Raw genomic sequence first — 115,343 nt, forward strand, 5'->3', positions numbered from 1 at the left:
CGGTGGTCGAAGCTGAGGGCCAGTTGGCACACCTTGCGCGGCACGACTTGACCGTCCACCACCCACGGCATGTCGCGGATCGCGCCCAGGGCCAGGATCGCCGACTCGCCCGGGTTGATGATCGGGGTGCCCGTGTCGACGCCGAAGACGCCGACATTGGTGATGGTGATCGTGCCGCCCATCATGTCCGCGGGCGTCGTCTTGCCCTCACGGGCGGTCGTGGCCAGGTCGTCCAAGGCCACGGCCAGCTCGCGCAGCGACATGCGGTCGGCGTCGCGGACCTTCGGGACCACCAGGCCGCGCGGCGTCGCGGCGGCGATGCCCAGGTGCACGTAGTCCTTATAGACGATCTCCTGCGCCGCCTCGTCCCACGTCGCGTTGACGTCGGGCGTGCGGCGGACGGCCAGGGTGACCGCCTTGGCGGCGAACGCCAGCGGCGTGAGCTTGACGTCGCGGAACTGCGGCGCGTTCTTCAGCCTCGCCCGCAGCTCCATCATCGGCGTCACGTCCACCGTCAGGAACTCCGTGACGTGCGGCGCGGTGAACGCGCTGTCCACCATCGCCTGCGCGGTCGCCTTGCGGACGCCCTTGATCGGCACCCGCCGTTCCCGCGTGCCGTGGTCGACGGCGGCCGGTGCGGTGGGTGCCGCCACGGCCTGCTCGACGTCCTCCCGCGTGATCACGCCACCCGGGCCGGAGCCCGTCAGCGCGAACAGGTCGACGCCCAGGTCCTTGGCCAGCTTGCGCACCGGCGGCTTGGCCAGCGGCACGTAACCGCCCCGCGGGGCCACCGGCTCCGCGACCACCGGAGCGGGTGCGGGAGCCGGAGCAACCGGAGCCGCAGCCGCGGGAGCGGTGGCGACGGGAGCCGGGGCGTCCTTGCGCGGACGGCGCTTGGCGGCACCCGAGCGCGGGCCGTAGCCGACCAGCGTGGCGATCCGGCCGCCCGGCATCTCCTCGCCGATCTTGCCGTTCGACCCGGCCGAAGCCGAAGCCGAAGCCGACGTCGGAGCGGGAGCCGAACCGGTCGGGTCCACGTCGATCGTGATGATCGGGACGCCGACCTCGACCGTCTGGCCCACCTCGACCAGCAGCTCGGTCACCACGCCGTCCCACGGGCACGGCAGCTCGACGGCGGCCTTGGCGGTCTCGATCTCGACGAAGACCTGGTTGACCTTCACCTCGTCACCCGGCTTGACGTGCCAGGTGAGGATCTCGGCCTCGGTCAACCCCTCTGCCGTGTCGGGCAGGGGGAACTGCTTGTACTGCGGCACGACTATCCCCTTACCAGGCCAGCGAGCGGTCGACGGCGTGCAGCACCCGGTCGAGGTCGGGGAGGAACTCCTCCTCCAACTTCGACGGCGGGTACGGGGTGTCGAAACCGGTCACCCGCAGCACCGGCGCCTGCAGGGAGTAGAAGCACTCCTGCTGCACCTTGGCCGCGATCTCGCTGGAGATGGAGGACTCGCTGGGCGCCTCGGTCACCACGACCAGCCTGCCGGTGCGCCGCACCGACTCGAACACGGGCGCGAGGTCGAGCGGGGACAGCGTGCGCAGGTCGATGACCTCCAGCGAACGCCCCTCCTCCTCGGCCGCCGCGGCGGCGTCGAGGGACGTGCGCACCATCGGCCCGTACGTCACCAGCGTGACGTCGGAGCCGGTGCGCAGCGTGCGCGAGGAGAACAGCGGCCCGGGGGCGGCGGTCGTGTCGACCTCGCCCTTCTCGTAGTAGCGCCGCTTGGGCTCGAAGAACAGCACCGGGTCGTCGCAGTCGATCGCCTGCTGGATCATCCAGTAGGCGTCGGCCGGGTTCGAGCACGAGACGACCTTGAGGCCGGCGGTGTGCGCGAAGTACGACTCGGGCGACTCGGAGTGGTGCTCGACCGCGCCGATGCCGCCGCCGAACGGCACCCGGATCACCATGGGCACCTTGAGCCTGCCCTGGGTGCGGAAGTGCAGCTTGGCGACCTGCGAGACGATCTGGTCGAAACCGGGGAAGATGAAGCCGTCGAACTGGATCTCGCACACCGGCCGGTAGCCGCGGATCGCGAGGCCGACCGCGGTGCCGATGATGCCGGACTCGGCCAGCGGGGTGTCCAGCACGCGCTGCTCGCCGAAGTCCTTCTGCAGGCCGTCGGTGATCCGGAAGACGCCGCCGAGCTTGCCGACGTCCTCACCCATCACGATGACCTTGGGGTTGGCCTCCATCGACGCGCGCAGGCCGTTGTTCAACGCCTTCGCGATGGTCAGCGTCTGCACCGCGGCGGGTGCGGCGGACGTGGGGCGGTCCATGGTCGGAGCAGCCATCAGTGCTCACCTCCCGCGAACCCGGCGTGGTAGGCCAGGAACTCGTCGCGTTGCGCCTCCAGGACGGGGTTGCCCTCGGCGTAGACCTCGCTGAAGATGCGCCCGGCCGGTGGGTCGGGCAGGTTGACGCAGTAGTCGCGCAGCTCGACCGCGATCCGGTCGGCCTCGGCCTCGATGGAGTCGAAGAACTCCTGGTCGGCCCACTGCTGCTTGACCAGGTGCACCTTGACCCGCTCGATCGGGTCCTTGAGCTTCCACAGCTCCAGCTCGTCGGACAGCCGGTAGCGCGACGGGTCGTCGGAGGTGGTGTGCGCGTCCATCCGGTAGGTGAACGCCTCGATCAGGATCGGGCCGTTGCCCTGGCGGCACTCCTCCAGCGCCCAGCGGGTGACCGCGAGGGTGGCCAGCACGTCGTTGCCGTCGACCCGGATGCCGGGGAAGCCGTAGCCGCGCGCCCGCTGGTAGAGCGGCAGGCGGGACTGGCGCTCGGTCGGCTCGGAGATCGCCCACTGGTTGTTCTGGCAGAAGAACACCAGCGGCGCGTCGTAGACCGCGGCCCACACGAAGCCCTCGTGCACGTCGCCCTGGCTGGTCGCGCCGTCGCCGAAGAAGCAGATCGTGGCCTCGCCGTCCGCGTCGCCGACCTTGCCGTCGAACTTCTGCCCCATGGCGTACCCGGTGGCGTTGAGCACCTGGTTGCCGATGACGATCGTGTACGGGTGGAAGCGGTGCTCGACCGGGTCCCACGTGCCGTTGTCGGTGCCGCGGAAGATGCCGAGCAGGTCGGTCGGCTTCACGCCGCGCGTCCACGCGATGCCGTGCTCGCGGTAGCTGGGGAACGCCATGTCCTCCGGCCGCAGCGCCCGGCCCGCGCCGATCTGCGCGGCCTCCTGGCCGAGCAGCGGCACCCAGATGCCGAGCTCGCCCTTGCGCTGCAGCGCGTTGGCCTCGCGGTCGACCCGGCGGACCAGGACCATGTCGCGGTACAGCCCGCGCAGCTCCTCGGCCGTGATGTCGATGTCGAAGTCCGGGTGCTGGACGCGCTCGCCCTCGGGGGTGAGCAGCTGCACCAGGTCGGCGCCGCCCTCGTCTGTCGCTCGCAAGCCTGCGATCACCTGTTCCGCTGTCGGTTTGGCAGCAGTGGCCGGCGCGGCATCCGGCCCTGGGTGCGTCCATTCTTCGGGGGACGACATGCGCCTTGTCTCCTCGTCTACGAGGCCGCCCGGTCGCTTGTGGCGGCCCAGCGCGGCTGCACCGCCAGTCGCCGTCGTCCCCGGGGTGTGGGGGGTCGGGCAACCGTCGGCGCTGACGGTGTTCTCATCCACATCCTGACATGGCGTCACCCGGGATGGTGAGCCCCATCCCAGTTCGTAATCTCCTGTGCAGCGTTCTGACGTGCGGGAACGGTTGGACGGCCAATCTTCGGCAGTCCGAGTAGCGCGTTCGGTAATCGAACTCCGGTGTCCCGGTTACCGATCGTTAACCACCTTCCGTAGGGTTCCGGACACGCCCGGTCGACCGGAACCGCCCACGTCGGCACCCTCGCGTTGGATGGACTACCGACCTTCGGCCGGACCGACCATTTCCACCACGCGAAACCCCGACCGGCCGGTGCGCCGTGACAGGATCGGTGCGTGGACCGTTCAGCGCTGACCCGTACCGTTCGCGGGCTCTGGGACGACGACATCCTCCCGAGCCTGTCCGCCTTGGTCGCGGTTCCCGCGATCTCCCCGATCTTCGACCCCGCGTGGGCCGAGCACGGCCACCTGGCCGCCGCGGTGGAACACGTGCGCGCCTGGCTCGCCGACCGCGACCTGCCGGGCGCGACCGTCGAAGTCGTCCAGCTGCCCGACCGCACGCCCGTCCTGCTGGTCGACGTGCCCGGCACCGCGCCGACGTCCGACACCGTGCTGCTGTACGGCCACCTGGACAAGCAGCCGCCGGTCGGTGGCTGGGGCGAGGGGCTCGGGCCGTGGACGCCGGTCGTGCGCGACGGGCGGCTCTACGGGCGCGGTGCGGCGGACGACGGCTACTCGGGCTACGCGGCGATCGCCGCGATCGAGGGCGTCCGGCGCGCGGGCGGCACGCACTCGCGGTGCGTGGTGCTGCTGGAGACCGGCGAGGAGTCCGGCAGCCCGGACCTGCCCGCCTACGTCGACCACCTCAAGCCGCGGCTGGGCGAGGTGTCGCTGGTCGTGTGCCTGGACTCGGGCGGCAACGACTACGACCGCATGTGGCTGACCACGTCGTTGCGCGGGTTGGCGCAGGTCACGGTGACCGTGCGGGTGCTGGAGAGCGGGCTGCACTCCGGCATGGCGAGCGGGATCGTGCCGTCGTCGTTCCGGATCGCCCGGCAGCTGCTCGACCGGCTGGAGGACTCCACGACCGGCGAGGTGCTGGTGCGCGAGATGCACGTCGACATCCCGGAGAACCGGGTGGCGGAGGTGCGTGAGGCGGTGGCCAGCGTGCCCGGCGTGCTGGTGGGCAGCGTGCCGTGGGCCGGTGGGACGCAGCCGATGGCGACCGAGGAGGCGGAGCTGGCGCTCAACTCCGGGTGGCGGCCGACGCTGTCGGTGACCGGGGCGTCCGGGCTGCCCGAGCCGGACGACGCGGGCAACGTGCTGCGGCCGTTCACCACGCTGGTGCTGAGCTTCCGGCTGCCGCCGACCGCCGACTCGAAGGCGTCGATCGAGGCGGTGCGGCGGGCGTTGACGACCGACGTGCCGTACGGGGCTTCGGTGGAGCTGTCGCGCATCGAGTACGCGGACGGGTGGAACGCGCCGGAGCTCGCGCCGTGGCTGCGCGAAACGCTGGACCGGGTCGGCGAGGAGGTGTTCGACGCGCCGTGGCGGACGGTGGCGCTGGGTGGCTCGATCCCGTTCATGGGGCTGCTGCACGAGGCGTACCCGCAGGCCCAGTTCCTGGTCACGGGCGCGGTCGGGCCGGACTCCAACTGCCACGTGCCCGACGAGTGGCTGCACCTGGCGCACGCGGCCCGGATCACCGAGGCCGTGGCCGTGGTGCTGGACGCGCACGCACGGCGTTGAGTCGTTGAGGGGTGGGCCGGGTGGCACGCCGCCCGGCCCACCACCGTTCAGGCCCTGGTTCGTCGGTGACGTCCGGTCACGCGGCCCGCTTCCGGTCGAGGTCGCGGAGCAGGGCGAGGCCCGCGTCGGGTTGGTGACAGCTCGTCGATACCGATGATCACCCGGCCGGGTGCGCGCTCACGCTCGGTGGCCTGCTCGGCGGCGATCCGGCCGAGGAACACACGGAAGCGTTCGACCAACTCCGGCGCGGCGACCGGCAGCACGACCTGCGACGTCGCGCTGACCCGCTCCGGGCGGTCCGCGCCGCTGTACCGGGGAGGTAAGTCGAACTCCACGGAGAGTGACGACGACAGTCCACTGACCGGGTCCGCAAACACCGGCCGGGACCGCTACCTAACCCGCCGGTAACCGGTTTACTGAACCGATGCCGCACACTGGCCGAGTGAACGAGCACAGCCGGCAAGCCGAGCGGACGCGGTTGGCGGAGTCCGACTCCCCGACCGCACCCTGGCGTCTCTGGGGCCCCTACCTGGCCGGACGGCAGTGGGGCACGGTGCGGGAGGACTACTCGGCCGGCGGTGACGCGTGGACGTCGTTCCCGTTCGACCACGCCCGTTCACGCGCCTACCGCTGGGGCGAGGACGGCATCGCCGGCATCTGCGACGTGCACGGCTTCCTCAACCTCGGCGTCGCTCTCTGGAACGGCCGCGACCCGATCCTCAAGGAGCGCTACTTCGGCCTGACCAACAACGAGGGCAACCACGGCGAGGACGTCAAGGAGCACTGGTGGGTCACCGACGGCACGCCGACGCACTCGTGGATGCAGGTCGTCTACCGGTACCCGCAGCGTGAGTTCCCGTACGCCGAGCTGCGCGAGATGGCCGAGCGCGCCGGCCGCAACGAGCGCGAGCCCGAGCTGTCCGACACCGGCGCGCTCGACGAGAACCGGTTCTTCGACGTGCGGGTCGGCTACGCCAAGGCGGGCCCGAAGGACATCTGCGTCGAGCTGACCGCCACCAACCACGGGCCGGACCCGGCGCCGCTGCACCTGCTGCCCCAGTTCTGGTTCCGCAACACGTGGGCGTGGGGCCGTGACGACCGCAGGCCGACCCTGCGCGCCTGCACCCGCGACGGCTGGCGCCGGATCACCGCCGAGCACGGCGCCCTGGGCCGCTACACGCTGCACGTCGAGGGCACGCCGACGCTGCTGGTCACCGACAACGAGACCAACGAGGTCGAGCTGTTCGGCACCGGGCGCAACCCGACCCGCTACACAAAGGACGGCATCGACCGGTACGTCGTCGGCCGGGACGCGACGGCGTGCCAGGTCGTCGGCCCGGACGACACCAGCGAACCGGGCACGAAGGTCGCCGCCTGGTACTCGTTCGACCCGGTCGAGCCGGGCGAGTCGGTGACCGTGCGGCTGCGCCTGGTGGAGGGCGACGGGCACCTCGACGCGTTCGGCCCGAGCTTCCAGGACACGGTCGACCAGCGCAAAGCCGAGGCCGACGAGTTCCACCGGACCGACCTGGACCCCAAGCGCGCCGCCGTGGTCAGACGGGCGCTCGCGGGCCTGATGTGGACCAAGCAGCACTACCGCTTCCGCACCGCCGACTGGCTCGACGGCGACCCGGCGCAGCCCGCCGCGCCCACGTCGCGCAAGAACATGCACGCCCGCAACGCGCACTGGCGGCACTTCGACGTGGCCGACGTGATCTCCATGCCGGACGAGTGGGAGTACCCCTGGTTCGCGGCGTGGGACCTCGCGTTCCACACCGTGCCGTTCGCGAGGGTCGACCCGGCGTTCGCCAAGGAGCAGCTGCTCCTGCTGTGCCGGGAGTGGCTGATGCACCCCAACGGCCAGCTGCCCGCCTACGAGTGGGAGTTCGGCGACGTCAACCCGCCGGTGCACGCGTGGGCGGCGCTGCAGGTCTACCGGTCCGAGGAGGTCAAGGACCGCAAGTTCCTGGCCAAGGTCTTCCACAAGCTGCTGCTGAACTTCTCCTGGTGGGTCAACCGCAAGGACGCCGACGGCAGCTACCTGTTCGAGGGCGGCTTCCTCGGCATGGACAACATCGGCCCGGTGAACCGGTCGGAGCCGATGCTGGGCCAGTGGCGGCTGGAGCAGTCCGACGCCACGTCGTGGATGGCGGCCTACAGCCTGCACTTGATGCAGATCGCGCTGGAGCTGGCGCGGTACGACGAGTCGTACGAGGACGTGGCCACGAAGTTCGTGGAGCACTTCCTGAGCATCGCCGAGGCGTCCACGCAGTTCGGTTCCGGCGGGCGCGGCATCTGGGACGAGACGGACGGCTTCTGCTACGACGTGGTGTCGCGGCGGCTGCCGGACGGGCACGTCGAGTCGCAGCCGGTGCGGGTGCGGTCGATGGTGGGGCTGATCCCGGTGCTGGCGTGCGCGGTGCTGGAGCCGTGGGTGTTCGAGGAGCTGCCCGACTTCGCCCGGCGCCTGGAGCACCTGCTGACCAAGCGGCCGGAGCTGCAGCAGTTCCTGAGCCGCAGTGGCGGCGGGGCGCTGCTGAGCCTGTTGGACGAGCGCAAGCTGCGGCGCGTGCTGAGCCGGATGCTGGACGAGGGCGAGTTCCTCTCTCCGCACGGCATCCGCAGCCTGTCCGCGGCGCACCGCGAGGGCTTGGAGGTGCAGGTCGCGGACCAGGAGCACCGGATGGGCTACGAGCCGGGCGAGTCCCGCACGCCGATGTTCGGCGGCAACTCGAACTGGCGCGGCCCGGTCTGGTTCCCGACCAACGCGCTGCTCGTGGAGGCCCTGCGCACGATCGAGGAGTTCCACGACGGAAGGTTCCACGTGGAACTTCCGACCCGCAGCACGCGCCACGTGACGGCCGGCCAGGCGGCGGACGAGCTGGTCAGACGGCTGGTGGCGCTGTTCCTGCCCGACCACGACGGCCGCAGGCCCGCGGACGGCAAGCGGATCGAGTCGACCGATTCACCCTTGTGGCGGGAGCATGTCACCTTCAGCGAGTACTTCGACGGCGACACGGGTGAGGGCCTGGGCGCGACGCACCAGACGGGGTGGACCGCGCTGGTCGCCAGCTTGTTGACGGATCGTCGCCAAACAGGCGCCGTGGGTGAATCAAATGTGTGATGAAGGCCAAACCGCTGAATGATTTGCGGCTGTTCGGGCCCTGTGACGCAAGATTCATGCACACCGAAGTTCTGTAACACGCACGTGCTGTGCACCCCGTGGCCCAAGTGGCAGTATGCCGAACACTCGACCGACACAGTTACAAGGAGTGACGCCGTGGCCCGTCGTACCAGGCACGCTGCGCTCGCCCTGTTCCCCGTGCTCGCCTTGGCGGCCACGATGACGGCGTGCGCGACCAAGGTCAACACCGACTCGTCAGGCGACGGGTCCAGCATCAACCTGGTCCAGAGCGGCAAGCTGATCACCTGCACCCACCTGTCCTACAAGCCGTTCCAGTACACCGAGGGCGACAAGACCGTCGGCTTCGACGTCGACCTGGTGAACCTGGTGGCCAAGGAGCTGGGCGTCACGCAGGAAATCTTCGACACCCCGTTCGACAACATCACCTCGGGCGAGGTCTTCAACACCGGCGACTGCGACCTCGCCGCCGCCGGCATGACGATCAACGAGGCGCGCCAGAAGGCGATCGACTTCTCGGACCCGTACTTCGACGCCAGCCAGGCGCTGCTGGTCAAGAAGGACTCGGGCATCAAGGACCTGCCCGACCTCAAGGGCAAGCGGCTCGGCGTGCAGCAGGACACCACCGGCGAGGAGTACGGCCGGGCGAACGCCGAGGCCAACGGCTACGAGGTCGTCGAGTACGAGGACCTGCCGCTGCTCGAGACGGCGGTGCGCACCGGCGCGGTGGACGCGGCGATGAACGACAACGGCGTGCTCTACGACTACGTCAAGGAGTTCCCCGACACCGAGGTCACCAAGGAGTTCGACACCGGTGAGGTGTACGGGATCGGCATGAAGAAGGGCAACACCGCGCTCCAGGCCAAGGTCAACGAGGTCTTGAAGAAGGCCAAGGAGAGCGGCGAGTACGACAAGATCTACGAGAAGTGGTTCGGCAAGAAGCCGGAGTCGAAGTAGCCGGCTGACCACGGGGGCCGGTGCCGAGGCGCACCGGCCCCTCGCTTGTCCCCACTCCCGGAGGAACTCCGACATGGCCATGTCGAAACGGCGGAGGGCGACCCTCTCGCGCCGTGTGCAGTACGCGTTGTTCATCGTCATCGCGCTCGTCCTGGCGTTCGCCGCCGACTGGACCGAGCTGCGGCGCTCGTTCTTCGACGTCGAGACGGCCCGGGAGATGTTCCCCAACGTCCTGACGGTGGCGTTCAAGAACACCCTCTTCTACACCGCGTTCGGTTTCGCGATCGCCTTCGGGCTCGGCCTCGTCCTGGCGCTGATGAAGCTGTCCTCGGTGGGGCCCTACCGGTGGCTCGCCACCATCTACATCGAGTTCTTCCGCGGTGTGCCCGCCCTGCTGGTGTTCATCGCGATCGACACCGCGGTACCGCTGGCGTTCGGCATCGCCTTCGACACCGCGTCCAAGGCGGGCGTCGCCCTGGGCATGGCCGGTGGCGCCTACATCGCCGAGACGATCCGCGCGGGCATCCAGGCCGTGCCCAAGGGCCAGATCGAGGCGGCCAGGTCGCTCGGCATGACGCCGCTGCGGACGATGCTCACCGTGGTGATCCCGCAGGCGTTCCGGATCGTGCTGCCGCCGCTGACCAACGAGCTGATCCTGCTCACCAAGGACTCGTCGCTGATCAGCGTCGTCGGCCTGACCACGGCGCAGTACGAGCTGACGAAGTTCGGCCGCGAGACGCTGAGCCAGAACCCGACGATGACCCCGATCCTCATCGCGGGCCTGTGCTACCTGATCATCACGTTGCCGCTGGGCCACCTGTCGCGGTACCTGGAGCGGCGCACGGGCGGGAAGAAGATCAGCACGCCGGAGTCGACCGGGTTGGGGGTGTCCGCGTGAGCGACGTCGTGGTCGAGGTGACCGGGCTGAAGAAGTCGTTCGGCCCGCTGGAGGTGCTCAAGGGCATCGACCTGTCGGTCAACCGCGGTGACGTGGTGTGCATCATCGGGCCGTCCGGCTCGGGCAAGTCGACCCTCCTGCGCTGCGTGAACCTGCTGGAGGAGCCGACCGGCGGCAAGATCGTGGTGCACGGCACCGAGCTGACCGACCCGGACGTGGACATCGACGCCGCGCGCACCAAGATCGGCATGGTGTTCCAGTCGTTCAACCTGTTCTCGCACCTGAGCGTGCTGAACAACCTGACCGTGGCGCAGCGCAAGGTGCTCAAGCGGGACGCCAAGCAGGCGCAGGAGGTCGCGTTGCGCAACCTCGAGCGGGTCGGGTTGTCCGACAAGGTGAACGCGATGCCGAACCAGCTCTCCGGCGGCCAGCAGCAGCGCGTGGCGATCGCGCGGGCGCTGTCGATGGACCCGGACGTGATGCTGTTCGACGAGCCGACCTCGGCGCTGGACCCGGAGCTCGTCGGTGACGTGCTCGGGGTGATGCGGCAGCTGGCCGACGAGGGCATGACGATGCTCGTGGTGACGCACGAGATGCAGTTCGCCCGCGAGGTGGCCGACCGGGTGCTGTTCATGGACGGCGGCTACGTGGTCGAGGAAGGCCCGGCCGAGCAGGTCATCGGGGCGCCGCAGCACGAGCGCACGCAGTCGTTCCTGGCCCGCGTGCTCGACCCGACGCACCAGGGACCGAGCGGCAGCTGATCCCCCTTGGGCCGATCCCACCACGGGGGTCGGCCGGTGCCCCTATTGTCTTCTCCCATGGCTGAGGCGGGGGCGCGGGGGCTGGACGTGTTCGACCCCAGCCCGCCGCGCTCCGTCCGGATGGCCGCCGCCGAGGTGCTGCGCGGTGTCGGCGAACCGGACGGGACGTGGCGGTTACCGAGGCGGCGGGCGGGGATGCCGCCGGTGGTGCGGGTCGCGGACCGGTTCCTGACCGGCACGCTGGACCTGCGGGCGGTGGAGTTCCCGTACCTGCTGGAGTTCGTGCGCTGCCGGTTCGAGGAGCCGCCGGACCTGCGGCAGGGCAAGCTGGCCGGCATCGCGTTCGCGGACTGCCGGCTGCCGGGCGTGTCGGCGCGGAACCTGAGCAGCGCCAACGAGGTCTCGCTGGACGGCAGCACGGTCGAGGGCCTGGTCGACCTGGTCGACGCGGACGTGGCCGGGTCGTTGTCGGTGCGCGACAGCGTGTTGAGCGTGCCGGACGGGATCGCGCTGCACGCCGACCGGTTGAAGGTGGCGGGCGGGTTCCTGGCGCAGCGGGTGCGGGTCACCGGCGAACTGCGGATGGCGGGCGCGCACGTCGGCGGGTACTGCAACTTCAGCGGCGGCCTGCTCACCAACCCGCGTGGCCACTCGATCAACGGCACCGGGTTGCACGTCGGCGGCAACCTGCTGATGAACGGCTGCACCTTGCGCGGCACCGTGCTGCTCGCGGGCGCGCGGGTCGACTCGGCGCTGACGCTGCGCGGCACCACCGCCGCCGACGGCCGGTCGGACGACGACGCGCTGGACCCGCACTCCGACCCGAACGCCACGCTGGTGTTCGACCGCATCGCGGTGGACGGCGACGTGCAGCTCGACCGGGGTTTCACCAGCGCCGGCACGGTGCGCATGGTCAACGCCGCGTTGGGCGGCACGCTGTCGCTGTCGGGTGGGTCGTTCGACGCGCTCGGTGCCGATGACGGCGAGCCCACCGGCTACGGCCGGGCGTTGGCCACGGACACCGCCGAACCCACGGGGTACGGGCGCGCGCTGCACCTGGACGGCACGACGGTCGGCGGCGACATCATCGGCCGGCAGGCCACCGTGCGCGGGCAGGTGCGGATGGTCGACTTCCAGGCCAAGGGCAGCCTCATCCTCGACGGGTCCACTCTGGACAACCCGCGCGCGGACGCCCTGCTGGGCAACCGGTCCCGCATCGGCAGCAACCTCGCCGCCCGCGAGGTGGAGGTGGCGGGCGGGCTGGAGCTGCGGGGCGTGCAGATCGGCGCGAACCTCGACCTGCGGGGCAGCCGGATCACCAAGCCGGGCCGGTACCGGCACCAGCCGGCGGGCAAGCCGTCGCTGGACGTCGGCGGCGCGGTCATCGGGCGTGACCTGATCTGCGCACGCGGTGCGAAGGAGTTCGTCGCGCACGGTGGCGTGCGGGCACGGCGGGCGCACATCGGTCGGATGGCCACGTTCGAGGGCGCGGTGCTCGGCGACAAGCTCGACGCGCACGCGTTGAACCTGCTGGGCATGCAGGTGCAGGAGCTGGTGGTGAAGCCGATCAGCCCGCCGCGCGGTGACGTGACGCTGCGGCAGGTGCGCTGCACGGTGCTGGACGACGACGAGCACTTCTGGGGCGCCACCGGCTGGATCGACCTGGAGGAGTTCCGCTACGACTCGCTGCGGCACCCGATCGACCTGCGTGACGACGGCGAGGTCGAGCGGCGGCTGCGCTGGCTGCGGCAGGCGATGCGGCGCACCTACCGGCCGGGGCCGTACGACCAGTTCGCCGAGATGCTGCGGGCGGGCGGCAACGACGAGCACGCGGCCACCGTGCTGGTGGAGAAGCAGCGGCTGCGGTACCGGGCGGTCGCCGAGGGCCGTCGCTGGCTCGGGCCGCTGGTGCTGGTGTGGAGCTGGCTGCAACGCGCGATGGTGGGCTACGGCTACCGCCCGGCCCGCGCGCTGGCGTGGCTGGTGGTGACGTGGCTGCTGGGCGCCGTGTACTTCGAGGCGGGCCCGGAGCTGTCCGAGATCAACCAGGACGACCGGCTGTCGTGGAACCCGTGGCTGTTCACGATCGACCTGGTCGTGCCGATCGTGGACTTCGGCAACAAGAACCGGTGGAACACACCGGGCGCGTCTCAGTGGATCGCGGCGGGGCTGATCGCGATGGGGTGGGTCCTGGCGACCACGGTGGCGGCGGGTGTGACCCGGACGTTGAAGCGCTGACCGGGCGACTGTCACTAGGGTTGCGGCCGTGACTGATCTGGTGCTGGCACTGGACGTCGGCGGCACGAAGATCGCCGGGGCGGTGGTCGAACGCGGTGGGGTGGTGCGGCGGGCGGTTCGGGTGGGGACGCCGCTCGGGGCCGCGGAGCAGACGTGGGACGCGGTGGCGTCGGTGGTCGACGAGGTGTTGCGGGGTGAGGCCGTGGCCGGGGTCGGTATCGCGTCGGCCGGGCCCGTGGACGCCGACGCGGGCACGGTCAGTCCGATCAACGTTCCCGGCTGGCGTGGTTTCCCGCTGCGCGAGCGGGTGGCCGCGGTGGTGCCCGGTGTGCCGGTGGAGTTGGCGGGCGACGGGCCGTGCATGGCGTTGGGCGAGCACTGGCTCGGTGCGGGCCGGGGTAGCCGGTTCATGCTGGGGCTGGTGGTGAGCACGGGTGTCGGTGGTGGGCTGGTGCTCGGTGGGCGGCCGTTCGGCGGGCGCACCGGGAACGCCGGGCACATCGGGCACGTGGTGGTCGAGCCGGACGGCGAGCCGTGCGCGTGCGGTGGGCGCGGGTGCGCGGAGACGGTGGCCGGCGGGCCGCGGATGGTGGCGTGGGCGCGCCGCCAGGGCTGGCAGGCGCCGGACGACGCGGACGCCGCCGTGCTGGCGGCGGCGGCCGGTGCGGGCGAGGACATCCCGAAGGCCGCGTTCGAGCGGGCCGGTCGGGCGGTCGGGCTGGCGATCGCGGCCACGGCCGCGGTGGTCGACCTGGACCTGGCCGTGGTCGGCGGCGGCGTGGCGCAGGCGGGCGAGCTGCTGTTCGACCCGATCCGCCAAGTCGTCGCCGACCACTGTGGACTGTCCTACCTGGACGGCTTGCGGGTGGAGCCCGCCCGGCTCGGTGGCCGGGCGGGACTCGTCGGCGCCGCCGCGCTGGTGCTCGGCTAGTGGACGGCGATCGGCTTGACCCGGTCGCTGTCCTCGTCCACGTGGTAGTCGTCGCCCTGCGTCTCGTCGGTGCCGTTGGACCACCGGGTCCGCTTGGCGATCAGCGTCACGACGACCGCGACCAGCAGGTTCGCCACGACGGCGATCGCGCCGACGTAGATCTGCACGACCGAACCGGCGAAGGGCTCCCAGCCGAACAGCGACAGCTTGCCCAGCGGCAACGCCGAACCGGCGAAGTGCGCCTTGCCGACCGCCGGGTTGCCGATGTTGTACAGCAGCCACATGCCGTAGCCCATGCCGACGATCCAGCCCGCGATGAGGCCCCACAGGTGGAACCAGCGGGTGTAGAGCGCGATCGCCACGGCGGGCAGCGTCTGCAGGATCATCACGCCGCCGATGAGCTGCAGGTCGATGGAGAACTGCGGGTCGATGAACACGATGAACGCGACCGCGCCGAACTTCACCACCAGCGACGCCAGCTTGGCCTGCTTGGCCTCCTGGGCGGGCGAGGCGTCCTTCTTCAGGTACTCCTTGTAGATGTTGCGGGTCCACAGGTTCGCCGCCGCGATCGACATGATCGCCGCGGGCACCAGGGCGCCGATCGCGATGGCCGCGAACGCCACGCCCGCGAACCAGCCCGGGAACTCCTGGCCGAACAGCACCGGCACGATGGTGTTGGTGTCCGGGCGGCCGGTGGCCTGGTTGGTGATCGGCTTGACGCCCGCGCTGATGGCGACGAAGCCCAGCATCGCGAGCAGGCCGAGCAGCAGCGAGTACGCGGGCAGCGCGACCATGTTCCGCTTGATCACGTTGCGGCCGCGCGAGGCCAGGATGCCGGTCAGCGAGTGCGGGTACAGGAACAGCGCCAGCGCCGAGCCCAGCGCCAGCGTGGCGTACTGGAGCTGGTTGTTCGCGGTCAGGATGATCCCGTCGGCCTTGCTCTCGGTGGCCGCGTACTTGGCCTGCGCGCTGTCGAAGATCGCCCCCCAGCCGCCGAACTTCGACGGCAGGTAGATCACCGCGACCAGGATCACGATGTAGATCAGCGTGTCCTTGACGAACGCGATCAGCGCGGGCGCGCGCAGCCCCGACTGGTAGGTGTAGAGCGCCAGGATCACGAACGCGATGAACAGCGGCAGGTGGCCCAGGATGCCCGAGCCGTTGAGGCCCATCGTGCGCAGCACGGCCTCCAGGCCGACGAGCTGCAGCGCGATGTAGGGCATGGTGGCGACGATGCCGGTGATGGCCACCAGCAGCGCGAGCCAGTGCGAGCCGTACCGGCCGCGGACGAAGTCCGCCGGCGTCACGTAGCCGTGCACGCGGGACACCGACCACATGCGCACCAGCGGCAGGAACACGATCGGGTACAGGATCACCGTGTAGGGCAGCGCGAAGAAGCCCATGGCGCCGGCGCCGAAGACCAGCGCGGGCACGGCGACGAACGTGTACGCGGTGTAGAGGTCACCGCCGACCAGGAACCAGGTGATCCAGGAGCCGAACTTGCGACCGCCCAGGCCCCACTCGTCGAGGTGGTCGAGGGTGTCGCCCGCCTTCCACTTCGCCGCGACGAAGCCCAGGACGGTGACCAGCAGGAACAGCGCGCTGAACACCACCAACTCGGTCCACTGCATTACTTGGCCCCCTCGTCCAGGTCGTCCACGCCGAGCAGGTCGGGCTTGCCCTTGACGACGGGTTCGTCCTTGGTCTTGACGTAGACCAGGCCCACGCAGAGCACGCCCACCGGCACCCAGGCGAACTGGTACCAGTAGAAGAACGGCAGCCCGAGGACCCTCGGCTCATCGGAGTTGAACCAGGGCGTGATGAGCATGAGCAGAGGAATCAGCAGCAGCAGGTTCCAGTTGCTCCAGCGCAGGCTGGATTTTCGAGCAGAAGGCATGTGCCCCTCCGTACGGCGGCCCGGTTACGCGGTGTCGCGCATGGTAGGTCGGAGGAGGGACAGTAGTCACCATGTCGGGTGGGTTACCAACGAATGACGTAGCTGGATCGTGACCAACTACCGCTTCGTGCGCAGGCCGTCGACCAACTGCTTCTCCGCGCGGTCGAAATAGGTCAGCAACGCTTCTTCGGCCTGCCGAACCTCGCCCGCGTCGAGCAGGTCCACGATGGACTGGTTCAGCGGCAGGTAGTCGCGGTGGAACTCCTCGGGGTCGCCCATCACGTGGAACGCCAGGCGCACCTCGGCGAGCAGGCGCTCCATCTCCTCGTCCAGCCGGGAGCTGCCGGCCAGCGCGGTGAGGGCCTGGTGGAACTTGACGTTCGCGGTGCCGACACCGGTCCAGTCGCGCCGCGCGCGGAACGAGAGCCCCAGTTCGACGGTCTCGCGCACGGCTCGCTTCGCGTCCTCGTCGGCGTGCGGCCAGCGGCGGACGGCGCCGCACTCGATGACCCGGCGCGCGGCGTAGAGGTCGACGATGTCGGGCACGTCGGGGCGGCGGACGAACACGCCCTTGCTGTACTCGTGCACGAGCAGGCGTTCGTGGGTGAGCAGGCGGAACGCCTCGCGCAGCGTGTTGCGGGAGACGCGGAGGGCCTCGCCGAGCGCCTTCTCGTTGAGCTGCTGGCCGGGTTTGATGTCACCGTCCAGGACGCTGGTGCGCAGCTTGTCCGCCACGCGCTCGGCGGTGCTGGAGCGGTCGAGGTCACCGCGGTCCCTCGCCAGCGCGTTCAGCCAGCCGTCCGCCTGAGCCGTCGTCATGGTGAGTGAGTCTAGTCTAATGGAGTATTGAAGGATTGTTGAACAATCCGTACGTTGAACAACGGTGCGAGGGGAGGACTTCATGGACCTCAACGCGGATCTGGGCGAGGGCTTCGGCCGCTGGACCCTGGGTGACGACCGGGCGCTGCTGGACGTGGTGACCAGCGCGAACGTCGCCTGCGGGTTCCACGCCGGCGACCCGGAGACGATGCGGCGGACGTGCGAACTGGCGGCGGCGCGCGGCGTGGCGGTCGGTGCCCACGTCGGCTACCGGGACCTGAACGGCTTCGGCAGGCGGTTCGTCGACGTGGCGCCGGAGACCCTGACCGCCGAGGTGCTGTACCAGTTGGGCGGGCTGGACGCGTGCGCCCGCTCGGCCGGGACGCGGGTGGGGTACGTCAAGCCGCACGGCGCGCTCTACAACGCGCTGGTCACGCACGAGGCGCAGGCCGACGCCGTGGTGGACGCCGTGCGCGCGTTCGACCCGGCGCTGCCGGTGCTGGGGCTGCCGGGTGCGGTGTGGTTGAAGCGCGCCGAGGTGGCCGGCCTGCCGGTCCGGTACGAGGCGTTCGCCGACCGGGCGTACACGGCGGTGGGGACGCTGGTGGACCGGCGGCGGCCGGGCGCGGTGCTGCACGACGTCGGTGCGATCGCGGCGCGGTGCGTGGTGCTGGCGACGGAGGGGCGGGTGCGCGCGATCGACGGGCAGCTGCTGCGGATGCCGGTGGACTCGATCTGCCTGCACGGCGACAGCCCCGGTGCGGTGGCGATCGCGCGGGCGGTGCGGTCGGCGCTGACCGACGCGGGGGTGGCGCTGGGTCCGTTCTCGGGCGGGCTGGACCGGCTCAGCGCGTGACCCTCAGGCCGTCACGGGTGGGTGGGCCGGGGTGACGCCCATCCGGTCGAGCAGCCCGAGGATCACGTCGACCGTGTCGAGCACCAGGGCCGGGCTGATCCGTCCCGGCATCGTGCCGAAGACCAACCCCGCCTCGAAGTGCAGCGGGGAAGGAAGGCTGTGCGCCCGGGCCACCAGGTACTCGACGACCTCCGGGTCGAACGCGCGGGCCACGGCGGCCGGGTCACTGGTGAACACGGCGAACTGGGCGTCGAAGGGCCCCGGCGGGAAGGCGACCCGGTGCCACTGGCCGCCCTCTGCCGCCACGGTCACCGGGACCTCACGGACCAGTTCACCACCTTGGGCGGAGATGTGGTCCGCCGGCAGTGGACGGCCCCAGAGGTTCTTGCCCCCGTGGACGCGGCGGCTGATCTTCATCGGGGTCAGTCGCGCGGTGGACACCTCGATCCGGTGCTCGTAGTCCGTGCGCGTGCCGTTCTGGACGGACTTCTCCACCGACGCCTCGCCCACGCGCACCGACCACCTCCCGCGCGGGAAGTCGAGTGTGATGCCGAAGCTTCGAGGCGACGCCATGCTGAGCCGGTTGACCAAGCCGTCGGTCTCGGCCCTCATCGGCTCCAGCAACCCGACCGACCACGGGCGGGCTGCGGCGGGATCGACCACCCGTCCGCCGACCGTGGTCGCGAGCGCGGCCAGCCCGTCGACGTGCGCTTGTTCCTCCCTCCGGCCGCGGCGCGAGTTCCACCAGTACCCGAGGCCGAACAGGACCGCGATGATGGCGAAGAGCGGTGTGAGGCGGAGCCAGAATTCGTCCATGATCAGATGTCCAGGTATCCCTTGGTCTGCTGCTTGGACTGGTCTTCGCCGGTCTCGGCGTACTGGTCCGCCTTCTGCCGGGCCGCGTCGTTGCGCAGGGGCTTGTCGATGCCCGCGTTCGCGCCCGTGCCGACTCCGAGCTGCGACGCCGCCGCGTCGGTCACGGCGGTACCCATGGACCTGCCGAAGCCGTCTTGCAGTCGTTGGCCGAGCATGCCGTCCTTGCTCCACAGCTTGACCAGCGGCGACTTGTCCCCGCCCGCCTTGAGGGCGTCGGCGGCGAGGCTGCCGGCGTGCTTGTTGGCCATGGAGCGCTGGAACGCCGTCTTGACGTTCCCGGCCCGCTTGGCCAGGTTGCGCAGGAAGTCCAGGATCTTGGTCAGGAACTGCTTCAACCTGGCCACGATCCGGGCCACCCGGCTGCCGGTGGTGGCCACCCGGACGCTGGTCGCGGCGCCCGCGGCGGCGGTGGAGGCGCCGAAGCTCGGCACAGCCGCCGCCAGCGCGGGGATCCAGATCATGATCAGCCAGGTGATCAGCTCGGTGAGGATCGCCTTGATGAAGTCCTCGATGATCGTCATGATCATGCTCGAGGTCTGGAGCATCTGCGCCAGCTCACCGGCCTGACCGGCGACGCCGTCGATGCCGTTGGCGAACTCGCCCAGCTTCGTGCTGGCCGCCTCCGACGCGGAACCGCCCCAGCTGGTCACCGAGTTCGCCAGGTCGGTGTCGAACTGGTCGCGCAGCTTGGCCACGCCCTCGCCGATGGCGTTGAAGTTCTCCGCCGCCTGCGCCAGCGCGGGCCCGTCGCCGCTGACGAAGTGGATCGCGTCCTCCAGCGGCTGCACCACGCTGATCAGGAAGTTCAGGCCCTGACCAACCAACCAGCCGAGCGGGTCGGTGGCGATGCCCAGCGCGGAGGTGCCGAGCGATCCGATCAACGCCGAGCCCTCGGAGACCAGGCCGGTGACCTCGGCGCCGCCCTTCTCCTCGGCCTTGCCCCACGCTTCCTTGGTCTTGAGGTAGTTGCCGTAGAAGGGGGCGGCTTCCGCCATCTTCTGGCTGGTGTCCTTCTCGCCGACGGTGATCTCGACACCGCCGGCCTCGGTCTTCACTTCGGCCATTCCTTTGGTTCCCCGCCCCTACTTGCCGTCGAGCTGGACGTGCAGGCCGTTCAGCAGCTGCTTCACGGCTTCTTCCTGGGCGGCGTACTCCTGCGCCGCGCCGTTGAACTTGTCCGCGCCCGACTGCAAGCCGTCCTGAAGTGCCTGGAACACGTCGTTGAGGTCGTTGAGCATCTGCGTGTACTGGCCTTTGACGAACAGGCCGACCACGCCCCACGACTTCTCGCCCACGTCCGCCTTGGCCACCAGGCCCGCGATCTCGGCGGCGGTCCCGCGGTGGCCGTCGAGCTTGCCCGCGAAGGCCCGCAGTTCCCCGGGGTTGACGTCGAATCCGCCGCTCATCGGGCGCTCACCGGTCCTCGTCGTCGAAAAGGTTCAGGAAACGGCCGTCTGCCTGCGCGGGGCCGGAGCGCGGAGGCGGGGTCGGCTGGTCGTCGTCGCGCAGGAACCGGCGCTGGGAGAAGTCGTCCGGCTCCTCCGGCGGCGCGGGGCGGCGTGGCGGGGCCGGCCGGGCGGGCGGGGCCGGTGGCATCCGGTTCGGGACCGGGCCGGACGCGGGTGGGCCGGTGTAGGGCGGGGCCGGTGGCGGCGGGGCCTGCGGTGGTGGCGGGGCCTGCGGTGGTGGCGGCTGTTCGACCATGGCGCGCATGTCCTGCGGCGAGACGCCGAACAGCTGGGCCTGGGTCTCCAGCACCTGGTCGGTGAGGTTCATGTCGTCACCGAGGGCGTTCTCCACGATGCCGGCCTGGCGTCGGGCGGCCTCGGCGACGGCCTGCCTCAGCGTCGCCATGATCGCGCCGGCCAGCGCGTGCGGCGGCCGGCGCATCGCCGGGTCGCCCAGCCGGATGTCCTTGATCGCGCCGGACGGGCCCGCCACGACCGTCACCGCGCGGTCGGGCGAGGTCACGACCACCTCGAGCGCGGCCAGTTCCTCCTGCATCCGGTCGATGCCCGCGACCTGCTGGTCGACCCGGTGCAGCTTGGACTGGAACTGTTCGAACTGCGCGACGAGCTGGTCGAACTCGGCCGACACGTCAAGACCTCCCGGGGGCTGCTGGGGCTTCGAGCGGGCCCCATGGTGGCAAGGGGGTGGCGCGCTTCGTGCCCGAACGAGCGAAAAGAGTGGACGTTCACGCTCCCGGACGTTCGGCGGGTTCCTCGACCAAGCGGTGGTTGGGCAGCATCAGCGGGTGACCAGACGACTCCACGCAGTGATCAGCCTCACACTCGGTCTGTCCCTCCTCTCCCTCCCCGGCGTCGCGCACGCGCAGCCCGCGCCGTGCTTCGACCCGAACGCACCCGTCACCGTCGAAGAGCAGCGGTTGGGCGACCGGCTCACGCCGACCGGACCGGAGGTCGGGCCCGAGCTGGCCCGGCTGGGTGGGTTCGACGACGACGTCACCCGGTTCACCACCCGCCTGTGCGAGCCGATCTCCCACGCCCAGGCGATGTACCACGTGGCCGCCGGCGGGACGGAGCTGTGGCGGGCGGCGGTGCGGCGGGCGCAGTCGCCCCAGGCTTGGGACCCCTACGACGACCGACCGCTGTACTGGGCCCGGCTGCTCGCGACGAAGGCGCTGCGGCAGTGGCAGCCGCGGGGGTGGCAGCTCGACGCGGCCGCGCGGGCGAGGCTGGTCGACGCGTTCGACCGCACGTCGCGGGGCGTGGAGCAGGTGCGGTTCGGTGACGGTGTCCGGCGGATCGCGGTGACCGGGTTCGACCCGTTCCAGCTCGGCGGCACGTCCGTGCGGCGCAGCAACCCCTCGGGCGCGGCGGCGCTGCGGCTGGACGGCAAGGTGATCACCACGCCGTCCGGTCCGGTGGTGGTGGAGGCCGCCGTGCTGCCGGTGCTGTGGGGCGCGTTCGACCAGGGGATCGTGGAGCGGTTCCACGGCGCGGCGCTCGGCGCCCGGGCGGACGCGCTGGTCACGGTCAGCCAGGGTCGGCCGGGGCAGTTCGACGTCGAGCGGTGGGCCGGCCGGTGGCGCGGCGGTGGCGCGGACAACAACGACGTGCCGGTGACCGGTGTCGTGCCGGACGCGGTCGGGTGGCCCCAGCCCGCGCACGAGTTCATCGAGACGACGTTGCCGCACCAGCGCATGGTCGACGCCGGGACCACGCCGTTCCCCGTGCGCTACAACCGCGAGTTCTGCGAGTGGGTCCCCGGCACCGTCCCCGGCACCGGTCCGATGAGCTGCCGCACGGACGAGCCGACGCCGGGCGCCGCGGCGGCCGGTGGCAGCGGTGGCGACTACCTGTCCAACGAGTCGATGTACCGGGCGAACCGGCTGCGCCTCGGCCTGTCCGCCACCACGACCGCGGGCGGTCACCTGCACACGCCCGTGCTCGGCCAGCCCGCCGACCCGACCGCGCTGACCGACGCGGCGTTCGAGCGGGACCGCCGGGCGATCGCCGACCAGGTGCTCGCGCTGGTGTCGGTAATCTGACCCGTGTGAGGGGCCGGCGGGCGGTGGTCGTGGCACTGGCCGCGCTGTCGCTCGCCGCCTGCACGGCCCGGGTCGAGGGCGTGCCGGACGCGGAGGTCGTCCGCCCCTCCCTCACGCCGACCGCCGACCAGCTGCCCAAGGCCGGTCAGTGCACCGACACCGGCCTGGAGGTGCTCGACTGCAAAACCGGGCACGAGGCCGAGGTGACCGAGGTCGGCGAGCTGGACGGCCTGGGCGGCGAGTACCCGGGCGACCGGGACCTGCGCCGTGCCGCGCTGCCCGCGTGCCGTGCCGCGCTCACCGCGTACCTGGGCAGCGCCGACCACGACGCCACCCGGCTGCGGGCCCACGCGTTCTGGCCGAGCCGTGACGGCTGGGCGAAGGGCGACCGCTGGCGCGTGTGCACGGTGGTGGAGCTGAAGCCGGACGGCACCAGGGTGCGGCGCGAGACCAGCGCCAAGGACCTGCTCAAGGCGGCCGGGTTCGGCACGGTGCAGCTGTGCGCGACGACGTCACCGGGCGAGGCCAAGGACCCCGGGATCACCACCTGCGACCAGCCGCACAAGGCCGAAGCCGTGCCGGGGGTGCTCGCGCTGGGTAGCCCACAGGACCCGGCGCCGTCGCTGGAGCAGGTGAACGCCAAGGCGGCCGAGCACTGTGCGCGGGCCGTCACGAACTACGTCGGCGCGCCGCGCGAGGACGTCTTCGCGTCCTGGCGCGCGTTCGGCAGCCAGGCGTGGTCCGAGGGCTACACGTCGGCGATCTGCTACGCCGAGGCGACGCGACCGTTCAGCGGCCGGCTGTGGGGCCTGGGGCGCAACCCGCTGCCCGCCTGAGGACAACCGACCCACAGGCTGTGCACAGCTCTGTCCACAACCTGTGGACAACTACGCCCGGCGCCACGCCAGCAACAGCAGCAACACGCCCACCACGACCGGGATGCCGCTCTCGAACATCGTCCTGAGCACGGGCAAGAAGGGGAAAGCCTCCAGTTCGTACAGCACCGAACCGGACAGGGCGGCGAGTCCGATGGTCAGCGGCGCGGCTGGGGACAGCTTCCCCACGCACACCATGCCCACCACGAATCCCACGACCGCCAGGGCCACCAGACCCTCGACCCGCGCGCCGTCCGCGAGGAGGTCGAGGGCGAAGGCCGTCACGAATACGGCCGCCGCCGCGCCGACCGCCCCGAGCAGGACGCCGGCCACGTGCCACCACGGTGATACCCGTCTTCGGACGGGCTCAACCACCTCACCCGTCGGGAGGTACCGCACGGTCCCGGTACCCGATCCGGCCTGCACCTCACGCACGGGGTCGTAGTGCAGGCCACCGAGGAAATCGTCTCGCTGCGCCATCTCTCATTGGTACATCCGGCGCAGTCGGAGAGCGCAGACAGCAACCAAAAAGAGACCCGGTGGACGCCGTTGGCCACCGGGTCTCACGCCGAGAACGTCTCGGGGAGGATGAAGGCTCAGCCGAGGCGGAGCTTCAGCGCCTCCAGTTCGTCACGCAGCGAGGTCGGCACCTTCTCGCCGATCTTGGCGAACCACTCCTCGATCATCGGGATCTCGGCCCGCCACTCGTCGGCGTCGAACCCCAGCGCCGCCTCGACGTCCTCACGCGGCGCGTCCAGGCCTTCCAGGTCCAGCTCGGCCGCGGTCGGCACGTGCCCGATCGGCGTCTCCACCGCGGCGGCCTTGCCCTCGATGCGCTCGACGGCCCACTTCAGCACGCGCGAGTTCTCGCCGAACCCGGGCCACAGGAACCGCTTGTCCTCGCCCCGGCGGAACCAGTTCACGTAGAAGATCTTCGGCAGCTTGTCCGCGTCGGCCGACTTGCCGGTGTCGATCCAGTGCTGGAAGTAGTCGCCGGCGTGGTAGCCGATGAACGGCAGCATCGCCATCGGGTCGCGCCGCACGACACCGGTCTTGCCGACGGCGGCGGCGGTCGTCTCGCTGGACAGGGTGGCGCCCATGAACACGCCGTGCTGCCAGTCGCGCGACTCGGTGATCAGCGGGATCGTGGTGGCGCGGCGACCGCCGAAGAAGATCGCCGAGATCGGCACGCCCTTCGGGTCCTCCCACTCGGGCGCCTTGATGTCGCACTGGGCGATCGGCGTGCAGTAGCGGGAGTTCGGGTGCGACGACAGCTCCTCGCCGCCGGGCGTCCAGTCCTGCTTCTTCCACGAGGTCAGGTGCGCGGGCGGCTCGCCCATGCCCTCCCACCACACGTCGCCGTCGTCGGTCAGCGCGACGTTGGTGAACAGCGAGTTCCCCTTCTCGATGGTGCGCATCGCGTTGGGGTTGGTGTGGTAGTCGGTGCCCGGCGCGACGCCGAAGAAGCCGTTCTCCGGGTTGACCGCGTACAGCCGGCCGTCCTCGCCGAACCGCATCCACGCGATGTCGTCACCCAGGGTCTCGACCTTCCAGCCCGGGATGGTCGGCTCCAGCATGGCGAGGTTGGTCTTGCCGCAGGCGCTGGGGAACGCCGCCGCGATGTAGTACGCCTTCTTCTCCGGCGAGGTCAGCTTGAGGATCAGCATGTGCTCGGCCAGCCAGCCCTCGTCGCGCGCCATCACCGAGGCGATGCGCAGCGAGTAGCACTTCTTGCCCAGCAGCGCGTTGCCGCCGTAGCCGGAGCCGAACGACCAGATCATCCGCTCTTCGGGGAACTGCGTGATGTACTTCGTCTCGTTGCAGGGCCACGGGACGTCGTCCTGGCCGGGCTCCAGCGGCGCGCCGATCGAGTGCAGCGCCTGGACGAAGTCGGCGTCGTCGCCGAATCGCGCCAACGCCTTCGTGCCCATGCGGGTCATGATGTGCATCGAGACGACGACGTACTCGGAGTCCGTGATCTCCACGCCCAGCATCGGCTTCTCGGCGTCGAGCGGGCCCATGCAGAAGGGGATCACGTACATCGTCCGACCGCGCATGCACCCGCGGTACAGCTCGGTCATGGTCGCCTTCATCTCGGCGGGGTCCATCCAGTTGTTCGTGGGTCCCGCGTCCCGCGGGTCCACCGAACAGATGAAGGTGCGCTCCTCGACCCGCGCCACATCGGTGGGATCCGACGCCGCCCAGAACGAGTTGGGTTTCTTCTTCAGCGGAACGAAGGTGCCCGCGTCCACGAGTTTGGCGGTGAGCCGGTTCCACTCGTCCTGGGAGCCGTCGGCCCACACCACTTCATCGGGGCAGGTCAGCTCGGCGACCTCGCGGACCCAGGACAGCAGGCGCGCGTGGGTGGTCGGTGCGTGGTCGAGACCGGGAATGGTCACTGCCGTCATCTCGTCTCGTCTCCTAGCTGAGCGCCAGCCCACGGCGGACCCCGTTGTCCTGGTGGGACGTCCTCTCGGAATGGCTCCGCCCGCCCGGTGGAGGGCGTGCCGTTTAAGGGATAGACGGAGGTTAGCCGGGTTAATCCCGGGTAACGCACATCTGACCTGTCGGCTGGCTCACAAAACCGATTCTGGAATCGATTCAGCACCCGATCACCGCAAATCGGGCTGTGACCTGGGCTTTAGTCACCGGAATGCAAGGGCCGCCGGTGCGTCGATCGCCACACGTTCAGGTGTATGAACGGTAACTGCGTGAGAGCGCTCTCATGGAGCGGCGCAAAAATTGCTGCATCGAAATGCCCGGATTTCTCGACCGTTCCAGAAAGGGCGGTGCGCACACGTTCGGCACTGATTCCGCTTGCGCCCCAACGGATTCACGAACCGGTCACGTCGAGGCGCCGGTAGTACTGGACCTGGGTGAACGGGGTGAAGCCCGCGCGCTCGTAGGTGCGGCGGGCGGGGGCGTGGCCGGGGTCGCCGCCGGTGCCGACGACGGCCAGGGTGACGCCCGCTTCGCGCAGGCGGTCGACCGCGAAGTCGGTGAGGGCGGAGCCGATGCCCTGCCGCTGGTGCGCGGGGTCGACCGCCAGCATGTAGATCTCGCCGTCCGCCACCCGGACCGCGACGAAACCCACGGCGCGGCCGTGCCGGTCGGTCACCCACACGGCGGTCGCGTCGTCCCGGCAGACGTCCTCGACGGCTCGGGCCTGGGTCGACCGCCAGTCCGGGAACAGCGCTTCGTAGATCGGCCCGCCCAGCACGGCGCGGAACGAGTCGAACACCGGAGCCCACGCGCGCAGCGAGAACTCCACGACGGCGGCGATGTCGTCGGTCGTCAACGGGCGGATGACCATGCGGCCATCATCGCGACAGGCACACCGCTCCCGCACCCGGGTTTCGGCGGGGTCGGCCGTGCGCACGGGTCAGTTCGGGCTGATCCACTGACCGGTGACGGAGTCGATGCGCACCACGCCGGACACCGTGACCTTCTCCTCGGACCAGGCCTCGTCGCTGTCGGGCGTGTACTTGCCGTCCTCGCCGATGCGACCGTGCTCGACCTCGGTCCACTCGTCGTCGCCGGTGTGCCGGGACACCGTGACCTCACCGTCCTGGGTGATCTCGGTGGCCAGGTCGGCGTTGCCGTCACCGTCCGCGTCGGTGAACAGCCAGGTGTCGCCGTCCTCGTCCTTCACCACGGCGGTGTCGGCGCGGCCGTCGCCATCGGTGTCCTCGGTGGCGGGGCCGACGTTCTGGTCGGCGCCGTCCTCCGTGTCGACCACGATGGCCTTGCCGGCGTTCGTGTTGGTCTGCTCGCCGCGGTCGTCCGAGGGCTCCACGGCGACCCACTCGCCGGAGTCCTCGTCGAACTCAGCCTGGCCGGTGAGCTCGCCGTCCGCGTCGAACGAGCTCATCAGGTCGGCCTCGCCGTCACCATCGGTGTCGCTGAACGCGAGGTGCCCGCCGTCGTCGGTCTCCACGACCGCGCTCTCCTCGACCCCGTCCTGGTCGAGGTCGTAGGTCGCCTCGGCGGTGTACTCCTCGTCGCCGACCGTGACCTTCAGCTCGCCGTCGGCCGCGCCTGTCTCGTCGATGTACACCGTTCCCACCCTCCTGCGTCCTGTACCACTTGGACTCACGTTATGCCCGTTCGGTTCCGCGGGGGAAGTTCCGGCGCGCGAGCCCACCTGGGCAGGCGATCACGCCCGGTCGCGGACGGCGCGGATGCGGGCCAGCAGTTCGTCCACCTTCGTCCGGCCGGTGGTGAGCTCGGCCAGTCGGCGGGTCACCGCCTGCAGTGCCTTGGCGCGTTCGCCGGCTTCCATGCGCAGTGCCTTGTCCACCTCGCGCAGCTCGGCCTCGATCGCGTCGACCCGCTTGCCCAGCGCGTCGTCCAGCGCCAGGGACAGCTGCTGCTCGGCCTCGATGAGCTGCTCGGCCACCAGCTGGTCCACCGTCGAACGGGCGTCCGCGATGGCGTCCGACAGCCACTGCTTGAGGTGCTGCTTGTCGGCCGAGTGCTTCCTGGTCCGGGCCATCCACCAGCCCGCGCCGAGCCCCAGGGCGATGGTCACCGGCAGCACGATCGGGTTCAGCGCCGCCACCCCGAGCCCGGCCAGCGGCAGCGCGGCCAGCCTGCCCGCGCCCAACCCGCCGGACACGCCCATGAACACCAGCAGCTTGTCCTCGGCGGTGGGTGCGCGCTTCTCCGGCGGGCGCAGCACGACCGGTGGCGTCACGCCGCGGGCGAACTGGCCGCGGATCACGGCCAGCTCCTCCGGCGAGAACAGGTCGGCCAGCGCCGCGTCGGCGACCCGGGACAGCCGCACGGCCAGCCCGGCGCTGATCCGGCCGGACACCACCTGCAACGCCGTGTCGACCTCCTGCGGCAACGCCGCCAGCCGCTCGCGGTCGGCCGAGTCGATGGCCGTGCGGAACCACGTCTGCACGTCCCGCATCTGGCGGCTGACCTCGTGCGCGCCCTCCACCCGGGCCCGCTGCACCTCGCCGCGCAGCCGCACCTGCCAGCTGCGCGTCGACGAACGCCGCTGCGAGTTCAGCTCGTCGCGCCGTCCGCGCAGCGTCTCGGCTTCCTCCTCGCCCGACGACAGCGCGCGCTTGTCCGCCTCGTTGCGCGCGATCAGCTCGTCCAGCACGGTCGCCAGCGCGCGCAGCCCGTTGGCCTCGCCGAGCATCGCCGCCCGGCCGACCACCAGCTCCTGCAACGCCTCCTGCAACGCGCCGATCCCCGACCGGTCGCGCAGCATGGCCGCCGCGTCCGGGTTCGGCGCCTTGGCCGCCAGCTCGAACATCCGCGACGACACCGGGTGGAACACCGCGCCGCGGAACCTCGGCGCGTGCTCGGCCAGCAAGGCCTGGTCGGCCTCCATGACCTGCCGCCAGCCCCGGTACTGGTCGACCTTGGTCAACGCGAACACCACGGTCTCGACGCGTTCGCCGACCGTGCGCAGGAAGTCCAGCTCACCGCGCGTGAACGGGGCCGAGGCGTCGACCACGAACAGCAGCGCGGTCGCCGACGCGGCGGCTTCGGCGGCCAGCTCGCCGTGCACGGAGTCCAGCCCGCCGACCCCCGGGGTGTCCACGACGGACAGTCGCTCCAGCAGCGGGATCGGTGCCTCGACCTCGACGTACCGGGGCGGCAGCATGCCCTCGGGCAGCTCGTGCGCGGCCGACACCCAGTTCACGATCTCGGACCGCTCGAACGGCACCGGCGACATCGACCCGGCGTAGCAGGCGCGGGCCGACCACTCCGCACCGTGCCGGAACACCAGGTAGGTCGCGGTGGCCACCTCGGCGTCGACCGGTGACAGGTTCGGCGTCGCCAGCAGGGCGTTGACCAGCGAGCTCTTGCCCCGGTTCGTCTCGCCGACGACGACCACCGACGCCGGACCGGCCTTGCGGGTCTCCACGAACGACGCGGCCGACTGGTCGAGCGCCCGCACCAGGCTGGTCAGCTTCTCCCTGGTCTGCCGGACGACCTGCGGCAGGCTGCTCATCGCGCGGTGTAGACGGTGACGATGGGTGCGCGCAGCGTCCGGCCGCGATCGGCGAAGCCGACCACCTCGGTCTCGGCCACCACGCCGTCCAGCGACGCGTCCCGCGTCGGCACGGTGCCGCCCGCCTCGTGCCGCGACGGGTCGAACCGCTCGCCGTCCGGCCGCACCGCGGTCACGCCGATGGCCGCCAGGCCCTCTTCGAGCCGTTCCACCACCCCGGCGCTGCGGGCGCGGTCCAGCGCGTACAAGCACAGCTGCACCAACGCGCGCCGCTCGGCCAGCGCCTGGTCCAGCAGCTCGTCGGCGATGGTCGTCTCCAGCGTCGTCTCCACAGCGTGGTCGGACGCCGTGCCGCCCTGTTCCGTTCCGCTCATCGCCGTCCCCGCAGTTGTTGCCAGATCAGGAAATACGCCCGGTGCACCACGTGCGCCACCCGGCTCTGCGCGGGCGTGGCGCCGAACGACGCGAACGAGCGCCACCAGCCCGCCCGTTCCAGCGCGTAGGCCATCAGCTCCTGCGGCGGTCTGCCGCGCAGGCCGAGCTGCTCGGACACGTCCGGCGAGCTGCCGAACCGCAGCACCTCTTCCACCAGGTCGTTCGGCATCGCCACGGCGCCGGACGCGACCAGCGTCAACGCCTCCAGCAGCCGCAGCTGGTGCGCCTCGGGCTTGGCCAGCAGCACCTCGATCGCGTCGTGCACGCGCTGCCGCTCGTTCGGGTCACCGGAGGCCGCGGCCAGCGACGTCACCGACGCCAGCGCGGCGGCGGCCTTGATGCCGTCCGCGCGCGACCGGAACACCGCGTTCAGCTTGGCCCGCACGCCGTCCAGCCCGGAGGCGTCGAGCAGCTTGCGGCGCAGCGCGCCCGCGGTGATGCCCGGCTCGGCGTCCACCGCTTCGAGCGCCTTGCGGATGCCGTAGAGGTCGAGCTTCTCCAGCAGCCGGTTGCGGGTGCCGACCGGCACGTCGCACTCCCAGCTCACGAACAGGTCGGCCGAGATCAGCATGGTCTCGCGGGTCGCGTCGTCCAGCTCGGCCAGCTTGCGCAGCGCGTCCGCGTCGGCCGAGGTGAAGCCGCCGGTCTCGGTCGACTCGGCGACCAGGCCGATCACCGGCAGCACGTCGGCGACCCGCGGCTTGAGGGTCAGCGCCTGCCGTTCGGCGAGCAGCACCGCCGCCTGCCACGTGTCGCCGTTCGCGCCCTCGACGGTCTCGGCGGCGATCGTGTCGGCCTTGTTCAGCACCGCGATCGCGTTCACCGGGCCCGCCTCGCGGCTCGCCGTCGCGGCGGTGAACGCGGCCAGCGCCTGCTGGTCGTCCGCGCGCACGCCCTGCGTGACGACGTACAGCACGGCTTCCGCGCCCGCGACCGCGTTGCGCGACACCGGGTCCAGCTCACCGCTCAGCAACGCCTCGGTGCGCGCCACCGACGCCGCGTCGAGCGAACCCAGGCCGGGTGTGTCGATCACGGTCAGGTCCCGCAGCACCGCGTTGGTCAGGTACGCCTCGATGTGCGACACCCGGTCGACGTCCACGCCGAGGTCGGGCGGGATCGAGCCGTTCGCCTCGAACGGCAGCACCTGCTTGCGGCCGTCGCTGAACACCACCTCGATCCGGTCCACCGTGCCGTACTGGAAGCGGGTCACCAGCCGGGTGCACTCGCCCACGTCCGTGGGCGCGACGCGACGCCCGATCAACGCGTTGACCAGGGTCGACTTGCCGGACTTGATCCGACCGGCGACGGCGACCTGCAACGGCGCGGACAGCCGGCGCAGCACCTCGCGGAATCCCGCCGCGGTCGCCGGCGACACCTGCGGCTGCAGGCCGACGCAGAGGTTCGCGACCGCCGCCGAGAGCGGACCGGCGAGCTGCTTGGCCTGCGTCGTCACGCCGGAGATCGTGCCACGTACGGGTGGCGCCCGGTTTGCGAACTCGGCGACCGGGGTATTTCCGCGACCGACGAGGGAGGTCACCCATGGAACAGGGTTACGCGGTGTTCCTGCTGCTCGGCGTGGTGCTGGTGCTGATCGACGGCCAGCTGATCTACCGCAGCGGCAAGGGGTACATGAGCCGCGCGTACGGCGACCCGGAGGCGGCCAGGTCGATGACCCGCCTGGCGACCGTGCTGTTCCACCTCGTGGTGCTCGGGCTGCTCGCCATCGTGTCGATCATCTCGGTCGACACCGGCGACCCCGTCAAGGACATCGTGGTGAAGCTCGGCGTGATGCTCCTGGTCCTGGCGCTGGTGCACGCGGTGACCATGATGGTCCTGGGCCGCATCCGCGACCGGCAGCTCCAGCAGCAGCTGGCCGACGAGATGACCGAGGAGCACCGCCAGTACGAGCAGCAGCGGTCCGTGCCGCCGCAGACCCGGGTCGAGCCGGTGCAGGGCGCTCCCGCACCGCGCGTCGGGGTCGGGGAGAGGGCCGAGGACAAGATCGACCCGACGCAGGTCAAGACCACGAGGTAGGACGAGCCGTTCATCCGCCTGCAGGACTAGGCCAGGGTCAACCCGTGGCGCGACGCGCGTCCCCGCGACCCCTACCTACCCTGGTCACGTGCGGCGGCTGAGCCTGTGGATGCGAGCGCACCCGGTCTTCGGGGATTCCCTGATGGCCGGGTTGCTGCTGTTGTCCGACGTGGTCTCGCTGGCGTCCGGCTGGTCGGCGATCGGTGGTTCCACGCTGCTGTTCGTCGGCGTCCTGCTGGTCGTCCCGGTCGCGTTCCGCCGCAAGTACCCGCTCGGCTCGTCCTACGTGATCCTGTTCGGCGGGATCGTGCAGCTGTTCACCCACGGCGGCCTCGACACCGGGCTGCCGATCCGGATGGGCGACTTCGCGCTGGCCATCGCGCTGTACACGATGGTCGCGTACGTCGGCAGGCGGCAAGGCCTGCTGTACGCGGTCTGGCTCGCCGCCGGCACGTTGCTGTGGGCCCTCGTGCCCATGGGCGGCACGCTCGACGCCGCGTTCGCGGTGTTCGTGATCGCCGTCATCTTCGCGTTCAGCTGGGCGATGGGCGAGTTCGTCGGCGCCCGCCGCGCCTACAACCGGGAGCTGGAGCAGCGGCTCAAGCTGCTGGAGACCGAACGCGACCAGCAGGCGCGGATCGCGGTGGGCGAGGAGCGGTCCCGGATCGCCCGCGAGCTGCACGACGTGGTCGCGCACGCGGTGAGCGTGATGGTGGTGCAGGCGGACGGCGCGAGCTACGCGATCAAGACCAACCCCGACCTGGCCGAGGCCGCCGTGCGGACCATCGCCGACACCGGGCGGCAGGCGTTGACCGAGCTGCGGCGGCTGCTGGGCGTGCTGCGGTCGGAGGACCGGTCGGGCACGCAGTGGGTGCCCCAGCCCGACGCCGGTGACCTGCACGAACTGGCCGAGAACTGCCGTGCCGCCGGGCTGCCGGTCCGGCTGGAGACGCTGGGCGACCTGTCCGCGCTGCCCGCGGGCCTTGGCCTGGGCATCTACCGGATCGTCCAGGAAGCGCTGACCAACACGCTGAAGCACGCGGGCTCCGGCGCCACGGCGACCGTCCGCGTCACGCAGGCGGGTGAGCAGGTCGAGGTCGAGGTGGCCGACGACGGTTTCGGCACGCCGCACGACCTGGTGGCGGTGTCCGGCGGCAACGGCCTGATCGGCATGCGTGAACGCGCCGGGGTGCTCGGCGGCACGCTGGAGGCGGGGCCCAACCCGGGTGGCGGTTGGCGGGTCCGTGCCGTGCTGCCGCTGGTCCCGTCGTAGGGTGCCGGTCGGCGGGGAAAGGTGACTTCGTGATCCGGGTTCTGCTGGTGGACGACCAGGAGCTCATGCGCATGGGCTTCCGGATGGTGCTCGGCGCGCAAGAGGACGTCGATGTGGTCGGCGAGGCGGCCAACGGGCTCGACGCCGTGCAGCTGGCCGACCGGCTGCGGCCGGACGTCGTGCTGATGGACGTGCGCATGCCCGTGCTCGACGGGGTCGAGGCGACCAAGCGGATCGCCGAGGCGGGCACCGCGAAGGTGCTCGTGATGACCACGTTCGACCTGGACGAGTACGCGTTGTCGGCGCTGCGCAACGGCGCGTCCGGCTTCCTGCTCAAGGACACGCCGCCCGGTGACCTGGTGTCGGCGTTGCGCGCGGTGGCCAGCGGCGACGCGGTGGTGTCGCCTTCGGTGACCAAGCGGCTGCTGAGCCGGTTCCTCGGCGAGGGCGGCGGCGAGCTGCGTGACGCGGCGGTGCTGGAGGCGCTGACCGAGCGGGAGCGCGAGGTGCTGGTGCTGATCGCCAAGGGGCTGTCGAACACCGAGATCGCGCGCAAGCTGTTCCTGTCGGAGGCCACGGTGAAGACGCACGTCGGCCGCATCCTGGCCAAGCTCGAGCTGCGCGACCGCGTGCAGGCCGTGGTGCTGGCGTACGAGACGGGGCTGGTCCGACCCGGCGACGTCTGACCGGGCCGGACCAGGTTCACCTCAGCGGTACTGCGCGGCGTCCACCGTCGTCGGGTCGATGCCCGCCTTGAAGACCTCCTCGTACCAGCGGCCCCAGTCCGGCCGCGAGCCGTCCAGGTCGGTGAAGCCGTACTCGCGCATGAGGGTCCACGACGCGAGCGCCTTGCCGGTGAACCGGTGGCGGTCCGGGTCGGCGGCCAGCGCCGCCACGCCGCGGCCCAGGTAGCGCGGCGTCTCGGACATCGCGTAGTGCGGTTCCTTGGCGATCGCGTCGCGCCAGGTCTCCTCGGTGACGCCGAAGTGCTCCAGCATCTGCTCCGACCGCAGGAACCCGGGCGTGACGGCGACCGACGTGCCGCCGAACGGCTCCAGCTCCTTCGCCATCACCGTGCCGATCCGCCGGATCGCGACCTTCACCGAGTCGTAGGCCAGCGACTCGCTGTAGAACTCGTCGCTGTCGCCGTCCGTCACCTCGACGAGCAGCCCGCCCGGCTCGCGGATCAGCAGCGGCAGCAGGCGGTGCAGCGTCACGAAGTGCGCCTCCACGCTGTTGCGCCACATCCGCAGCTGGCGGTCCAGGTCCTGCTCCCAGAACACCTTGAACTCGGTGTCCGCCTCGCCGCCCCACACGTCGTCCACCAGGACGTCGAGCCGCCCCTCGGCTTCGGACTCGATGCGGGCGCGGAACGCGTCCACGTCCGCGGGCACGGTGAAGTCGCACCGCACCGGGATGCCCCGGCCACCCGCCGCCGTGACGAGCTCCGCGGTCTCCTCGATCGTCTCGTCCCGGCCGATCGGCGACTTCCGCTCCCGCGTCGACCGACCGCCGACGAACACCGTCGCGCCCGCCGCGCCCAACTCGACCGCGATGGCGCGTCCCGCGCCCCGCGTCGCCCCCGTGACCACCGCGACCTTGCCGTCCAACGCCTTCATCGTCTCCCCTTCCACGCGTCCAGCACCGCGTCCACGTCCTGCGCCAGCCGGTCGGCCAGCTCGCCGCGCGGCCGGACCGACCAGTCCATCGACACGCCGTAGAGCAACCCGGTGAGCACCCGCCCCGCGCGTTCCGGTGGCGGACCGTGCGGCAGGTCCACCGGTCGGGTGAGTTCCACCACGGTCCGCTCGGTGGCCGCGTACAGCTCGGCGAGCAGTGCGCGCAGCCGCGGGTCGATCAGGTCGACGCCGAGCTGGGCCAGGTGGTTCTGCGCCTCGGCCGGGTCGGTCATGCCCTCGAACCAGGTCAGCAGCGCCGCCCGCAACCCGTCTTCCGGGTCCGCCGCGACGGCTGCCACCTCGTGCATCCGCCGCACGTTCTGCTCCATGGTCTGCCTGGTCAGCGCCTCGAGCAGGCCGCTCTTCGAGCCGAACCGCCCGGCGACCGTGCCCACCGAGACACCCGCCCGCTCGGCCACGTCGGCGATGGTGAAGCCCGGCCCCTTGCGGCCGATCACCTCCGCCGCGGCGGCCAGCAGCCGTTCATCCGTGATCGTCTTCGGTCGTGCCACGCCATTATTGAACCACGGTTCAGTAATGGTCGCCCAGTAGGGTGACACCAGTGACCTGGAGACCACGCCTCATCGCCCTGGACATCGACGGCACGATCACGCCCGTGGGCCGCGAGGAGATCGCGCCCGCCGTGCGCGCGGCGATCGGCCGGGCCGTCGACGACGGCGCCCACGTCGTCCTCTCCACCGGCCGCAGCCTCGTCGGCACCCTGCCGGTCCTGGACGACCTCGGCCTGCGCGGCACCACCGCGATCTGCTCCAACGGCGCGGTCTGGTGGGACACGACCACCCGCGAGGTGATCCGGAAGGTCGAGTTCGACCCCGGGCCTTCGGTCGAACGGCTGCGCGCCCTGCTGCCCGACTCGGTGTTCGCGGTCGAGCTGACCGGGGTGGGCAACCTGGCGTTCGGCCGGTTCCCGGACGGCGACCTGTGGGGCGAGGTGCGGCAGGTGCCGTACGCCGAGCTGGTGTCCACGCCCACGGCACGGCTGGTCACGCGCTGGGTCGGCCGCACGCCGGAGGAGCTGGCGCTGCGGGTGCTGGACGTGGAGCTGCCCGGCGTGACGGCGTCGTGCGACCACAACGAGCCGTGGCTGACGCTCTCGCCTCCCGGCGTGACCAAGGGCGCGGCGCTGGAGGAGCTGCGGTCCAAGCTCGGCGTGTCCGAAGAGGACACGTTGGCCATCGGTGACGGCTCCAACGACGTGGAGATGCTGCGGTGGGCCGCGCACGGCGTCGCCATGGGCCAGGCGCCGGTCGTCGTCCAGGAGGCCGCCGACGAGGTCACCGGCACGATCGTGGAGGACGGCGCGGCGGCCGTGCTGGACCGGTACTTCGGCGCCTAGTGCGGGTGGCCCGCCATCGCGAGGGTGCGCGGGGTCTGGTCCTCGGTGCCCGGCGCGACGATCAAGAACTGGCCCATCATGCCCTTGTCCTCGTGCTTGAGGATGTGGCAGTGGTACATGTACGGGGTCTTCGGGTCGGTGTGCGTGCCGAACTCCACCGCCAGCCGCACCTTCGTCCTCCCCTCCACGAACACGGTGTCCTTCCGGCCGCGCAGGTGCTCGGGCGGCGCCTCGCCGTCGACGTCCAGCACCGTGAACGCCACCTCGTGGATGTGGAAGTTGTGCGAGAAGGTGATGTTGTCGACCTCCCACACCTCGCGCGCACCGGCGGGCACGACCTCGTCGACGCGGGTCATGTCCATGTCCTTGCCGTTGATGTCGGAGCCGCCGAGGGTGAACCTGCGGACCTTGGCGCCGGGCACGATCGGCGGGAGGTCCGCCAGCGTCGCGGGCAGGTCCGGTGAGGGCTCCAGGTTCGCCGCGGCGATCAGCTTGAGCAGGTCGTACTCGCCTTCCTCGACGTCGCTGTCACCGGCGAAGCCGCGCAGGACCACCTGCTCGCCGGGCGTGAAGTCGACCACGACCTCGAACCGCTCGCCGGGGCTGATCCGGAACCGTTGGACCGGTGCGGGCGCGGCCAGCAGGCCCGCGTCCGAGCCGACCACGTGGAACGTGCGGTTGTCGGCGAAGCCGATGCTGTAGACGTGCGCGTTGGAGCCGTTGAGGACGCGGAAGCGCACCTTGGTCGTCGTCACCTCGAAGTACGGGTCGTAGGTGCCGTTGACCAGGACGTCGTCGCCGAGCAGGCCGAACGTGCCGCCGAACGCCTCGTCCAGCTCACCGTCCGCGGTGAACTCCTTGTCCTGCACGATCAGCGGCACGTCGTCCACGCCGTAGGTGCCGGGCAGGTCCGGTGCGCGGTCGTCGTCGAGGATGAACATGCCCGCCAAGCCGCGGTAGACGTGCCGTGACGTCATGCCGTGCGGGTGGGGGTGGTACCAGCAGGTGGCGGCGGGTTGGTCGACCGTCCACTCCGGGTTCCACGTGGCGCCGGGCTCGATCATCTGGTGCGGGCCGCCGTCCATCACCGCGGGCAGCCGCACGCCGTGCCAGTGCAGGGTGGTGGCCTCGGTGAGCTGGTTCACCACGCCCATCGCCACCCGGTCGCCCCGGCGGGCGCGCAACGTCGGGCCGAGGTGGTCGCCGTTGACGCCCCAGGTCGACGCCGTCTTGCCGGGCAGCAGCTCGGCGCGGCCGGCGCGCAGGTGCAGCGGGAAGCGCTTGACGCCGTCCGGGCCGGGCACCGGGTCGAGCACCGGCGGGATGCGCAGGCGGTTGGTGAAGGCCAGCGTGCCGGTGTTGCCGCCCGCACCCGCGCCGCAGCCGGTCACGCCGACCACGCCGGCGAGGCCCAGGAGCCCGGTCAGGGTGAGGAAGCCGCGTCGTCTCATGGTGGCGATCCTGGTTCTCCCGCCACCGGAAAACGTCGGCCGACGACGGTAAACGCCGGGTCGTCCGCCGGCGGTAGCGTCATCCCCACGCGGTACGCGAGGTGTCCGCCGTGGGCCGATGCGGTCGACCCGGCCGGCCGGGCACGGTTCGACGGTGTGGACGAGGGAAGTGACCATGGCACGGGCCGACATCGCGCTGGGTGCGGGGCTGGCGGCCGTGGTGCTCGGGTTGAGCCTGCTCGGGGTCGGGCCGGAAGGTCCCGAGGGGCCGCTGGACTGGGGCGCGGTGGCGTTGGCCGTCGCGCTCGGCGTGGCCGTGGCGCTGCGCCGGCGGTACCCGTGGCCGGTGCTCCTGGCGGCGAACGCGATCACGCTCACGTGGTTCCACCTGGACTACCACGGCCGGCTGGTGACGGTCGCGCCGCTGATCGCCTGCTACACCGTGGCCGCGCACCGCGGTTGGCGGGCCGGTGTCGGCGGCGCGCTGGTCACGGCGGCCACCACGGTGATCACGGTGGGGGTGACCATGGGCGGGGAGTGGTTCGGCGACCAGGTCGCCAACGCGATCCCGCTGGAGGCGGCGGCGACGGCGCTCGGCGCGGCCGTGCACTCGCACCGGGCGTTCCGGGCGGGTGCGCGGGAACGGGCCGAGCGGATCGCGCAGGCGAGGTCGGAGCAGGCCAAGGCGCAGGCGGCCGAGGAGCGGCTGGAGATCGCCCGGGAGCTGCACGACGTGTTCGGGCACACGATGGCGGCGATCAGCGTGCAGGCCGGGGTGGCGGTGCACGTGATGGGTCGTCGGCCGGAGCAGGCCGCCGAGGCGTTGCAGGCGATCAAGCGGATCAGCGACGACGGGTTGGCCGAGGTGCAGGTGCTGCTGGGCGTGATGCGGTCGCGCAACGTGCGGGCGCTCACCGCGGACGGCGGGTTGGCGCAGCTGGAGAAGCTGCTGGACGTGGCCGGGGTGCGGGTGGAGCTGTCGGTGACCGGTGAGGACCGGGCCGTGCCGGTGGCGGTGGACCTGGCGGCGTTCCGGATCGTGCAGGAGTCGCTGACCAACGTGCGGCGGCACTCGGACGCGTCGAAGGTGTGGCTGTCGCTGGCGTTCGGGGACGGGTCGTTGGAGGTCGTGGTGCGGGACAACGGGTCACCGGCCGGGTCGGGGTCGTCCGGGCCGTCCCCGGTCGGCGGTCACGGGATCGGGGGAATGCGGGCGCGGGCCCGTGCGCTGGGTGGCGAGCTGTCGGCGGGACCGGTGGCCGGCGGGTTCGAGGTGCGGTGCTCGCTGCCGACGCGGGAGGTCCGGTGATCAGGGTGCTCGTCGCCGACGACCAGGCGCTGGTGCGCGGCGGGTTCCGGGTGCTGATCGACAGCGAGCCGGACATGGCCGTGGTCGGTGAGGCCGGTGACGGCGGGACGGCGGCGGCGTTGGCGCGGGAGACCCGGCCGGACGTCGTGCTCATGGACGTGCAGATGCCGGGCGTGGACGGGTTGGAGGGCATCCGGCGGATCGTGGGCGACCCGGAGCTGTCCGGCGTGCGGGTGCTGATCCTGACCACGTTCGACCAGGACGACTACGTGGTCGAGGGCCTGGCCGCGGGCGCGAGCGGGTTCCTGCTGAAGAACACCGACCCGGCGCAGCTGCTGCACGGCATCCGGGTCGTGGCGGGCGGCGAGGAGCTGCTGTCGCCGGGGCTGACCCGGCGGCTGATCGCCCGGATGACCAAGCCGGCCGCCGTGGACCACGGGGTGTTCGACCAGCTCACCGCGCGGGAGCGGGAGGTCGTCGCGCTCGCCGCGCAGGGGTTGAGCAACGCGGAGATCACCCGTGAGCTGGTGATCAGCCCGGCCACGACCAAGACGCACATCAGCCGGGCGCTGGCGAAACTGGGTGCGCGCGACCGGGCGCAGCTGGTCGCGCTGGCGTACCGGCACGGGCTCGTCCGGCCGTCCTGAGTGTTGAACTCGGGGGTCCTGAACGTACGACACACGCGTTCTGGACGTAGGACTCGCGCGGTTAGTCCGTTATGGCCGGTTTGGCGATGACCTTGGCGTCACGGATGCGGACGACCACCTCGCCCGGGCCGCCGTTGCGCTCGGCGAACTCGTTCGCCCGGGCCGCGCCCATGTAGCGGGCGCCGATGCGGCCCGCCCAGTAGCGCACCTGCTCGGGGTCGTCGAGGACGTCGGCGCGGCCGGAGACGGTGACGAACGCGAACGGCGGCCGTTCGTCGTCCAGGCAGACCGACACCCGGCCGTCGCGCCGGATCGCCCTGCCCTTGATCGACCCCACCTGCGTGGTGAACACGAGCGTGCCGCCGTCGAGGTCCACCCAGACGGGTGTGACGTGCGGCGACCCGTCCGCGCGGACGACCGCGAGCTTGCCGGTCCGGGCGGGCGTGGCCGACACGAACTCGCGCCACCAGCCCTGGGGTGCGTCGCTGTTGCCCATGACCGCACACCGTAGGGCCATCCCATCCCTGAGGACGACCCGGTGAACGCCTAGGGGACAACTCAGGGTGAACACGGATTACTACAACCGAGGTAGCGACAACGATAAGACTGAAGTCGCACGCACGAGTCAACTACAGACCGATGTGCGGGACCCCGTGGATCGGGCAAGGTTCAGCCCAGTCCGGGGGATGTGTCGTCCAGGGGAGAAACCATGATCGAGGCTGTCGGCCTCACCAAGCGCTACGGGAAGACGGTGGCGGTGGACAACTTGTCCTTCACCGTCGAACCAGGTCGGGTCACCGGCTTCCTCGGCCCGAACGGCGCGGGCAAGTCCACCACCATGCGCATGATCCTCGGCCTCGACCGGCCGAGCGCGGGCAAGGTGCTGATCGACGGCAAGCCGTACGCGCAGCTCGACCGCCCGCTGCGCACCGTCGGCGCGCTGCTCGACGCCAAGTGGGTGCACCCCAACCGCTCCGCGCGGGCGCACCTGCAGTGGCTGGCCAAGTCCAACGGCCTGCCCGACCGCCGGGTGGACGAGGTGCTCGACCTGGTCGGCCTGACCAAGGTCGCCAAGCGCCGCGCGGGCGGCTTCTCCCTGGGCATGTCCCAGCGGCTCGGCATCGCGGGCGCCCTGCTGGGCGACCCGAAGGTGCTGCTGTTCGACGAGCCGGTCAACGGCCTGGACCCGGAGGGCATCCTCTGGATCCGCCAGTTCATGCAGGGCCTGGCCGCCGAGGGCCGCACCGTGCTGGTGTCGAGCCACCTGCTGTCGGAGATGGCGCTGACCGCCCAGGACCTCGTGGTCATCGGGCGCGGCAAGCTCATCTCGCAGTCCAGCACCACCGAGTTCGTGGAGCGGTCGACCGAGAACACCGTCCGGGTGCGCAGCCCGCACGCGGACAAGCTGGGTGCGATGCTCGTCGACAAGGGCTTCACCGTGCGTGAGGACACCGATGGCTCGCTCACCGTATCGGGTGCGCAGAGCGACGAGATCGGGGACATCGCGGCGGCGAGCGGCGTGGTGCTGCACGAGCTGAGCCCGCAGCGCGGTTCGCTCGAACAAGCATTCATGCAGCTCACCGGCGATTCTGTCGAGTACCACGCCGAACTCGCCGAGACGGGGAAGTGACCACCGATGACTCTGCTCGCCGTTGAACGGATCAAGCTCTTCTCCACCCGCTCGCCCTGGTGGTGCATGCTGCTGGCACTCGGGTTGACCATCGGCATCACCGCGATCATCGCGGCCAACTGGGACGGCTCGCCGATGCCCGTGCTGGGCGCGGTGTTCACCCACACGTTCGGGCTGTACGTGATCATGGTGATGGCCGCGCTCGCGGTCACCACCGAGTACCGCTTCGGCACGATCAAGTCCACGTTCCAGGCGGTGCCGGACCGCATCTCCCCGATGATCGCCAAGGCGGTCGTCGTGGTGCTGCTCTCGGCGCTGGTCGGCCTGGCCTCGTCGTTCGGGTCGTGGGGCCTGAGCTGGCTGCTCGCCGAGGACAACTCCGACCTCGCGCTGACCACGGCCAACGACTGGCGGCACGTCGCCGGCGTCGGCCTGGTGTTCGCGGCGGGCGCGCTGCTCGCCCTGGGCGTGGGCGCGCTGGTGCGGCAGACCGCGGGCGCGGTGTCGATCATCCTGGTGTTCGCGCTGGTGGTGGAGAGCGTGATCGCGTTCATCCCGAACATCGGCGACGACATCCAGAAGTGGATGCCGTTCACCGTGGCCAGCAAGTTCATCTTCGGCGACCCGGACGCGAGCGCGATCCCGGAGGGTGCCGGGCCGCCCGCGATCGGCGAGCTGAGCCCGTGGGGTTCGTTCGGGTACTTCGCCGCCATCGCGCTGGCCATCTACATCATCTCGCTGGTCGTGGTGAAGCGGCGGGACGCGTAACGGGAGCACCGCGTGACCGGAGTCGGGGCCGGTGCGCGTGGAGGGGGAAAGGGGGAGCTCGGGTCACCTTCGGGGGTGGCCCGGGCTCTTCTGCCATAGGTTCGCCACAGCGGTTGGATCGGACGGGAGATGTCATGATCGAAGCGACCGGCCTCACCAAGCACTACGGCAGGACGGTGGCGGTGGACGACCTGTCGTTCAGCGCCCAGCCGGGTCGGGTCACCGGGTTCCTGGGTCCCAACGGCGCGGGCAAGTCCACCACCATGCGGATGATCCTGGGCCTGGACGCACCCACCCGCGGCAAGGTCACCGTGAACGGTCAGGACTACCGGTCGCTCAAGCAGCCGCTGCGCGTGGTCGGCGCGCTGCTGGACGCGAAGTGGGTGCACCCGAACCGGTCCGCGCGGGCGCACCTGCAGTGGCTGGCCAGGTCGAACCGGCTCCCGGACCGGCGGGTGGACGAGGTGCTGGACATGGTCGGCCTCACGCAGGTCGCCAAGCGCCGCGCCGGCGGGTTCTCCCTGGGCATGTCCCAGCGGCTCGGCATCGCGGGCACGCTGCTCGGCGACCCCAAGGTGCTGCTGTTCGACGAGCCGGTCAACGGCCTGGACCCGGAGGGCATCCTCTGGATCCGCCAGTTCATGCACCGGCTCGCCGACGAGGGCCGCACCGTGTTCGTGTCCAGCCACCTGCTGTCGGAGATGGCCCAGACCGCGCAGGACCTGGTCGTCATCGGGCGCGGCAAGCTCATCTCGCAGACCAGCACCGCGCAGTTCATCAAGGACGCCACCGAGGACACCGTCCGGGTCCGCTCGCCGCAGCTCGACCGGTTGCGCGAGCTGCTGGACGGACGCGCCCGCATCGCCGAGGCCGCGGCGTCGGACGGCGCGCTCGTCGTGCACGGGGTGGAGGCGTCGTTCATCGGCGAGCTCGCCGCGTCGAACGGCATCACGTTGCACGAGCTGAGCCCGCAACTCGGTTCGCTGGAGGAGGCCTTCATGCAACTCACGAAGGAATCCGTGGAATACCACGCGGCCGAGTGACGACCGGTTCCCACCGGGAAGGCGGGAAACGGATTCGCCGACCGCGCGCACGCGTCAGAACCGGTCGTTGCGCCAGAAGTCGTCGGACGGCGGCGGGATTTCGGTGACGACCGGTACCGGCGCGCGGCGGATTCGGCTGCGCCTGGCCAGCAGCAGGCTGACCACCGCCACCACGGCACCCACCGCGGTCAAACCGCCGAACGCGACCAGCAGCCGGGTGCCACCGTCCACGTCGGAGGGCGGCGCGGCCAGACCTTCGTCCGATGTCGGCGGCGGCGCGGCCGACGACGTGGGCGGCGGCGGCGCGAGCGGGTTGCGCTCCACCGGCGGCACGTCGGCGGTCAGCGCGGCGACCGGGTCGACCTGGCCGAACCCGGTCGCGTGGTCCCGGCCGGGCGCCAGCAGGTCGGTCGCGGTGGCGATGAGCCGGTTCACCACGTTGCCCGCGTCCATCTCCGGGTAGCGGGCGCGCACCAGCGCCGCCGCGCCCGAGACCAGCGCCGTCGCCGCGCTCGTGCCGTCCACCTCGGCGTAGCCGGTGTCCACGACCTTCAGCGGCACGGCGGTCACGATCCGCTGCGCGGGCGCCGCCAGCACGGTCTCCGGGCCGGTGTTGGACTCCGGCCACACCCCGTTGCCCTTGACCGTGCCGGAGACCGCGATGACGCCCTTGATGTTCGCGGGCGCGCCCACGTGCTCGTCACCGTCGTTGCCGGTGCCGGCGACCACCACGATGTCGTGGTCGAACGCGTAGTTGACCGCCCGCAGCAGGTCGGGGGTGAGCGTGGCGAGCGAGGTCAGCGACAGGTTGATCACGTCGGCGCCCTGGTCGACGGCCCAGGTCACGCCCTCGGCGACGGACGCGGTGGTGAACTTGTCGCCGTCCGCGCCGACCGAGATGGGCAGGATCATCGCGCCGGGCGCCACTCCTAGCGCGCCGCCGTCCACCGCCCGGCCGGCGATCAGCGTCGCCATCGCGGTGCCGTGGCCGTCGTTGTCCTCGGTGCCGTCCGTGCCGGCCGCCGAGCCGAACCCGGTGCCCGGCAGCAGCGCGCCGGCGAGGTCGGGCCGGGTGTCGTCGACGCCCGAGTCGACCACCGCGACCACCACGCCGTCACCGCGCGTGGTGGCGTGCGCGGTCTGGACGCCCAAGGCGGCCAGGTGCCACTGCTGCTCCTCGATCGTCTGCGCCCGGGCCACGCCCGGGACCACCATCGCGATCAAGATCGCGGCGGCCACCGCTCTCCCCGTCACCCAATTCCCCTTGTGCTCGGGATCACAGATATTCCATCTCAATCATGTTTCACAGATCTGGATTCCGGCAAGCGGAGTAAGGCGTTCGTTAAGACGTCGTGAACTCCGGCACAGCCCCATGACAAGCGCTTCTGAACCGGGTCAGATGGAAAGCACGAATCGTGAGGTGGGCGCCTGCCCGCACGCGAATTCGGATACCCCCCGTCAAGGAACCCACCGGAGGTGAACCCGTGACGGTGCTTGATCCGGACCTGAACGCCGACCAGTCGGCCACCGGGTCGAAGGAGCTGCCACGGCAACGCGACCACGCCCTTCGCGTCGAACCGATGTTGGCGTTGGAATGGTCGCACGCGATCGAAGCGGCGGGAGGGGTCGGTGTCGCCGACTCACCCGCACAGACGCGTCGGGCTTGGATCCACAAGGCCGACGAGCAGCAAGTGCTCGCCATGTTCCGCGCGGTAGGCCCCGACGCACCCGCACCGTGGTGGCTCAGGGCCCTGGACCGGGGCAGGATCGCCTCGCGCGCGGCGGCGTTCGCCCTGGAGGACGAGGTGACCCGGTTGCTGGGCAGCCGACCGGGTTGGGTGTTCGTCCCCTGGGCGACCGAGGGCGAGGTCGGCTACTGGGAGTTCGTGCCGTCCGAGAGCGGCGTCTACGGCCCCGCCGAGCCGACCACCGTGCAGTTCACCGACCGGCACCCCGGTTTCGTGGACCTGCTCCCCGCGCACCGGGGCCCCGGTCAGCGCCAACCCATCGAGTTCACCCCCGCCGAGCTGCGTGAGCAGATCGAGGACCTGGAGAACATCGCTTAGCGCACCACCTAGGCTGTACGCCCGTGACGTCCAGCCACCAGCGACCGCCGCACCACCGATCCGTCGTCAGCTACGTCCAACGCGGCGAACGGATGACCGTGGGGCAGCAGCGCGCATGGGACCGCCACTGGGAGCGCTTGGGCCAGGAGGTCAAGGCGCTCCCGGCCGGTCCCGTGCACTTCGACGAGTGGTTCGGGCGCGAGGCGCCGGTGGTCCTCGAGATCGGTTCCGGGATGGGCGAGACCACCTCGCAGCTCGTCGCCGCCGCGCCCGACGTCAACTACGTGGCCGTCGAGGTCTACAAGCCCGGCCTGGCGCAGCTGCTGCTGCGCGCCGAGGCGCTCGACGTGACCAACCTGCGGGTCCTTCGCGGTGACGCGGTCGACCTGCTCACCGAGCACGTGGAGCCCGGTGCCCTGGCCGAGGTGCGGATCTACTTCCCCGACCCGTGGCCGAAGAAGAAGCACCACAAGCGCCGGCTCGTGCAGCCGGAGTTCGTGCACCTGGTGGCGACGCGGCTGAAGCCGGGTGGCGTGCTGCACCTGGCCACGGACTGGGAGGAGTACGCCGAGCAGATGCTCGCGGTGTGCTCGGCCGAGCCTCTGCTGCGCAACCGGTACGACGGGTGGGCGCCGCGGCCGGAGTGGCGGCCGGTGACCAAGTTCGAGCAGCGGGCGGTCGAGGAGGAGCGGATCAGCCACGACCTGATGTTCGAGCGGGGGTAAGTCACCCGACCGTGGCATAAAGTCACGGGTCCGAACGGACGATGCGGCGACTGCGCGTGGATTCGTCACCGGATCGAGTGGGATTTGTCGATCACCCGATGTGCCCCGTCTGGCAGTGACGCGTGACGCCGATCCGCAACTACGGTTGCCGCCCGTGACCGCAGTAGACAACGAACCGATAACGTTCGACGTGGACGCGGCGGAGGGCTTCCTCCGCATGTTCCACATCGCCCACCCCGAAGCCGGACCGGTCGGACCACGCCTGAACGAGGTCCGCGACGAGATCGCCGACACCGGCACCTACCGCCACACCACCCACGAGCTCGCCTACGGCGCGCGGATCGCGCTGCGCGACTCGGGCTGGTGCACCAGCGGCGTGCCGTGGCGCCGGCTCAAGGTCCGCGACCTGCGCGGTTTCCGCAACGCGGGCGCCGTCGCCGCCGAGTGCGTCGAGCACCTGCGCCTGGCCACCAACGGCGGCGAGATCCGCCCGCTGGTCACGGTGTTCGCGCCGGACACCCCGACCGCGCCGGGGCCGTGCATCTGGAACGAGCAGCTGGTCCGGTACGCGGGCTACGGCGACGGCACCGGTGACCGCCGCTACCGCGAGTTCACCGACGTCGTGCAGGGCATGGGGTGGCGGGCGCCGACGCCGACCGGCCGCTTCGACCCGCTGCCGCTCGTGGTGGAGACCGCGCACGAGGGCGTGCGACTGTTCGACGTGCCGCCCGACGTGGTGCACGAGGTGATGCTCGAACACCCCGAGCTGCCCTGGTTCGGCCGGCTCGGGCTGCGCTGGCACGCGGTGCCCGTGATCACGAACATGCGGCTGACCATCGGCGGCGTCACCTACCCCGCCGCGCCGTTCAACTCGTGGTTCGTCGGCTCCGAGATCGGCGCCAGGAGCCTCGCCGACGAGAACGCCTACGGCGCGGCCCGGCCCGTCGCCGAGGCGCTGGGTCTGGACACGTCCACCGAGCGCTCGCTGTGGCGCGACCGCGCCGTGGTGGAGCTGAACCGGGCCGTGCTGCACTCGTTCGACCTCGCGTCGGTGACCATCACCGACCACCACGCCGAATCGCGGCACCGGCTGTCGTGGCTGCGCTCGCGGCAACGCCACTCCGGCAACCGGCCCGCCTTCCGCCTCGACCCCTCGGCGGCCCGCCGTGCCCGCGCCGGCGGCCCCGCCCGCTTCGCCCCCGCCCCCGCGGAGACGACCCGCCCCCAGTCACCCGGACGCCTCGCCGAACTGCTCCGGCGGCGCGTCGAAGGCGTCGGCGGCTGAGCGCGGTCCCCGATACGCCTCGTAGCCGTCCGGTCAGCGCTCGGAATCGACCAGCACGCCCGACAACGCCATCAGGACCAGCACCAGCAGGCCCAGCACGGCGCCCGCCCAAGTAGCGACCACTCCGAACATGGTGTTCCTCCCGTTCCCCGACTCACCACTCAAGAGTCACCCCGGGATTCGTCATCCGACATCGGCCACTGGTGTGTTTCCGCAGGCGTTCGGGTCAGCCTTGCGGCTGACGGCCCACCCGACCCGGGTCGGACGCGCCCCGCCGCGCGACCACCTACGGTGAGGTCCCGTGGAGAGCACTCACCTCGGGTGGCGGCCCCTGCTCCGCCGCCAGTGGCCGCTGGCCTGCGCCCTGCTCTTCTTCGTCGGCGGCGAGTTCCTCGGTGAGGTCGGCTGGTGGCACGTCCCCGGCGAGGTGGTCGTGTGCGTGCTGGCCGTGCTCGCGCCCCGGCGCCCGTTCGACGCCGCGCTGACCGCCGCGGCGGCGGTGCCGGCGAGTTCGGTCGTGCTGCGCGTGGCCGGTGTCGCGCCCGTGACGCCGATGCTCGGCGGCCTGGTGGTGGCCGAGGTGGCGGCGCTGATGGCGATCGTCGCGGTGGTGGTGCGGCAGGCGCCGCCGGTGCGCGCGGTGACCGGGGCGGTGCTGCTCGTCGCCGTGTCGGTGGTCGCCGCGCTCGTGCGGCCGGAGTACCGGTCGCCGTACTGGCCGGACGACTACGACGGTCCCGGGTTCGGCGCGCAGGCGGTGTTCGGCGGGGTGCTGCTGGCGCTGTCGGTCGGCACCGGGCTGTACTTCCGGGCCCGCGACCGGGAACGCGCGACCGCCGTGCGGGCCGAGGTCGCGGCGGCGCAGCACGCCGAGCGCATGGCGCTGGCCCGCGAGCTGCACGACGTGATCGCGCACTACGTGACCGGGATGGTGGTGCACGCGCAGGCGGCGCAGGCCGTGCCGGCGGCGGCGCGGGAGGCGTTGCCGATCATCGTGCGCAGCGGCAACGAGGCGTTGACCGAGATGCGCCGCCTGGTGGGCACGCTGCGCGGCACCGACGCCGACGCGCCCACCGCGTCCAGCGACCTGGCCGATGACGTGCGCGGGGTGGTGGAGCGGTCCGGGCAGCCCGTGCGGCTGCACGTCGACCTGCCGGAACCGGTGCCGCCGTCCCTGGGCCGCTCGGTGCTGCGGTTGGTGCAGGAGTCGTTGACCAACGCGCGCAAGCACGCCGAGGACGTGTCCTCTGTGGACGTCTCGGTGTCCGTTTCGGACGGTGTGGTGCACGTGGTGGTGGCCGACGACGGGCGGGCGCAGAGGACGGCGCCCGTCGGCGGCTCCGGCGGTTACGGGTTGGTGGGCATGCGCGAGCGGGTCGAGCTGCTGGGCGGGCGGTTCAGCGCGGGTGCGCGCGCCGGTGGTGGCTGGGAGGTGCGCGCCGCCCTGCCCGTGACGCGGTGACCCGCCTGGCCGGTGGGTCGACCGCACCGCGGTCAGCCCGCGGTGGGGTGTGAGGCGGGCAGTTCCGCGGGCAGCGGGTAGGTGAAGGACTGCGCCGGGTCGAGCGCGCCGAGGTGCCGGTCGGCGACCGGGCGGCGGGCACGGTGACCACCCCGGTCCTGGTCGGGGATCGTCGGCCGGTAGTCGCCGAGCCAGGTGGTGACGTCGCCGGAGAGCCGGGCGTTCTCCTCGTGCAACTGGCGCACCTGGTGCTCCAGCTCGGCGATCCGCGCCTCCGCGTCGCGGTGCACCCGGACCACCGTCCACAGCAGCTCGTACGCGCTCGACTCCCGGTCCGGCGCCTCGTCCTCGTCGGCCGCGGGGTCGGGTTCCCAGCCCTCGGGGACCGGCAGCCCGTACTTCCGGGCCCATCCCGGGCCGCCGATCATCGCGGTGGTGATGTTCTCGACCGACGGGTCCAGCCAGCGCGGGCGTGGTCCGTCCGTCTCCTCGCCGGTGACGAGTCGGTGCAGGTGGCGGGCGGTCGCCAGGACGTCCTGCACGTGTTCGGGGTGGACGGCGGCGTTGATCAGGTCGACGAGCCGGCTCCACGGCGGCACGGTGTCCGGCCGCGCCTGCGCGCCGATCCAGCGCGTCACCTCGGCCCGCACCGACCCGAGCGACCGGCCCTGCGCCCAGTGCCCGGGTGTTCGCGCGGCACGCCGGAGCACCCGCCGGTACGCGGTGCTCATCCGGCCCTGGTCGTCCACCAGGTGCACCAGCAGGAACAACGCGAGCCACCGACGTTCCCGGGACAGGTCCGGCTCGGAGAAGTCAGCCTCCGATCGCAGGACCGCCGCCGCGGGCTCACCCCTGCCGCGCCGCTCGCCGGGTTGGCCACTTGTACCGTTACGAGCCACTGTCACTCCTTCGCCGGATCAGCGGGACCACCACCTCTCCCAACGTTTCGGAGATTACGTCCATCCGGCGGGTGAACACCGCCCGAGAAGGTCAAACCCACTGTTCGGGTTACGGGGTGACGCGTGCACCGCCACGTTGTGTGTCGCTCGATCGAGTGCGGCAGGATCGGGGTATGTCGCTGCGCCTGCACGCCCCCGTCGTCCTGCCCTGCGATCCCGCCTGCACCGTCCTGCGTGACGCCGTGGTCGACGTCGTCGACGGCCGGATCACGCACGTCGGCGCGGAGGCCGACGCGCCGGAGTTCACCGGCGAGGTCCGCCGGCTGAGCGGGATCCTGTTGCCCGGCCTGGTGAACGCCCACGCGCACAGCCCGATGGTGCTGCTGCGCGGGATGGGCGGCGACCTGCCGCTGCTGCGCTGGCTGCGCGAGGCGATGTGGCCGGCCGAGGCGAAGATGAAGCCGTCCGACATCCGGGTCGGCATGCTGCTCGGCGCGGTGGAGATGCTGCGCAACGGCGTGACCACGAGCGCGGAGATGTACTTCCACGGCGAGCAGCTGGTGGACGCGGTGCTGGCGGCCGGGTCGCGGGTGCTGTTCGGTGCGGCGATCATGGACCTGCCGGGGATGCCGTGGCGGCCGATGACCGACGAGATCACCCGGTGGATCGACGCGGACGGGCTGCGGTTCGGGCCGGACGAGCGGGTGGAGCTGAGCTACGGGCCGCACTCGGCGTACATCCTGTCGCCGGAGGCGCTGGGCGAGATCGCGGGTGAGGCGCGCGAGCGCGGGGCGTTGGTGCAGGTGCACGTGGCCGAGTCGCCCGAGGAGGACGTCGAGCAGCGGGCGTCGCACGGTTCCGTGCCGCGGTTGCTGGAGCAGGCGGGCGTGCTGGGCGGGCGGGTGCTGTCGGCGCACTCCGTGCACCTGTCGCCGGAGGACGTCGCCATCTACGTCGAGCACGGGGTCGGGATCGCGCACTGCCCCGGGTCGAACACCAAGCTGGCGTCCGGCATCGCACCGCTGCGGTCCTACTTGGACGCGGGCATCGCGGTCGGCTTGGGCACGGACGGGCCCTCGTCCAACGACGACCTGGACCTGTTCGAGGAGGCCAGGTTGGCGGCGCTGCTGGCGCGGGTGACGTCGCAGGACGCGACCGCGATGCGGGCGGCGGACGCGTTGCTGCTGGCCACGCGCGGTGGTGCGGCGGCGTTGGGCCGGGACGACCTCGGTGCGTTGGAGCCTGGTCGGTGGGGTGACGTCGTGCACGTGGACGTGGACGACCCGGCGTTCGCCACGGGCTTGGACGCGCCGGACGAGCAGGTGCTGGCGAACCTGGTGTGGGCGTCGGGCACGCGCCGGGTCAAGGACGTGTGGGTGGCGGGCAAACAGGTCGTGGCCGACGGTGAGACGACCAACGTCGACCGGCGTGAGGCGCAGGCCGGCGTGCGCGAGGTGGCGGCCCGCCTGCGGTAGGTCAGCGGGGGCGCGGGCGGACGACGATCTCGGTGAAGTGGGCGTCGTCGCCCGCGTTGACGGCGGTGACGACGGCCTGGGCGACGGAGTCCGGGTGCAGGTAGAGGTGCGGCTGGTAGTCGCCGTTCTCCTGCGCGCGGACGCCGCGCTGCATGTCGGTGTCGACGCGTCCGGGGTGGACGGACGTGACGCGGAGGTCTTCTTCTTCGGCGCGCAGAGCGTCACCGAAGGCCCGCAGCGCGAACTTGCTGGCCGCGTAGACGCCCCAGTCGGGATTCGCGCGCAGGCCCGCGCCGGAGTTGATCAGCACGACGTGGCCGCGGTGGGCGCGCAGCAGCGGAAGCGTCAAGCGGGTGAGCTCCGCGACCGCGACCACGTTCACGTCGAGGGTGCGGCGCCAGACGTCGGCCGTGGCCTCGGCGAGCGGGCCGAGCTCGGCGATGCCCGCACTGTGCACGAGGACGTCCAGGCGGGTGAGCTCGGCGGTGGCGGCGGCCAGCGCGTCGGCGTCGGTCAGCTCCACGGGCCACGGGCGGGCGGAGTCCAGCGACCCGGCCAGCTCTCGCAGCGCTTCCTCATCCCGACCACCGAGCAACAGGTCGTGCGTCGGCGCGAGCACCCGCGCCACGGCCGCGCCGATGCCGCGCGAGGCACCGGTGATCAGAGCAACGGGACGACTCATGCCTCGACCCTAACCAACCACCGCCCGCGACGTGCCCTACCGGGCAACCACGCCGCTTCGCAGGCGTCCCCGCCAAGGGGACCCCTGCTTTCACCCTTCCACACAGGACCGACGAATCGTCGGTGTCGGGCATCGCCTGTGGACAAGTCCCTTGCCTGTGGAGAAGTCGGTGGAGGGCTCGGGCGCGGTGGCGCGAGCCCTCCACCTCGGGGTCAGCCGCAGATGCGGCCCTTGTCCTTCTTCCACACCGCGACCACGGACGGGCGGGGCTGGGTGGTGCCGCCGTCCGGCCAGTGCGACAGCGGGTTGTTGGCCGACGCGCCGTCGATCTCACCGGGGTGCTGCACGGCCACCAGCACGAAGTCGTCCTCGATGACCGGGCCGCACGTCTCGGCACCCTTCGGCACGGTCAGGAACTGCTTCACCCGACCGCGGAACGGACCCTCGACCGGCACCGCGAACAGGCCGTCGTTGGACTTCAGGGCGTTGCCGTCGGTGGAGATCCACAGGTTGCCCCGCGCGTCGAACGCCACGTTGTCGGGGCACGAGATCGGCGAGACCTGGGTCTTGTCGTAGCCGCCGAAGTACGTGTCCGGCGAGGTCGGGTCGCCGCACACCAGCAGCAGCTTCCACGAGAACGACGTGGCGGCGTTGTCGCCGCGGCGCTCCTCCAGCTCCAGCACGTGACCGTGGCGGTTGTTCAGGCGCGGGTTGGGCTCGGTGGCGCCTTCCTTGCCCGCCTTGCCGCGGTCGGTGTTGTTGGTCAGCGCCGCGTACACCCGGCGGTTGCGCGGGTTCGGCTCGACGTCCTCGGGGCGGTCCATCTTGGTCGGGCCGACGGCGTCGGCCGCGAGCCGCGTGAAGACGTAGACCTCCTCGGCGGTGAAGCCGGGCACGAACGAGCGGTCACCCGCGGCCAGCGGGATCCACTCGCCGGTGCCGTCGAACTCGCCGTCCGCGGGCAGCTTGCCGGTGCCGTCGATCTCGCCGACCGGGCTGTCGCCGGTGAACTTGGCGACGTACAGCGTGCCCTTGTCGAGCAGCTTCTTGTTGTGCTCACGGGCGTGCTTGCTGTTGCCCGGCTTGTACTTCTCGTCGGAGACGAACTTGTACATGTAGTCGAAGCGCTCGTCGTCACCCATGTACGCGACCACGCGGCCGTCGCGGGCGATGATCACGTTCGCGCCCTCGTGCTTGAAGCGGCCGAGCGCGGTGTGCTTGACCGGGGTCGAGTCCGGGTCGAGCGGATCGATCTCGACGACCCAGCCGAACCGGTTGACCTCGTTGGGCTCCTGCGCCACGTCGAAGCGCTTGTCGAAGCGCTCCCACTTGCGGGTGGACGCCGCGCCGGACAGGCCGTAGCGGGACAGCCGCGCCTTCAGCACCGGGTCGGTGACCGAGCCCGCGTTGGCGAAGTACTGGTTGAAGTTCTCCTCGCCGGACAGGATCGTGCCCCACGGCGTGACGCCCCCGGCGCAGTTGTTCAGCGTGCCCAGCACCTTCGTGCCGGTCGGGTCGGCCGAGGTCTTGAGGTACTTCGAGCCGGCGGCCGGGCCGGTGACCTTGAACTCCGAGGTCGCGGTGAGGCGGCGGTTGTAGCGCCGGTCCAGCTTCGGCTCCAGCTTGCCGCTACGCCGGTCGCGCTCGACCTTCACCACGGACAGGCCGTGCGCGGCCCAGGCGATCTCGGTCTGCTCACGGGTGGGGTTGTTGGAGTCCCAGTTCTTGAACAGGAACTCCTCGGAGGTGTACTCGTGGTTGGCCACCAGCACCCACTCGTCGTGGCGGCCGACCGGCACCAGGCCGACGAAGTCGCAGTTGTAGCCGAACTGCTTCGCCTGCGCCGCCGGCGTCTGGCGGTCGAAGTCGAACGCGGGCGCGCCGGGCAGCACCGGGTCGCCCCAGCGCAGCACGACACCCTGGTCGTAGCCCTCGGGCGTGACGATGCGGTCCTCGGTGTTGGGCGCGACGGCGGCGAAGTTCAGGCCGTCCCGGCGGCGACCGCCACCCAGGTCGGCGTCGACCTCGACCTCGGGCTTCGCGGCGGCGGTGCCGGCACCGACCAGCCCGACACCCGCGCCCGCGACGGCGAGCACCGCGCCGGCCTTGAGCAGGCCACGCCGACGCACGACCTCGCCGACGACGTCACCGAAGTAGGCGTTGTCGGACGTGTTGGGCGCCTCGTGCGCGCACGCGTCGCCGCAGCGGTACTTGCAGGTGATCGCCGAACGCCCGAGGGGGTGGTTGGGCAGGAGGGGCAGCAGACGCCGCCCCCGATCGGTGGATGAGGACACACGGACCTCCGAGATCGCTCAGTGGGAACCGGGCGACCGTAAGAGGGCAAGTCCTCCTGCAGCGGACTTCGAAGTGAACGCGAGGCGAACACATCGATCGTTAACCAGCCGATACCAGCAGCTCACACCGCGTGTCGTCGGGTGGTCGCGGATCGTCACACCCGGCGGGCCGGTACGCGGCCCGGCGGCCGAGGGGCGGTGATCGCACTACGGTCAGGGGTGTGGATGCGGTGGTGTTCGACCTCGACGGCGTGCTGGTGGACTCCGAGCGGATGTGGGACGAGGTGCGGCAGGCCTTCGCCGCCCGGCACGGCGGCACGTGGCCGGCCGCGGCGACCCGGGCGATGCAGGGCATGAGCACGCCCGAGTGGGCGACGTACCTGGTGACGGAGGTCGGCGTCCGGCTGACCCCGGCCGAGACCGCGTCAGGCGTGATCGGCGAGATGGCCGAGCGCTACGCCGAAGGCCCGCCCGTGCTGCCGGGCGCGGTGGACGTCGTGCGCGAGGTGGCGTCCCGCTACCCGGTGGCCATCGCCAGCTCCTCCCCGCCGGTCCTGATCAAGTCCTTCCTCGCCGCGACCGACCTGACCGACGTGGTGCCGGTGGCGATCTCCAGCGAACAGGCGGGCGCGGGCAAGCCGGCGCCGGACGTCTACCTCCTGGCCGCCTCGAAGCTGGGCGTCGACCCGTCCCGCAGCGCCGCGGTGGAGGACTCGACCAACGGCCTGCGCGCCGCCCTGGCCGCCGGCATGACCGTCTACGCCGTCCCGAACCCGCACTTCCCCCCGGACCCGGTGGTGTTGGCCCACGTCACGGTGTTGCGCGACCTCTCGGACCTGCCCGCTGCACTAGCCTCTGCACCTCCAGGTGAATGACCGACACAGTCGAACAGAGCACGGGCGACACCGCCACCACGGGGCCCGTCGATCTGCGAGGTGTGCCACCGCGGCACGGCCGGCTACGCCCGGTGCTCGACGCGATCGCCTCGCAGCCGTTCGACTGGGACGTGTGCGTGCTCTGCCGGACCACCTAGCGTTCAGCACATGGAACGACGAGTTGCGGTGGTCACCGGGGCGGCGCAGGGGATCGGGGCACGGGTGGCCCAGGTGTTGCGCGGGGACGGGTACGAGGTGGTCGGGTTCGATCTCGGGGAGACCGAGGGCGGGGTGGTCGGGGACGTGTCGTCGCCGCACGACGTGGCCCGGGTGGTCGAGCGGGTCGGGGATCGGGTGGACGTGCTGGTCAACAACGCCGGCATCGCGGGGATCACGCCGTTCGAGGACACGTCGCTGGAGCAGTGGGAGCGGATGGTGGCGGTCAACCTCACCGGGCCGTTCCTGCTGACGCAGGCGTTGGGGCGGGTGATGCTGGCGCGCGGTCGGGGTGCGGTGGTGAACATCGCGTCCGTGGCCGGGTTGCGCGGTGTCGCGGACCGGGCCGCGTACAACACCACCAAGCACGGGTTGATCGGCATGACGCGCACGCTCGCCGTGGAGTGGGGCGGGCGCGGGGTCCGGGTCAACGCGGTGTGCCCCGGCTGGGTGAAGACCGAGATGGACGTCGAGTCGCAGGCGGGCGGGCACTACGGCGACGCCGACATCACCGACCACGTGCCGATGGGCCGGTTCGCGACGCCCGACGACATCGCGCAGGCCGTCGCCTTCCTGGCCGACCCGGACCGCAGCGGCTTCGTCAACGGGGTCGCGCTGCCGGTGGACGGCGGGTGGACGGCCGACGGGTCGTGGCAGTCGCTGCGGCTGTCCAAGCGCTGACCGGCGGAAACCCCCTGCACGAACGCGTGCAGGGGGTTTCCGGCCGGCGGAAAGCTCAGCGCTCCACGTCGCCGCGGATGAACGCCTCGACCGCCTCGTGCGCCTCGGAGTCCGAGTACTGCACCGGCGGGGACTTCATGAAGTACGACGACGCCGACAGGATCGGGCCGCCGATACCCCGATCGAGCGCGATCTTCGCGGCGCGCACCGCGTCGATGATGATGCCCGCCGAGTTCGGCGAGTCCCACACCTCGAGCTTGTACTCCAGGTTCAGCGGCACGTCGCCGAACGCACGGCCCTCCAGCCGCACGTACGCCCACTTGCGGTCGTCCAGCCACGCCACGTAGTCGGACGGGCCGATGTGCACGTTGCGCTTGCCGAGGTCGCGGTCGACCTGGGAGGTCACGGCCTGCGTCTTGGAGACCTTCTTGGACTCCAGCCGCTCCAGCTCCTTCATGTTCAGGAAGTCCATGTTCCCGCCCACGTTGAGCTGCATCGTGCGGTCGAGCTGCACGCCGCGGTCCTCGAACAGCTTGGCCAGCACGCGGTGCGTGATAGTGGCACCGACCTGCGACTTGATGTCGTCGCCGACGATCGGCACGCCGGCCGCGCGGAACTTCTCGGCCCACTCCGGGTCGGAGGCGATGAACACCGGCAGGGCGTTGACGAACGCCACACCGGCGTCGATGGCGGCCTGCGCGTAGAAGCGGTCCGCCGCCTCCGAGCCGACCGGCAGGTACGACACCAGCACGTCGACGTCGGCGTCGCGCAGCGCCTGCGCCACGTCCACCGGCTGCTCGTCGGACTCCTCGATGGTCTCCCGGTAGAACCGGCCGAGACCGTCGAGCGTGTGACCCCGCTGCACGGTGACGCCGAGCGGCGGCACGTCGGCGATCTTGATCGTGTTGTTCTCGCTCGCCCCGATGGCCTCGGACAGGTCCGTGCCGACCTTCTTGGCGTCCACGTCGAACGCGGCGACGAACTCGATGTCGCGCACGTGGTAGTCGCCGAACCGGACGTGCATCAGACCGGGCACGCGGGTGCTCGGATCGGCATCGCGGTAGTAGTGGACGCCCTGCACCAGCGACGCCGCGCAGTTGCCGACCCCGACAATGGCCACTCGAACGGTGCGGCGGTTGTCGCCCATGCCGAGTCCTCCTTGATTCTTCCGTGCTCGTATTCGGGGGTTATTGGTCCCGCTCGCGCTGTTCGGCCTGCTCGTGGGCGATCAGCTCGTTCAACCACCGCACTTCGCGCTCGGTGCTCTCCAGCCCGAGCCGGTGCAGCTCCCGGGTGTACCGGTCGATGCGTTCGCTGGTGGCCGATAACGAGGTGCGCAGTCCTTCGCGGCGTTCCTCGACCCGGCGCCTGCGGCCCTCGAGGATGCGCATCCTGATCTCGGCGGGGGTGCGGGAGAAGAACGCCAGGTGGACGCCGAACGAGTCGTCGTCCCACGTCTGGGGTCCGGCGTTGGCCAGCAGTTCGGCGAACCTCTCCTTGCCCTCCGCGGTGAGCTTGTAGACCTTGCGCGCCCGGCGGCCCCACCGGGCCGAGTCCTCCTCGGGCACTTCCTCGACGATCAGGCCGCCACGTTGCAGCTTGCGCAACGTGGGGTACAGCGTCCCGTAGGAGAACGCGCGGAACGCCCCCAGCAACTCGTGCAAGCGCTTGCGCAGCTCGTAGCCGTGCATGGGCGCTTCGTGCAGCAGGCCGAGGACCGCGAACTCCAGCACGTAGCACCTCCCCGCTCAGGTGAGCGCCGATGGGTGCGGTCAGTATATCGGTGCGATACATCCGCGCACGCAGATGCCGTGTCGCGTGGCACACAGCGACCCCTGCCTTCGGCCCACTGCCCTGAACGGCCCATCGGTCGGGTTGGAGCGGCACGTACTCTGGTCGTCGTGTCGACCCAACGCCAGGTCGTGGACTACGCCTTGCAGCGCCGTGCGCTGCTGGCGGAGGTCTACGCGGGCCGAGTGGGCACGATGGAGGTCTGCGACGCCGGCCCGTACCTGCTGCGAGCTGCGAAGTTCCACGGCCGGCCGACCGAGCAGACCTGCCCGGTGTGCCGGAAGGAACCGCTCACCCACGTGTCCTGGGTCTACGGCGACGAGCTCAAGCACGCGGCCGGATCCGCGCGCACCGCCGACGAGCTGGCCCGCATGGCGACCCTCTTCGAGGAGTTCACCGTGTACGTGGTCGAAGTTTGCCGCACATGTAGTTGGAACCACCTGGTGCAGTCATACGTCCTGGGAACGCGTGGCCTGAACTCTCGCAAGCCACGCAGGAGGACCGCGGCGGAGTGAACCTGCTCCGACCACGGGCGCCGCTCCGGCGAGGAGCAGCGGCGTACGACCACCGAACCGCGTGCAACGGCACGCCGGTCTGGGAGGCCATTTCGTGAACGACCAGCATGACGACAGGCATCGTGGCGCGGAGCCGCAATGGCCGACCGGGGAGGACCCGGACGGCGGCGGTCACCCACCGCGCCACGGAGCCGGGGATCAGCCGGAGCGTCCGAACACCCCGCCAGGTGGTTTCGCGCGCTCACCGCTCGACGGCCCCGGCCCTAGGCACGGCACCCCACCGGGCGGGTTCACCCGTCCGGGCACGCCACCCGGCGGCTTCCCGCAGGCGGGCGGCACCCCGCCCGGTGGCATCCCCCGGGGTGGCCCACCGCCGCGCAGGCCCGCGGGCCCCGGCCCCGGCGGCAGGCACGGCGGCCCGGTACCCGGTGCGCGTCCCGAAGGCCCGGCCGTCGCGGGCAACGTGCCCGGCGGCCCGCCCCAGCGCCCCAACACGCCTCCCGGCGGCATGCGCCGACCCGGTGCCCCCGGTGGTCCCGTGCCGCCCGGCGGCAGGCCACCGGTCGGCGGCCCCGGTGGTCCGCGCAGGCCGGGCGGTCCCGGAGGCCCCGGTGGACCCGCCGGTCCCGGTGGCCCGCAGCGGCGTCCCGGCGAGGAGCCGACCGACCTGCTCCCGCCCGTCTACCAGACCACGCCCCGCGAGCCCGAGCTCCTCACGCACCGCGAGGACGAGGTCGAGCTGGAGCCGTTCTACGACGACGAGTACGACGAGGAGCTGACCGAGGAGGAGGCCCGCGCCGTGCGTCGCAAGAAGGTGTGGCGCCGCGTGCGCCGCACCACCTACGTCGCCCTCGGGCTGATGCTCCTGGCACCGGTCGTCGCGTTCGCCATCGCCTACCAGGTGGTCGAGGTGCCGAACCCCGAGGCGGTCGCGGCCGACCAGGGCAAGGCGATCACGATCCTGTACGCCGACGGCACGGAGATGACCAAGTACGCGCCGGGTGACGCGAACCGCACCCTGGTCAAGTACGAGGACCTGCCGCAGACGCTCAAGGACGCCGTGTTCGCCGCGGAGGACCCGACGTTCATGACGAACGTCGGCTTCGACCTCACCGCCATCGCCCGCGCCGGCTGGTACCAGCTCAAGGGCGAGCAGAGCGGTGGCTCGGGCCTCACGCAGCAGTACGTCAAGGAGGCCACCGACCAGGCCGACATGACGCTGACCCGCAAGTTCACCGAGGCGGTCACCGCGTACAAGATGTCGCAGCAGCAGGACAAGCCGGACATCCTGACGGCGTACCTGAACACGATCTACTTCGGTCGTGGCGGCTACGGCATCAAGACCGCGGTGAAGGCGTACTTCGGCGACGTCCAGCTCAAGGACCTCACCCACACGCAGGCCGCGCTGCTGGCGGGCATGATCCAGAACCCGGGCCGGTCGGAGCAGCCGGCGTACCGCGAAGAGCGCTGGAACTACGTGATGGACCAGATGCTCAAGCACGGCTGGATCGACCAGGCCTACCGCGGTTCCGCGGAGATGCCGGTGCCGTTGGAGCAGACCGACCAGTCCGGCCTGAGCGGGCCGCGCCTGCACATCCGCGACCAGGTCATCCAGGAGATGGACAGGGTCGAGTGGGACGTCGAGAAGGCGCAGAAGGTCGGCGTCACCGTCCACACCACCATCGAGCCGCCGAAGCAGCTCGCGGCCGAGGAGGCGGTGCGGGACATCATGGGTCCGCAGCCGCCGGAGCTGAGGTCGTCGCTCACCGCGATCGACCCGCAGACCGGTGCGGTCCGGGCGTACTACGCGGGCGCGGACGGCACGGGCCTGGACTACGCGACCAACACGCTCCAGGAGGCCGGCTCGTCGTTCAAGCCGTTCGACCTGGTCGCCGCGCTGAAGGCGGGCAAGGGCCTCGGCACGACCTACGACGGCCGCTCGCCGAAGACCTTCAAGCTCGGCGGCACCAACATCACCATCCGCAACGCCTCCGACACGGGCAACACGTGCGGTGAGGAGTGCCCCATCCGCGAGGCGATGCGGATGTCGCTGAACACGGTGTTCTACGAGATGGTGATCGAGATCGGCACCCAGCCGGTCGCCGACGCCGCGCACGCCGCGGGCATCCCGAAGTCCGTCGAGGTGCAGGGCGTGAAGAAGGACCTGCTGGTCAACGAGAACGGCGGGGCGCCCAACGTCGGTATCGCCATCGGTGGTGGCGAGGCGCAGGTGCGGCCGTTCGACATGGCATCGGCGTACGCCACGTTCGCCGCGCGCGGCGTCTACCACGAGCCGTTCTTCATCTCGAAGATCACCAACGCCGAGGGCAAGGCCGTTTACCAGCACGTCGACGTGTCCCGGCAGGCGTTCGACCCGGACCCGCAGAAGAACCAGGACATCGCGGACAACGTCACCGAGTCGCTCAAGCCCGTCCTCACGTACTCGAAGATCCCGTGCGCGGGCCGCGAGTGCGCGGGCAAGACCGGCACGCACGAGCTCCCCGACGACGCCAGCCAGAACTCGAAGGCGTGGATGGTCGGCTACACGCCGTCGCTGTCCGCGTCGGTGTGGGTCGGCCGTGACGAGGGCAACGTGGCGTTGAGGGACGCCCAGGGCAGGCCGGTCTTCGGTGGTGGCCTGCCGGGTCAGGTGTGGAAGCGGTTCATGGACAAGGCGCTCGAAGGCACCCCGGCGGAGCCCTTCCCGAAGCCCCGGAAGCTGAACCAGTTCGACAACCCGACGAAGACGACCACCACCACGACCACCACCACGACGACCAAGAAGAACGACGACGACAACAACAATCGGACGACGACGACTCAGCCGACCACGGGTCGGACGACGACGACGAAGCCGACGACCACCCGTCCGTGCGTGGGCCTGGCCTGCCCGACCCAGCCGACCACGTCGGACGAGAACGAGCCCGACCCGATCGGCAACGGCAGTCCGCCAACGCGTTAGCGACACGGGTTCGCGCACGTCGAGAGGGGTCCGGCCGAGTGCCGGGCCCCTCTTCGCGTGCGGGCGGGGTACTGGAGACCGCAGCGGTCACCGAGGGGTTCGCGTCGACCTCACATCTTCCGTTGACCCGTGCCCGTAGCATCCGTCACCGTGGCCAGCCCCTCGGAGCCCTCGCGGACGAACGCCGACGACACCGACTCGCTCACCCCCGAGGAGCGGGTCAACCCCACGTGGACCGAGCCGCTGGCCCGGACCGCGAGCAAGCCGATCGGCGGGCCGGTCGGACGGCACGCGTCGGTCGGCAGGCAGTGGTTCTGGACACCGCTGCGGGTCGTGCTGCTGTTCGCGGTCGTGACGCTGGCGCTGTCGTGGTTCCAGAAGTCGCCGTGCATCCAGCAGTACGTGGACGACAACGGCGTGGTGCAGCTCGACTGGCGCGGCAGCAAGCAGTTCACCGCGATGTGCTACTCCGACACCGTGCCGCTGTACACGGCGGAGCGGTTGGACAAGCCGGACACGTTCCCCTACAAGACGTCCTGGGTGGACGACGAGGGCAAGCCGACGGCGCACGTGCGGTACATGGAGTACCCCGTGCTGACGGGCATGTTCCAGCTGCTCAACGCGCGCATGGCGCAGGGCTGGACGGTGATCGCCTCGTCCGGGTGGCTGCCGAACCCGATGACGGTGATCGTGTACTTCAACATCACCGCGCTGTGGCTGGCGCTGGCGTGGCTGGTGACCGCGTACGCGGTGGCGCAACTGGCCAGGCGGCGGCCGTACGACGCGGTGCTGGTGGCGGTGTCGCCGCTGGTGATCGTGCACGCGTTCACCAACTTCGACACGCTGGCGACGGCGTTCGCGACGGCGGGCATGCTCGCGTGGGCGCGCAAGAAGCCGGTGCTGGCGGGCGTGCTGCTGGGGCTCGGGGGCGCGGCGAAGCTGTACCCGCTGTTCCTGCTCGGGCCGTTGCTGTTGCTGTGCTGGCGGTCGGGGCGGCTGAAGGCCGGGTGGACCACGTTCGGCGCGACTCTGGCGACGTGGGCGCTGGTGAACGCGCCGATCGCGTGGCTCTACCCGGACGGGTGGCGGGAGTTCTTCCGGCTGAACACCGAGCGCGGCGTCGACCCGGACTCGCTGTACAACGTGATCGCGCAGTGGACCGGGTGGCAGGGCTTCGACCCCGGTCTCGCGCACGGCCAGGCGCCCGAGGTGCTGAACACGGTCAGCGCGGTGCTGTTCCTGGTGTGCTGCGCCGCGGTCGGGTTCGTGGCCATGTCCGCGCCGCGGCGGCCGAGGTTCGCGCAGCTGGCGTTCCTCGTGGTGGCCGCGTTCCTGCTGACGAACAAGGTGTGGAGCCCGCAGTACTCGCTGTGGCTCGTGCCGCTGGCCGTGCTGGCCCTGCCGCGGTGGAAACCGCTGCTGGCGTGGATGGTGGTGGACGCGCTGGTCTGGGTGCCCCGGATGTTCTTCTACCTGGGCGTGGAGAACAAGGGCCTGCCGATCGACTGGTTCCTGGGCACGGTCGTCGCGCGTGACGTCGCGGTGATCGTGCTGTGCGGGATGATCGTGCGCGAGATCTACCGGCCGAGCCGGGACAAGGTGCGGCAGGCGGGCGATGACGACCCGTGCGGCGGTGTCTTCGACGGCGCACCGGACCGGTTCGCGCTGCGGTTCAAGCGGCGGCGCGAGGACGCCCCCGCGGTCGCCGCCGGTACGGGAAGCTAGTCGGCGGTGGTGGGTGTGGCCGGACGGCGGCGGCTCGGGGTGGAGTCGGTGAAGGTGACCTCCGACTTCAGGAAGACCAGGAACAACGCCACCAGCAGCGCCGCCCGGCCCCACACGCCGATCACCACGGCCTGCGCCGCGAGCCCGTCGTAGATGCCGGACGGCTCGCCGAACTCGATCGCGTAGAACCAGCGGAAGATGCCGATGCCCATGGCCACGTCCGCCGCGAAGTACGCCGCCACCCAGCCCCAGTCCACCCGCAGCAGCACGAACATCGGCACCAGCCACAGCGTGTACTGCGGCGAGTGCACCTTGTGCAGCAGCAGGAAACCGCACAGCATCGCCGCCGACACCGCCACCCACGGGTAGCTGCCCTCGGCCAGGTACCGCCGCCACCCGAGCCGGCAGGCCAGCGCGAACGACGCCATGATCGCGACCGGTGACAGCAGCCCGACCAGCGCCTGCATGGTCTCGTCCGGCATGAACGGCCGCATCGACCAGAACCAGATCGAGTTCGTGGTGATGTCGACCCGCCGCAGGCCCTGGAACGCGAACGACGCCTGCCAGCCCTCGAACCCCGCCACCACGAACGGCAGGTTGATCAGCACCGCCGTCACCACCGACGCCGTCGCCACCCGCACCGCGCCCGCCACGTCGTACCGCACCCCGCGCGGCAGCGACCGCCCGCCCGGACCGCCGGTCAGCACGTACAGGCACAGCGGCAGCACGAAGACCGCCGGGTAGAGCTTGAACGCGAACCCGATGCCCAGCAGCACCGACGCGGCCAGGGCGCGGTCCGCCAACGGCCGCTCGCGCCGCCCCCAGCCCCGGTGCACCACGTACACCGCCGCCACCGCGCAGAACACGACCGGCAGGTCCCAGTTGTGGAACGCGTACAACACCACCGGCGGACCCAACGCCCAGACCAGCGCGCGCCACCGGCTCAGCTTGCCCAGCAGCCACCCGGTGGCCAGCCCGAACGGCGCCATCAGCAACGCCGAGAACAGCAGGAACGCCGCGTCGGTCTCGGCGAAGATCGCACCGGCCCAGATCAGCAGCCCGGTCAGCACCGGGTACTCGACCACGCCGCCGACCAGCATGCCCTTGCTGTTCATGCTGCCGTTGACGTACGGGAACACGTGCCGGTCGATGTCCCGGCCGATCCACAGGTGCTGGATGTCGGAGTAGCAGACCTCGGCCTTGTTGCGCCGCTCGTAGTCCGGCGCGCTGCGGCCCCACTGGTCGAACTCCGGCCCGGTGCAGCGGTCCTTGTTGAGGAAGCCGGCGAACAGCGTCAGCCCGCTCAGGAGGACGACCGCGGCGAGCGCGACCCGGCCGAACCGCGGCAACCGCGAACCGGCGTCCGCGCGCTCCGGCACGGCCACCACCTCCCGTGTCACGCTCAGCCGCCCAGGTGCTCGCGGAGGAACGCGATGTCCTGCGCCTGCCCTTCGTCCGGGGTCTCGACCAGCACCGGCGAGCCGGCGGCGGCGGCCACCGCGACCAGCTGCCCGGGGTCGATCGTGCCCGACGCGATGTTGGCGTGCCGGTCGCGGGAGGAGCCGAACTCGTCGCGCGAGCTGTTGAGGTGGACCAGGTCGATGCGCCCGGTGATGGCCTTCACCCGGTCCACGATGCCGACCAGGTCCTCGCCGGAGGCGAACGCGTGGCAGGTGTCCAGGCAGAACCCGGCGTCGAACTCGCCCACCGCGTCCCACAGCCTGCCGAGCATGTCGAACGTGCGCGCCATGGCGTTCTCGCCGCCCGCGGTGTTCTCGATCAGGATCGGGACCGCGAACCCGCCGCTGTCGGCCTGCCGCTCGAACATCTTCCGCCAGTTGGCGATGCCCTCGTTCGGGTCCTCGCCCTTGGTGACGTGACCGCCGTGCACGATCAGGCCCTTGGCGCCGACCTTCGCCGCGGCCTCGGCGTGCTGGAGCACGATCTTGCGCGACGGGATGCGGATGCGGTTGTTCAGCGACGCGACGTTGGCCAGGTACGGCGCGTGGATGAAGACCTCCAGGTCGGAGGCGAGCAACCCGTCCGTCTGGGGGTGCGGCTTCGGCGCCTTCCAGCCCTGCGGGTCGGCCAGGAAGAACTGCACGACGTCCGCACCGCGGTCGGCGGCGGCGCCGAGCGGGTCGTCGTCGCGGACGTGGGCCCCGATGCGCATGCCGTGCAGGGTAGTCGGGCGCTGCAACGCATCGCCGACCGCCGGCGATAGCAAATTTGTCGACGAGGGGGATGGTCCGCGTCACTATCAGGACCTACGCTCGTTACTTGTAAGTAGGAAACGGGACGCACGGGCAGTACGCCAGGAGGCCAGACATGCGGATCCGGCTCACTCGGCTGGTGAGCGCGACGGCTGTCGTGTTCGCGGTCGGCACGGCCGGCGCCGCCGCGGGCTCCGGTTCGGCCGTGGCCGCCGAGCCCGTCGTCGTGGGCAGCTGCGCGACCACCGTGCAGGGCGCGCCGGGCACACCGGTGGCGCTGAGCACGGCCGCCGTGCTCGACCCGATCGTGCAGCTCGTCCGGGCCGTCCCACTGCTCGGGCCGCCGCTCGCCGAACCGTTCCGCCAGGCGTTCTCGGCCCTGCCGCCCATCCCGATCGGCGCCATCGGCACCGGCACCGACGTCATCACCGGCGGCGACATCGCGAACAAGGTCAACGCCGAACTGGTCAAGCTGCCGCTGCTCGGGCCGATCATCGTCACCCTGTCCAACGGCGTGCGCGCCGAGCTGACCAAGCTGTGCGGCGTCACCGTGCAGGGCGTCAACGCCGCCGCCGCGCCCGTCCAGGACGGGTCGCGGGCGCTCGCCGACGCCTCGCAGCAGGCCACCGGACAGCTGCCGGGCCTGCCCGGCACCAAGCCCACGCCGAACCCGCCGCCGCAGACCGGCCAGCCCGGCGGCACCCCCGGCACGTCCCAGCCCGGCACCAGCCCGAACGGCCAGGCACCGGTGAACAGCCCGGTCGGCGGCGTCGGCGGGCTCGACGTGCCGCTGTACGGCTCGAACCCGTGGGGCGGCAACTTCGGCCGCGTGCCGCTGTTCAGCTACGGCTCGCTGCCGTTCGCCGTGCCCGGCCGGTACGCGCCGTCACCGGGCGTGCGCTACGGCGGTGGCGTGAGCGGCTACCGGCCCGGCTACGGCGTGCCCGACGCCGACGACCCCGACGGCGTGCAGACCGCGGGCCGCGCCCAGGCGCTGCCCGGCTCCGGCCGGATGGGCGGCGGCGTGGCGGCTCCCGTGCTGCTGGCCGTGCTGCTGCTGTCGTGCGTGACGGGCGCGCTCGTGCGCACCTGGGTGCTGCGCCGCGCCGTCGCCTGAGACGCCGGCTCGAAGGCCCAGGTAAGAGCAACCGTTCACGGCCTGTTACCCTTCACGGGTTGCTGACGCGACGACCCTCCTGCCACGGAACGTCCGTGGCCGCCGAGTCCACAGGAGGTGAGTGGTCTTCATGCGTCATTACGAAGTGATGGTCATCCTCGACCCCAGTCTCGACGAGCGCACGATCGCGCCGTCCCTCGACACGTTCCTCAACGTCATCCGCACCACGGGTGGCAACGTGGAGAAGGTCGAGGTGTGGGGCAAGCGCCGGCTGAGCTTCGAGATCAACAAGAACGCCGAGGGCATCTACGCCGTCCTCGACCTGATCTCGAGCCCCGACGCGGTGAAGGAACTGGACCGCCAGCTCGGCCTCCAGGAGACGGTGCTGCGCACCAAGGTCATCCGCCGCGAGCCCGCCAAGGCCGCGAAGACCGCCGCGCGGATCGCCGCCAAGGCCGCGGCCAAGGCCAAGGCCTAGGGGCCCGCCGACCATGGCAGGCGAGACGACGATCACGGTGGTCGGGAACCTGACCGCCGATCCCGAACTCCGCTTCACCCAGTCCGGCGCCGCGGTGGCGAGCTTCACCGTGGCCTCCACCCCCCGCACGTTCGACAAGAACAGCGGCGAGTGGAAGGACGGCGAAGCGCTGTTCCTGCGGTGCAACGTGTGGCGCCAGGTCGCGGAGAACGTGGCCGAGTCGCTCACCCGCGGCTCGCGCGTGGTCGTGACCGGGCGGCTGCGCCAGCGTTCCTTCGAGACGAAGGAAGGCGAAAAGCGCACCGTCATCGAGCTTGAGGTCGACGAGATCGGCCCCTCGCTGCGCTACGCGACCGCGAAGGTCAACAAGGTGAGCCGTGGAGACGGCGGCGGCGGCTTCGGCGGCGGCGGTCAGTCTCGCGGTGGCGGCGGTGGCGCCCCGGCCGACGACCCGTGGGGCTCCGCGCCCCCGGCCGGCTCCGGTGGCTTCGCCGACGAGCCCCCCTTCTAGACCCGGCACCGGTCCACTCCACACTTCACTGCGTAATACCCAGGAGTTCACACATGGCCAAGCCGCCTGTGCGCAAGCCCAAGAAGAAGGTCTGCGCGTTCTGCAAGGACAAGAACGCCAACCTGATCGACTACAAGGACACCACCCTGCTCCGGAAGTACATCTCGGACCGGGGCAAGATCCGCGCCCGCCGGGTCACCGGCAACTGCTCCCAGCACCAGCGCGACGTCGCGGTCGCCGTCAAGAACGCCCGCGAGATGGCACTGCTGCCCTACACCTCGACCGCTCGCTGAGAAAGGGGACGGCATCGTGAAGCTCATCCTCACCGCTGACGTGACCGGCCTCGGCGGCCCCGGCGACATCGTCGAGGTCAAGGACGGCTACGGCCGCAACTACCTGCTGCCCCGCGGCCTGGCGATCGTCGCCACCAAGGGCGCGGCCAAGCAGGTGGAGGTCATCCGCCGGGCGCAGGAGACGCGCCGGGTCCGTGACCTGGACCACGCCAAGGAGATCAAGGCCTCGCTGGAGGGCCTCGGCTCCGTGACGCTGAAGGCCAAGGCCGCGGCGGGCTCGAAGAAGCTGTTCGGCTCCGTCACCTCGTCCGACGTCGTGTCGGCCGTGCGTGCGGCCGGCGGCCCGACGCTGGACAAGCGGGCCGTCGAGATCGCGGGTCACATCAAGACCCTCGGCAAGCACTCGGTGAACGTCCGGTTGCACCCGGAGGTCACCGTGTCGCTCTCGGTCGAGGTCGCGAACGCGCTCTGACGTTCTACCCCGGAAGCGCCGTTCGACCAGGTGTTCTGGTCGGGCGGCGCTTTCGCTCGTCCGGCTGTGGACAACTCGTGTGACACGTTGTGCGCGACACGCCGTAGCCGCGGTTACACGCGACACGCCGAAGGTGTGACACACGACTTTTCCACAAACTTATCCACAGGGCTTGACCTGCGATAACTTTTGTCTGGACCCGAGTTGTACCCAGGTTGTCCACAGGTTTCCCCAGCCCTGTGGTCAGCTCGGCACACCCATCCCCAAGCTGTCCACCGAGTTGTCCACAGGTGGGTTTGCCTACGCCATCCAGGTGGCTCTAGCGTCGCTGGACCACGGGGCGTGGCGTGGCGGAGATTGTCGGACCCACGAGGTACAACAAACCGCACGGCAGCAGATTGGGGTGAGCTCACGGTGGCGCTGGTGGACGACCGGGGCATGGCCGAGCCCGGCTTCGAACGGCAGCCGCCGCAGGACCTCGCCGCCGAGCAGTCGGTGCTGGGCGGGATGCTGCTGAGCAAGGACGCGATCGCCGACGTGGTCGAGGTCCTGGCACCCAACGACTTCTACCGGCCCGCGCACCAGGCCGTGTACGACTGCATCCTCGACCTGTACGGGCGGGGCGAGCCGGCCGACCCGATCACGGTGTCCGCCGAGCTCGAACGCCGGGGCGAGCTGCTGCGCGTGGGTGGCGCGCCGTACCTGCACACCCTGATCGCGACCGTGCCGACTGCCGCCAACGCTTCTTACTACGCCGAGATCGTGGCCGAGAAGGCGGTGTTGCGGCGGTTGGTGGAGGCCGGCACGCGGATCGTCCAGCTCGGCTACAACGGTGCCGAGGGCGCCGACGTGGACGAGGTGGTCGACCGGGCGCAGGCGGCGATCTACGAGGTCACCGAGCGCCGCACCACCGAGGACTACGTGGTGCTGGAGGAACTGCTCCAGCCGACCATGGACGAGATCGACGCCATCGCCTCGCGCGGCGGCTCGTCCTTGGGCATCCCCACCGGCTTCGCCGACCTGGACGAACTGACCAACGGCCTGCACCCCGGCCAGATGATCATCGTCGCCGCCCGCCCTGGCGTTGGCAAGTCAACCCTGGGACTGGATTTCGCCAGGTCGTGCTCGGTGAAGCACGGGTTGACCAGTGCGATCTTCTCGCTGGAGATGTCGCGCACCGAGATCGTCATGCGCATGCTGTCGGCCGAGGCGCGGATTCGGCTCGGGGACATGCGCGGTGGGCGGATGAGTGATGACGACTGGACGCGGTTGGCGCGGCGGATGAGTGAGATCAGCGAGGCGCCGCTGTTCGTCGACGACTCGCCGAACCTGACCATGATGGAGATCCGGGCGAAGGCTCGGCGGTTGAAGCAGCGGCACGACCTGCGGCTGGTGGTGGTCGACTACCTCCAGCTGATGTCGTCGGGCAAGCGCACCGAGTCCCGTCAGCAGGAGGTCTCGGAGTTCTCCCGGAACCTGAAGCTGATCGCCAAGGAGCTCGAGGTGCCGGTGATCGCGATCAGCCAGCTCAACCGAGGTCCGGAACAGCGGACCGACAAGCGGCCGCAGCTGTCGGACCTGCGCGAGTCCGGTTCGCTGGAGCAGGACGCGGACATGGTGATCCTGATCAACCGCCCGGATGCGTGGGAGCGCGACGACCCCCGTGCCGGTGAGGCGGACCTGATCATCGCCAAGCACCGCGCCGGCCCGACCGCCACCATCACCGTCGCCCACCAGCTGCACTACAGCCGCTTCGCCGACCTCGCCCAGGGCTGACCGGCTCGGGGGTCGCGGTCGCCGCCTGGTGATCACCCCGTCTCGGTCGCGGTCTCGGCGAGGAACGCTTCGGCGACGTCGGTCAGTGCGGCGGGTTCCACCGCGGCGAGGGCGTCGACGGTGTCCCGCCAGTCGGCGAGCCGCAGCGCTCGGGCGATCAGCGGACGGGCGTCGGCCGGGTCGACGTGCCGCGCCACGTACCCCAGGGCACTCGCCCGGAAGCGGGGTGCCAGGTCCCGGGCGAGGGTCACGGCCTGGTGGGGGTGCCCGGTGAGGGCCAGGGCTCTGATGACCTCTCCCAACGCCCAGGCCAGTGGGGACGAGACGGTGGCCGTGCGGAGTCCGGCTTCGGCCTCGCGGGCGAGGGTCGTGGCGTGGTCGCGATCACCGGCTCGTGCCGCGGCCTTCGCCACCAAGGCCAGCTCGCGAATCCGGTCCTCCTGACCGGGAGCGGTTCTGGCGATCGTGGCGGCATCTCTGATGAGGCGCCGGGCGTGGTCGGCTTCTCCGGCCCGCCCCGCGGCCGTCGCCGCTGCCGCCAGGAATTCCGCACGCCAACTGTCGACGCCGCAGTCCCGGGCCAGGGCTTCGACGTCCCGGACCAGCACGTGCGCGTGGTGACCGGCTTCCGCCGCTGCTCGCGCTGCCGCCGCGGCCGCCCTGAGCCGACCGTACGAGTCATCGGTGATCCCCTGGACGAGGTGTCTGGCGTGGTCGATGTCGCCGGCCCGCGCCACCGCCGCGATGACCTCGGCCAGCACCGGTGCCCTGTTGAGGCGGTTGGTGATGGTGTGGGCGACATCCAGGCCGTGTGCGGTGTCCCCGGCTTGCGCCGCCGCCTCTGCCACGATCATCCGCACCCACTCGCGATCGCGCTCGTCGGTGAGGACATCGGCGAGCGCCTCGGCTTCGGTGATGAGGGCCGTGGCGCGGTCGGCGCGTCCCGACCGGGCCAACGCCCGTGCCGCCGCCGCCATCGCCTGTGCCCGCCAGCGCGGGTCGGCGGTCGTCCTGGCGAAGGTTTCGGCGTGGCGGGCGAGTTCCGCGGCGCGGTCGAGGTCTCCGGTCCGCGCGACCGCGCTCGCGGCCTCGGCCAGCGCCAGCGCCCGCTGCGGCGCGGACGTGGGGGTCCTGACCAGCATTTCGGCGTGGTGGGCCAGTTGCGCGGCGCGGTCGTGGTCGGCGGCCAGGGCCACCAGCGTGATCGTTCTCGCTTGCCGTGCGGGGTCGGCGAGTGCCCGGGCCAGGGCTTCGGCGGCGTCCAGGTCCCCGTCCCGGATCAGGGTCTCCGCTGCCCGCGCCAACACCTGGTCCTGTTCGTACGGGTCGGCAAAGGTCTGCGGCGGAGTCGGCACGGATCGGGAGCCCCTGGCCCGACCCGCCAGCACTTCCGCCAGGATCGTCCCCCGCCACGCCGCGTTGTCGACCACGGTCCGGGCCGAGGACCAGGCGTGGTCGGCGAGGTGCGTCGCGTACTCGGTGTCACGGGCGAGGGCCGCGGCCTTGACCACCGCGGCCAGCACCCACGCCTGTTGATCGGTCGGGTCGACGGCTCGTGCCGCCGCTTCGGCTTCACGGGCGATCGTCGCGGCGCGGTCGAGTTCTCCGGACCGTGCCACGGCCTCGGCCACCGCGACCAGCGCCCGTGCCCGATCACCCGGGTCGGGAACCGCGCGAGCGAGGTTCGCGGCGCGGTGGTGATCACCGGCCCAGCACACGGCTCGTGCCGCCGCCACCAGCGTGGTCGTCCGGCCGTGCTGCCCGGCTCGGTCCCGAGCCACCGCGACGGCGTCGGAGGCGAACCGCGCCGCGCGGTCGAAGTCGCCTGCCCGCGTCGCCGCCTCGGCCATCCCGGCGAGCGCCCAAGCGCGCTGGACCGGGTCGGCGATGGCACGGGCCACCGCCGCGGCGCCCCGGAAGTCCCCTGTGCGTGCTCCGGCCTCGGCCACCCACCTCAGCACCTCGGCCTGCTCGCCGGGGTCGGTGGCCTCGCCGGCGACCGCGACGGCCTGATCGAGGTCTCCGGCTCGCGCCGCCGCTTTCGCCACCTCGCGCAGCGCTTGGAAGCGCGGGAACCGTTCCGGGATGGTCCGGGCCACCGCCGTGGCGCCGCGAACGTCCCCCGCTCGTGCGCCGGCCGCCGCCACTCCGCTCAGCGCCTCTGCCCGACGGTGCTCGCCGGCAACCTCGTGCGCCAGGGCGACACCGTGATCGAGGTTCCCGCTCCGCGCCGCCGCGCCCGCCACCAGGGCCAGCGCCTTGTCGCGCTCCTGTGGATACCCGATCCCGTGGACGATCTCCTCGGCCTCACCCAGCACCTCGTCGGCACGGACCTCTTCACCGGCCGGGTGCTCGGCCAGCGCCTCGCACAGCTTCGCCATCGCCTCTACCCGGGTGAGCGGATCGGCGATGGACCGGGCCAGGGCATGGGCGCGGATCGGACGACCGAGCCGCGCCCACACGGCGGGCAGTGCGACCGGTACGTGGCGGTTGCGCTCGACCAGGCTGTCCCGACGTGCGGCGAGCAGGGTCATGTTCCGCAGGTCCGCGGGATCGTGGTCGAGCAGGGCGTCCTGGGCGGTGGTGATCTCGGCGAGGGCGGTGGTGTCCCCGCCGATGACGTCCAGCATCCGGTCGTGGCGGGCCGGGTCGAGGGCGCAGGCGATCATCCTGGTCAGGTCGCCGGTGGCGTGCAGCACGGGGAAGTAGCCGCGCAACAGGTAGTCGGGCGTGCCCGCCGGCCAGCCCTCATCGCGGTAGCGGGCGGCCCACGCGTGCAGGCGCTGCCGGTAGCCGTCCAGCCGGGACGGGCCCAGGAACGCCACGGCCGCGTTCTGCAGTTCCTCGTGGGCGAGCAGGTACACCTCGGGGCGGTCACCGGGCCGGCCCGCCCGCCGGCGGAACGTGCGCCCGGACACCGCGCGCAGCTCGTCGTCCACCTCCCACCGCGCCGACCCGGTCAGCTCGGCGAGGTCACCGCTGCCGAGCCCGCCACCGGCGGTGGCCACCAGGCCGAGCAGGTCCTGCTCGGTGGACGTGCCGCGCAGGAGCCGCTTGAGCTCGCGCTCGGCCTCGGCGCGGACCGTCGCCGCGTGGGGTGACGGGCTCAGGACCTCGACCACGCCGGGGTCGCGCAGCGGGTGGTCACCGGGCACGTCGGCGGGCAGCGGCGGTTCCGGCCGCCCCGCGACCACCACCCGCAGGCCCGCCGCCGGGTGGGCGGGCAGCAGCGCCGCGATGCTGTGCGCGTCGGGAGCGGTGGTCACGCCGCGGTCCTCGTCCAGCCCGTCCACGACCAGCACCAGGCGCTCACCGCGGTCGGCGCACCGGCGGGCGGCGTCGGCCAGCATCGACAGCAGGTGCGCGTCGCGGGTGGCCTCGGTCAAGTAGGCGGGCACCGGCTCGTGGAGCAGCTCGGCGAGCTGCTCCAGCAGCACGTCGGTGAACGCGACCCGGTCGCTCTGCCCCGCGTAGCGGGCGGTGACGAAGAACGACACCACCCGCACCCCCGCCGGTGGGTGCAGCACGAACCAGGCCAGCAGCGCCGACTTGCCCGCCCAGGCCCGCGCACGCCACCACAGGTAGGCCCGGCCGTCCGGCGCGGTGCAGAACTCGCTCAGCCGCGCCAGTTCCCGCTCGCGGTCGCGCAACGACTCCGGGGCGATCCGGCGCACCTGCTCCCGGTAGGCCGACCGCGGCACCCGGTCACCCGAGACGATGGTGACGTTCCCGACGATGTGGCCGGCCTGCACCACCACCCCGCCGACCGCCGGGCCCGTGGTGGTGTTGTGGACCTCGGGCGTGTCTGTCACGACGACCACTCTGGCGCACGGCCACCGACCGCAGAAGGCCCGACCGCGGCACCGGTTACCGGTTGCCCAGCGCGAGCAGCAGCACGCGCAGGTCCGGCTCGGCCGACATCAGGCCGGGCAGTTCGTCGTCGTGCTCGCGGAACGCGTAGCGGGTCAGCATGCGCACGCCGGACTCGGTCAGGACCCAGAAGCGCTCGCCGCCGCCGAACTTGCGCTCCTGCTCGGCGGCGCCCACCCGGCGCAGTTCCGACCACCCGCGCTGATCGGTGCACTCCTTCAGGCTGATCATCCGCACCAGGCCGTCCGCCGACCGCCGCTTGAGCGGCTTGATCATCACGTCCAGGCGGGTGCACCCGCGCGCGAGCCGGGCCGCGTCGTCGGTCGCCTTGGGGAACTCGGTGCCTTCCGTGTTCAGCTGGAGCACCGACTCGTCGTAGTCGCACTGCCTGGCGTTGACGCAGTAGGTCAGCGAGCCCGACCCGCTGAGGCGGCGCAACGTCCAGCCCTGGAGGTCCAGCTGCTGGACGACGACGTCGGCCAGCAGCGTGTCGCACAGGGACTTCCCACCCAGCAGCCCGGACAGGCACGCCGACCGCACGGCCGGGCTCTCACCCGCGCACTCGTCCTCCACCCGGGCCAGGGCGATCGCCAGCACGTTGCGCCTGAGCAACGGGTACTCGCCGGTCGCCCTGGACCACCCGCGCGCGATGTCGTCGAGGCCCAGCATGCGGGCCAGGTACTCGACCGTCATGTCGTCGAGCTTGGTGCCGCGCAGGTCACCGGTCACGGAGCCGAAGCCGAGGCGCCGCCAGTCCTCGGAGATCGCCTTGGCGGCGAACAACAACAGGAACTCCGTGTACTTGAACACGACCATCCCGTCCGCGGTGCGGGTGAGCAGCGCGTGCGGGTTCAGGATCATGGCCGCCTTCGGCTCGGCGACGTCGATGCCCAGGTGCTCCAGCGCGGAGTGCTCGTTGAGGTCGCCCAGCAGGTGCGTCCAGTGCGCGAAGTCGGTCAGCACCGCCATCTGCTCCTTGGAGTCGACGCCGAGGCGTTCCTCGTCCCGCACGCAGAGCAGCTCCAACAGCGCCAGCAGGACGTTCGTCCGGGACGACGCCACGGCGACGTCCAGCTCGTCCTTCAGGTTCACGTAGTACGCCAGCAGCAGGAACAGCGGGATGCCCTGCGCCTTCGAGGACTGCAGCGCCTTGAGCACCTCGTCCGCCCGGTCGGGGTCGGCGCCGTTCTTCAGCAGCAGCTCGCGCCCGCCGGCCGGTTCCATCGGTTCGATCGTCGCGATCTCGCCGCTGTCGAAGATCGTACCGATCGTGCGGGTGGAGTTCAGGTGGCCGAGCCGGCTGGACACCGCCAGCCGGGCACCGTCGTCCACGGCCCGCCGCAGTTCGCGCAACCCCTCTTCGAGCTTCGCGCGGGAGATCATCAACTCGTCGGTGCCGTCGAGCAGCAGGATCAACCGCTGCCTGCGCAGCAGTTCCAGCAGGAAGCGACCGCTGTCCAGCCGGTTCAGCGCGGGCAGGTCGTCCTCGTCGGACGGGCGCGAGAGGTAGTGCGCGATCGCGTCGAGCGACAGGGTGCGCAAGCCCCGCAGCGGAACTCTGAGGGCCACCGGCGGGTAGGTGTGCGCTCGCTGGGCGACCGCCGACTCGTAGAACACCGCGTAACGCCACTCGTGCCACTTCAGCAGTTCGCTCTTGCCCAATCCGGCGTCCGCGAGGATCGCCAGCGCCGAGCCGCTCGCGCTCAGCGCCCGCTCCAGGAGCCTGTTGTCCGGGACCCGCTCGCCGCCGAGCTTGAGGTACTGCTTGACGTGGCGGTCGGGCGCGGTGAGTTCGGGCGCGACGAAACCCTCGAAGTTGTCCGCCGTCTCGGCGTCGCGCCGCGCGCGGACCGCCGCGGTGGACGCGTCCCACAGGATGTCGATGAAGTGCGTGATCCGGTTCACCCGCGGTTCCCTGCCCGCGGCGCGCATGGCCTCCTCGACGCGCTCGACCTCCTTCGCCGGGGTGAGGTCGGGGACGAGGATCCTGGTCGGGCGCACCTGGGCGATCTCGGTGCCGGTGAGCGCGATCGCCTCGCCCGCCATCCACACGTGCTTGATGTTGTCGAGCGTCGGCTCGACCGCGCGGATGGTGAACCGGGTCGCGTCACAACGCCAGCCCCGAGCCTGCAGGAGGCTCCGGACGCTCTCCGCCAGGACCGAGGTGTACGCCATCGCTAGTCACCTTCGATCGCGCGGAGCAGCACGGGCGGCAGGCTCAGGTGCCGCAGGTTGGCCCGGCACCAGTCGGCCACCGCCGGGTGGGTCCGGACGTGGTGCGCCAGTGCCTGGATCACCGTCTCGTCGCGTTCGGCCGCGACGCAGCGGCTGACGATGTAGTTCGCCTCGGCGATCGAGTAGCGGGCCGCCAGCGTGACCGACGCGAGCAGGCTCAACTCCCGCGTCGCGCCGTCCGGGGATATGCCGAGGACGTCCTCGATGAAACGCAGGCTCGTCATCACGTAGTCGAGTGCCAGCGGTTCTTCGAGGAAGGAAACGTACGATTCCAGCACGGGCAGCATCGCCGGCGCGTGGTGCGCGAGCAGTGCCTGGAGCAGGACGTACGGCAATCGGGGCAGCGTGCGCGTCGCCAGTTGGAAGTCGTCCCGGTGTTCGAGCAGGAACTGCGCCAACTGGCGGGTGCTCTCCAGGTCCGCGGACTCGTTCTCGATCAGCGCCTGGATCAGGCCGAGCGCCGTGTCCACCGGGCGCTGCAACGACGTCGGGTGGTCGATGACCAACCGGAAATCATCGTGGAACTCCTCCGCCGTCCGATAGCGGTGGTCGGCGTTGACCGCGGTCGCGGTGCGCACGCAGTATTCGAGCCGGCGGGTCAGCGGGGAATCGGGCACGGCGACGGTCGCGAGCACGTACGCCAGGATCTGGCCCAGGCTGTAGATGTCCGCCCGGTGGTCGACGCCGCCGAAGTCGGTCCACTGCTCCGGCGCCGCCCACCCCGGCGTGCCCGCGCCGAGGCGTGACGCGGTCCTGAACGAGGCGTCCCTGGTGAAGGCACGGCCGAGACCGAAGTCGGCGACCCGTGCGTACCGGCGCCCGCCGCCGTTCCCGGCGAAGACCAGGACGTTCTCCGGCTTGAGGTCGCGGTGCAGCACCCGGTTGCGGTGGGCGAAGGCCACTCCGGTCAACGCGTCGCCGAACAGCGCGAGGGCGTCGGACTCGCCCAGGATCGGCAACACCTCGGCCATGTTCCCTTCGGCCAACGGCGCGGCGTACCAGGGATTGGCCATGTCCAGGCTGTGGTCGAGGACCGGCAGGATGTTGCGGTGGTTCAACTGGCTCTGCAGTCGCACCTCGCGGCTGAATCGCACTCGATCCTCGTCGTCCATGAGCGCGAGCGGGATCTTGATGACCACCGGTCGGTCCGGGTCGTGCTTCTCGCGCGCCTCCCACACCGAGCCGAAACCACCGCTCGCTATTTTCCTGATCGGCAGGTATTGCGCCGGGAAATCATCGGGCATGAGCGCCGCCTCCACCAATGACACGGGCACGCGCGCATTACTCGGCCCGGCCCGGAGAATCGCGAACCAGTCGGAGCAGCGGCTGACTTACCCTACTTTCGGCGGGTCGGCACGGATGGTTACAGCCCTCACCCGAATGCACTAGCACCCGCTGCCCCGGCTCTGCGCTCGCGGTGGGGGATCACCGGTTCGGCGGGTTGTGGGTCATTCCCGCACCCGAGAACTGCGCCTACGATCGAAAGATGCCACCCGACGCGGCGCGGCGCAGCGACCGTTCGAGGCGGGCGATCCTCGTGGCCGCGCTGGAGTTGGTCGAGGCGCTCGGCTACTCGCGGTTGACCATCGAGGCGGTGGCGGCGCGGGCCGGGGTCGGCAAGCAGACGATCTACCGGTGGTGGCCGTCGAAGGGGCCGCTGCTGTTCGACGCCTTCGTGGAGTTCGGGCCGGTGGGGACCGACGAGTTACCGAGTGGGGTGCTGGCCGTCGACCTCGCGCGCGAGTTGCGGGCGGCGGTCGAGGAGTTGGCCGAGCGGCGGTTCGACCAGGTGTGCCGACTCCTGGTGCACGAGGAGCGCACGGACCTGGTGACGTTGCTGCTGATGCCGCGCCGGATGGCGTTGGAGGAGCGGTTGCGGGCGGCGCAGCGGTTGGGCGAGGTGCGGGCCGATGTGGACCTGTCGGCGGCGGTGGAACTGCTGCTGGCTCCCGTCCACCAGCGGTGGTTCCTGCGGACCGCGCCGCTGACCGGGGAGTTCGCCGACGCCCTGGTCGACCTCGTGCTCCGCGCGCTGAGGACGTGACCATGATCGGTACTGTTCGTCGATCATGGGGTACGCCGTGGTCGACGTGGAGACGACCGGCTTCGCCGCGCGCGGTTCGGACCGGGTGGTCGAGGTGGCCGTCGTCGGGCTGGACGACGCGGGCCGGGTGACCGACGAGTGGTGCACCCTGCTCAATCCCGGGCGCGACCTCGGGCCGCAGCACGTGCACCGGATCCGCGCCGCCGACGTGTGGCACGCGCCCACGTTCGCGCGGGCCGCCGGCGCGATCGCGGCTCGCCTCGCCGAACGGGTGATCGTCGCGCACAACCTGTCGTTCGACGCCCGGTTCCTGACCGCCGAGTTCGCCCGCGCCGGGGTCGACCTCCCGGTGACGGGCCTGTGCACGATGCGCCTGGCCGACCGGTACCTGCCGAACCTGGCCGGCCGGTCGCTGCGGGCGTGCTGCGAAGCGGCCGGGGTGGTGCTCGACTCGGCGCACTCCGCGTTGCACGACGCCCGCGCCACGGCCCGGCTGTTCGCCCACTACCTGCGTTCCGGCGTGCCGGCGGCCGAGCCCGCGCCACGGCTGCCGCTGCCCGACGACGTGGCCGAGGTCCGGCGCGGCGCGGCCACGCGGGTGTACCGGCGGCCGGAACTGGTGACGTTGGTGCGCGGTGACCTGGTCGTGTTCACCGGCCGGACGCACGCGCCGCGCGAGGAGTGGGTGGACCGGGCGGCGTCGGCCGGGCTGGTCAGCCAGGGCTACGTGACCAGGTCGACCCGCCTGGTCGTGGCCGCCGACCCGTTCACGCTGTCGAGCAAGGCGCGGCGGGCGCGGGCGTACCGGGTGCCGATCGTGTCCGAGGAGGACTTCGCCGGGATGCTGGCCCTGCTGGGCGTTACACCGCCGGCCAAAGATCACCGGACCGGGTGGCGCCAGTCCTATTGAAAAGCCCGCCGGCCGCGGGGAGGCTCTTCACGGACAGGCCCCTGCCTCAGCGGAAGGCACGAGTCCCATGAGTACCGTGCAGACAACGGCTTCCCGGGCGGTGTGGGACGAGTTCGTCTCGCAGCTGCCGGTCGGGGTACTGCTCCAGGACGAGAACGGCGTGGTGCTCGCCGCGAACCCGATGGCCACGGCGCTGCTCGGTGACGCCCGCGCCCGCGACGACTCCGGGGCGCCGCTGCCCAGTTGCGCCGAACTGGCCGCGCAGGTGCTGCGCACCGGCTCACCCCTGACGATCCCGATGGTGCTGCCGCACGCCCAGGTGTGGGCCGAGTACTACCCGATCGTGCTGCGCGGGCAGGTGCTGGTGCTGCTGCGGCCGGTGCAGGCGGACGTGCCGCACAGCGCCGGGCTGCTCGACGCGCTGACCGGGCTGCCGGGCCGGGCGCTGCTGCTCGACCGGCTGGACCAGGCGTTGGTCCGGGCACGCACCCAGGGCACGCTGGCGTCCCTGGTCCTGGCGGACGTGCACCGGATGGCGGCGGTGAACGCGGCGTACGGCTTCAAGCGCGGCGACGAGCTGCTGACCGTGCTGGCGAAGCGGCTGCGGCAGGGTTTACGGGCCGACTACACCGTCGCGCGGTACGGCGGCGACTCGTTCGCCGTGGTCGCGGAGCACCCGAACGGCAGCGGCGAGGCGATCGCGGCCCGGGTGCGCGAGCTGGCCGGACGGGCGGTGCGGCTCGGCGGCGAACGCGTGCGCACCGGCGTCCGCGTGTGCTGGGTGACCAGCGACGGCGAAGCGCCGGTGCACTCGGTGATCGCGCACGTGGCAGACCGCCTGCGTCACTGAAGCCCGCGGAGAACGGACCGGGCCCCCGGCACGTGAGGTGCCGAGGGCCCGGTCGCGGGGGGTGTGGAGCGGGGTAGGTCAGATGCGCGGCAGCACGGTGGTGACCTCGTGCGCGTTGAACAGGCTGCGCGCGTCCATGTCCGCCAGGGCCGGGGCCTGGGTGTCGGTGAACCGGGTCGGGCCGACGCCACCCTGCATCGGGTTGACGTTCAGGCCGCTCAGCGACAGCGGCGGCAGCGCCGGGGACTCGCTGCGCGGCTGCGCCACACCGGGCACCGGCAGCACGAACGGCAGGCCGGCCGGCGCCGCGACGGGCAGCGACGACACGGCGCGACCGCCCTGGGTGAGGCCCTGCAGCGGCAGGTTGTCCACGACGGGGATCCCCTGCGTGGTGACGAGGTCGCCGACCACCGGCAGGGTGCCGCCGAACGAGCGCTCGTCCGAGTCGGTCCGCACCGAACGGGTCAGCACCGCGCCGAGCGGCAGCGTGCCGAGGGCGGCACGCGCCCCTTCACCGACAGCCGGCAGCCCGTGCTGGACCTGGTCGACGTCACCGAGCCGCGGCAGCTGGTCGGTCAGGTCGGACACCGCGCCCAGCTTGGGCAGCTGACGGGTCGGCAGCTCGGCCTGCGACAGCGCGCCGGCCGGGCCGGCGAGCGACGGCGGCTTGGCCTGCGACAGCGCGCCGACCGGGCCGGCCAGCGACGGCGGCTTGGCCTGCGACAGCGCGCCGACGATCATGTCCGGCCTCGGCGCCGCCGGCTTCGGCAGGTCGGGCTTCGGGACCGCCCTGGACAGCAGCGCGCCACCCGGCATCGGGAGCTGGGTGAGGCCCTGGATCGGCAGGCCGCGCAGGTCGTCGATGCCCGGCGTGCTCAGCGGCACGGTGTACTGCGACAACCGGCTCAGCAGGCCCAGGCTCGGCAGTTCGGTCGCCCGCAGCAGGCTGTCGACGCCGGCCGGGAGCTGGATGCCCCGGTTCGGCTCGGTGACCTCGGTGTCGTCGCCCCGGTCGTCACCGGTGCGGACGTCGTTGCGGTCCTGGGCGTTCGCGGTGGCCGTGCCGAGCACGTCCACCGGGACGCCGACCAGGCGGGCGAACGCCTCGGCCGGCGCCTCGACGTCGTGCGCGCTGACCGGGCCGTGGCCCTCGGTGGTGGTGACGCCACCGGAGTGGCTGGTCGACCGGCTGCCGGTCGCGGCGTCCGCGAGACCGGCCACGGTCACCGCGTCACCGTGCACCGACGGCGTGACACCGGCGGGCGCGGTGACCAGGTTGCCCGACCACGCGCTGTCCTCGGCGGAGGTCAGGTGCTCGCCACCGGCGATCAGGCCGGTCTTGTTGTCGGTCTGGGAGTAGCCGTTGCCCGCCGCGGTCACGGCGTCGCCGAACAGCTGCAGCGGGATCGACGGCTGGGCGCCGACGCCGTTGCCGGAGAACGAACCGTCGTCACCGGAGGTCTGCACGTCGCCGCCCGAGTGCGAGCCGAACTCGTTGCGGCTCTCCGACTCGACGTTGCTGCCCGCGCCGACCGCGCTGCCGAACACCTGCGGCGACGACGCCTCGGGCAACGACAGCACGTTGCCCGACAGCGAGCCCTCGTCACCGGTGGTGGTGGCGGCGCCGCCGGAGCGGGAGTCGAGCCTGCTGTCGGTCTCGGACGAGCCGTTGCCGACCGCGACGACGGAGTCGCCGAAGACCTGGGCCGGGTTGGACGTCGGCACGTGCACGATGTTGCCGGAGGCGGAACCGTGCTTGCCGTTGGCCTTGGGCGGGTTGGCGAGGTCGATCCGGGTGTCGCTGTCGGTCTTCGACGTCGGGTTGGCGACCGCGCCACCCGAGTTGCCGAACACCTGGCCGCCCAGGGCGGTCGGTGCGGACACGACGTTGCTGGACACGGTGCCGTTGTCGTCCACGCTGGTCGCCACCCGGCCGGAACGCACGTACTTGTCCTCGTCGGCCCGGGCGGTGGGCGTGCCCGCCGCGCCGAAGCCGTTGCCGAACGCCTCGGCGGGCAGGCCGAGCGGCACCTGGCCGACGTTGCCGGAGCCGACCGCGTCGTTGCCGGTCGTGCCGTTGTAGCCGCCGGACTCCGCGCTGACGTCGTTGCCGCACTCGGCCTCGGCGATACCGCCGCCGGTCAGGCCGTTGCCGCACAGGTCGGCCGCGCCGGCCGGCGGCAGGTTCGCCGAGTTGGCCGACAGCACGGAGCGGTCGCCGTTGGTGTAGGTGTCGCCGCCGGTGACCGCGGTGGCCTCGTTGGCGTGCCGGGCCGAGGTGTTGCCCACGCCGGACAGCGCGTTGCCCGCGCCGGAGACCGGCAGGGCGACCGGGGTGTCGGCGAAGTTGCCGGACAGCACCGAGTCCTGGCCCGCGGTGTAGCTGTGGCCGCCCGCCTCGGCGTCGTGGGCCATCGCGTTGGTGACCCGCGCGTTGCCCGCGCCCGCCAGCGTGTTGTCGCCGGCGGCGACGGGGCCCGCGAACGCGGGCTGCGCCACGTTGCCCGCGAGGGTGCCGCCGTTGCCGGAGGTGGCCGACCACATCGGGAGGTCGGTCCGGTCGCGGTTGGTGGTGCCCGCGTCGGAGGACGCCCGGTTCTCGGTGACGGTCTCCGCGTTGCCCGCGGCACCGACGCCGTTGCCGGTGACCGCGACGACCGGTGCGAGCGGCGTGCCCAGGACGTTGCCGCCGCCGGTGCTGCGGTCGCCGGTGGTGCTCAGCGAGCCGGCGGCCTGCGCGTCGTTGGACGACGTGGCCTCGCTGTAGGCGTTGCCGCCCGCGGCGACCGCGTTGTTGGTCACCTGCGCGGGCAGCGCGCCCTGGACGGCGGCGATGTTGCCCGACAGCGAGCCGTCCTGGCCCGAGGTCTTGACGTTGTCGCCGGCGGTCGCGCGCTGGTAGGAGATCGCGCGGGACTCGGCGTTGGCCAGGGCGGCGACCGCGTTGCCGTTGACCTGGGGCGAGACGGCGGCGGCGCCGTGCGCCACGTTGCCGGCCAGGGTGCCGTACGAGCCGTCGCTCCTGATCTCGCCCGTGCTGCTCGCGGACTGGACGCAGACGCCGTCGCTGTAGGCGTCGCCGCCCGCCGCGATCGCGTTGCCGCAGGCGCTGACCGGCACGACGACATCGGCGTCGGCGGTGTTGCCGCGGGTCAGGGCTGACGTGTCGACGCCGGTCAGCCGCTCCCGCGCGGTGCGGACCAGCGGGTTGGCGGGGCCGGTGAGCTCCCGGATCGGCCGGTCCGCCGCGGACGGCGTGCCGATCTCGTGGTGGACGGCCGGCAGGTCGTGGTTGCCGACCGGGGTGCCCAGGTTGTTGTGGTCGACGTCGACCGGGACGCGCACCTTCGCGTCGAGCGGGTTCGGTTTCGCGTCGGGGTTGACGTTCTCCTGGGCTGAAGCGATGCCCGTGCCGAGCATCAGCAAACCACCCGTGACAAGTGCGGTCTTCAGACCACGCTTGGCCCAGGTTTGCATGGGATCTCCTTCTTCCGGTTTCCCTGGCGGGAGGTGAAGGGTGGTCGGACGCGGCTACCGCGTCGGAGACGACGACCACCCGGGTCATCAGAGGGGGTGGGAAGCGCGGCGTCTCGACCGGTTCGTGAGCGCACGCGAGGCGGCGCGACGGTCGATTACCGGGTCGGCTCGACGATGAGCCGCCGCGGACCGCGCGCTGGGGTCAGTCGGGCGTGGTGCCGGGCTGCTTGCCCGGCACCACGGTGTTCCGCTCGGTGGCGGGGAACAGAGCCCGGGCCACCGCGGAGTCGATGCGGTCGGCGGACACGACCGAGAACGGGCCGTTGCCGCCGCCGGAGGAACCGGAACCGTCGCCACCGCAGGAGCAGTGGACCGGCGCGCCGAGCGGCGCGAACGGCATCGACGGCAGTCCGGACGGGTCTCCCGGCAGGGAGGGCCCGTTGGTGTCGGGCAGCGCGGTGACCGGCTGCCGCGGTTCGTCCAGCCACGCGAGGCTGAGCTTGCCGAACACCCCGTGCACCACCGGGGTGCCGGCGGGAACCGGCACGGCGGCGGCGGCCGGGGTGGTCTCGGTGACGCGCTGCGTCACGGTCCCGCCGACCACGTCGACGGGCGCCGGTGCGGACGCGCGGTGCTGGAACCAGCCGCGCACGCCCCCGACGGTGTCGCGGATGTCCTCCGCGACCCCGCGCAGGCGGGGCGGGCTCGACTCGGGCACCCGCTGGGTGCGCAGCGCCGTGTCGAGGTCTTGCACGGCCTGACCGACCGCGGTCGCGCCGACCGGGGCCAGCGCGGCCTCGACCGCGCCCTCCGCCGCACGGGGCGACAGCGAGCCGGGCACGACTTCGGCGACCGGGTCGACCAGGGTCGTCTCCGCGGCGGCCGGCGAGGCGGACAGCGCCCAGGCCGCGGCGGTGCCGGCCAGCGTGCCGCCGACGACCAGCAGGGCGCGGGAGAGCAGCCGCCGAACGCGGCTCGCCCCCGTTCCCACTCGCTGGTCAACGCGCGACATCGCTGGAACCTCCGTCGAAAGCACTGGGATTCGCCGGCACCGCGATCGAGGTGATCAAGCCGACGACGTGAGAGTGCCAGGGCGGACCCGCGCCGCGCACGTCCTCTACACATGGTTCGCCGGATCGTGTGACGAACACTCTGTGTTTTCGAGTGTGACGATGGGTAGTCAGGGGCGCTTGAGCACCCTGGCCGCGCCGGCGGCGGCCGTGGACGCCAGGATCCAGCCGACCGCGATGAGCGTGCTGGAGATCCACTGCGAGGCGCCGCTGAACTTCCACTTGCCGTCCTGGCCGAGGTCCACGATCGGGATCAGCAGGTCCATCGACAGCAGCCAGGCGTTCCAGGACGGCGACTCGTCCTCGTTGAGCTTCGGCATCTCGTGACCCAGGAACCAGCCCGAACCGGCCAGCCAGAACGCGGCCAGCCAGGCGATCGCGAGCCAGGGCCGGTAGCCGTAGCCGACCGTCCAGCGCTGCAGGAAACCCCAGACCCGGCCCGCCACCCCGAGTTCGGAGTAGCGCCGGTGCTGCTTCTCCAGCTGCACGAGCTGCGCCAGCTCCTCCTCGCCGCCGTCGCGGTAGACGGCGGCCAGCTGCTCGTACGGGCCGGGCGCGAAGTCCGGCTGCACCTCCCGCAGCCAGCGCAGCCGGGTGCGCACGTCGACGTGCGGCGTGGACGAGATCGAGCGGAACGTGAAGTCCTCGACGTCGACACCGCCGGTGGCGGCCCACAGCCCCGGCCCGTCCAGCACGGTCGTCGCGGCGACCCGGGTCAGCAGTACCCGGCCGACCGGGGTCCGGTCCTCCGAGAGCCGCAGCACGAGCTGGCTCACCGTGAGCCCGTAGGCGTTCAGCGCGATGTCGCTGCCCGGACCGCCCAGCCGGGCGCCCGCGAACGTGGCCATCTTGCCGACCTCGGCCAGCCGGATCCGCACGCCGCCCGCGGCGGTGAAGCCGTGGCTGCACAGGAAGTCCTTGCCGACGGTGGCCACCCGGGCGTCCAGCGACGGCTTCACCGTGCCGTCCGGGCGGCGGCGCGGCGAGAGCAGGGACGCGCCGGAGCAGTCGAGGGTGGAGCCGATCTCGGCGTTCTGCAGGCGCAGCGAGCCCTGGGCGCGCAGGTCGCGGAGGAACAGCGTGCCGCCGACCCGCAGCCGGTCGGCGAACAGCACGTCGATGCCGGGTCCGTGCAGCTCGACGCCGGACAGCGACGCGCTTCCCCGCACGTGCGCGTCCACCAGGCGCACCTGGCCGTAGGCCCGCAGCGCCGCGTCGCGTTCGCCGTCGCCGTGGATGCCGCCGTTGACCACGCCACGCGCTTCGAGGTCGCCCTGCACCTGGATGCCGTCCGCGTGCAGGGCGACCGGGATGCGCTGGACGACCTCGCCGGTGTGGTCGGCCAGCTCGTCCACCACCTCGCGGCGGCCGATCACCGCGCCGGACAGCCGCAGGTAGCCGCCGATGTCGGCGTTGGGCAGGCGGACCGTGCCGGAGGACGTGAAGCCGTCGTCCAGCTCGACGTTGCCCTCCACCCGCATCCGGTCGGCGACGAGCGCGGCGGCCTCGTCGGCGGTGCCGCGCGGGATCACCAAAACCGGGCGGTCGACCACGCTGGCGTGCAGGCGGGCACCGGAGAACACGACGCTGCCGCCGACCCGGGCGCCGTCGAGCAGGATGCGGCCCTCGGCGGTGAACCGGCCGCCTTCGGCGTCGCAGAACAGGGTGCCCGCGATCGTGACGCCGGTGGCGTCGAGGGCGTTCTGGCCCGCGTTGAGCAGGCGGGCGCCGCCGAGGTGCACGTTGCCGCCGACGTTCGCGCCGCGCAGCCGCACCTCGCCGCCCGCGCGCAGCGCGATGGCCTGCAGCGAGCCGGACAGGCGGATGCGGGCGGCGAGCAGGGCGTGGTCGCCGCCGCCGCCCCGCAGCACGGCGCCGGCCAGCCGGAACGTGCCGTCGACCGAGGCGTCGGTCAGGTCGACCACGCCGTCGCTGGTGAAACCCGCCTCCAGCACCAGGTCGCTGCCGACGCGCAGGTTGCGGCCCCACAGGCCGGGCACCTTGCAGCCGCGCATCCGCAGGCCGACCAGGCGGGCCATGCGCAGGTCCGGCGGCCGTTCGAAGGTGCAGTCGAGGAAGTCGACCACGTGCTCGACCTGCGTGCCCTCCAGCGCGAACGAGCCGACGACGTTCGCGCCGACCAGCCTCAGCGCGGCGCCGCGGGCGCCCTCGGTCAGCAGGGCCGACAGCAGTTCACCGCGGACCGTGCGGTCCCGCTTGGGCGTCCTCGGGTCGAACCGCAGCCGCCGCCCGGCGGTGAAGGCGGCGCGTACGGCGTCCTCGACGGTCTCCTCGGCGCTCACGCCTGCGATCCGATCATCCGCGGCGCCGGTTCCGCCGGCGTTTGACCGAATCCGAAACGTGGGGTTCGACATGCACGCGGCCGGGTTCGACCGACCCACCCGCGGCGGTGGGGCGGACTACCGTGATCGGCGTGACGGGGAGTGATTCGAAGATCAGCGACAGGGTGCCGGGGCTGCTCCGCGTGACCGCGGCGTTGAGCTGGCGGTTCGTGGCCGTGGTCGCCGCGCTGTACGTGGTGTTCCACGTGGTCGGGTTCCTGGCCACCATCGTCATCCCGACCGGCGTGGCGCTGCTGCTGGCCGCACTGCTGTCGCCCGCGGTGTCGCAGCTGACCAGGGCGGGCATCCCGCGCGGGCTGGCCACCGGGGTGGTGCTCGTCGGCGGCATCGCGGTGGTCGGCGGTGTGCTCACGTTCGTCATCACCGAGTTCTCCAAGGGCCTGCCCGACTTGCAGGAGCAGGTCAGCGCGAGCCTGGACACGATCCGCGGCTGGCTCAAGGACGGACCGCTGCACCTGAGCGACCTCCAGCTCCAGCAGTACCTCGACCGCGTGGTCGAGACGGTCAAGGAGAACCAGACCGAGATCACCTCCGGCGCGCTCACCACGGCGGCCACCGTGGGCGAGCTGCTGACCGGGCTGATCCTCGCGCTGTTCACGCTCATCTTCTTCCTGCACGACGGCGACGGCATCTGGCGGTTCCTGATCCGGATCGTGCCGCGCGACGTGCGCGGCCGGGCCGACGTGGCGGGTCGGCGCGGGTTCGCCTCGCTCGTGTCGTACGTGCGGGCGACCGCGCTGGTGGCCGTGGTGGACGCGGTCGGCGTCGGCATCGGCCTGTGGATCGTGGACGTGCCGCTGGTGGTGCCGCTGTCGGCGCTGGTGTTCCTCGGCGCGTTCATCCCGATCGTCGGCGCGGTGATCACCGGTGCGGTGGCGGTGCTGGTGGCGCTGGTGGCCAACGGGCCCATCCAGGCGTTGATCATTTTGGCCGTGCTGATCGGCGTGATGCAGTTGGAGAGCCACGTGCTGCAGCCGCTGCTGCTGGGGCGCGCGGTGAAGCTGCACCCGTTGGCCGTGGTGCTGGCGATCACGACCGGGTTGGTGGTCGGCGGCATCGCGGGCGCGCTGCTGTCCGTGCCGCTGCTGGCGGTGCTGAACTCGGGGATCAGGTCGTTGCTGTCGGAGTCGGACAAGGACGTGTCGCCGCGCGAGGTCGACGTGCTGGAGCCCCAAGAAAGCGGGCCGGTCGACACTGGTGGAGAACGCGTGCCCGACGACGGAGTCGTCAATCAGATACAGGACGCTCTTTCGGATGACACTGACGGCGAGGGTCCGACCGCCGAGCACAGCGGCCGGAAGTAGGGTCACGCCATCTCCACCAGGTTGCGGCCGTAGCCCTTGGCGGCGAGCAGGGCGGAGTCGGCGGCCACCAGCAGGTCCGGCAGCTCGTAGCCGAACCTCTGGGTGGTCGCCACGCCGATGCTCACGGTCAGCCCGGTGAGCAGGTGCTCCCGGCCGTCCGTGCCGACGGTGGGCACGGCCAGGTCGGCGATCGCGTGCCGCACGCGTTGGGCCACGGAACGGGCGACGGCCGGTTCGGCGTCCGGCAGCAGCACCACGAACTCCTCGCCGCCGAAGCGGCCGACCAGGTCACCGCGCCGGACCGTGCCGGTGAGCAGCAGGGCCACCGCGCTGAGCGCCGAGTCGCCCGCCAGGTGGCCGACCTCGTCGTTGACCCGCTTGAAGTGGTCGAGGTCGAGCAGCATCACGGCCATCGGCCGGTCGCGCTCCCGTGCCTTCGACAGCTCGTAGCGGGCGCGGCTGTCCCAGTGCACGGCGTTGGCCAGGCCGGTCTTCGCGTCACGCTGGGCGGAACGCCGCCACTGCGGCAACTGGGCCGCCCGTTCCAGCAGGGCCAGCGGCGGTCCGGCCATCAGCGCGTGGACCGGGGTGGTGATGGCGGCGAAGCCCATCAGGCCGCCGATGCTCACCGCGACGATGCCCAGCACCACGTCGATGGGCTCGCCGATGACCTCTTCACCGGACGCGCGCGGGCTGCGCAGCTTCAGGCCCAGGGCGATCAGGCCCGCCCGGAGCAGCAGCAGCACGGTCGCGCCGAGCACCATGACCACCAGGTCGGTCCTCGGCTCGGCCCAGCCGATGGCGTAACGGGTGGCGAACACGGCCAGCGTGGTCGCGGACAGGGTGAACACCCAGCGGTGCGACTCGGGGCGCTGGGTCAGCACGCCGTGCAGCGCGGGCCCGAAGAGCAGCAGGACGAGCAGGTTGCACGGCAGCGCGACCAGACCCGCGGTGAGGTAGCACAGGTGGGCGGCCCACGGGTTGCGCGCCGCCTCGCCCACCCGGTGGCTGTAGATCGAGCTGCCGATGATCACCGCACCCGCGGTGCCCGCGATGACCGCGAACCGGCCGATCTCACCCGACGTGGGCTGCGGAGACGTCACGATCGAGTAGACGACGACCGCCAGCGCGAGGGCGTCCACCAGCAGCCAGTAGGCCAGCGCGGAACGCCGCAGCGTCCACAGTGGCCAGTGGCGCACGCTCGGCCCTCCCTCGCCGCAGCAGCCCACGGACGTGATCTTCACCCCCGGAGGCAATCAGACTCCGCGAGATCACGCTCGGTGACTCCCGTCAGCTTTCCACAGGTGTCGGTATCGGAACAGACGGCCACCTGGGGGTTAGCTGCGCCACTCCGACACGGCAAGATGAGGGCGAAGGGAGCACACCGTGCACACAAAGCCGGCCGACCAGGGGACAGCGGCCATGGAAGACCCGGTCGCGCACCTCTGGCGGGGAACAGCAGCGCTACGCGTAGTGACGCTCCTGTTCGCTTTCGGCAACGTGATCGTCGAGCGCGACGATTACGAGCGACCGTGGCTGGCGTGGGTGACGATCGCGGCGATGGTCCTGTGGTCGGTGTTCACCATCCAGGCCTACAGCCGGGAGAGCGGTCGCCGGACGTGGGTCGTGGTGGTCGACGTGGCGATCACGTGCGGGCTGATGTCCCTCTCGCCGCTGATCATGACCGACGCCCAGTTCCTGTTCGACGTCCCGCTGATCACCACGATCTGGGCGGCGTGCCCGCCGGTGGCGGCCGGTGCGCTGGGCGGTCAGGTGGCGGGCGCGGTGTCCGGGTTCGTGGTCGGGTTGAGCACCTACCTCAACCGCGGCGGCCTCACCGTCGACCTGGTGCGCGACGTGGTGCTGCTGGCGGGCGCCGGGCTCGTGGTCGGCATGGCGTCGTCCACGGCGCGCCGCTCGGCGGTGCGGCTGGCGCAGGCGTTGCGGACCGAGGCGGCCACGGCCGAGCGCGAGCGGCTGGCGCGGTCCATTCACGACGGTGTGCTCCAGGTGCTGGCACGCGTGCGCAAGCGCGGCACGGAACTCGGCGGCGAGGCGGCGGAACTGGCCGAGCTGGCCGGTGAGCAGGAAGTGGCGTTGCGGTCCCTGGTGGCCGCCGCGCCGACCGAGTCCACCGTGGACGGCGACGCGGACCTGCGGCCTGCGCTGCAGCTGCTGGCCACGTCCCGGTTCCAGGTGTCCACGCCGGCCACGCAGGTGATGCTGCCCGCCGCGACGGCGTTCGAGCTGACCGCCGTGGTGCGCGAGGCGTTGTCCAACGTGGACAAGCACGCAGGACCGGACGCGCGGGCGTGGGTGCTGCTGGAAGACCTCGGCGACGAGGTCGTGATCAGTGTCCGCGACGACGGCCCCGGCATCCCCGAGGGCAGGCTCGCGTCCGCCGAGGCGGAGGGGCGGATGGGCGTCGCCCAGTCCATCCGGGGCCGGGTGGAGGCGCTGCGTGGGACCCTCGAGCTGCAGACGGGGCCGGGGGAGGGCACCGAATGGGAGGTGCGGGTCTACAGATGAGCGTGTCCGTGATGGTGGTGGACGACCACCCGCTGTGGCGCGACGGTGTCGCGCGTGACCTGTCCGAGCGCGGTTTCGAGGTGGTCGCGACCGCCGGTGACGCCGCCTCGGCGGTGCGGATCGCCCGCGCGGTGCGGCCGGACGTGGTGCTGATGGACCTCAACCTCGGCGAGACGACGGGTGTCGAGGCCACCACGATGATCACCGGGTCGCTGGAGGGAACCCGGGTGCTGGTGCTGTCCGCGAGCGGCGAGCACAGCGACGTGCTGGAGGCGGTGAAGGCGGGCGCGTCCGGTTACCTGGTGAAGTCGGCGTCGGCCGAGGAGCTGGTGGAGGCGGTGAACCGGACCGCGGCGGGTGACGCGGTGTTCACCGCGGGGCTGGCCGGGCTGGTGCTCGGCGAGTACCGGCGGATGGCCGCCACGCCGGACGACGACAAGCCGCAGCTCACCGAGCGCGAGACCGAGGTGCTGAGGCTGGTGGCGAAGGGGCTGACGGCGCGGCAGATCGCGAACCGGCTCGTCATCTCGCACCGCACCGTCGAGAACCACGTGCAGTCCACCCTGCGCAAGCTGCAGCTGCACAACCGCGTCGAGCTGGCGCGGTACGCGATCGAGCACGGGCTCGACGTCGAACCGGAGGGCTGAGCGATGACCGACCCCAAGCAGTTCCGGGTGTCCGACGCCGAGCGCGAGCACGTCGTCGGCCTGTTGCAGAAGGCGATCGGCCGGGGCCTGATCACGCTGGACGAGTTCACCGAGCGCACCGACACCGCGCTGGCCGCGCGCACCCGCGGCGAGCTGAACGCGGTGCTGCTCGACCTGCCCGGCATGGTGCACGACGAGCAGGTCCTCGCCGTGCCGGCGGACCGGCAGGAGCTCAAGTCCACCATGTCGACGGTCAACCGCAAGGGCAACTGGGCGGTGCCGCGGCAGCTCGTCGTGCGCAACCGGATGGGCACGACGGACCTGGACTTCCGCGACGCCTCGATCCCGCACGCGGTGGTGGACATCGAGCTGGACGTGACCGCCGGGTCGGTGAAGCTGGTGCTGCCGGAGGGCGCGACGGTCAACGCCGACGGCGTGGAGCTGGCGGCGAGCAACCTGAAGGACAAGGTGGGCACGGGCCTGAACGGCCAACCGCACTTCGTCGTGCACGGCCAGGTGCGCGCGGGCAACGTGGAGATCAAGAAAAAGAAGAAGGGCCGCTGGCTGCGGCACGCGTGACGCCGTCGTGCGGTCCGGCCGCCCGACGACGAGGATCGTGTCGTGCACTGCCTCGTCACCGGCGCGACCGGCTACCTCGGCGGACGGCTCGTGCCCCGGCTGCTCGCCGCGGGCCACCGGGTCAGGTGCCTGGTCCGCGACCCGCGCAAGCTGCGGGACGTGCCGTGGGCCGGGCAGGTCGAGGTGGTGCGCGGCGACGTGCTGGACCCGGCGTCGCTGGAGGCGGCGGTGCGCGATGTCGACGTCGTGCACTACCTGGTCCACTCGTTGAGCGACCCGGACTTCGCCGACGCGGATCGCCGTGCGGCGGAGAACACGGCACGCGCGGCGGCCGACGCGGGTGTGCGGCGGATCGTCTACCTGGGCGGGCTGCACCCGCCGGGGGTGGCGCTGTCGCCGCACCTGGCCTCGCGCAGGCAGGTGGGCGAGGTGTTCCTGCGCGGCCCGGTGCCCGCGGTGGTGCTGCAGGCGGCGGTGGTCATCGGGTCCGGGTCGGCGAGCTTCGAGATGCTGCGCTACCTCACCGAGCGGCTGCCGGTCATGGTCACGCCCCGCTGGGTGCGCAACCGGGTCCAGCCGATCGCGGTGCGGGACGTGCTGCGGTACCTGGTCGACGCGGTGGGGCTGCCCGCCGACGTCAACCGGGCGTTCGACATCGGCGGCCCGGACGTGCTGACCTACCTGGACATGATGCTGAGGTACGCGCGGGTGGCCGGGCTGCGCCGGCGCCGCGTCCTGCCGGTGCCGGTGCTCACGCCCCACCTGTCCGCCCACTGGGTCAACCTGGTCACGCCGGTGCCTCGGTCGATCGCCTCGCCGTTGATCGAGTCCCTGGTGCACGAGGTGGTGTGCCGGGAGCACGACATCGAGACCTACCTGCCGGGGGAGAACACCGGGTACGACCGGGCGGTGGCCCTCGCGCTGGCCAAGGTGCGCGACGCGGACGTGGAGACGCGCTGGTCGGGCGCGTCGGTGCCGGGCGCGCCCGCCGACCCGCTGCCCACCGACCCCGAGTGGTCCGGCGGCTCGTCCTACGTCGACGTGCGGGAACGGCGGACCGCCGCGTCACCGGAGCGGCTGTGGCAGGTGGTGGAGGGCATCGGCGGCGAGCACGGCTGGTACTCGTTCCCCCTGGCCTGGGCGGTGCGCGGCTGGCTGGACCGGCTGGTCGGCGGGGTCGGGCTGCGGCGCGGGCGGCGTGATCCGAGGCGGTTGCACGTGGGCGAGGCGCTGGACTTCTGGCGGGTCGAGGAGCTCGACCGGGGACGGCTGCTGCGGCTGCGGGCGGAGATGCGGGTGCCGGGCCTGGCCTGGTTGGAGCTGCGGGTCGCGGCGGCGGACGGCGGGTCGGTGTACCGGCAGCGGGCGGTGTTCGTGCCGCGCGGGCTGGCCGGGCACGTGTACTGGTGGCTGGTGTGGCCGTTCCACGGCGTGGTGTTCGGCGGCATGGCCCGCAACATCGCCAATGAAGCTGAACTAACGAGTGAATTCAGAAAGTCCTGATGGACTGCACAACGGGCCAGGAGCACACTCGCCCGCATGAAGGCACTGGTCAAGGCGACCGCCGGGCCGGGGCTGTCGTTGACCGACGTCCCGGACCCCACCCCCGGTCCCGGTGACGTCGTGGTCCGCGTGCTGCGGACCGGCATCTGCGGCACGGACCTGCACATCGACTCGTGGGACGAGTGGGCCGCGCACAACATCGACGCCCCGCTCGTGCTCGGCCACGAGTTCGTCGGCGAGGTGGTGGAGACCGGACCGTCGGTGACCGGCGTGAAGGTCGGCGACCTGGTCAGCGGCGAGGGCCACCTGGTCTGCGGCACGTGCCGCAACTGCAAGGCGGGCCGGCGGCACCTGTGCGCCAACACGCGCGGCCTCGGCGTGCACAGCGACGGCGCGTTCGCGCAGTACGTGGTGCTGCCCGAGCAGAACGCCTGGGTGCACCGCGCACCCGTGGACCTCGACGTGGCGGCGATCTTCGACCCCTTCGGCAACGCCGTGCACACCGCGCTGTCGTTCCCGGTCATCGGCGAGGACGTGCTGATCACCGGTGCCGGGCCGATCGGGATCATGGCGGCGGCCGTGGCCAAGCACGCGGGCGCGCGCAACGTCGTCATCACCGACGTCAGCGAGCACCGGCTGGAGCTGGCCCGCGAGGTCGGCGTGGACCTCGCGCTGAACGTCGCCGAGCGCACGATCGCCGAGGCGCAGGCCGAGCTGGGCATGTCCGAGGGCTTCGACGTCGGCATGGAGATGTCCGGCAAGCCGGTCGCGCTGCAGGAGATGATCGGCAACATGGCCCACGGCGGGCGGGTCGCCATGCTGGGGCTGCCCGCCGAGGAGTTCGCGGTCGACTGGAGCAGCGTCGTGCTCAAGATGCTGCACATCAAGGGCATCTACGGCCGGGAGATGTTCGACACCTGGTACTCGATGTCGGTGCTGCTGCAACGCGGCCTCGACCTGACACCGGTGATCACGCACCGGTTCGACTACACGGCGTTCGACGAGGCGTTCGCGACGGCGCGCGAGGGCAAGTGCGGCAAGGTCATCCTCGACTGGACGGGAGCTCACTGATGTACGGCGCGATGCGCGAGGACCTGAGGGCGGGCCTGGACGAGATCCGCGCGGCCGGGCTCTACAAGGCGGAACGGGTGATCGGCACGCCGCAGAGCGCCGCCGTCCGGGTCGGCTCCGGCGCCGAGGTGCTCAACTTCTGCGCCAACAACTACCTGGGCCTGGCCGACCACCCGCGACTGGTCGAGGCCGCGCACGAGGCGTTGGACCGGTGGGGCTTCGGCATGGCGTCGGTGCGGTTCATCTGCGGCACGCAGGAACCGCACAAGGAGCTGGAACGGCGGTTGTCGGAGTTCCTGGGCACCGAGGACACGATCCTGTACAGCTCGTGCTTCGACGCCAACGGCGGCCTGTTCGAGACGCTGCTCGGCGCGGACGACGCGATCATCTCCGACGAGCTGAACCACGCGTCGATCATCGACGGCGTGCGGCTGTCGAAGGCACGCCGGTACCGGTACAAGAACCGGGACATGGACGACCTGGAGCGGCAGCTCAAGGACGCCGCAGACGCCCGCTACCGGCTCATCGCCACGGACGGCGTGTTCTCCATGGACGGCTACCTCGCGCCGCTGGACGACATCTGCGACCTGGCCGAGCGGTACGACGCGCTGGTCATGGTGGACGACTCGCACGCGGTCGGCTTCACCGGGCCGAACGGCCGCGGCACACCCGAGCTGTTCGGCGTGCAGGACCGGGTGGACATCGTCACCGGCACGCTCGGCAAGGCGCTGGGCGGCGCGTCCGGCGGCTACACCTCGGGCCGGGCCGAGATCGTGGAGATGCTGCGGCAGCGGTCGCGGCCGTACCTGTTCTCCAACTCCCTGGCGCCGTCGATCACCGCCGCCGCGATCGCCGCGCTCGACCTGCTCAGCTCGTCCGGCGAGCTGCTGACCAGGCTGCGCGAGAACACCGCGCTGTTCCGGTCGCGGATGACCGAGGCGGGCTTCGACCTGCTGCCGGGCGAGCACCCGATCATCCCGGTGATGATCGGCGACGCGGCCGAGGCGTCCCGGATGGCCGACCTGCTGCTGGAGCAGGGCATCTACGTGATCGGCTTCTCGTACCCCGTCGTGCCGCACGGCAAGGCGCGGATCCGGACCCAGATGTCGGCGGCGCACTCGACCGACGACGTGAACCGCGCGGTGGACGCGTTCGTCGCGGCCCGCGACCGGATGTGAAGCCTCATTTCCTGCCGCTGTTGCCCCAGATGCCGGCGAACAGGAGCAGGATCGCGGACACCAGGATCGAGAGGGTCACGACGACGCCGTTCATCTCCAGCTCGCCCGCCCGCGCGCTGGGCACGACGAAGCCGAACACGACCAGCACGAGCAGGCCGAGGCCGGCGATGACCGTTTCGGTGGTGCGGAGCGAACGCATGGCTCTTGGTACCGCACCCGCGCCGGGCGTGCACGTCGTGACAACGGGACCGTGATCGACCCACGGCGGCTGCGGGTGCTGCGCGCGCTCGCCGACCACGGCACCGTGACGGCGGCGGCGCACGCGCTGCACCTCACGCCGTCCGCGGTGTCGCAGCAGTTGGCCGCCCTGGAGTCCGAGGTGGGGCACGCGCTGCTGCGCCGGCGGGGACGGCGGGTGTCGTTGACCGCCGCCGGCGACCTGCTGGTCCGGCACGCCAACGCGGTGGCCGCCGAGCTGGAACGGGCGCAGGCGACGCTGGCCGCGTTCGCCTCCGGCGCCACCGGGCGGGTGGAGGTCGGCAGCTTCGCGTCGGCGATCACGCAGGTCGTGGCGCCCGCGCTGGCCGCGCTGCGGGTGTCCGCGCCGGACGTGACGCTGCGGGTGCGCGACGTGGAGGGGCACGCCAGCGTGCCGTTGCTGCTCGACGGCGAGATCGACCTGGCGATCACCGAGGAGTACCGGCTGCGCACCGACGACCGGCGGCTGACCCGGTTCCCGCTCTACACCGAGCCGTTCGACGTGGTGCTGCCCGCGCAGCACCCGCTGGCCGGGCGGGCGGACGTCGACCTGGCCGACCTCGCGGACGACGACTGGGTCGTGCCGCTGCCCGGCAACCCGGTGCGCGACGTCGTGCAGCTGGCCTGCGAGCACGCCGGCTTCGCGCCGCGGATCACGCACACGTCCGACGACTTCCGGGCGGTCGGGGCGTTGGTGCACGCGGGCGCGGGTGTGGCCCTGGTGCCCCGCAACGCCGTGCGCGGTGTGCCGGTCCGCGGCACGGCCCCGTTGCGGCGCGTGGTGGCCGCGGTGCGGCGGGGCAGCGAGGAGCACCCGTTGATCAGGCTCGTGCGCGATGCCCTGCTGGACGCCGTCGGTCAGTGAGGCGCTCGGGCGGCCAGCTTCGCCGCCGCCGGGTCGGCTGCCGCCACCGCGCCGCGGGCCGCCAGCTGGCACAGGTCGAAGCTGGTGGCGGCGAGTCTCGAGCCGACGCCCGCCAGCGCCGTGTGGTTCATCGACAGGCTCGTCACGCCCAACCCGGTCAGCACGCACGCCAGCAACGGGTCGGCGGCGGCCTCGCCGCACACGCCCACCGGCTTGCCCAGGGCCGTGCCCGCGTCGCCGACCAGCTTGACCAGCCGGAGCAGGGCGGGCTGCCACGGGTCGTTGAGCGCGGCCACGGCGCCGACCTGCCGGTCCGCCGCGAACACGTACTGCGCCAGGTCGTTGGTGCCGATGGAGACGAAGTCGACCACCGCGAGGATCTCCTCGGCGACCAGGGCCGCCGCCGGTACCTCGATCATCACGCCCGCGCGCCGGAGGCCGGCCGCCCGCGCCCGTTCCACGAACCACGCGGCCTCGGCGGCGGTGGCGACCATCGGCGCCATCACCGACACCTCGGCGTCGGTGTCGGCGGCGGCCAGGGCGATCGCTTCGAGTTGGCGTTCCAGCACGTCGGGGCGGTCGAAGGCGACCCGCAGGCCGCGCACGCCCAGCGCCGGGTTGGGCTCCGGGTCGGGCGCCAGGAAGGGCAGCGGCTTGTCCGCGCCCGCGTCCAGCGTGCGGACCACGACGGGCTTGCCCGCGAACGGCGCGAGCACCGCCGCGTACGCCTGGCGCTGCTCGTCCACCGAGGGTTCGGCCGCGGCGGACAGGAAGCAGAACTCGGTCCGGAACAGGCCGACGCCCTCCGCCCCACCGGCCGCCGCGGCGACCGCGTCCGCGGGCGAGCCGACGTTGCCGAGCACCTTCACCCGGTAGCCGTCGCGCAGCACGCCGACGCCGTTCCACTCCGCCCGTCCGGCGACGTGCGCGGCGCGGACCGTGCCATCGGACGCCTGCACCACGCCGGTGTCGCCGTCCACGAGCAGGGCCGGCACGTCGAGGTCGAGGATGCCGCGGCACGCGACCACGGCCGGGATGCCGAGCGAGCGGGCCAGGATCGCGGTGTGCGAGGTGGGGCCGCCCTCCTCGGTGACCAGCGCCAACACCTTGGCCGGGTCGAGGCCGGCGGTGTCGGCGGGCGCGAGGTCGCGGGCCACTAGCACGGACGGCGCGGGCAGCGGCGGCACGCCGGGCGGGGCCACGCCGAGCAGTTCGGCGACCAGCCGGTCCCGCACGTCGCGGACGTCGCGGGCGCGTTCGGCCATGTACCCGCCCGCCGCTTCGAGGGCGGTGATGAACCCGGCGGCGGCCTGGTGCACGGCCCGTGCGGCGGGCAGCGAGTCCCCGGTGACCAGCTTCTCTGCCTGGGACAGCAACGCGGGGTCGGCCGCCATCGCCGCGGTCGTCTCCAGCACGTCCTTCGCTTCACCGCTCGCCGCGGCGGCCCGTGCCCGCAGACCGGCCACGACGACGTCCGCGGCGGGCCTGATCCGCGCGGCCTCGGCCGCGGGATCGGTCGGCGCGGGCCCCGCGGCCGGTTCACCCAGCGGCTCGGCGACCCGGACCACCGGCCCGGACGCCCGCCCGGAACTCACCCCGACACCACTCAGCCGCGCACTCGACATGGTCTAGACCATACCCCCAGCTCGACGGGACGTGAAGGACAAGCCAACGCCACCGTGCCCCGACGCGCTACCGCTTTCACTCTTTCCGATCTTCTCGCACCCGCTCCAGGGTCGGGTACGACGGTTGCGCGCCGGCCGACGTCACCGACAGGGCGGCCACGCGGACGGCGAACCGGGCGGACTCCTCCAACGACCAGCCGGACGACAGGCCGACCGCCAACGCGCCCGCGAACGCGTCACCGGCACCCGTGGTGTCCACAACGGACACCACGGGCGCGTCGACTTCCACCACACCGGACGGCGTGACGACGGCCGCGCCGCGCGAGCCCAACGTGACCACGGCGGACTTCGGACCCAACGCCGGCAACCCCTCGAACGACGGCGCCAGCGACGCCGCCTCGTGCTCGTTCACGATCAGCGGGTCCAGCAGCGCCAACGTCTCCGCCGGCACCTCGACCACCGGCGACAGGTTCAGCACCGGCCGGACGCCGCGCGACGCCGCGACCTCGACCGCGTGCGCCACCGTGGGCACGGGCACCTCCAACGAGCACACCAGCACCGAGACGTCGTCCCACCTCACCGCCTCCACATCGGACACGCCCACGTCGGAGTTCGCGCCGGGTGCGACGACGATCGCGTTCTCGCCGTCCGGCGTCACGGTGATGTACGCCAAGCCGGTCGGCCGCGACGACGTGCGGACGAAGTCGGTGCGCACGCCGGACGACGACAGCGACCCCCGCAGCAGCTCCCCGTACTGGTCCGAGCCCACGGCCCCGACGAACGCCACCTCGGCACCCAGCCGGGCGGCGGCGACGGCGGTGTTGGCGCCCTTGCCGCCGGGCAGGACGACGGTGTCGCCGCCGAGCACCGTCTCACCGCCGGCAGGGCGGCGTGGCACCGCGACGACGAGGTCCGCGTTGGCCGAACCGAGCACGAGAACAGTCACGACGGGAACTGTGCCAGGTCCGGGCGTGACCGGTTCGGTACCCGGTTGAGTAGTGGTACGGATTCCGGATACACCGGATCGCGGCGATCCTGGTCACATGACCGGTACCGGGCAGGACCCCTTGATCAGGCTGGCAGACGAACTCGGGCACCTGGGCCGCCGCCTGGAAGCGGTCGGCCAGGAACTGCACCGGGTCGGCAGCGCACAGCCGGTGGCGACGCTGGACCGGGCACCCGTCGAGACGGTGGACCGGGCACCCGCCGACTCGGCCGCCGCGAGTGAGCCGACCGCACCCGCACCGGCCGGTCAAGCCGCGCAGGACCGGACCCGGCCGATCACGGCGACCGCGCAGGCGGCGAGCCAATCGGCCTCGCACACCGATCCCGCCGCGAGCCGGCCGACCTCCCAGACCGTCCCCGGCGCGCCGGCGCCGACCTCCCCGACCGGCCACACCGCGCCGGCCCCGGCCCAGCCGACCACGACCCGGCACACCGGTCCCGCCCCGCAAGCCGCGCCCCGGCCCACGGGTCCCACCACACCGGGCCAGGCCGGGTACGTCGCAGGTCAGCCCACCTACCAGCCACCCCAAGGCGGTTCGGGCTGGGGCGCGCCCACCCACCACTGGACGCCCACCCCTCCGCCGCCGCCCGGCCCCACCCTCTTCGACCGGCTCGGCAAGGACGGCGCGGGCAGCAAGTTCCTCGCCTGGGTCGGCGGCGCGGTCACGCTGCTCGGCGTCGTCCTCCTCCTCGTCCTCGCCGTCCAGCGCGGCTACCTCGGCCCGCTGCCCCGCGTCCTCGGCGGCGCCGCGCTGGGTGGCGTGCTGGTCGGCCTCGGCCTGTGGCTGCACCGCACCCCGGCCGGCCGCACCGGCGCGTTCGCCCTCGCCGCCACCGGCATCGCCGTGCTCTACCTGGACGTCATCGCGGCCACCTCGATCTACGAGTACCTGCCGGAAGGCGGCGGCCTGGCCGCCGGACTGCTCATCGCGGGCGCCGGGCTCCTGCTCGCCCTGCGTTGGGACTCGGCCGCCCTCGCCATCGGCGTGGTCGCCGCCTGCGCCGTGTGCGCGCCCGTCCTCACCGAGGGGTTCACGCCGCTGCTCGTCGCATTCCTGCTGGTCCTGAAGATCGCGGCGAGCCCGGTGCACCTCAAGCGCGACTGGCCGTGGCTCGCGGTCACCGCGGGCGTGCCACCGCTGATCGCCTCGGTCCTGGTGATCGGGCGCGCGGACGAGTACGTGCTGGCCGGGATCTCCTTGCTGGCCGCCGTGATCGGAGTCGCCGCCGCCGTCCTCACCGTCCACGTCCGGCCCGGTGACATCACCGCGCTCGCCCTCGCCATCGGCTCGCCGATGCCCGCCCTGCTCACGACCGCCGTGCTCGACCGCTACCTCGGCGCGGGTGTCGCGGGCTCCGTCGCCGTGCTGATGCTGGCGTTGTGGGCGGTCGGGCGGCGGTCGTTGCCGAAGAACTTCAGCGCGGCGGTCGGCGCGGTCGGCGTGTTCGCGTTGTTCCAGGCGACGGCGCTCGCCCTCGACGGCAGCACGCGTGCCGCGGTGGTGCTGGCCGAAGCCCTGGTGCTGGCGTTCCTGGCCAAGGTCCTCGCGTCACGCGGTCCGCTGGTCGGGTCGCTCGCGTTCGGCGGCATCGGTTTCCTGCTCACCGTCGCGTACGCGGTGCCGCCGCGACTGCTGCTGGACGAACCGTGGCGTGTGGACGGCGCGGGGTTCCTGGTGTCCGGCATGCTGACCGCGCTGGTCCTCGGTGGCCTCACGGTCGTGCTGCCGTGGGTCGCGACGGGCCTGCGCGTGCTGGGCAGGCACCCGTTCCCGTGGATCGCGGCGGGTGTCGTGCTGCTGTACGCGGCGGCCGGGGTCGTGTTGTGCGCCGCGCTGCTGGTGTCGCAGGACGTGACCGGGTTCCTCTTCGGTCACTCGATCGTGACGGTGTCGTGGACGGTCGCCGCACTGGTGCTGCTGGTGCGCGGCATCGACCGGAAGTCGCTGCGGGTGGCCGGGTTGGTGCTGGTCGGGGCGGCGGTGGCGAAGCTGCTGCTGTTCGACTTGGCCGCGTTGGACGGCATCGCGCGCGTGCTCGCGTTCATCGGCGCCGGCCTCGTCCTCCTGACGGCGGGCACCCGTTACGCCAAGCTGGTGGCAACTCGACGAATTTCGGCTGATTCGTAGCTCTCGGGATCCAAAACGGCCCGGACTGCGTCAACCTGGTGGTAGAGGTCTACGTCGTCGGGGTACGACCACCGGTGCTCCGGCACCGGCAGGGGTCCGGCGTCGGTCGTTTCGCCCCCCGAGCGACCGGCGCCGGGCGCACCGCCGCCGTTGCCGCCCGTCCCGCCGCCGCGGGCGGCAGCCAGGGCGGACACCGGGAACCCCACATCACCCGGTCCGGCACAAAAGGCACTCGCACGTAGGACGAAGGTGGAACCCGACCGCGCGGCGGTGTTCCCATCGAGCCATGTGGGGACGACGACGTACCGCAGCCCTGGGCACCGCCGCTGTCCTCCTCGCCGCCGCACTCGCCGCGGCGGGCCAAGACCGCCCGCACATCGTCACCGCCGCCGGCACGCCCGTGCCCAGGGCGTACGTGATCGAGCGCGACGGCCACGTGCAGGCCCTCGACACCACCGACGGGCGGGTCCTGGCGAGCGCGAACACGGGCGCGTGGACCACGGGCGCGGCGGTCGGGCCGGGTGGCCGCCGGGTGTACGTGGTCAACGGCTGGGCGGGCGTGATCACGGCGGTCGACCCGGTTGCGGGCAAGGTGGTTGGCCGCATCCACACCCGCGCGAAACTGGCGCAGGCGGTGCTGCGCCCGGACGGCAAACGCCTCTACGTCACCGGCGGCGGCGCGGTGGCCGTGGTGGACCCGGTGACGTTCCGCCTGGTCGCGGCGATCAAGGCGGGCGGCCAGCCGCAGGGCATCGCGGTCACGCCGAACGGCCGCCGGCTGTACGTGGCCAACGCGCAGGACGGCACGGTGAGCGTGCTCGACACCGAGACCGCCAGCCCGAAGACCACGATCGACGTGGAGGGCATGCCGCAGCACGTCGCGGTCAGCCCGGACGGTGCCGCGGTCTACGTCAGCTCCCTCGACCCGGGCGAGGGCGCGGGCACGATCTCCATGATCGACCCGCGCACGGACGAGCTGCGCTGGTCCACACCGGTCGGCAAGGGCGGGGGCAGCATCGCGGTCACCCCGGACGGGCGGCGGGTCTACGTCGCGCTGGACCGCCGCGTCGCCGTCGTCGACACCACCACCCGCACCACGAAGGTGTTGCGGCTCAAGGCCAGGACGCTGGCCATCCCGCCCGGTGACCGCCGCGTGTTCCTGTCCACCGGCAACACGGTGACCGTGCTGGACAGCACCGACCACCGGGTGACGACCACGTTGCAGCTCAGCGGCTTGAACGACGAAGGCCGCGGCTTCACGGCCACGGCCATCGCGTTCGAACCCCTCGACCTCTCCTGAGCAGAGGCGCTAGACGGGCTGCGCCAACTTCTGGTTGCCGTCCTCGCCCGCGATCTCGTCCTCCACGGGCGCCTCCTCGTGGATCGCCATCCGCTCCTGGATCCGCCGCAGCGGCCCCGGCGCCCACCAAGCAGCGTCGCCGAGCATCTTCATCACCGCGGGCACGAGCAGCATCCGCACGACGGTGGCGTCCAGCGCGAGTGCCAGGATCATGCCGACGCCGACGAACCGCATCATCGTGATCTGCGAGAACGCGAACGCGCCGGTCACCACGATCAGCAGCAGCGCCGCCGCCGTGATCACCCGCCCGGTCTTCGCCAGGCCCGCCGTCACCGCTTCCTCGGTCGACGCGCCACGACCGCGCGCCTCGACCATCCGGGACAGCAGGAACACCTCGTAGTCGGTGGACAACCCGAAGACCACGGCCGCCATCAGCACCACGATCCCGGACTCCAGCGGCGCGGGCGTGACGCCGAGCAGCGACGCGCCGTGCCCGTCCTGGAACACCCACACCAGCACGCCGAACGTGGCCGACAGGCTCAACGCGCTCATCACCACGGCCTTGATCGGCAGCAGCACGGACCCGAACGCCAGGAACATCAGCACGAACGTGGCGCCGACCAGCAGCACGATCATCAGCGGCAGCTTGTCGGCGATGGCGTCGAGGCTGTCGGTCACCATCGCGGTGCTGCCGCCGACGAGCACCTCGTCACCCGGCCCGGCCAACGCGCGCACGTCCCGCAGCGCCTGCTTGGACTCGTCGCTCAACGCGTCCTGGTCCAGCCCGGCGTTGATCAGCCACACGCCGTTCGCGGGCTCGGCGGCGACCTGCGCCTCGCCGACACCGGGCACCGCGCCGACGTCGGCGACGAACTCCTGCACGTCGGCGGGTGACGGGTCGCCGGTCACCACGATCTTGAAGCCGGAGTTGGACAGCGCGGCGAAGTCGGTGTTGATCGTCTCGGCGGCGACCCGGGCCGGGTTGCCCTCGGGCAGCACCTTCTCGGTGACCTCGCCGAACTTCACGCCCAGGAACGGCGAGCCGAGCGCGAGCAGCACCAGCACGATCGGCAGCGCGAACAGCACCGGGCGCTTCATCACCCGACCGGCCAGCCTGCGCCAGCCGCCCTCGGACGGCGTCTTCTTCTTCCGCCACGGCAAGGCGAGCTTGTCCACCCGGTGGCCGAGGACGGCGAGCAGCGCGGGCAGCAGGGTCAGCGACACGACCGCCGCGATCGCCACCGCCGACATGCCGCCGTAGCTCAGGGACTTCAGGAAGCCCTGCGGGAACAGCATTAGCCCGGCGAGCGCGATCACCAGCAGCGTCGCGGAGAACAGCACGGTGCGTCCCGCCGACATGACCGTCCGGCGCACGGCGTCCGGTGTGTCGCGGCCCGCGGCCAGCTCCTCCCGGAACCGGCCGACCATGAACAGCCCGTAGTCGATCGCCATGCCGAGGCCGAGCAGGCTGGCCACGTTGACCGCGAACGAGTTCACGTCGGCGACCAGCGAGACGGCGTGCAGCACGCCGAGCGAACCGGCGATCGCCAGGCCGCCGACCAGCACCGGCAGCGAGGCGGCGACCAGGCCGCCGAAGATGATGATCAGCAGGACGAGCACGATCGGCAGCGACACGGCCTCGGCCTTGGTGAGGTCGGAGGCGGACATGTCGTTGATGGCCTTCTGGGTGGGCACCAGGCCACCCACCTGGGCGTCCAGCGCGTCGACCTGGAGCTGGTCGGCGATCTGCTCGTACTGCTTGAGCTGGGTGTTGTTGTCACCCGAGCGCAGGGTGATCACGACGAGGGACTTGCCGCTCTCCGGCGACGGCACCGGCGGCAGCACCTTCAGCACCGCGTCGGTCGGCAGGTCGGCCAGCTCGGTGGAGATCCGCTGGAGCTGGGCCGGGTCGGTGGTGTCGTAGACCGCGAGGACGTCACCGCCCTGGCGGCCGAACGCGTCCTGCGCGACCTCGTTGGCCCGCGCGGCCTCGCTCGTCGGCGCTTCGTAGCCGCCCTGGCTGAGCCGGTCGAACACGCCGAGACCCCAGATGCCGCCGACCACCGCGAGGGCCACCGTGGCGATCAACACCACCCACCTGCGGCGGTACGCCAGCGATCCCCACTTCGCGAACACGCGTCCTCCCAGGCAGGTGGGTTACGGTTGGGTGAATGGCGTCAACTACGTAAACACCGTTCACTGACTCGTCCCGAAGCTATACCCGGGTGAACACCGTTTACAACCTGATTGGGTGACTATGACCGAGGCCACTCGCCGCGAGCGACTACGGGTGGAGACCGAGCGGGATATCAGGCGACAGGCGCGTGCCCTGCTCGTGGAACACGGCCGGGACGCCGTGACTCTGCGTGCCATCGCCCGCGAGGTCGGCATCACCGCCCCCGCGCTGTACCGGTACTACGACTCGCGCGAGGACCTGCTCCGCCGGCTCGCCGAGGACGTCTGCACCGACCTCGCCGCGGAGCTGGACGCCGACCTCTCGCGCATCGACGAGGACGACGTCAGCGCGCAGGTCTACGCGGTGTGCCGCGGCTTCCGGCGCTGGGCGCTCGCCCACCCGCAGGAGTTCACCCTCGTGTTCGCGTCCACCGAGGACACCCTCGGCTCGTGCGGCCCGAACGGGGACCGCAGCCAGGTCGGCGACCAGTTCGGCCGGGTGTTCCTGGAGGTCGCGGGCAGGTTGATCGCGAGCCACCCGCTGCCGGACGACCTCGGCGACGACGACGTGCCCGAGGAGCTGCACGCCGACCTGGCCGCGTTCCAGCAGATCCTGCTGGCCACCGTCAACGACCGCGGCGTCGCGGTGGACGGGACCGTCCTGCCGCTCGGCGCGGTCTACCACATCACGCAGTCGTGGGTGCGCATCTACGGCCACGTGGCCCTGGAGGTGTTCGGCCGCTTCCCGTTCGCGGTGTCCAACCCCGAGCCCATGTTCGACTCGATGCTGGCGCAGATCCTCGGCGAGATGGGTTTTTAGTCACCTCCCGCAGCCGTGACGTGCGACTTCCGGGCATACCTGCTGGGCCGTTCGAGGGCTTTTCGTCCCCGTGGCGCAACCGGTGGCACCCGGGCGGGGTTGCATGTGGTGGCCGCACGGCGAGAACTTCTCGGGGCGGGGGGATGGTGGCACGGAAGAGTTCGGACAAGGGGTCCGGTGGCGTGGCGTTAGTGGCCGCGGTGCTCGTCGTCCTCGCGGGCGCGGGCGGCGCCGGTGGCGCGGCGCTCAACTCGGGCGCGAGCGGCGGTGGCGGTGCCGCCCCCGTGGAGAGCATCAGCGTCCGCAAGTGGGACGCCAAGCGCGCGGCCCGGGGCGGTGACGCCGCGGGCGCGATGAGCCACCTGGGTGTCGGGATCAGCAAGCAGGCGGTCAAGCAGGAGCTCGACTGCCTGGCCAACTCGTTCGGCCAGGTGCGCGACTTCTTCGCGCGCACGCCGTGCACCTCGCTCGACCGCCTGCTGCTCGCCGTGGGCGACCAGGCCGGTAACGCGGCCGTGGTGTCCGTGGTGTGGGTGACGTTCCCCGGGCGCAACCAGGCCCGGCAGTTCGACCGGGTGATCGACGTCGCGGGCTCCGGTGACGTGCAGCCGTTGAGCGGCACGGTCGTCGGCCTGCCGGAGGTCCACTTCACCGCCCAGCACTACTGGTCGGAGATCAAGGACACGACGATCACCATCGCCGAGTCGGAACCGGCGACCGGGCACGTCGAGCCGGACCTGCTCGACGCGATGACCGAAGTGGCCGCCCAGTTGCCGCGCCCGTGAACCCCTGTCCGTGAACCCTGTCCGTGAACCCCGCTACAGCACGACGTTGACCAGCCGGCCGGGCACGACGATCACCTTGCGCGGCGTGCCGCCGTTCAGCAGCTCGGCCACCTTCACGTCGGCCAGCGCCGCCGCCTCGATCTCCGGCACCGACGCCGACGCGGGGACGACCACGCGCGCCTTCACCTTGCCGTTGACCTGGATCGGGTACTCCACCGTGTCCTCGACCAGGTACTTCTCCTCCGCCGCCGGGAACGGCCCGTGCGCCAGCGACTCGGTGTGGCCCAGCTTCGACCACAGCTCCTCGGCGACGTGCGGGCTCAGCGGTGCCAGCATCAGCACCAGCGGCTCGGCCAGCGCGCGCGGCGCGCCGCCCGGGAAGTGCTTGGTGACGTGGTTGTTCAGCTCGATCAGCTTCGCGCCAGCCGTGTTGTAGCGCAGGTTCGCGAAGTCGTCGTGCACGCCCGCGATCGTCTTGTGCAGCAGTCGCAGCGCTTCCTCGCCCGGGTCCTCCCCGGTCACCCTCGGCTCGCCCGTGGTCTCGTCGACCAGGTTGCGCCACAGCCGCTGCAGGAACCGCTGCGCGCCGACGACGTCCTTGGTCGCCCACGGCCGCGAGACGTCCATCGGGCCCATCGACATCTCGTACAGCCGGAACGTGTCGGCGCCGTACTTCTCGCACATCTCGTCCGGCGTGACGACGTTCTTCAGGCTCTTGCCCATCTTGCCGTACTCGCGCTTGACCTCTTCGCCCTCGAAGAAGTACTTGCCGTCGCGCTCCTCGACCTGCTCGGCGGGCACGGGGGTGCCGCGCGAGTCGCGGTACGCGTACGCCTCGATGTAGCCCTGGTTGAACAGCCGCCGGTACGGCTCGTCACCGGACACGTGGCCCAGGTCGAACAGCACCTTCTGCCAGAACCGCGCGTACAGCAGGTGCAGCACCGCGTGCTCCACGCCGCCGATGTACAGGTCGACGCCGCCGGGGTCGGTCGCGCCGTGCTCGGCCGTGCGCGGGCCCAGCCAGTACCGCTCGTTCTCCTCGTCGACGAACCGCTCGGTCTCCGTCGGGTCCACGTACCGCAGCTGGTACCAGCACGAACCGGCCCAGTTGGGCATGGTGTTGGTCTCGCGCCGGTACCGCTTCGGCCCGTCGCCCAGGTCCAGCTCGACGGTGACCCAGTCCTCGGCGCGCGACAGCGGCGGCGACGGCTCGGAGTTCGCGTCGTCCGGCTCGAACGTCCGCGGTGAGTAGTCGTCCACGTCGGGCAGCTCGATCGGCAGCATCGACTCCGGCACCGCGATCGGTGTGCCGTCCTCGTCGTACACGATCGGGAAGGGCTCGCCCCAGTACCGCTGCCGGGAGAACAGCCAGTCGCGCAGCTTGAACTGCACGGTGCCCTCGCCGCGGCCCTGCTCCTCCAGCCAGGCGATGATCTTCTTCTTGGCCTCGTCGACGTCCAGCCCGTCCAGGCTGACGCTGCTCCCGTGGCTGGAGTTCACCGCCGGGCCGGTGCCCGTGTACGCCTCGCCCTCGAAGTCGGCGGGGGGCTGCACGGTCCGGATGATCGGCAGGTCGAACGCCTTGGCGAAGTCCCAGTCGCGCTGGTCCTGGCCGGGCACCGCCATGATCGCGCCGGTGCCGTAGCCCATCAGCACGTAGTCCGCCACGTACACCGGGATCCGCGCGCCGTTGACCGGGTTGACCGCGTGCGCGCCGGTGAAGACGCCGGTCTTCTCCTTGTTCTCCTGCCGGTCCAGTTCGGACTTGCGGGAGACCTCGGCGCGGTAGGCGGCGATCGCGTCGGCCTGCTCGGCGGACGCGATCACGTCCACCAGCGGGTGCTCGGGCGCCAGCACCATGTACGTGGCGCCGAACAGCGTGTCCGGCCGGGTGGTGAACACCTCGACGTCCACGCCGTCGTGCCCGGCGACGGCGAACTTGACCCGGGCGCCGTGCGAGCGCCCGATCCAGTTGCGCTGCATCGCCTTGATCTTGTCCGGCCAGTCCAGCCGGTCCAGGTCGTCGATCAGCCGGTCGGAGTACGCGGTGATCCGCATCATCCACTGGCGCAGCGAGCGCCGGAACACCGGGAAGTTGCCGCGCTCGCTGCGGCCGTCCGCGGTGACCTCCTCGTTCGCCAGCACGGTGCCCAGGCCGGGGCACCAGTTCACCGGCGCCTCGGACAGGTACACCAGGCGGTACTGCCCCAGCAGCTTCTCCCGCTCCACCCGGGACATCCCGTCCCACGGCCGGCCCGGCGTGGCCCGCTCACCCGAGGCGAACTGCGCCTCCAGCTCGGTGATCGGCCTGGCCCTGCCAGCCGCCGGGTCGTACCAGGAGTTGAAGATCTGCAGGAAGATCCACTGGGTCCACTTGTAGTAGCCCGGGTCGATGGTGGAGATTCGCCGGCGCTCGTCGTGGCCCAGGCCCAGCCTGCGGATCTGCCGCAGGTAGGTCTGGATGTTGTCCTCGGTGGTCTTGCGGGGGTGCTGCCCGGTCTGCACGGCGTACTGCTCGGCGGGCAGGCCGAACGCGTCGAAGCCCATCGTGTGCAGCACGTTGCGGCCGTTCATCCGGTGGTACCGGGCGAACACGTCGGTGCCGATGAAGCCCAGCGGGTGGCCCACGTGCAGGCCCGCGCCCGACGGGTACGGGAACATGTCCTGTACGAACAGCTTGTCCGCGGGCACGTCGCCCTTGAGCGGCCCGACCGGGTTCGGCGCGTGGAAGGTGCCCTGCTCCTCCCAGTGCTGCTGCCAGCGCCGCTCGATCTCGCCGGCCAGCTCGGCGGTGTAGCGGTAGGCGGGCGTCGCGTCCGCCGCGTCGGTGCTCATCGGGATGTCCCTCTCCATCGGTACCTGCCCCTGACATGACGAAACCCCCCAGCCCGGAAGGGCATGAGGGGTTGCCGCGCGGACCTGGCTGTCGAGGTCTGCGCGGCTAGCTAAGGAGCAGGCGGGCCTTGCTCATGTCGTCAACGGTATCAGCGCAGCGCAAGCGCGATGAACCGGGTGAACTCCTCGGCCGCGAAGTTGTCGTCGCTGACCAGCAGCAAGGTGCGCTCGCCGGTGGGCAGGGTCGGGCCCCAGGTGAGGCCTTCGACGTTGTCGATCACAGGCAGCGGGAAGTCGTGCAGGTCGGCGAGCTGCCTCTTGCGGACCGGGCGGACGTCGTCGGCGAGGACGTCCTGGTCGCGCACGTCCGTCGCACCGGCGATGTCGACCTGGAAGAGGCGGACCTTGTAGTCCGCGCCGGGCACCCAGCTGCGTTCGAGGGCGTAGTAGCGGCCGGGGACCCTCGGGTCGGCGAGGATGGCGGGCACGCCGGCGTCCGGGCCCCACGGTCCGGGCTCGGGCTCGGCGAACAGCGGTTCCAGCGGGTAGGCGTGCTGGCGCACGACCACGCCGTCGCGGGTCTGCACGGTGAGGCGGGTCCGGGCGCCCTTCTGCGCGGTCGGCACCTCGCCGTCCTGCAGGAGCGGGCCCTCGACCACGCTGGTGAGCAGCGCGCCGTCGCGGGAGAAGGTGATCGCTTCGAGGGCGAGGTTGCGGCGCGGGCCGCGGTCGGGGGTGTAGGCGTAGTTCTCCGGCAGCGGCAGGGTGCTCGCGTAAGCGCCGTCACGTTCGGCCTGCTGGATGGACGGCTGGACGAGGGTCTGGCCCGGGGTCGTGGGCCGGTCGCCCTCCTGGCTCCACCAGTAGTCGCCGGTCACCGGGTCGACCCGGATCTCCTCGGGGTCCACGGTGCGGCCGTCGCCCAGGGACGGCCGCGAGTAGGTGCCGCCGTCCGCGTGGCGCAGCGCGTGCGTGCCCGTGATGCGGACGTCGTGCACGCCGGAGTCGTCGATGCGCAGGTCGGCGGTGTAGAAGCGGGCCGGGTCGGTGTACGAGCGGTCGTCGCTGATCAGGACGTACTCGCCGGTCTTCGGGTCGCGGTCGACGCCGGACAGGCCGCCGACCGTGGTGTCCGCGAACTGCAGCGCGTGCGGCAGGGTCGTGTGGCCGAGGAAGCGGACGGTGGGCGCGGCGGAGGCGGCGGGCGCGGCCGAGGTGAGCGCGGCGACGGCGACCGCGGCGGCCACGCAAGATCGAATTCTCATGGTTGCGAGCTTCCCGAGCGGGCGGTGCCGTCCGTAAGGACACCTTCGGGTGAAGCCGGGGCTGGTTCGACCAAGATCGAAGGACCGGCCTACCCTCGTCAGGGTGAACATCGTGCTGCCTGTGGTGCTGGGTCTGATCGGTGTCGCGTTCGCGACGATCGGCTTCCTCGGCGTGCGGGGCCGACTGCACCGCAACCGCTTCTTCGGCGTGCGGACCAAGGCCACGCTGCGCGACGACGAGACGTTCGCGCTGGCCAACAAGATCGCCGGGGTGCCGAACGTGGCCGCCGGTGCGATCGCGCTCGTGGCGGCCGTCGCGGCGGCGGTGAACCCGTCGTTGGCGCTGGTCATCGGCCTGGTCGCGCTGGTCGGCAGCGTGGTGGTCGCGAGCGCGGGCGGCGTGCTGGGCCACCGGGCCGCCGAGGCGGTTCCCGAGCAGGCACCGGCCGGGTGCGGCGGCTGCGCGTGCTCCGGCGCCGGCGGCGGCTGCAGCGTCCTGACGCGGGCCTAGTTCCTCCGGATATCGGTCGGGAAGGTCGCCATCAGCGCCGTGGGCATGCCCTGACGGCGCAGCACCCGACCCCACAGGTCGACGTTCGGCGGGGTGAGCACGTCGTCGGGCAGGCCCTTCACCACGATCCAGTCGCCGCGCGCGATCTCGTTGCCCAGCTGGCCCTCGCCCCAGCCCGAGTAGCCCGCGAACACCCGCATCCCGCGCACCTTCGCCACCAGCGCGTCCGGGTCGGCGTCCAGGTCGACCAACGCCACCGGACCGTGCACGCCGACCACGCCGTCGAGTGACGCGAGGTCCTCGCCGGTGCGCAGCGCGGCCAGGCACAGCGCCGTCTTCTGCTCCACCGGCCCGCCGATGTAGACGGCCTGCGGCCTGGTCACGTGCGGCCCCCACGCGGGCAGCACGTCGTGGACCGCGACCTCGCTCGGGCGGTTCAGCACCACGCCGAGGCTGCCTTCCTCCCGGTGGTCGATGACGTAGACCACGGTCCGCAGGAAGTTGGGGTCGGTCAGAGTCGGTGCCGCGACCAGCAGGGAACCCGGTTCGACGTCGGCATCAGCGCGCACACCACGCATGATCCCAGACAACGCCCTCGGTCCCGGCGACGCAGCACGCGGACGGCGCGGAAGCGGCATCGACGCGGCACGGACGCCGGGCCGGAACATCCGGGTTACCGTGTTCGTTGTAGTGACCGTCAGGCGCCATCGAGTCCCCCGGGCCCACTGAAACGCCTACGCGGAATACCGTCCGGCTGGAGCCGCGTAGTGCCACCCGCCGAGAGGCGACCGGGCGCCTGGCACCAGGGAGGCCGGACCCCACGCGGGTCCGGCCTTCGTGGTTCGCGGGTGCGGAGGCATAGGCTCACCACCGTGACCACTGCCGGCACCACCGCGGCGAAGCACCACCTCGGTGTCCGGAAACTCCTCGCGCTGGCGGACTTCCGCAGGCTGCTGGCCTCCCGGCTGGCCGCCCAGTGGGGTGACGGCCTGTTCCAGGCGGGCCTCGCCGGCGCGGTCCTGTTCAACCCCGAGCGCCACGCCGACCCGCTCGCCGTCGCGGCCGGGTTCGCCGTGCTGCTGCTCCCGTACTCCGTGGTCGGACCGTTCGCGGGCGCCCTGCTCGACCGGTGGGACCGCCGCCGGGTGCTGGTGGTGGCGAACCTCACGCGCGCCGTGTTCGTGCTGCTCACCGCGGCGACGGTCGGGCTCGGCCTCGACGGGGTGCCGCTGTACGCCTCGGCGCTGTTCGTCACCGGGGTGAGCCGGTTCGTCGGCTCGGGCCTGTCCGCGTCGCTGCCGCACGTCGTGGACGGCGACCACCTGGTGGAGGCGAACGCGTTCGTCACCACGCTCGGCGCGTTGACCGCCGTGCTCGGCGCGGGCTGCGCGGTCGGCCTGCGGTCGGTGTTCGGCTCCGGTGACGGCGGCTCGGCGTGGACCACGGCGTTCGCCCTCGCGGGGTCGCTCGGCGCGGCTTTCCTGGCCTCCCGCTTCGCGCGTGGCGCCCTCGGGCCGGACGAGGTGGACGAGCCCAGCCGGACGGTCACCGCGGTGGCCCTGGGCCTGCTGGACGGCGCACGGGCGGCGTGGCGCGCGCCCAGCGTCGCCGCCGCCTTGCTGGCGCTGCTCGCGCACCGGCTGGCGTTCGGCGCGTCGCTGCTGCTGACGTTGCTGCTGATGCGCAACTCGTTCACCGACTACGGGCCGTTCAAGGCCGGTATGGCGGGGCTCGGCGAGGTCGCCGTCGCCGGCGGTGCGGGCATCCTGCTGGCGGGACTCGTGACCGACCGGGTGGTGGGCGTGCTCGGCCGGCGCGGCACGGTCTGCGGCGCGCTGCTGCTGGCCGCCGCCACCCAGCTCGGCCTCGGCCTGCCCATGCTGCTGCCCACCATCCTGGCCGCGTCGTTCGTGCTCACATTCGCGGGCCAGGTGGTGAAGCTGTGCGTGGACGCGGCCGTGCAGGGCGACATCGGCGACGAGGTTCGCGGCCGGGTGTTCGCCCTGTACGACACGCTGTTCAACGTCACGCAGGTGGCAGCCGTGACCGCCGCGGCGGCCGTCGTCCCGTTGGACGGTCGGTCGCCCGGACTCGTGATCGCCGCGACGGTGGCCTACCTGCTCGGCCTGCTCGGCTACCTGCTCTTGATCAAGCGGTCACCCGCCACCCACCGCTGACCTCACCCGCGAGGTCGCGTCGACCGTTCGCGGCCCATCCCGCGGCGATCACGCTTTTCGATCGTCGCGGGATCGGTCGCGAACGGTCGACTTCCAGGCGACCGAGCCGCCGTCTGCGGAGCAGCGGCAATCGAACACGGCCATTCAACGCGGTAGCGGTAGCCGGATGATCCCCGTCTCGTGCGCGTAGACCACGGCGGCCATCCGGTCACGCAGGTTCAACGCGCGCAGGATCTCCGACACCACCGCCCCCACCTGGTGCTGGCTCAACGCCAGCACCCGCGCTATCTCGTGGTCCGCGAGCCCCCTGGCCAGGCAGCGGAGCACGGCCCGCTGCCGGTCGGAGAGCTCGTCCAGCCCTTGTGCCCGGGTGCCCCCCTCGGACAATCCCCAAGCGTTCATACGACACCACCCCCAGTGCGCGTGTGACGCACACAGTCATGGTCCCGCAACAGGCTGTCACTGGCCAAGCCCAATGACCGAGATTGGTCACTTGGTGTCAGTCACGCGGTGGCTGGACGCCCTCCGCACGGGCCCACTCGAGCAGCTCCGCGACCGCCTCGTCGTGGTCGAGCGGACCGCGGTCCAGGCGCAGCTCCTTGAGGAACTTCCACGCCTTGCCGACCATCGGCCCCGGTGGCAGGCCCAGCAGCCGCATGATCTCGTTGCCGTCGAGGTCCGGCCGCACGCGCTTGAGGTCCTCTTCGGCGGCGATCCGCTCGATGCGGCGCTCCAGGTCGTCGTACGTGCGCTGCAACGCGTTGGCCTTGCGCCGGTTGCGGGTGGTGCAGTCGGCGCGGACCAGCTTGTGCAGGCGGGTGAGCAGGTGGCCCGCGTCGGTGACGTACCGGCGCACCGCCGAGTCGGTCCACTCGCCGCTGCCGTACCCGTGGAAGCGCAGGTGGAGGTACACGAGGTCGGCGACGTCCTCGACGATCTCCTTCGAGTACTTCAGCGCGCGCAAACGCTTGCGGACCATCTTCGCGCCGACCACCTCGTGGTGGTGGAACGACACGCCGCCGCCCTCCTCGAACCGGCGGGTGTCCGGCTTGCCGATGTCGTGCAGCAACGCGGCCAGCCGCAGCACCAGGTCCGGCTCCGGGCCGTCCTCCAGGTCGACGGCCTGCTCCAGCACGACCAGCGAGTGGTGGAACACGTCCTTGTGCTGGTGGTGCTCGTCGATCTCCAGCTTCATCGCGGGCAGCTCGGGCAGCACCACGTCCGCCAGCTTCGCCTCGACCATCAGCTCCACGCCCGCCCGCGGGTGCGCGCCGGTGAGCAGCTTGGACAGCTCCACCTGCACGCGTTCGGCGGTGATGCGGGTCAGCTCGCCGGACATGGCCGCCATGGCGTCCAGCACGCGGGGCGCGACGGTGAAGCCGAGCTGGGACACGAACCGGGCCGCGCGCAGCATCCGCAGCGGGTCGTCGGAGAACGACTCCTGCGGGGTCGCGGGCGTGTCCAGGACCCTGGCCCGCAGCGCCTCGCGCCCGCCGGTCGGGTCGATGAGGTGCCGGTTCACCACGTCGTACGCCATCGCGTTGACGGTGAAGTCGCGGCGGACCAGGTCGCCCTCGATGCTGTCGCCGAAGGTCACCTCGGGGTTGCGGGTGACGCCGTCGTAGCTGTCCGCGCGGAACGTGGTGATCTCGACGGTCTGCCCGTGCTTGGTCGCGCCGACCGTGCCGAACGCGATGCCGGTGTCCCAGATCGCGTCCGCCCAGCCCTTGAGCAGCGCCATGATCCGCGGCGGCCGGGCGTCGGTGGTGAAGTCCAGGTCACCGGACAGCCGCCCGAGCACGGCGTCCCGCACGCTGCCGCCCACCAGGTACAGGCGGTGACCGGCCGCGGCGAAGCGGTCGGCCAGTTCCTCGGCGACGGGGAGGGCGCTCAGCAGTTCCACCACGGCATTGTCCTGCTCGGGAGAAGTGGCGGCGGGTGCGATGGGTCCGGACACGAGGATCCAGCCTACTGGTCACCGGCCCGCCGTCCGAACGAGTTGACCGCGCAGTTGATCACCAGCCGCCACCGGGCTGTCACGTCCGGTAATCGCTGGTCGCCACTACCATCAGGGCATGCCCCAGTCGTCCGGTCGCTCCGGCGGTCCCAAGCCGAGGCGCCGGAACCGGCGCCGCGGTCGCCGGCTGAAGACCGTCGACGAGACCTCGGCCGGCGGACTGGTGCTGGACTTCGAGCAGCACGTCGCCGCGATCATCGGGCGGCTGGACCGGCGGGGGCGGTTGTTGTGGTCGCTGCCGAAGGGTCACATCGAGGCCGGTGAGACCGCGGAACAGACCGCGGTGCGCGAGGTCGCCGAGGAGACCGGTATTCATAGCAGGGTCCTGCGCCCGCTCGGCTCGATCGACTACTGGTTCGTCGCCGAGGACCGGCGGGTGCACAAGACCGTCCACCACTTCCTCCTGGAAGCGCTGGGCGGCGAGCTTTCCGACGAAGACGTGGAGGTCACCGAGGTGGCGTGGGTGCCCCTTGGCGAACTGGACGACCGGCTCGCCTACGCGGACGAGCGTCGACTGGTGCGCCGAGCCGCCGAACTGCTCTCCGAGTACCAGACGGACGGAGCGGAGTCGGCGTGAAACGGCTGCTGTCCGCACTCGCGGCGGCGGGGATGCTCCTCGTGGCGACGGCGTCCGCGGCACCCGCCGCACCCGTCGACGGCGGGCGGCTGCCCGTCCGGCCCGCACCGGCGACCCAGGTGTGGGCGACCAGGGCGCTGT

Annotated in this window: 100 protein-coding genes (2 of these 100 only partly in view); 55 read left to right on the top strand and 45 right to left on the bottom strand. The window is 71.7% G+C overall.

Annotation, left to right across the window (positions count from 1 at the left end):
• The 3 genes in view from B0I31_RS15625 to pdhA are tightly spaced (at most 10 nt apart) and all read right to left on the bottom strand, a layout consistent with a single transcriptional unit that may run on beyond the window.
• Positions 1 to 1,274, bottom strand: partial view of a dihydrolipoamide acetyltransferase family protein gene (locus B0I31_RS15625; protein WP_106616126.1) — the 5' portion only. The gene continues 85 nt to the left of window position 1, outside the view; the window shows 1,274 of its 1,359 coding nt (coding positions 1-1,274); its start codon is at positions 1,272 to 1,274; its stop codon lies off the left edge, out of view.
• Between the two features lie 10 nt (positions 1,275 to 1,284).
• Entirely contained in the window at positions 1,285 to 2,307 is a 1,023-nt protein-coding gene (locus B0I31_RS15630) for an alpha-ketoacid dehydrogenase subunit beta (protein WP_106616127.1), read from the bottom strand.
• Positions 2,307 to 3,500 carry a pyruvate dehydrogenase (acetyl-transferring) E1 component subunit alpha gene (gene pdhA / locus B0I31_RS15635; RefSeq protein ID WP_106616128.1) on the bottom strand — a complete coding sequence of 398 codons (1,194 nt, stop codon included), beginning with the start codon at positions 3,498 to 3,500 and terminating at the stop codon, positions 2,307 to 2,309. Before pdhA ends, B0I31_RS15630 begins: the two co-directional genes overlap by 1 nt.
• A 441-nt stretch (positions 3,501 to 3,941) precedes the next feature.
• On the opposite strand from pdhA, the gene B0I31_RS15640 reads away from it, so the two are divergent.
• From B0I31_RS15640 to B0I31_RS15675, 7 genes are all read left to right on the top strand, one after another.
• Positions 3,942 to 5,354, top strand: coding sequence for a M20/M25/M40 family metallo-hydrolase (locus tag B0I31_RS15640; protein ID WP_106616129.1), 1,413 nt, complete (start codon positions 3,942 to 3,944; stop codon positions 5,352 to 5,354).
• A 442-nt stretch (positions 5,355 to 5,796) separates the two neighbouring features.
• Complete coding sequence (locus B0I31_RS15650; RefSeq protein WP_245949958.1) at positions 5,797 to 8,478, top strand: MGH1-like glycoside hydrolase domain-containing protein; 2,682 nt, start codon at positions 5,797 to 5,799, stop codon at positions 8,476 to 8,478.
• 156 nt (positions 8,479 to 8,634) lie between these two features.
• A complete protein-coding gene (locus tag B0I31_RS15655; RefSeq protein WP_106616132.1) occupies positions 8,635 to 9,453 on the top strand; it encodes a basic amino acid ABC transporter substrate-binding protein in 819 nt (272 codons plus the stop codon).
• 73 nt (positions 9,454 to 9,526) lie between these two features.
• The gene (locus tag B0I31_RS15660; protein WP_106616133.1) at positions 9,527 to 10,351 is read left to right on the top strand and encodes an amino acid ABC transporter permease; all 825 of its coding nucleotides are present in this window, start codon (positions 9,527 to 9,529) and stop codon (positions 10,349 to 10,351) included.
• Complete coding sequence (locus B0I31_RS15665) at positions 10,348 to 11,112, top strand: amino acid ABC transporter ATP-binding protein (RefSeq protein WP_106616134.1); 765 nt, start codon at positions 10,348 to 10,350, stop codon at positions 11,110 to 11,112. The genes B0I31_RS15660 and B0I31_RS15665 overlap by 4 nt, the downstream gene beginning before the upstream one ends.
• Positions 11,113 to 11,169: 57 nt before the next feature.
• Complete coding sequence (locus B0I31_RS15670; RefSeq protein ID WP_106616135.1) at positions 11,170 to 13,350, top strand: hypothetical protein; 2,181 nt, start codon at positions 11,170 to 11,172, stop codon at positions 13,348 to 13,350.
• A gap of 28 nt (positions 13,351 to 13,378) precedes the next feature.
• Complete coding sequence (locus B0I31_RS15675) at positions 13,379 to 14,281, top strand: ROK family protein (protein WP_106616136.1); 903 nt, start codon at positions 13,379 to 13,381, stop codon at positions 14,279 to 14,281.
• On the opposite strand, the gene mctP is transcribed toward B0I31_RS15675, so the two are convergent.
• The 3 genes from mctP to B0I31_RS15690 all read right to left on the bottom strand — a co-directional run bounded on the left by mctP (position 14,278) and on the right by B0I31_RS15690 (position 16,997).
• Positions 14,278 to 15,912, bottom strand: a complete 1,635-nt coding sequence (gene mctP / locus B0I31_RS15680) for a monocarboxylate uptake permease MctP (RefSeq protein WP_106616137.1) — start codon at positions 15,910 to 15,912, stop codon at positions 14,278 to 14,280. The two genes, B0I31_RS15675 and mctP, sit on opposite strands and share 4 nt — an antisense overlap.
• Entirely contained in the window at positions 15,912 to 16,178 is a 267-nt protein-coding gene (locus tag B0I31_RS15685) for a DUF3311 domain-containing protein (RefSeq protein WP_106616138.1), read from the bottom strand. The genes mctP and B0I31_RS15685 overlap by 1 nt, the downstream gene beginning before the upstream one ends.
• A gap of 117 nt (positions 16,179 to 16,295) precedes the next feature.
• Entirely contained in the window at positions 16,296 to 16,997 is a 702-nt protein-coding gene (locus B0I31_RS15690) for a GntR family transcriptional regulator (RefSeq protein ID WP_106616139.1), read from the bottom strand.
• Positions 16,998 to 17,079: 82 nt separating this feature from the next.
• On the opposite strand from B0I31_RS15690, the gene B0I31_RS15695 reads away from it, so the two are divergent.
• Positions 17,080 to 17,853 carry a LamB/YcsF family protein gene (locus B0I31_RS15695; RefSeq protein WP_106616140.1) on the top strand — a complete coding sequence of 258 codons (774 nt, stop codon included), beginning with the start codon at positions 17,080 to 17,082 and terminating at the stop codon, positions 17,851 to 17,853.
• Between the two features lie 3 nt (positions 17,854 to 17,856).
• Here B0I31_RS15695 and B0I31_RS15700 read toward each other — a convergent pair whose 3' ends face one another.
• The 4 genes from B0I31_RS15700 to B0I31_RS15715 are packed head-to-tail and all read right to left on the bottom strand — an operon-like array spanning position 17,857 to position 20,826.
• Positions 17,857 to 18,669: a hypothetical protein gene (locus B0I31_RS15700; protein ID WP_106616141.1), complete on the bottom strand. Its 813-nt coding sequence runs from the start codon at positions 18,667 to 18,669 to the stop codon at positions 17,857 to 17,859.
• Positions 18,670 to 18,671: 2 nt separating this feature from the next.
• The gene (locus tag B0I31_RS15705) at positions 18,672 to 19,793 is read right to left on the bottom strand and encodes a hypothetical protein (RefSeq protein ID WP_106616142.1); all 1,122 of its coding nucleotides are present in this window, start codon (positions 19,791 to 19,793) and stop codon (positions 18,672 to 18,674) included.
• 18 nt (positions 19,794 to 19,811) lie between these two features.
• Entirely contained in the window at positions 19,812 to 20,135 is a 324-nt protein-coding gene (locus B0I31_RS15710; RefSeq protein ID WP_106616143.1) for a WXG100 family type VII secretion target, read from the bottom strand.
• Positions 20,136 to 20,142: 7 nt separating this feature from the next.
• The gene (locus tag B0I31_RS15715) at positions 20,143 to 20,826 is read right to left on the bottom strand and encodes a YbaB/EbfC family nucleoid-associated protein (RefSeq protein WP_106616144.1); all 684 of its coding nucleotides are present in this window, start codon (positions 20,824 to 20,826) and stop codon (positions 20,143 to 20,145) included.
• 157 nt (positions 20,827 to 20,983) lie between these two features.
• On the opposite strand from B0I31_RS15715, the gene B0I31_RS15720 reads away from it, so the two are divergent.
• Together B0I31_RS15720 and B0I31_RS15725 are read left to right on the top strand one after the other, a co-directional pair.
• Entirely contained in the window at positions 20,984 to 22,240 is a 1,257-nt protein-coding gene (locus tag B0I31_RS15720; RefSeq protein WP_146173856.1) for a C15 family peptidase, read from the top strand.
• Between the two features lie 5 nt (positions 22,241 to 22,245).
• Positions 22,246 to 23,076 carry a septum formation family protein gene (locus tag B0I31_RS15725; RefSeq protein ID WP_106616146.1) on the top strand — a complete coding sequence of 277 codons (831 nt, stop codon included), beginning with the start codon at positions 22,246 to 22,248 and terminating at the stop codon, positions 23,074 to 23,076.
• A 51-nt stretch (positions 23,077 to 23,127) separates the two neighbouring features.
• Here B0I31_RS15725 and B0I31_RS15730 read toward each other — a convergent pair whose 3' ends face one another.
• The 7 genes from B0I31_RS15730 to B0I31_RS15760 all read right to left on the bottom strand — a co-directional run bounded on the left by B0I31_RS15730 (position 23,128) and on the right by B0I31_RS15760 (position 30,977).
• Positions 23,128 to 23,595 carry a hypothetical protein gene (locus tag B0I31_RS15730; RefSeq protein WP_106616147.1) on the bottom strand — a complete coding sequence of 156 codons (468 nt, stop codon included), beginning with the start codon at positions 23,593 to 23,595 and terminating at the stop codon, positions 23,128 to 23,130.
• Between the two features lie 116 nt (positions 23,596 to 23,711).
• Complete coding sequence (locus tag B0I31_RS15735) at positions 23,712 to 25,523, bottom strand: phosphoenolpyruvate carboxykinase (GTP) (protein WP_106616148.1); 1,812 nt, start codon at positions 25,521 to 25,523, stop codon at positions 23,712 to 23,714.
• Positions 25,524 to 25,948: 425 nt separating this feature from the next.
• Positions 25,949 to 26,428 (bottom strand): GNAT family N-acetyltransferase, encoded by a 480-nt coding sequence (locus tag B0I31_RS15740; RefSeq protein ID WP_106616149.1) that lies wholly within the window; start codon positions 26,426 to 26,428, stop codon positions 25,949 to 25,951.
• Positions 26,429 to 26,497: 69 nt separating this feature from the next.
• Entirely contained in the window at positions 26,498 to 27,172 is a 675-nt protein-coding gene (locus B0I31_RS15745) for a hypothetical protein (protein WP_106616150.1), read from the bottom strand.
• Positions 27,173 to 27,271: 99 nt separating this feature from the next.
• Positions 27,272 to 29,089, bottom strand: coding sequence for a dynamin family protein (locus tag B0I31_RS15750; protein WP_106616151.1), 1,818 nt, complete (start codon positions 29,087 to 29,089; stop codon positions 27,272 to 27,274).
• A complete protein-coding gene (grpE, locus tag B0I31_RS15755) occupies positions 29,086 to 29,463 on the bottom strand; it encodes a nucleotide exchange factor GrpE (RefSeq protein ID WP_106616152.1) in 378 nt (125 codons plus the stop codon). Before grpE ends, B0I31_RS15750 begins: the two co-directional genes overlap by 4 nt.
• The gene (locus B0I31_RS15760) at positions 29,460 to 30,977 is read right to left on the bottom strand and encodes a dynamin family protein (protein ID WP_106616153.1); all 1,518 of its coding nucleotides are present in this window, start codon (positions 30,975 to 30,977) and stop codon (positions 29,460 to 29,462) included. The genes grpE and B0I31_RS15760 overlap by 4 nt, the downstream gene beginning before the upstream one ends.
• 86 nt (positions 30,978 to 31,063) lie before the next feature.
• Here B0I31_RS15760 and B0I31_RS15765 point away from each other — a divergent pair, with 86 nt between their 5' ends.
• The 3 genes from B0I31_RS15765 (at position 31,064) to B0I31_RS15775 (ending at position 33,517) form a co-directional block, all read left to right on the top strand.
• Positions 31,064 to 31,558, top strand: coding sequence for a hypothetical protein (locus B0I31_RS15765; protein ID WP_106616154.1), 495 nt, complete (start codon positions 31,064 to 31,066; stop codon positions 31,556 to 31,558).
• 88 nt (positions 31,559 to 31,646) lie between these two features.
• The gene (locus tag B0I31_RS15770; protein WP_425444365.1) at positions 31,647 to 32,831 is read left to right on the top strand and encodes a sensor histidine kinase; all 1,185 of its coding nucleotides are present in this window, start codon (positions 31,647 to 31,649) and stop codon (positions 32,829 to 32,831) included.
• A gap of 29 nt (positions 32,832 to 32,860) precedes the next feature.
• A complete protein-coding gene (locus B0I31_RS15775) occupies positions 32,861 to 33,517 on the top strand; it encodes a response regulator (protein WP_106616155.1) in 657 nt (218 codons plus the stop codon).
• A gap of 21 nt (positions 33,518 to 33,538) precedes the next feature.
• Here B0I31_RS15775 and B0I31_RS15780 read toward each other — a convergent pair whose 3' ends face one another.
• Complete coding sequence (locus B0I31_RS15780) at positions 33,539 to 34,450, bottom strand: SDR family oxidoreductase (RefSeq protein WP_106616156.1); 912 nt, start codon at positions 34,448 to 34,450, stop codon at positions 33,539 to 33,541.
• Positions 34,447 to 35,022, bottom strand: coding sequence for a TetR/AcrR family transcriptional regulator (locus tag B0I31_RS15785; RefSeq protein WP_106616157.1), 576 nt, complete (start codon positions 35,020 to 35,022; stop codon positions 34,447 to 34,449). The genes B0I31_RS15780 and B0I31_RS15785 overlap by 4 nt, the downstream gene beginning before the upstream one ends.
• A 50-nt stretch (positions 35,023 to 35,072) precedes the next feature.
• Here B0I31_RS15785 and B0I31_RS15790 point away from each other — a divergent pair, with 50 nt between their 5' ends.
• Positions 35,073 to 35,867 (top strand): HAD family hydrolase, encoded by a 795-nt coding sequence (locus B0I31_RS15790; protein ID WP_106616158.1) that lies wholly within the window; start codon positions 35,073 to 35,075, stop codon positions 35,865 to 35,867.
• On the opposite strand, the gene B0I31_RS15795 is transcribed toward B0I31_RS15790, so the two are convergent.
• Positions 35,864 to 37,318, bottom strand: coding sequence for a multicopper oxidase family protein (locus B0I31_RS15795; RefSeq protein WP_106616159.1), 1,455 nt, complete (start codon positions 37,316 to 37,318; stop codon positions 35,864 to 35,866). The two genes, B0I31_RS15790 and B0I31_RS15795, sit on opposite strands and share 4 nt — an antisense overlap.
• A gap of 175 nt (positions 37,319 to 37,493) precedes the next feature.
• Between B0I31_RS15795 and B0I31_RS15800 the strand changes: the two genes are divergently transcribed.
• A complete protein-coding gene (locus B0I31_RS15800) occupies positions 37,494 to 38,627 on the top strand; it encodes a sensor histidine kinase (RefSeq protein ID WP_146173857.1) in 1,134 nt (377 codons plus the stop codon).
• A complete protein-coding gene (locus B0I31_RS15805) occupies positions 38,624 to 39,274 on the top strand; it encodes a response regulator (RefSeq protein WP_106616550.1) in 651 nt (216 codons plus the stop codon). The genes B0I31_RS15800 and B0I31_RS15805 overlap by 4 nt, the downstream gene beginning before the upstream one ends.
• Before the next feature lie 61 nt (positions 39,275 to 39,335).
• On the opposite strand, the gene B0I31_RS15810 is transcribed toward B0I31_RS15805, so the two are convergent.
• Positions 39,336 to 39,770 (bottom strand): PPOX class F420-dependent oxidoreductase, encoded by a 435-nt coding sequence (locus B0I31_RS15810; RefSeq protein WP_106616161.1) that lies wholly within the window; start codon positions 39,768 to 39,770, stop codon positions 39,336 to 39,338.
• 213 nt (positions 39,771 to 39,983) lie between these two features.
• On the opposite strand from B0I31_RS15810, the gene B0I31_RS15815 reads away from it, so the two are divergent.
• From B0I31_RS15815 to B0I31_RS15825, 3 genes are all read left to right on the top strand, one after another.
• Positions 39,984 to 40,904, top strand: coding sequence for an ABC transporter ATP-binding protein (locus tag B0I31_RS15815; protein ID WP_106616162.1), 921 nt, complete (start codon positions 39,984 to 39,986; stop codon positions 40,902 to 40,904).
• A 6-nt stretch (positions 40,905 to 40,910) separates the two neighbouring features.
• Positions 40,911 to 41,672 (top strand): hypothetical protein, encoded by a 762-nt coding sequence (locus tag B0I31_RS15820; protein ID WP_106616163.1) that lies wholly within the window; start codon positions 40,911 to 40,913, stop codon positions 41,670 to 41,672.
• Positions 41,673 to 41,806: 134 nt separating this feature from the next.
• Complete coding sequence (locus B0I31_RS15825; protein ID WP_106616164.1) at positions 41,807 to 42,715, top strand: ABC transporter ATP-binding protein; 909 nt, start codon at positions 41,807 to 41,809, stop codon at positions 42,713 to 42,715.
• Between the two features lie 54 nt (positions 42,716 to 42,769).
• Here B0I31_RS15825 and B0I31_RS15830 read toward each other — a convergent pair whose 3' ends face one another.
• Positions 42,770 to 43,969 (bottom strand): S8 family serine peptidase, encoded by a 1,200-nt coding sequence (locus B0I31_RS15830; protein ID WP_245949959.1) that lies wholly within the window; start codon positions 43,967 to 43,969, stop codon positions 42,770 to 42,772.
• Between the two features lie 230 nt (positions 43,970 to 44,199).
• On the opposite strand from B0I31_RS15830, the gene B0I31_RS15835 reads away from it, so the two are divergent.
• From B0I31_RS15835 to B0I31_RS15850, 4 genes are all read left to right on the top strand, one after another.
• The gene (locus B0I31_RS15835; RefSeq protein WP_106616165.1) at positions 44,200 to 44,781 is read left to right on the top strand and encodes a hypothetical protein; all 582 of its coding nucleotides are present in this window, start codon (positions 44,200 to 44,202) and stop codon (positions 44,779 to 44,781) included.
• A 92-nt stretch (positions 44,782 to 44,873) separates the two neighbouring features.
• Positions 44,874 to 45,506 carry a tRNA (guanosine(46)-N7)-methyltransferase TrmB gene (gene trmB / locus B0I31_RS15840; protein WP_219910742.1) on the top strand — a complete coding sequence of 211 codons (633 nt, stop codon included), beginning with the start codon at positions 44,874 to 44,876 and terminating at the stop codon, positions 45,504 to 45,506.
• Between the two features lie 154 nt (positions 45,507 to 45,660).
• Positions 45,661 to 46,791 carry a nitric oxide synthase oxygenase gene (locus B0I31_RS15845; protein ID WP_245949962.1) on the top strand — a complete coding sequence of 377 codons (1,131 nt, stop codon included), beginning with the start codon at positions 45,661 to 45,663 and terminating at the stop codon, positions 46,789 to 46,791.
• A gap of 301 nt (positions 46,792 to 47,092) precedes the next feature.
• Positions 47,093 to 48,253 (top strand): sensor histidine kinase, encoded by a 1,161-nt coding sequence (locus B0I31_RS15850; protein WP_106616167.1) that lies wholly within the window; start codon positions 47,093 to 47,095, stop codon positions 48,251 to 48,253.
• 32 nt (positions 48,254 to 48,285) lie between these two features.
• Here the strand turns inward: B0I31_RS15850 and B0I31_RS15855 are convergent, their stop codons facing one another.
• Entirely contained in the window at positions 48,286 to 49,152 is an 867-nt protein-coding gene (locus B0I31_RS15855) for a hypothetical protein (RefSeq protein WP_146173858.1), read from the bottom strand.
• Between the two features lie 173 nt (positions 49,153 to 49,325).
• On the opposite strand from B0I31_RS15855, the gene B0I31_RS15860 reads away from it, so the two are divergent.
• Positions 49,326 to 50,627 (top strand): amidohydrolase family protein, encoded by a 1,302-nt coding sequence (locus B0I31_RS15860; protein ID WP_106616169.1) that lies wholly within the window; start codon positions 49,326 to 49,328, stop codon positions 50,625 to 50,627.
• A gap of 1 nt (position 50,628) precedes the next feature.
• On the opposite strand, the gene B0I31_RS15865 is transcribed toward B0I31_RS15860, so the two are convergent.
• Together B0I31_RS15865 and B0I31_RS15870 are read right to left on the bottom strand one after the other, a co-directional pair.
• Positions 50,629 to 51,309, bottom strand: coding sequence for an SDR family oxidoreductase (locus B0I31_RS15865; protein ID WP_106616170.1), 681 nt, complete (start codon positions 51,307 to 51,309; stop codon positions 50,629 to 50,631).
• 212 nt (positions 51,310 to 51,521) lie between these two features.
• On the bottom strand, positions 51,522 to 53,603 hold the full coding sequence (locus B0I31_RS15870; protein WP_106616171.1) for a PhoX family protein: 2,082 nt from the start codon (positions 53,601 to 53,603) through the stop codon (positions 51,522 to 51,524).
• 221 nt (positions 53,604 to 53,824) lie between these two features.
• Between B0I31_RS15870 and B0I31_RS15875 the strand changes: the two genes are divergently transcribed.
• Genes B0I31_RS15875 through B0I31_RS15880 form a run of 3 tightly spaced genes read left to right on the top strand, consistent with a single transcriptional unit; the run spans position 53,825 to position 55,375 of the window.
• The gene (locus tag B0I31_RS15875; protein ID WP_106616172.1) at positions 53,825 to 54,478 is read left to right on the top strand and encodes an HAD family hydrolase; all 654 of its coding nucleotides are present in this window, start codon (positions 53,825 to 53,827) and stop codon (positions 54,476 to 54,478) included.
• On the top strand, positions 54,475 to 54,636 hold the full coding sequence (locus B0I31_RS40635; RefSeq protein WP_181320189.1) for a hypothetical protein: 162 nt from the start codon (positions 54,475 to 54,477) through the stop codon (positions 54,634 to 54,636). Before B0I31_RS15875 ends, B0I31_RS40635 begins: the two co-directional genes overlap by 4 nt.
• A 10-nt stretch (positions 54,637 to 54,646) precedes the next feature.
• A complete protein-coding gene (locus B0I31_RS15880; RefSeq protein ID WP_106616173.1) occupies positions 54,647 to 55,375 on the top strand; it encodes an SDR family NAD(P)-dependent oxidoreductase in 729 nt (242 codons plus the stop codon).
• A 55-nt stretch (positions 55,376 to 55,430) separates the two neighbouring features.
• Here B0I31_RS15880 and B0I31_RS15885 read toward each other — a convergent pair whose 3' ends face one another.
• Together B0I31_RS15885 and B0I31_RS15890 are read right to left on the bottom strand one after the other, a co-directional pair.
• A complete protein-coding gene (locus B0I31_RS15885; RefSeq protein ID WP_106616174.1) occupies positions 55,431 to 56,522 on the bottom strand; it encodes an inositol-3-phosphate synthase in 1,092 nt (363 codons plus the stop codon).
• A gap of 40 nt (positions 56,523 to 56,562) precedes the next feature.
• A complete protein-coding gene (locus tag B0I31_RS15890) occupies positions 56,563 to 57,108 on the bottom strand; it encodes a PadR family transcriptional regulator (protein WP_073897904.1) in 546 nt (181 codons plus the stop codon).
• 168 nt (positions 57,109 to 57,276) lie between these two features.
• On the opposite strand from B0I31_RS15890, the gene B0I31_RS15895 reads away from it, so the two are divergent.
• The 3 genes from B0I31_RS15895 to B0I31_RS15905 all read left to right on the top strand — a co-directional run bounded on the left by B0I31_RS15895 (position 57,277) and on the right by B0I31_RS15905 (position 62,368).
• A complete protein-coding gene (locus B0I31_RS15895; RefSeq protein WP_181320190.1) occupies positions 57,277 to 57,681 on the top strand; it encodes a DUF5318 domain-containing protein in 405 nt (134 codons plus the stop codon).
• A gap of 94 nt (positions 57,682 to 57,775) precedes the next feature.
• Entirely contained in the window at positions 57,776 to 60,643 is a 2,868-nt protein-coding gene (locus B0I31_RS15900; RefSeq protein ID WP_281262299.1) for a transglycosylase domain-containing protein, read from the top strand.
• A gap of 150 nt (positions 60,644 to 60,793) precedes the next feature.
• A complete protein-coding gene (locus B0I31_RS15905) occupies positions 60,794 to 62,368 on the top strand; it encodes a glycosyltransferase family 87 protein (RefSeq protein ID WP_106616175.1) in 1,575 nt (524 codons plus the stop codon).
• Here B0I31_RS15905 and B0I31_RS15910 read toward each other — a convergent pair.
• Complete coding sequence (locus tag B0I31_RS15910; RefSeq protein WP_245949964.1) at positions 62,365 to 63,747, bottom strand: glycosyltransferase family 87 protein; 1,383 nt, start codon at positions 63,745 to 63,747, stop codon at positions 62,365 to 62,367. The genes B0I31_RS15905 and B0I31_RS15910 overlap by 4 nt on opposite strands.
• A 23-nt stretch (positions 63,748 to 63,770) precedes the next feature.
• Entirely contained in the window at positions 63,771 to 64,541 is a 771-nt protein-coding gene (locus tag B0I31_RS15915; RefSeq protein WP_106616556.1) for a deoxyribonuclease IV, read from the bottom strand.
• 155 nt (positions 64,542 to 64,696) lie between these two features.
• On the opposite strand from B0I31_RS15915, the gene B0I31_RS15920 reads away from it, so the two are divergent.
• The 6 genes from B0I31_RS15920 to dnaB all read left to right on the top strand — a co-directional run bounded on the left by B0I31_RS15920 (position 64,697) and on the right by dnaB (position 69,228).
• A complete protein-coding gene (locus B0I31_RS15920; protein WP_106616176.1) occupies positions 64,697 to 65,698 on the top strand; it encodes a hypothetical protein in 1,002 nt (333 codons plus the stop codon).
• Positions 65,699 to 65,828: 130 nt separating this feature from the next.
• Positions 65,829 to 66,176 carry a 30S ribosomal protein S6 gene (gene rpsF / locus B0I31_RS15925; protein ID WP_106616557.1) on the top strand — a complete coding sequence of 116 codons (348 nt, stop codon included), beginning with the start codon at positions 65,829 to 65,831 and terminating at the stop codon, positions 66,174 to 66,176.
• A gap of 13 nt (positions 66,177 to 66,189) precedes the next feature.
• Positions 66,190 to 66,687 (top strand): single-stranded DNA-binding protein, encoded by a 498-nt coding sequence (locus B0I31_RS15930; RefSeq protein ID WP_106616177.1) that lies wholly within the window; start codon positions 66,190 to 66,192, stop codon positions 66,685 to 66,687.
• Between the two features lie 53 nt (positions 66,688 to 66,740).
• The gene (gene rpsR, locus B0I31_RS15935) at positions 66,741 to 66,980 is read left to right on the top strand and encodes a 30S ribosomal protein S18 (protein ID WP_015805710.1); all 240 of its coding nucleotides are present in this window, start codon (positions 66,741 to 66,743) and stop codon (positions 66,978 to 66,980) included.
• A gap of 13 nt (positions 66,981 to 66,993) precedes the next feature.
• Entirely contained in the window at positions 66,994 to 67,452 is a 459-nt protein-coding gene (rplI, locus tag B0I31_RS15940) for a 50S ribosomal protein L9 (RefSeq protein ID WP_106616178.1), read from the top strand.
• Between the two features lie 414 nt (positions 67,453 to 67,866).
• Positions 67,867 to 69,228, top strand: coding sequence for a replicative DNA helicase (dnaB, locus tag B0I31_RS15945; RefSeq protein ID WP_073897890.1), 1,362 nt, complete (start codon positions 67,867 to 67,869; stop codon positions 69,226 to 69,228).
• A gap of 32 nt (positions 69,229 to 69,260) precedes the next feature.
• Here the strand turns inward: dnaB and B0I31_RS15950 are convergent, their stop codons facing one another.
• From B0I31_RS15950 to B0I31_RS15960, 3 genes are read right to left on the bottom strand one after another with little or no spacing between them, the layout of a single operon-like run.
• Positions 69,261 to 73,040, bottom strand: coding sequence for a P-loop domain-containing protein (locus B0I31_RS15950; protein WP_146173859.1), 3,780 nt, complete (start codon positions 73,038 to 73,040; stop codon positions 69,261 to 69,263).
• Positions 73,041 to 73,095: 55 nt separating this feature from the next.
• The gene (locus tag B0I31_RS15955; protein ID WP_106616180.1) at positions 73,096 to 75,273 is read right to left on the bottom strand and encodes an NACHT domain-containing protein; all 2,178 of its coding nucleotides are present in this window, start codon (positions 75,271 to 75,273) and stop codon (positions 73,096 to 73,098) included.
• Between the two features lie 2 nt (positions 75,274 to 75,275).
• The gene (locus B0I31_RS15960) at positions 75,276 to 76,607 is read right to left on the bottom strand and encodes a serine/threonine-protein kinase (protein ID WP_146173860.1); all 1,332 of its coding nucleotides are present in this window, start codon (positions 76,605 to 76,607) and stop codon (positions 75,276 to 75,278) included.
• A 212-nt stretch (positions 76,608 to 76,819) separates the two neighbouring features.
• On the opposite strand from B0I31_RS15960, the gene B0I31_RS15965 reads away from it, so the two are divergent.
• From B0I31_RS15965 to B0I31_RS15975, 3 genes are all read left to right on the top strand, one after another.
• Entirely contained in the window at positions 76,820 to 77,377 is a 558-nt protein-coding gene (locus B0I31_RS15965) for a TetR/AcrR family transcriptional regulator (RefSeq protein WP_106616182.1), read from the top strand.
• Between the two features lie 25 nt (positions 77,378 to 77,402).
• Positions 77,403 to 78,287 carry an exonuclease domain-containing protein gene (locus B0I31_RS15970; protein ID WP_106616183.1) on the top strand — a complete coding sequence of 295 codons (885 nt, stop codon included), beginning with the start codon at positions 77,403 to 77,405 and terminating at the stop codon, positions 78,285 to 78,287.
• 67 nt (positions 78,288 to 78,354) lie between these two features.
• On the top strand, positions 78,355 to 79,137 hold the full coding sequence (locus B0I31_RS15975; protein ID WP_106616184.1) for a sensor domain-containing diguanylate cyclase: 783 nt from the start codon (positions 78,355 to 78,357) through the stop codon (positions 79,135 to 79,137).
• 78 nt (positions 79,138 to 79,215) lie between these two features.
• Here B0I31_RS15975 and B0I31_RS15980 read toward each other — a convergent pair whose 3' ends face one another.
• The 3 genes from B0I31_RS15980 to B0I31_RS15990 form a co-directional block, all read right to left on the bottom strand.
• Complete coding sequence (locus tag B0I31_RS15980; protein ID WP_146173861.1) at positions 79,216 to 82,614, bottom strand: beta strand repeat-containing protein; 3,399 nt, start codon at positions 82,612 to 82,614, stop codon at positions 79,216 to 79,218.
• Between the two features lie 202 nt (positions 82,615 to 82,816).
• Complete coding sequence (locus tag B0I31_RS15985) at positions 82,817 to 83,626, bottom strand: hypothetical protein (protein ID WP_146173862.1); 810 nt, start codon at positions 83,624 to 83,626, stop codon at positions 82,817 to 82,819.
• A 168-nt stretch (positions 83,627 to 83,794) separates the two neighbouring features.
• Complete coding sequence (locus tag B0I31_RS15990; protein WP_106616187.1) at positions 83,795 to 85,987, bottom strand: translocation/assembly module TamB domain-containing protein; 2,193 nt, start codon at positions 85,985 to 85,987, stop codon at positions 83,795 to 83,797.
• A gap of 131 nt (positions 85,988 to 86,118) precedes the next feature.
• Here B0I31_RS15990 and B0I31_RS15995 point away from each other — a divergent pair, with 131 nt between their 5' ends.
• Entirely contained in the window at positions 86,119 to 87,351 is a 1,233-nt protein-coding gene (locus B0I31_RS15995; RefSeq protein ID WP_106616558.1) for an AI-2E family transporter, read from the top strand.
• A gap of 2 nt (positions 87,352 to 87,353) precedes the next feature.
• Here B0I31_RS15995 and B0I31_RS16000 read toward each other — a convergent pair whose 3' ends face one another.
• Complete coding sequence (locus B0I31_RS16000) at positions 87,354 to 88,550, bottom strand: GGDEF domain-containing protein (protein WP_106616559.1); 1,197 nt, start codon at positions 88,548 to 88,550, stop codon at positions 87,354 to 87,356.
• 223 nt (positions 88,551 to 88,773) lie between these two features.
• On the opposite strand from B0I31_RS16000, the gene macS reads away from it, so the two are divergent.
• Genes macS through B0I31_RS16030 form a run of 6 tightly spaced genes read left to right on the top strand, consistent with a single transcriptional unit; the run spans position 88,774 to position 94,858 of the window.
• Complete coding sequence (gene macS / locus B0I31_RS16005) at positions 88,774 to 89,880, top strand: MacS family sensor histidine kinase (protein WP_106616188.1); 1,107 nt, start codon at positions 88,774 to 88,776, stop codon at positions 89,878 to 89,880.
• Entirely contained in the window at positions 89,877 to 90,527 is a 651-nt protein-coding gene (locus B0I31_RS16010) for a response regulator (protein ID WP_073897864.1), read from the top strand. The genes macS and B0I31_RS16010 overlap by 4 nt, the downstream gene beginning before the upstream one ends.
• Positions 90,528 to 90,530: 3 nt before the next feature.
• Positions 90,531 to 91,106 carry a DUF1707 SHOCT-like domain-containing protein gene (locus B0I31_RS16015; protein ID WP_106616189.1) on the top strand — a complete coding sequence of 192 codons (576 nt, stop codon included), beginning with the start codon at positions 90,531 to 90,533 and terminating at the stop codon, positions 91,104 to 91,106.
• A gap of 42 nt (positions 91,107 to 91,148) precedes the next feature.
• On the top strand, positions 91,149 to 92,609 hold the full coding sequence (locus B0I31_RS16020) for an SDR family oxidoreductase (protein ID WP_106616190.1): 1,461 nt from the start codon (positions 91,149 to 91,151) through the stop codon (positions 92,607 to 92,609).
• A gap of 36 nt (positions 92,610 to 92,645) precedes the next feature.
• Positions 92,646 to 93,680, top strand: a complete 1,035-nt coding sequence (gene tdh / locus B0I31_RS16025) for an L-threonine 3-dehydrogenase (RefSeq protein WP_106616191.1) — start codon at positions 92,646 to 92,648, stop codon at positions 93,678 to 93,680.
• Positions 93,680 to 94,858, top strand: coding sequence for a glycine C-acetyltransferase (locus B0I31_RS16030; protein WP_106616192.1), 1,179 nt, complete (start codon positions 93,680 to 93,682; stop codon positions 94,856 to 94,858). Before tdh ends, B0I31_RS16030 begins: the two co-directional genes overlap by 1 nt.
• A gap of 4 nt (positions 94,859 to 94,862) precedes the next feature.
• On the opposite strand, the gene B0I31_RS16035 is transcribed toward B0I31_RS16030, so the two are convergent.
• Positions 94,863 to 95,057 carry a hypothetical protein gene (locus B0I31_RS16035; protein WP_106616193.1) on the bottom strand — a complete coding sequence of 65 codons (195 nt, stop codon included), beginning with the start codon at positions 95,055 to 95,057 and terminating at the stop codon, positions 94,863 to 94,865.
• A gap of 51 nt (positions 95,058 to 95,108) precedes the next feature.
• On the opposite strand from B0I31_RS16035, the gene B0I31_RS16040 reads away from it, so the two are divergent.
• On the top strand, positions 95,109 to 95,981 hold the full coding sequence (locus B0I31_RS16040; protein WP_106616194.1) for a LysR family transcriptional regulator: 873 nt from the start codon (positions 95,109 to 95,111) through the stop codon (positions 95,979 to 95,981).
• Here the strand turns inward: B0I31_RS16040 and ptsP are convergent.
• On the bottom strand, positions 95,975 to 97,606 hold the full coding sequence (ptsP, locus tag B0I31_RS16045; protein WP_106616195.1) for a phosphoenolpyruvate--protein phosphotransferase: 1,632 nt from the start codon (positions 97,604 to 97,606) through the stop codon (positions 95,975 to 95,977). The two genes, B0I31_RS16040 and ptsP, sit on opposite strands and share 7 nt — an antisense overlap.
• A gap of 76 nt (positions 97,607 to 97,682) precedes the next feature.
• Entirely contained in the window at positions 97,683 to 98,552 is an 870-nt protein-coding gene (locus B0I31_RS16050) for a ribokinase (protein WP_106616196.1), read from the bottom strand.
• A gap of 97 nt (positions 98,553 to 98,649) precedes the next feature.
• On the opposite strand from B0I31_RS16050, the gene B0I31_RS16055 reads away from it, so the two are divergent.
• Positions 98,650 to 100,740 (top strand): DUF2339 domain-containing protein, encoded by a 2,091-nt coding sequence (locus B0I31_RS16055; protein ID WP_106616197.1) that lies wholly within the window; start codon positions 98,650 to 98,652, stop codon positions 100,738 to 100,740.
• Between the two features lie 286 nt (positions 100,741 to 101,026).
• Entirely contained in the window at positions 101,027 to 102,040 is a 1,014-nt protein-coding gene (locus tag B0I31_RS16060) for a YncE family protein (protein ID WP_106616198.1), read from the top strand.
• Between the two features lie 9 nt (positions 102,041 to 102,049).
• Here B0I31_RS16060 and B0I31_RS16065 read toward each other — a convergent pair whose 3' ends face one another.
• Positions 102,050 to 104,176 (bottom strand): MMPL family transporter, encoded by a 2,127-nt coding sequence (locus B0I31_RS16065; RefSeq protein WP_106616199.1) that lies wholly within the window; start codon positions 104,174 to 104,176, stop codon positions 102,050 to 102,052.
• 121 nt (positions 104,177 to 104,297) lie between these two features.
• Here B0I31_RS16065 and B0I31_RS16070 point away from each other — a divergent pair, with 121 nt between their 5' ends.
• Both B0I31_RS16070 and B0I31_RS16075 read left to right on the top strand, forming a co-directional pair.
• Entirely contained in the window at positions 104,298 to 105,035 is a 738-nt protein-coding gene (locus B0I31_RS16070) for a TetR/AcrR family transcriptional regulator (protein ID WP_106616200.1), read from the top strand.
• A 182-nt stretch (positions 105,036 to 105,217) separates the two neighbouring features.
• On the top strand, positions 105,218 to 105,820 hold the full coding sequence (locus tag B0I31_RS16075) for a hypothetical protein (protein ID WP_146173863.1): 603 nt from the start codon (positions 105,218 to 105,220) through the stop codon (positions 105,818 to 105,820).
• Between the two features lie 33 nt (positions 105,821 to 105,853).
• Here B0I31_RS16075 and leuS read toward each other — a convergent pair whose 3' ends face one another.
• Both leuS and B0I31_RS16085 read right to left on the bottom strand, forming a co-directional pair.
• On the bottom strand, positions 105,854 to 108,655 hold the full coding sequence (gene leuS / locus B0I31_RS16080; protein WP_106616560.1) for a leucine--tRNA ligase: 2,802 nt from the start codon (positions 108,653 to 108,655) through the stop codon (positions 105,854 to 105,856).
• Between the two features lie 149 nt (positions 108,656 to 108,804).
• Complete coding sequence (locus B0I31_RS16085; protein WP_106616202.1) at positions 108,805 to 109,920, bottom strand: esterase-like activity of phytase family protein; 1,116 nt, start codon at positions 109,918 to 109,920, stop codon at positions 108,805 to 108,807.
• A gap of 103 nt (positions 109,921 to 110,023) precedes the next feature.
• Between B0I31_RS16085 and B0I31_RS16090 the strand changes: the two genes are divergently transcribed.
• A complete protein-coding gene (locus B0I31_RS16090; protein ID WP_106616203.1) occupies positions 110,024 to 110,431 on the top strand; it encodes an SdpI family protein in 408 nt (135 codons plus the stop codon).
• Here B0I31_RS16090 and B0I31_RS16095 read toward each other — a convergent pair.
• Complete coding sequence (locus B0I31_RS16095) at positions 110,428 to 111,009, bottom strand: YqgE/AlgH family protein (RefSeq protein ID WP_106616204.1); 582 nt, start codon at positions 111,007 to 111,009, stop codon at positions 110,428 to 110,430. The genes B0I31_RS16090 and B0I31_RS16095 overlap by 4 nt on opposite strands.
• A 294-nt stretch (positions 111,010 to 111,303) precedes the next feature.
• Between B0I31_RS16095 and B0I31_RS16100 the strand changes: the two genes are divergently transcribed.
• Positions 111,304 to 112,608, top strand: coding sequence for an MFS transporter (locus B0I31_RS16100; protein WP_106616205.1), 1,305 nt, complete (start codon positions 111,304 to 111,306; stop codon positions 112,606 to 112,608).
• A gap of 144 nt (positions 112,609 to 112,752) precedes the next feature.
• Here B0I31_RS16100 and B0I31_RS16105 read toward each other — a convergent pair whose 3' ends face one another.
• Together B0I31_RS16105 and B0I31_RS16110 are read right to left on the bottom strand one after the other, a co-directional pair.
• Positions 112,753 to 113,010, bottom strand: coding sequence for a response regulator transcription factor (locus B0I31_RS16105; RefSeq protein WP_073897834.1), 258 nt, complete (start codon positions 113,008 to 113,010; stop codon positions 112,753 to 112,755).
• 97 nt (positions 113,011 to 113,107) lie between these two features.
• Positions 113,108 to 114,565 (bottom strand): CCA tRNA nucleotidyltransferase, encoded by a 1,458-nt coding sequence (locus B0I31_RS16110; RefSeq protein WP_245949966.1) that lies wholly within the window; start codon positions 114,563 to 114,565, stop codon positions 113,108 to 113,110.
• 118 nt (positions 114,566 to 114,683) lie between these two features.
• Here B0I31_RS16110 and B0I31_RS16115 point away from each other — a divergent pair, with 118 nt between their 5' ends.
• A complete protein-coding gene (locus B0I31_RS16115) occupies positions 114,684 to 115,202 on the top strand; it encodes an NUDIX hydrolase (protein WP_053714528.1) in 519 nt (172 codons plus the stop codon).
• Positions 115,199 to 115,343: the start of a DUF6049 family protein gene (locus B0I31_RS16120; RefSeq protein WP_106616207.1), read on the top strand. Its footprint extends 2,120 nt past the window's final position; only the first 145 of its 2,265 coding nucleotides appear in the window; the start codon lies at positions 115,199 to 115,201; its stop codon lies beyond the right edge, outside the window. The genes B0I31_RS16115 and B0I31_RS16120 overlap by 4 nt, the downstream gene beginning before the upstream one ends.

The sequence above is a fragment of the Saccharothrix carnea genome (assembly GCF_003014735.1).
GTDB classification, from domain to species: Bacteria; Actinomycetota; Actinomycetes; order Mycobacteriales; family Pseudonocardiaceae; genus Actinosynnema; species Actinosynnema carneum.

Bases quoted from the DNA above. Each gene is read 5' to 3' on its own strand.
- B0I31_RS15860 (WP_106616169.1), top strand. From the start codon at position 49,326: ATGTCGCTGCGCCTGCACGCCCCCGTCGTCCTGCCCTGCGATCCCGCC.
- B0I31_RS16105 (WP_073897834.1), bottom strand. From the start codon at position 113,010: ATGAACGCTTGGGGATTGTCCGAGGGGGGCACCCGGGCACAAGGGCTG.
- B0I31_RS16030 (WP_106616192.1), top strand. From the start codon at position 93,680: ATGTACGGCGCGATGCGCGAGGACCTGAGGGCGGGCCTGGACGAGATC.
- B0I31_RS16095 (WP_106616204.1), bottom strand. From the start codon at position 111,009: ATGCGTGGTGTGCGCGCTGATGCCGACGTCGAACCGGGTTCCCTGCTG.
- B0I31_RS15730 (WP_106616147.1), bottom strand. From the start codon at position 23,595: ATGGCGCAGCGAGACGATTTCCTCGGTGGCCTGCACTACGACCCCGTG.
- B0I31_RS16070 (WP_106616200.1), top strand. From the start codon at position 104,298: ATGACCGAGGCCACTCGCCGCGAGCGACTACGGGTGGAGACCGAGCGG.
- B0I31_RS15980 (WP_146173861.1), bottom strand. From the start codon at position 82,614: ATGCAAACCTGGGCCAAGCGTGGTCTGAAGACCGCACTTGTCACGGGT.
- B0I31_RS15695 (WP_106616140.1), top strand. From the start codon at position 17,080: ATGGACCTCAACGCGGATCTGGGCGAGGGCTTCGGCCGCTGGACCCTG.
- B0I31_RS15750 (WP_106616151.1), bottom strand. From the start codon at position 29,089: ATGAGCAGCCTGCCGCAGGTCGTCCGGCAGACCAGGGAGAAGCTGACC.
- B0I31_RS15985 (WP_146173862.1), bottom strand. From the start codon at position 83,626: ATGTCGCGCGTTGACCAGCGAGTGGGAACGGGGGCGAGCCGCGTTCGG.
- B0I31_RS15965 (WP_106616182.1), top strand. From the start codon at position 76,820: ATGCCACCCGACGCGGCGCGGCGCAGCGACCGTTCGAGGCGGGCGATC.
- pdhA (WP_106616128.1), bottom strand. From the start codon at position 3,500: ATGTCGTCCCCCGAAGAATGGACGCACCCAGGGCCGGATGCCGCGCCG.
- B0I31_RS15800 (WP_146173857.1), top strand. From the start codon at position 37,494: ATGGCACGGGCCGACATCGCGCTGGGTGCGGGGCTGGCGGCCGTGGTG.
- B0I31_RS15660 (WP_106616133.1), top strand. From the start codon at position 9,527: ATGGCCATGTCGAAACGGCGGAGGGCGACCCTCTCGCGCCGTGTGCAG.
- B0I31_RS15795 (WP_106616159.1), bottom strand. From the start codon at position 37,318: ATGAGACGACGCGGCTTCCTCACCCTGACCGGGCTCCTGGGCCTCGCC.
- B0I31_RS15915 (WP_106616556.1), bottom strand. From the start codon at position 64,541: ATGCGCATCGGGGCCCACGTCCGCGACGACGACCCGCTCGGCGCCGCC.
- B0I31_RS15955 (WP_106616180.1), bottom strand. From the start codon at position 75,273: ATGGCGTACACCTCGGTCCTGGCGGAGAGCGTCCGGAGCCTCCTGCAG.
- ptsP (WP_106616195.1), bottom strand. From the start codon at position 97,606: ATGTCGAGTGCGCGGCTGAGTGGTGTCGGGGTGAGTTCCGGGCGGGCG.
- B0I31_RS16035 (WP_106616193.1), bottom strand. From the start codon at position 95,057: ATGCGTTCGCTCCGCACCACCGAAACGGTCATCGCCGGCCTCGGCCTG.
- B0I31_RS15825 (WP_106616164.1), top strand. From the start codon at position 41,807: ATGATCGAAGCGACCGGCCTCACCAAGCACTACGGCAGGACGGTGGCG.
- grpE (WP_106616152.1), bottom strand. From the start codon at position 29,463: ATGAGCGGAACGGAACAGGGCGGCACGGCGTCCGACCACGCTGTGGAG.
- B0I31_RS16085 (WP_106616202.1), bottom strand. From the start codon at position 109,920: ATGAGAATTCGATCTTGCGTGGCCGCCGCGGTCGCCGTCGCCGCGCTC.
- B0I31_RS15700 (WP_106616141.1), bottom strand. From the start codon at position 18,669: ATGGACGAATTCTGGCTCCGCCTCACACCGCTCTTCGCCATCATCGCG.
- B0I31_RS15765 (WP_106616154.1), top strand. From the start codon at position 31,064: ATGGAACAGGGTTACGCGGTGTTCCTGCTGCTCGGCGTGGTGCTGGTG.
- rpsF (WP_106616557.1), top strand. From the start codon at position 65,829: ATGCGTCATTACGAAGTGATGGTCATCCTCGACCCCAGTCTCGACGAG.
- leuS (WP_106616560.1), bottom strand. From the start codon at position 108,655: ATGAGCACCGACGCGGCGGACGCGACGCCCGCCTACCGCTACACCGCC.
- B0I31_RS15920 (WP_106616176.1), top strand. From the start codon at position 64,697: ATGCGGATCCGGCTCACTCGGCTGGTGAGCGCGACGGCTGTCGTGTTC.
- B0I31_RS15710 (WP_106616143.1), bottom strand. From the start codon at position 20,135: ATGAGCGGCGGATTCGACGTCAACCCCGGGGAACTGCGGGCCTTCGCG.
- B0I31_RS15880 (WP_106616173.1), top strand. From the start codon at position 54,647: ATGGAACGACGAGTTGCGGTGGTCACCGGGGCGGCGCAGGGGATCGGG.
- trmB (WP_219910742.1), top strand. From the start codon at position 44,874: ATGACCGTGGGGCAGCAGCGCGCATGGGACCGCCACTGGGAGCGCTTG.
- B0I31_RS16060 (WP_106616198.1), top strand. From the start codon at position 101,027: ATGTGGGGACGACGACGTACCGCAGCCCTGGGCACCGCCGCTGTCCTC.
- B0I31_RS15740 (WP_106616149.1), bottom strand. From the start codon at position 26,428: ATGGTCATCCGCCCGTTGACGACCGACGACATCGCCGCCGTCGTGGAG.
- mctP (WP_106616137.1), bottom strand. From the start codon at position 15,912: ATGCAGTGGACCGAGTTGGTGGTGTTCAGCGCGCTGTTCCTGCTGGTC.
- B0I31_RS40635 (WP_181320189.1), top strand. From the start codon at position 54,475: ATGACCGACACAGTCGAACAGAGCACGGGCGACACCGCCACCACGGGG.
- B0I31_RS15780 (WP_106616156.1), bottom strand. From the start codon at position 34,450: ATGAAGGCGTTGGACGGCAAGGTCGCGGTGGTCACGGGGGCGACGCGG.
- B0I31_RS15815 (WP_106616162.1), top strand. From the start codon at position 39,984: ATGATCGAGGCTGTCGGCCTCACCAAGCGCTACGGGAAGACGGTGGCG.
- B0I31_RS15705 (WP_106616142.1), bottom strand. From the start codon at position 19,793: ATGGCCGAAGTGAAGACCGAGGCCGGCGGTGTCGAGATCACCGTCGGC.
- B0I31_RS15735 (WP_106616148.1), bottom strand. From the start codon at position 25,523: ATGACGGCAGTGACCATTCCCGGTCTCGACCACGCACCGACCACCCAC.
- B0I31_RS16015 (WP_106616189.1), top strand. From the start codon at position 90,531: ATGACCGACCCCAAGCAGTTCCGGGTGTCCGACGCCGAGCGCGAGCAC.
- rpsR (WP_015805710.1), top strand. From the start codon at position 66,741: ATGGCCAAGCCGCCTGTGCGCAAGCCCAAGAAGAAGGTCTGCGCGTTC.
- B0I31_RS15930 (WP_106616177.1), top strand. From the start codon at position 66,190: ATGGCAGGCGAGACGACGATCACGGTGGTCGGGAACCTGACCGCCGAT.
- B0I31_RS15865 (WP_106616170.1), bottom strand. From the start codon at position 51,309: ATGAGTCGTCCCGTTGCTCTGATCACCGGTGCCTCGCGCGGCATCGGC.
- B0I31_RS16010 (WP_073897864.1), top strand. From the start codon at position 89,877: ATGAGCGTGTCCGTGATGGTGGTGGACGACCACCCGCTGTGGCGCGAC.
- B0I31_RS15820 (WP_106616163.1), top strand. From the start codon at position 40,911: ATGACTCTGCTCGCCGTTGAACGGATCAAGCTCTTCTCCACCCGCTCG.
- B0I31_RS15690 (WP_106616139.1), bottom strand. From the start codon at position 16,997: ATGACGACGGCTCAGGCGGACGGCTGGCTGAACGCGCTGGCGAGGGAC.
- B0I31_RS15970 (WP_106616183.1), top strand. From the start codon at position 77,403: ATGGGGTACGCCGTGGTCGACGTGGAGACGACCGGCTTCGCCGCGCGC.
- B0I31_RS15885 (WP_106616174.1), bottom strand. From the start codon at position 56,522: ATGGGCGACAACCGCCGCACCGTTCGAGTGGCCATTGTCGGGGTCGGC.
- B0I31_RS15630 (WP_106616127.1), bottom strand. From the start codon at position 2,307: ATGGCTGCTCCGACCATGGACCGCCCCACGTCCGCCGCACCCGCCGCG.
- B0I31_RS15685 (WP_106616138.1), bottom strand. From the start codon at position 16,178: ATGCCTTCTGCTCGAAAATCCAGCCTGCGCTGGAGCAACTGGAACCTG.
- tdh (WP_106616191.1), top strand. From the start codon at position 92,646: ATGAAGGCACTGGTCAAGGCGACCGCCGGGCCGGGGCTGTCGTTGACC.
- B0I31_RS15975 (WP_106616184.1), top strand. From the start codon at position 78,355: ATGAGTACCGTGCAGACAACGGCTTCCCGGGCGGTGTGGGACGAGTTC.
- B0I31_RS16055 (WP_106616197.1), top strand. From the start codon at position 98,650: ATGACCGGTACCGGGCAGGACCCCTTGATCAGGCTGGCAGACGAACTC.
- B0I31_RS16115 (WP_053714528.1), top strand. From the start codon at position 114,684: ATGCCCCAGTCGTCCGGTCGCTCCGGCGGTCCCAAGCCGAGGCGCCGG.
- B0I31_RS15670 (WP_106616135.1), top strand. From the start codon at position 11,170: ATGGCTGAGGCGGGGGCGCGGGGGCTGGACGTGTTCGACCCCAGCCCG.
- macS (WP_106616188.1), top strand. From the start codon at position 88,774: ATGGAAGACCCGGTCGCGCACCTCTGGCGGGGAACAGCAGCGCTACGC.
- B0I31_RS15810 (WP_106616161.1), bottom strand. From the start codon at position 39,770: ATGGGCAACAGCGACGCACCCCAGGGCTGGTGGCGCGAGTTCGTGTCG.